This is a genomic window from Micromonospora sp. NPDC000089, assembly GCF_042899365.1.
In the GTDB taxonomy this organism is placed as follows: Bacteria; Actinomycetota; Actinomycetes; order Mycobacteriales; family Micromonosporaceae; genus Micromonospora.
Genome location: NZ_JBIAZT010000004.1, coordinates 320,725 through 432,196, shown reverse-complemented (window position 1 = coordinate 432,196; position 111,472 = coordinate 320,725). Strand labels below are relative to the sequence as shown.

The following is a 111,472-nucleotide window of genomic DNA, read 5'->3' as shown; positions in this document are numbered from 1 at the left end:
AACCCTCGCGGGGGGGCCCGCCCCCGCCCGCCCCCCCCCCCGGCCGGGGGGGGGGGGCGGGGCCCCCCCCGGGCCCCCCCCCCCCCGGGGGGCCCCGGGGGGCCCGGGGCCGCGCCCCGCCGCGGCTCAGCGGCCGTCCGACACCTGGTCGGGCCGCTGGCCGCGGTCACGGGCGAAGCGCTGCAGGATCCGGACGTACAACATGCCCATGCAACCGCTGAGGGTGGCGATGATGATCGCCGCCGGGAGCCGGCCGGCAGGGAGGATGTCCGCCACGACGAACAGCGACACCATGAACGCGACGAGGCCGAGCGCGGCGTAGAGCCGGTCCTGCACGTTCTCCCAGCGTCGCATCGCGCGGCTGCCCTGCCCGTCGAGGCTGCGGGTCTCGATGAACAGCGCGATCAGCAGGACGGGAACCACCTGCAGCGCACCCTCGTAGAGGATCATGCCGGGGCCTTTCCGGTTCGTTCGTCGCGGGGCGGGGTGACGGGTCGGTGGTCGCGCTTGATGAGGCGTACGGTGCTGCGCCGGAAGCTCCACACGACGACCAGTGCGGCCAGCACGGTCAGCGGGGTGCCCATGACGACCCGGGCGACGCCCAGTCCGCCGGTGCTGTCCGCCAGGTAGAGCCACTGCTGGATCACGAACCGTGAGCCGAACACCGCCGCCGCGGTGAGGGTCGCGACGTCGTGCGCCAGGCGTACGGGCCGGTCGGATCGCCAGGGGTGCGCTCCGCCGTGCAGGACGTTCCAGATGACGCCGGTCAGCGGCCGACGAGCCAGCACCGACCCGAACGTGACGACGAACCCGGCCAGCGACGCCCAGATCCCGATCACGAAGAAGTCCCGCGCGGAGCCCGTCCACGCGACGATGCCGGCGGCCACCGCCACGCCGAGCAGGCTGCCCACCGCGGAGACGGCGCGCTCTCCGCGCAGCAGCCGTACGACGAACAACGCCAGCCCGGTCGCGACCGCGACGCCGACCGCGGCCGGCAGTGGCAGGAACGCGTTCGCCGTCACGAAGACGATCACCGGAATGGTGGAGTAGACGAACCCGGCCACGCCGCCCATCTGGCGGAGGATGGCGGGCTCGGTGGACCGGGCGGTGTCGTCGACAGGGTCGGGACCATGGTGCCGATCCGGCACCGGTTCTGGTGCTACCTGATTGCGCATCCGCACCATTAGCGGGTGTGCCGCAGCGGCACACTCAAGCTCGTACGACACGGTGTGACCGACCTCACGGGCGTACGCCGGCCCGTGGCGCGACCTGGCCGGTTCATTCGGCGGGCTCGTCCCGCTCGCGGATCACCGTCGACCAGAGCACCCCCGCGGCTTGAGTGTGCCGCTACGGCCGGGTGTCTCGTCGAAGACGCAAGCGTGAAGCTGGAATCGACTTCGGAGACTCCCATGGCCCTGTTCGACTCCGGTCCGCCCACGGACCGGTCCGCCTCACCTCCTCGGCGGCGTGCCACCGGTCGCGTCGGCGTCGCCGTCGGGGCGGCGGCGCTGCTCGCGTTCGTCACCGCCTGCACCGGTACGCCGACGTCGGCGCCGTCCGAGCCACGGCCGTCCGCGGCCGGGCTGGAGGTCTACTACGGGCAGAAACTGTCGTTCGGCTCGTGCGCGGGCTACGACACCACACCCGCACAGAAGAAGCTCTATGCCGCGCCCTTCGAGTGCGCCCGGCTGAAGGTGCCGCTGGACTACCAGGACCCCAAGGGCCGGACCATGCAGATCGCGGTGCTGCGGCTCCCGGCTCAGGGGCAGCCCGGGCAGCGCATCGGGTCGCTGGTGCTCAACCCGGGGGGCCCGGGCGGTTCGGGCCTGACCCAGGCGACGAGCTTCGTCGCCGCGCACGCCAAGAGCCCGCTGGTGCAACGGTTCGACGTGGTGGGATTCGATCCGCGCGGGGTCGGGTCGTCGACGCCGGCGATCAGCTGCTTCACCGATGCGGAACACGATCGTGGCGAGGACCAGACCACCCTGCTGGCCTCGTCGGGGCAGTGGAGCGAGGAGGACACCAAGCGCCTTGCGGAGCGCTGCGCGAAGGGCTCGGGCGGGCCGGAGGTCCTGTCCGCGGTCGGCACCCGTAACGCCGCCCGGGACGTGGACGTCCTGCGCGCGGCGCTGGGCGACGAGAAGCTCACGTTCGCCGGGCAGAGCTACGGCACCCGGCTCGGCGCGGTCTACGCCGAGATGTTCGCCAGGAACGTGCGGGCCATGGTCCTGGACGGCGTGACGGACCCCACCCTGCAGAACCCGCAGCGGCGGCTCACCCAGCAAGCCGGCTTCCAGCAGAACTTCGACAAGCTGGCGGCCGCCTGTGCCACCAGCAGGGACTGCCCGCTGGGCACCGACCCGGCCCGGGCCACGGAAGCCTTCCAGAAGCTGGTCCAGCCACTGATCGACAAGCCGATCCCCGCCGGGAAGGGGCGCACGCTGAACTTCAACCAGGCCACCGGCGGCGTCACCGCGGGTCTCTACTACCCCGAGACGTGGCCCGCGATCATCAAGGGCCTGACCCGGATCAAGCAGGGCGACGGGTCGCAGATCCTGAAGGTCGGCGACCTGTTCGGCGGTCGGGACGCCTCCGGCGAGTGGACCAACTTCCTCGAGGCCAACCTCGCGGTCAACTGCGACGACGAGGTGCGCCGCACGCCCGAGCAGGAAGCCCGGCTGCGCGCCGACATCGCCAGGACCAGCCCGTACGTGGCCACCGGCAGAACGGTGGACGGAGTCAGCCGGGACGCCTGCGAGTCCTGGCCCGGTGAACCCAGCCTCGGCATCCCCTATGCCCAGGACGTCAAGGGCCTGCCACCCACCCTGATCATCTCCGTCACCGGCGATCCGGCCACCCCGTACGCCGCCGGCAAGGTGTTGGCCGACGAGCTCGGCGGCACCGTGCTCACCGTCGAGGGGGCGCGGCACACCGTCGCGCAGGAGGCGGTCAACCCCTGCGTCAACGCCGCCTTCGCCGCCTACCTCATCGATCTCAAGGTTCCCGCGGAGAGCCAGCACTGTCGGCTCTGACCACCTGTCCGGCACCGCCGCGGCGGGGCGAGGCACCGAAGCCGCCGCCGCGGCGATGCCCGATCGGCATGAACACCACGACTTGTGTCTTCGACCGCATGCCGGATCGCTGCCAGGGTCGAGTCCGGACCGCCCGACGCCCTCCGGCGCCGGGCCCGACGGATCAACCGGGAGAACATCATGATCTTTGTGACCCAGCGCCTGGTGGCCACGGTGGCAGTGGTGTCGCTGGCCGCCTGCAGCCCCGCCGACGCGGCCGAGCAGCCGACGCGGGACACCGCCGTGCCGGCCGCCACGTCGGCCGCATCCGGCCACGAGGACGAGTTCCGGCAGCTGGAGGAGCGGTTCGACGCGCGGCTGGGGGTGTACGCGATCGACACCGGCACCGGCCGCACGGTGCGGTACCGGGCCGACGAGCGGTTCGCGTTCGCCTCGACGATCAAGGCGTTGGCCGCCGCCGAGGTCCTCGACGAGACCACGGACGCCGAGCTGGACCGGGTGGTGCGCTACACGGCCGACGACCTGGTGACCTACTCGCCGATCACGGAGCAGCACGTGGCCGAGGGCATGACCCTGCGGGCCATCGCGGACGCGGCCGTGCGGTACAGCGACAACACCGCCGCCAACCTGATGGTGCGCCAGCTCGGCGGACCGCAGAAGTTCGAGAAGGAGCTGCGCGAGATCGGCGACAGGGTCACCGATCCGGCGCGCTACGAGACCGAGCTCAACGAGGCGCGGCCGGGTGACCGGCGGGACACCAGCACCCCGCGGGCCATGGCCGGATCCCTGCGGGCGTACGCCGTCGGAGAGGCCCTCGAGCCGGCGGACCGCGACATCCTCAACGGTTGGCTGCGGGGCAACACCACCGGCGGCGAGCTGATCCGCGCCGGCGTGCCCGACGGCTGGGTGGTCGGGGACAAGACCGGGTCCGGTGGGTACGGCACCCGCAACGACATCGCGGTGATCTGGCCCCCGAACCGCGCGCCGATCGTCCTCGCGGTGCTGTCCAGCCGCGACGAGAAGGACGCCGACTACGACAACGCCCTCATCGCCGAGGCGACGAAGGTGGCGCTGGCCGGCTGGTGACCGGTTGAGCCGCTGCCGCCCCGCACCCGATGGATCGAGGTGACCTGATGTCAAAGCGTGACCACAATGTCTTCACCAACGCCGCATCGCTGCTGATCTGTGGCCTTCTGGCCGGGGTGGTGGTCGCGGCGGCGGCCTTCCCCGCGGTGGCGATGTCGGGCTTGGCGGCGAAGGCCGGGGCGGAGACGTTCGGTGCGCTGCCGAAGGAGCTGACGGTGGCGCGGGCGCCGCAGATCAGCTACCTGTTGGCGTCGGACGGTAAGACGCCGTTGGCGACGATGTACGACGAGAACCGGCGGGACGTGAAGCTCGCCGACGTCGCTCCGGTGATGCGCCAGGCGATCGTCGCCGCGGAGGACCACGACTTCTACAAGCACAACGGGGTCGACCTCAACGGCATCGCCCGGGCGTTCGTGAACAACCAGTCCGGTGGGGCGAACGGTCAGCAGGGCGCGTCGACGCTGACGATGCAGTACGTGCGGTTGGGTATCGCGTACTCGGCGACCCATCCGGCGGACGTGGTCGCCGCGACGGAGGACACCAGCGCCCGGAAGCTGCGGGAGATGCGGTACGCGTTGCAGATCGACAAGGAGTTCTCCAAGGACGAGATCCTGGAGCGTTACCTGAACCTCGCCGCGTTCGGCAACGGGGCGTACGGGATCTTCGCCGCCAGTCAGGTCTACTTCGGTAAGCCGCCGTCCAAGCTGAAGCTGGAGGAGGCCGCGCTGCTGGCCGGGATGGTGAAGGCGCCGTCGCAGAACGACCCGACCACCCGCAGCGGCCGCACCCTGGCGTTCGACCGGCGCAACTACGTGCTGCAGAACATGGTCACCACCGGGGCGATCACCCAGCAGCAGGCCGACGCGGGCAAGGCCACCAAGATGGTGGTCAAGGACAAGCGCACCCCGAACGGCTGCGTCGCGACGAACCAGCGTAACTGGGGCTTCTTCTGCGACTACTTCTACCGCTGGTGGATGGGGCAGGAAACCTTCGGCTCCACCACCTACGACCGGGAACGACGCCTCAAGAGCGGCGGTTACACCATCGTCACCAGCCTCGACGCCCAGGCCCAGAACGGCGCCGACGCCGCGGTGCGCAGGGCCAAGAGCGAGACCGCCGAGGAAGCCGCCATGGTCGCCACGGTGGAACCGGGCACCGGTCGCGTCCGGGCCCTCGCCGTGAACCGCACCTTCCGGATCGACGACCCGAGGAACCCGACCAACCAGCCGCACAGTGACCCGAAGCGGCGGGCGAAGGGCACCCGGGGCAGCTACCCTCGCACGGTCAACCCGTTGCTGACCGGCGGGGACGGCATCACCGGCTACCAGGCCGGGTCGACCTTCAAGATCTTCACCGTCGTCGCGGCACTGGAGAAGGGCATTCCGCTCAGCCACACCATCGACGCACCGCAGCGGTTCCGCTCGGCGTACGTCATCGACCGTGCCAGCCCCACCGCGTGCCCCGGGACCAATCTGTACTGCCCCACGAACTCGGACAAGAAGGCCGGTGGCGTGCTGAACATGTGGAGCGCGTTCGCCCGGTCGACCAACACCTACTTCGTCCCGCTGCAGCAGCAGGTCGGCGCGGAGAACGTGGTCGACGTGGCCAAGCGGCTCGGCATCCGGTTCCGGGTCGGCCAGGAGGACCGGTGGGCGGCCGACCGGGCGGCCGCCCACGACTGGGGCGCGTTCACCCTGGGCGTCTCCGCCACGACCCCGCTGGAGCTGGCCAACGCGTACGCCACCCTGGCCGCGGACGGCACGTACTGTGAGCCGACCCCGGTGCAGGAGATCCGCGGCCCGGACGGCGGGACCCTCGACGTCGCCGACCCGCACTGCGAGAAGCGGGTGAGCAGCGGGGTGGCCCGCGCGGCCGTCGACGCCGCCCGCTGCCCGGTCGGCGACGACTCCGGGACCAGCAGGTGCGGCGGCAGCCGTACGGCCCCGCAGGTGAAGGCCGCCGTAGGCGCTCCGGTCGCTGGCAAGACCGGCACCACCGACGCGGAGAACTACGCCTCCATGGTCGCGATGACCAGGCAGTACGCGGTGGCCGGCATCATGACCGACCCGGACTGGCCGCGGACCACCGTGAAGATGGGGCACAACCAGCCCGACGGCATCAACCCTCCGGTCTACCAGAGCCTGGCGGCGGCGATGAAGGGCAAGCCGCGCATCGACTTCACCCCGGCGCCGACCGAACTCACCCGGTGAGGCACGAGATGTCCACCCCTTCGGTGCTGGCGGACGGCGAACCCTACGCGATCGACCGGTCCACCGGTGACGCGTCGCTGCTGATCCTGGCGGCCGTCAACGTCGCCATAGTGGCGCTGGTCTGGCTGCGCGAGCGGAGGCGCCCGACCGTGCGCGTGGGCTAACCCCACCAGGGCAGCGCGCCCGTCCGGAGGTGGTCGTGCAGGCCCCGGGCGACCTGGGCCATCGTCGCCTCGCTGCCCGGTTGGGCGACGGCGGGCACCCGGGAGGCGGTGAGTGCGGCGACCGCGTACGACTGCCCGTCGGTGTGGTCCACCACGCCCACCTCGTGGCGCAGGTGCAGCAGGGTGCCGGTCTTGGACGACCAGCGGGACGCGTCGGAGGCGAAGTCGGGGGCGAGCCGTTGCCGGTGCAGGTTGTCGGCCAGCAGGGCGCGTACCCGGGTGGCGGTGGCCTGGTGGATCGTCGAGGGGCGCCAGAGGGCGTGCAGCAGGTCGACGTAGGCCCTTGCCGACCCGGCGTTGGCGCGGGTGACGTCGAGTTGGGCGACGGGGTGGCCCTGCCCGGGGGTGGTCGCGCCGATGGCGAGGGAGTGGGCCAGGTGCGCGTCGTCGGGGCCGAGGCGTTCCGCCGGCGTGTCGGCGAGGTCGCCGACCCGGTGCCGGACGGTGATGCCGTCGACGCGCAGCCGCCGCAGCTCGGCAGCGACCGCGTCCGGTGGGGTGAGGTCGAACAGGGCGTCGGCGGCGACGCTGTCGCTGATGCAGGTGCTCAGGTAGAGCAGGTCGTCCACGGCGATCCGCGCCGGGTGGCGGAAGCGACTCAGCCCGGTCGGGCCAGGGGTGGTGATCCGGCCGGGCGCCACGTCGACCGGCGTCGCCGGGTCGATCTCCCCGCGCGCGACGCGTTCCAGCACGGCGACCGCCAGCGGCACCTTCACCAGCGACGCCGACGGGTACGGGGTGTCCGTGTCGAAGCCGATCTCCTCGCCGGTGTCGAGGTTGCGGACCAGGAAGGCGCCGTGCAGCCCCGCCTCGTCGAGCAGGTCCCGGGCGTTGCGTACGACGGCGGTGACGCTCATGTCGGATCTCCGGTCGACGGGTTGCCGGCTGGGGAACCCTCGGTCGGCCTCGGGTGGCCGTCGGGCACGCCCAGGCAGCGCGCGATGTCCTCGTGCAGGACGGTGCCGAGCTGGTCGAGGTCGTCGCGCACGCCGGCGGCGATGGCGTACCCGCGCACGAGCCGGGGGTCGGCGAGGGGGCACCAGTGCAGCCCGAAGTCCTCGGCCTGCTGGCGGGAGCAGAGCAGCAGGTCGGGGGAGCCGAGGGCGGTCGCCGCGGCGTCGACGAGGGACGGCGCGACCGTCACCTGGGCCGGCGCCAGCCCGGCGGACTGGCCGGCGCGGGTCAGCGGGTCACGCAGGTGCGCGACGTCGTCCTCGGGCTGGATCAGGACCCGCCGCCGTGCCTGCGCGCGGGCCCGGCCGCTGCGCAGCGTCTCCAGGAACACCGTGGGCGCGGGGAAGGGGGTCCGGGCGGCCAGCCCGAGCGGAACCCGCCAGGGCGCCGACTCCTGCGGAACCGCCACGATCCCGGCGCCGACCTCCAGGGTCCGGCAGAGCCGTTCGCGCTCCGCCGGGCCGGCCGGCCGTACCTCCAGGTGGATCCGCTGCCGACGCGCCGCGACCACCAGGGTGGCGAGTCGGTGCGGCGGGCAGATCTCCGGTACGGCGACCCGCAGCGGACGCAACCGGGCCCGCTCGGCGTCGTCGACCATCGCGTCGGCCAGGTCGACCAGGCGCCGGGCCGTCGGGAGCATGTCCCGCCCGAACGCCGTCAACCGGACCGCCCGGGACGACCGGTCGAACAGCCGCCCCCCGAAGTGCTCCTCGAGCGTGGCGATGCGGCGACTGGCGACCGACTGGGGGATGCCCGCCGCGGCGGCGCCGGACGTGAAGCTGCCGTGGCCGCTGACCGCCACGAAGGCCCGGCAGGCGGCGACCACGTCCACCCCCCGAACCTATACCCGGGGCGGATGGACGAATCGGCGCGGTTCCTGCCCGGGGGACTGTGCCGTCGCGGCACCGACGCGCGGTCGCGCAAACCGGACGCCGGGCCGCCGGCCTACGGGAGATGGGTCACACGGTCGCGGAGTTGAGTGTGCCGCTACGGCCGGGTGTCTCATCGGAGCCGTAACTGGCCGCGACGCCGCCACGAGCGCCAACACCGGGCCGAGCAGTCTGAGCACCGACGCGGCCCGACCAATCGACACTTCGACTCAAAGGACGCCATGCGCCACTCCCTCGCCGACCCGATCGTGCGCCCGCTGGGGGCGTTCGAGCACATCATCGACCTCTACATCAGCCGCAACCCCGTGCAGTTCTCGCTCGTCGTCGAGCTCGCGTCACCCGTCTCGGCGCGGCAGTTGGCGGGTGCGCTGGAGCAGCTGCAGCAGACGCACCCGCTGCTCGCCGTCGGTATCGACCGCGCCGGCGACCGCTCGACCTTCCGGGAGTCGACCGAGCCCATCCCGGTCCGACAGGTCCGCGGGGAGGACTGGCGCGACGCGGCAGCGCAGGAGCAGACGCTTCCCGTCGATGCCGACGGGAGCCCGTTGGCACGCGCGACGCTCGTCACCGACGCGTCCGGTGACCAGGGAAGGGTCGTACTCCTGACGTTCTCCCACCAGATCACCGACGGACGCGGCGCGCTCCGTGCCGCACACGACCTCCTCGCGATCCTCGGCGGGCAGGCGCTACCGGCCCGACCGGTGCCCATGGACCAGGAGAGTCTGCTCGCGCGGCTACCCTCCGCGGAGCGGCCGGCCGGTCACACCCCGGATGCCGCGGCGGCGCCGGCCGCCACGATCCGCCCCTTCGACGCCGCGGCACCGCGGATCGAGATCGCCGAACTCGACCCCGCGACGACCGCACACCTGCGCTCCACCGCCCGTGCCAACGGGGCAACCGTCCAAGGGGTGCTCTGTGCCGCCGCCGCGCAGGCGCTCTCCGCGCTCACCGGCGCCGAGAGCATCCGCATCAACGTTCCGATCGACCTCCGCTCGGCGCTGGGTCTCGACGACGACGTCGTGAACCGCTTCACGGCGACGACCGTGGTGCTGCGGGCGCCCGCGGAGGGCGCGCTCTGGTCTCTCGCACAGGACGCGACGGCCCAACTGCGCGCGGCCCGGGACGCCGCCCGCGACGCGGCACTGATGCTGGCGTCGCTCGACCCCGCCGACGCCGTGCAGGCGGAGGCGGCGATGCTCGCGGCCACCACCGCCGACCTGGAGATCACCAACCTGGGGACATCCGACCCCGACACCTCGTCCGCGGTCGCGATCTGGGGACCGACGATGTCGACGCAGGTCCGCGACGAGCGGATTCTGGGCGTCGTCACGCACGCCGGGTCGCTGAGACTCGTGCTGACCACGCACGCTGAGGCGAGTGGTCTTCCCGCTGACATCGCCGGCCGCCTCACCCGGCTGCGAGGTTCGGTAGCCGAGGGCTAGGTCTTCGCGGTGGGCCCGTCGGTCAACCTGCCGGCAACGGGGGAGCCGGGTGGGAGCGGACGGATGCATCGCCCGCCATGATGTGCGCGGGCCGGAAGCCAGTCACCGGAACCACCGGTGACGGGCTTCCGGCCCCTCGCCGAGTTGGCGTGCCGCGGGATTGCGGGCGCTCCGGCCGATCAGTTGTTGGACAACCGCCAGATCGACTGCTCCAACGAGCCGCAGTCGTTGAGCTCGACCCAGCCGCCCGGGTACTGCTGGGTACTGGTCAGACACATTCGCGTGGTCTGGACCTGGAGGCCTGCCTGACCGGAACCGAGTGGCAGGATCAACCAACTCTGGTGCGGGTCGTCCCGGCAGGTCCAGCCCGCCACCGGGCCGGCGACGCCGCTGGTGTCCATCCCCAGGCACTTGCCGGTGGCCACGTTGCGCAGGACCGAGAAGGCGTTCGCGCCCTGCTGCTGGCGCCACTGCTGCGCCGCGTCTCCGGTGCAGGTCTGCAACCGAAGCGGCGCTCCCTCCGCGTCGTACGGTTTGTCGGGTGTGATGCAGAGGCCCGACTGGGCGGCGATGAGGGTGACGGTGGCCGGCACGTCGAACGCCGGGCTGCTCGGCGGTCGCGGAGCCGCGGTCTTCGCACGGGACGGGGACGGTGTCGACGTGGCCTTCTTCGGGGTGGCCGGAGCGGTCGCCCGCGGGGTGATCGACGGTTTCCCTTCGGCCCGGCTCACGGCGGGCGACGGCGAGCCGGTCGGCGGCGGCGCCGTCAGGGCGGCCGGCGCCGTCAGGGCCGGGGTGGCGACCTGATCCGGTGGCGTGCCATCCGGCCGGCTCGCGGCGACGGCCGACAACACGGCCACGGTGGCGAGGGCCGCCACGAGCGAGATCACGAGCCGTCGCAGGCGGGATCCTGGAGCCGACGGCGGGGCGGTCGGCGCGACGACAGGACGGGCCTCGGCCGGGACGGGCGGCGCGTCCTGCGACGGCTGTTCCGGCAGCAGTGGTAACCGGGTCACGTCGGCGGCCGGCCGGATCGACAGCAGCGCGCCGGCGGCGACGGCGAAGTCCGACCGGTCCACCGGCAAGGGGATGGTGCCGAAGACCCGGTAGAGGTTGGCCACCAACGGGGTGCGGATCACCCCGCCGGTGAGGAACAGGCCGATCAGCCCGTCGACCCCGTCGATCAGCTCCGCGGTCATCCGCGCGGTCCGGGTCACCTGACCGTGGATCTCGTCCTCGAAGTCCTCCCGTTCCACCCGTACGACGACACCGTCGGTGCCGACCGGCACCTGAACCGTGGGCAGGACGGAGAGGCGTTCCCGCGCGCGCCGGGCAGCCAGCGGGCCGGGCGGTTCGACGTCCGGTCCGGCCACGTGCGCCTGGCGGGTGGCCAGTGTGGACAAAGCCTCATCCAGGTCGTTGCCGCCGTACGGAAGCCCGGTCCGCTCGATGACCCGGAACCCGTTCGACTCCCGTCGCACGAGGCTGGCATCGACGTGGCCGCCACCGAAGTCGTACACGGCCATCAGGTTGCCGGGGAAGACCGGGCGTTCGGCGGTCTTCTCGATGTACTGGGCCACGCAGACCGGCTCCGGCACGATCACCGGCTCGGGGAGGCCGGCGGTGACTGCGGCCTCGATGAGCAGTGCGCGCTGCGCGCGGCTCCAGCTCGCCGGGTAGCCGACGGCCACGGCGTCCGGGGCTGCGTTGATGCGTCGGCGAGCGGCCGCGGCGACCCGACGCAGGATCGCCCCGGCGGCCTCCACCGGCGGCACACTCGCGCCGTCCATGCGCAGGTAGTCCTGCCCGAGCTGACGCTTGACGTCGGGCACCAGCCAGCCGGCGCCGGTCTCGGCGGCATCCAGCGCCGGTCGCCCGGCCAGCAGGGCGCCGGCGGTGGTGACGAAGACGGTGGAGGACAACAGGTAGGTGGTGTCGAACTCCAGTGGCTCGGTCGCGCCGTCCGGTCCGGCGAGGACGGCGACCGTGTTGACGGTGCCGAAATCCACCCCCAACGTCCACCCGACGCGGTCCGATTCCGGGCCGCGCGCGGCGTTGCTCATCCAAGCTCTCCCAGTCCGATGTGGCCGGTCACAGCCTCGTGCGGCCAAGGCTCTGCCCGGAGAGTCTCCGCCCGGCGATACCCGGGTGGGTGGCGGCGAGGACCCGGTGCCTGCCACGCCCTGTCAGCGTTGGCGCTGTCGACGGTCGATCTCTGTCGGCCGATCTTGATCGATACTGGCCTGTCCCCCGAGGGCGTACCCTACCGTGATCCCGCGGGTCCCGCAGCTCCGCTTCCGGTGCCGAACGGACGCGAATCGGTTCGAGTCCTGTCGCCGGAGCGAGGGAGAAGTCCCGAAGGTCGCCGGGACGCCGTCGGAAACGGCCGGCGGGTACTGGCCTTCGGGCCGAGGTTGTGGTTGTAGTTCAGTGGTAGAGCGCCCGATTGTGGCTCGGGAGGGCGCGGGGTCGGTACCCGTCCAGTCACCCCAGGGGAGTGCGCCGGGGAGCCGCAGGCCGCGTGAAGCGCCTTCCACCGCCGTCGGCGTCCGCGTTCGGTGGTGACGGTCAACCCCCGGCGCACCGTCCTGATCAGATCGGCGAGATTGGGCTACGGTCTGGAAGTCGCATGGCTGAAGGGGAGACGGACATGACGCAGGGCAGAGCCGAGCCGTCCACGGACGAGCTGGTGCCCAGGGTGGACGAGACGGTGCCGCACTCCGCGCGGGTGTGGAACTACTGGCTGGGCGGTAAGGACAACTTCGCTCCGGACCGGGCGGTCGGTGACCAGGTCCGGGCGGTCTTCCCCGAGATCGTCGAGGCGGCACGCGCCTCGCGACGGTTCCTCGCCCGGGCGGTGACCTACCTGGCCGTCGAGGCGGGCGTGCGCCAGTTCCTCGACGTGGGGACCGGCCTGCCGACCGCCGACAACACCCACCAGGTCGCCCAGCGGATCGCGCCCGAGGCCCGCGTGGTCTACGTCGACAACGACCCGATGGTCCTCGCGCACGCGCGGGTGCTGCTGACCAGCAGCCCGGAGGGCGCCACCCAGTACGTCGACGCCGACCTGCGCGACCCGGAGAAGATCGCCCGCGATGCCCACGGCACGCTGGACTTCACCGAGCCGATCGCGTTGGTGATGCTCGGGGTGATGGGTCACGTCGAGGACCCGGCCGAGGCGCGCGCGATCGTCGCCGCGTTGGTCGCGACCCTGCCGTCCGGCAGCTTCCTGGTGATGTCGGACGGCACGGCCACCAGCGAGCGGGTGATCGAGTCGCACCGGCAGTACAACGAGAGCGGCGCCGTGCCGTACCACCTGCGGGAGGTCGCCGACTTCACCGCGTTCTTCGACGGCCTCGACCTCGTCGAGCCGGGCGTCGTACCGCTGGGCCACTGGCGGCCCGACGACGGCCGGCCGCCGGTGGTGGACGGCTACTGCGGCGTCGCCCGCAAGCCCTGAGCGGAGCACCAGCGGCTGCGTCCCCGGCAGTCCGCCCTTTCGTGGGCTGCTGCGATGTTTGCCCCGCCGTGTGCGGGGCACCTTCGATCCGCGCATCCGCCCGGGTCGCGCTCCCGGCGACCGGAACGGAGATGGCGGTGACCCTCGGCCGTGCAGGCAGGCAACCCGGGTCCGCGGTGCAGGTGAAACGGGTCGTCTGCCCTCGGGATCCAGTCGGGCAGCCGCGCCTCCCGGTGTCACGTTGATGGCGGCAGCTGAGCCGGTGGACCTCCCCACGCAGGCGTTCCGCGCGGCGGTCAGCGGCGGCAGCCTCGACCTGCCGCTGCCCGGCGGTGGACGGACCGGCGAGCGGTTCCTGCGGCTGGCTGAGCTGGGTCGTACCGACCTGGTGTTGGCCCGGCTGGGGGAGGGGCACGCCGACGCGCTCGCGATCCTCGCCGAGTTGGGCGCAGGTGTCGCCCCGGCCAGCCGCCGCGAGCCCTGGGGCGTGTGGGCGGCCGTGCCGGCCGCGGTCACGGCTTCCGAGCACGGCGCCCGCTGGCGGCTCGACGGTGAACGCCCCTGGTGCTCCGGGGCCGGGGTGTTGTCGAGGGCACTGGTGACCGCCGTCGCCCCCGACGGGATCCGGCTGTTCGCGGTCGACCTCACCCGGCCCGGCGTCACCCCGCTCGCCGGTACCTGGCCGGCGGTCGGCATGGCGGCCAGCGACAGCCGGACCGTACGCTTCGACGGCGTCCTCGCCGACCCCGTCGGCGGCCCGGGGCAATACACCGGTCGTCCCGGCTTCTGGCACGGTGGCCTCGGTGTGGCGGCCTGCTGGTACGGCGGAGCCGTCGGAATCGCCGACACCCTGCGGCACGCCGCCCGCGCCCGCCCCCTCGATCCGCACGCTCTGGCGCACCTCGGGGCGGTCGACGCGGCCCTGACCAGCACCCGCGCCTTCCTGCTGGCCGCCGCCGACCAGGTCGACGCGAACCCCACCGGCGACGCCGACCGGTTGGCGCACCAGGTGCGTGCCACCGTCGAAGCCACCGCCGGCACGGTCATCGACCGGGTCGGCCGGGCGCTGGGGGCGGCCCCGCTGTGTCGGGACGCGGATCACGCGAGAAGGGTCGCCGACCTGACGGTGTACCTGCGCCAGAGCCACGCCGAGGCCGACCTGGCCCACCTGGGCGAGCGGGTCGCCGCCGCGGAGGAAGCCGGATGGTGAGGCCCATCGTCGGCGCGGGTACCGAGGAGCGGCGGTGGCGGGCGTGGCCGGGTCCGGCGGGCTGGCCCGCGCTCGCGCTCGACGCGCGAGCCCGAACCACGCCGCCGCTGGTCGTCGCCCCCCATCCGGACGACGAGGTCCTGGGCGTCGGCGGTCTGCTCGCCATGCTGGCCGACCTCGGCGGCGCCGACGTCGTGGTCGTCACCGACGGCGAGGCCTCTCATCCGGGCTCGACCGTGTTCAGCCAGCCGGAGCTGGCGGCGATCCGACGGGCCGAGACGCGAGCCGCCTGCGGGCTGCTCGGCGTCGGCGCGGACGCCGTCGACCACCTCGGCCACCCCGACGGCAAGGTCGACGAGGCAGCGCTCGCCGAGGCGCTGACCGCCCGGCTGACCCCTGGCCGCTGGTGCGTCACCACCTGGCACGGCGACGGCCACCCGGACCACGAAGCGGTCGGGCGCGCGGCGGCGACCGCCTGCCGGCGTACCGGCGCGACCCTGCTGGAGTTCCCGGTCTGGACGTGGCACTGGGCCGAGCCGGACGATCCGGACGTGCCGTGGGACCGGGCGCATCGGCTGGACCTGACGGACCCGGCCCGGACGGCCAAGGCGGCGGCGATCGACGCCTTCCGCAGTCAGATCCTCCCGCTCGGGCCGGAGCCGGCCGATGCCGCGATCCTTCCCCCGCACGTGCTGGCTCGCTTCGCGCGCCCCTACGAGACGGTGTTCGTGACATGACCGCACCCGGCACTCCGGCCGAGTACTTCGACGACATGTACGCGGCGGCCGAGGATCCGTGGGGCTTCGAGACCCGTTGGTACGAACAGCGCAAGCACGACCTCACCGTCGCCTGCCTGCCACGCCGTCGCTACCGGTCGGCCTTCGAGCCGGGCTGCTCGACCGGCATGCTCACCCGCCGTCTCGCCCCGCGGTGCGACCGGCTGCTGGCCGTCGACGTCGCCGCCGCGCCCGTACGCACCGCCCGGCGTCGGCTCGCCGACCAGCCGCACGTACGGGTGGAGCAGCTGCACATCCCCCACCAGTGGCCAGCCGAGGCGGGCTTCGACCTGATCGTGCTGTCGGAGCTCGGCTACTACTTCGACGACGCCGGCTTCGATCTGCTGACGACCCGCGTGGTGGAGGCGCTGACGCCCGGCGGCACGCTCGTCGCGGTGCACTGGCGACCGCCGGTGCCCGAGCACGTGCGCGGCGGAGACGACGTGCACCGATTGCTCGCCGACCGGCGCGGGTTGGTGCGCACGGCCCACCACGAGGAGCAGGACTTCCTCCTCGACGTGTTCCTCCGGGAACCGCCGGCGGCCAGATCCGTCGCGCAGGTCGAGGGCCTGTGGTGAACCGGTTGGCGGTGGTCGTCCCCGCTCACGACGAACAGGCGCTGCTGCCCGGCTGCCTGACCGCGGTCCTCGACGCGCTACGTCGGGTGCCGGTGCGCTCCGAGGTGATCGTCGTGGCCGACGACTGCCACGACGACACTGCCGCGGTCGCGGGGCGACTCGGCGCCACCGTCGTGACGGTGCGGGCCCGCAGCGTCGGCCGCGCCCGCGCCGCCGGCATGGCACACGCCCTACGGCACGGTCCGCGCGGCCTGTGGCTGGCCACCACGGACGCGGACAGCCAGGTGCCCCGGGACTGGGCCGAGTGGCACCTGCGCCACGCTCTCGGCGGCACCGACATGCTCGTCGGCACCGTCCGTGTCGACGATTGGACGCCGAGGCCGCGGCAGGTCCGCGAGAGCTTCGAGACCCGGTACCGGCGCGGGCTGGCCGGCGTGGGCCACCGACACGTCCACGGGGCCAACCTCGGCTTCGCCGCCACCGCGTACGAACGGCTCGGCGGGTTCTCCGACCTCTCCGACGGGGAGGACCACGACCTCGTCGACCGGGGTCGGCGCAACGCCCTGCGGGTCGTCGCCGACCCTGGCTGTCCGGTGCGGACCAGCGCCCGCCGGTTCAACCGCGCCCCGCACGGCTTCGCCCGCTACCTCGACGCGTTCGACGACGAGGCGACGGCGCCTGGGCGACCGTTCGGGTCCGTGGCCACCGAGGGGGCAGTTCCGCGATGACGAGCGGCCGGCCGGTGACCACCGAGGACGGACGCTTCGTCGTCATCTCCGGCCGCCGCTGGCGGGCGACGGACCCGGCCATCCCGCCGGACGTGGCCGCCGAGCTGCGCCGGGCGCTGATGGCCGGCCGTCGCGCCGTCGGTGCGGCGTTGCGTGCCGGTCAGGATCCGGCGCCGGCGCGGGCCCGCGTGCACGCGGCGAAGGTGGCCCTGGGCGAGCGCGGCGTCCCGTGGTGGGAGCAGACGGACGAGGAGCGCCGGCGGCGCTGGCAGCGCGGGCCGGACGAGGCCCCGGAGTAGGCGCCCCGGATGGCCGGCCTGTCGGCGGGCCGGCGATGCCACCCGCTCACCAGGAAGGTGAACGGTGCACCACGGCGCAGGATGAGGAGGGATCGTGAAGATCGTCATCCCTGGCGGCACCGGGCAGATCGGCTCGATCCTGGATCGGGCGCTGACCGCCGAGGGCCACGACGTCGTCCTGTTGACCCGTTCGCCCCGGGCCGTGCGCCAGGTGCACTGGGACGGCGCCACGCTCGGCGACTGGGCCGAGCGGATCGACGGCAGTGACGTGGTCGTCAACCTGGCGGGGCGCAGTGTGAGCTGCCGGTACACCGCGGAGAACCTCGACGCCATGATGCGCTCGCGGGTGGACTCGACGCGGGTCGTCGGCGAGGCCATCGCCCGGGCGGCCCGGCCGCCCCGGGTCTGGCTGCAGATGAGCACCGCGACGATCTACGCCCACCGCTTCGACGCGGCCAATGACGAGTACGGTGGTCCGCTCGGCGGCAGTGAGCCCGGGGTGCCCGGGTACTGGGCGTACAGCGTCGAGATCGCCAGGAACTGGGAAGCGGCGCAGGAGCAGGCGGAAACCCCGGACACCCGCAAGGTCGCCCTGCGGTCGGCGATGGTGATGAGCCCCGACCGCGGTGGCGTGTTCGATGTGCTGAGCTGGCTCGTGCGGCTCGGGCTCGGCGGACCGGTCGCGGGTGGCAGGCAGTACGTCTCGTGGATCCACGACCAGGACTTCGTCCGCGCCATCAGGTTCCTGATCGAACGCGACGACCTCGCCGGGCCCGTCAACCTGGCCGCCCCGGGGCCGGTGCCGCACCGGCAGTTCATTCGGGAGCTGCGTTCGGCCTGGCGGATGCCGCTCGGCCTGCCGGCCACCGGATGGATGGCCGAGCTCGGCGCGTTCGCGATTCGGTCGGACACCGAACTGCTGCTGAAGAGCCGGCGCGTCGTCCCCGCACGGCTCTCCGACGCCGGGTTCACCTTCGTCCATCCGCGGTGGAAGGCTGCGGCCGTCGACCTGGCGTCCCGGCGACGGCGAGCCTGACAGCCGCCGCCGTCGACCCGGTCTGGAACGCCGCGCGAGCACGACCCCGGACGGGCGGACCGTGGCATCGCCGCGCAGCGCCCACGGCCGTCCGGTGGGGCGTCGTCGGCTTGCGCCGGGCCCCACAATGGAGGTGGCGAGAACGGACCTGGCGGCAGGGGAGGGGTGTACGTGACTCAGGCAGACGAACCGGATTCCTCCGCACCGCCGGCGACCGCGGTGCCGCGGCACACCCGGGCCCGGCAGATCAGACTGGTGGGGCTGGTGGTCGTGCTGGCCGTGCTGGCCGCCGCGTCGGTGCCGATCGCGCTCGCGATCGGCCCGCCGTCCCGGGACGACCTGATGGAGCGGGCCCACCTGAAGGGCAGGCGGGAACTCCTCGTCGGAGTGAAGGACGACCAGCCCGGGATCGCCCAGCGCGGGCCCGGCGGCGTCTGGCGGGGCTTCGACGTCGATGTCGCGTACCTGATAGCCGCCTACCTCGGGTTCGACCGGTCGCAGGTGCGGTTCCTGCCGATCGAGAGCGAGGACCGGGCCCGCCGGCAGGCCAGGGACGGCGACCAGTACGTGACCGTCGACCTGGTGATCGCGTCCTACAGCATCACCCGGAAGCGGGAAGAGGAGGAGGGCGCGACCTTCTCCGCCGCCTACCTGGAGACGGAGCAGTCCGTGGTGACGCTGGCCGGCGACCCGCGGCAGCGCCCGGTGAGCAGCCTGCGGGACCTGGCGGACCGGACGGTATGCACGCTGGCGACCTCGACCGCCATCCCGCGCCTGGAAGCGGTCGGCGCGAAGCCGATCGGCCGCAACCGGATCAGCGAGTGCGTCCAGGAGATGTACGACGGGCGGGTGGACGCGGTCACCACCGACGCGGCCATTCTCGCCGGCTTCGTCACCGGCTCCCGCAGGGGTGACGCCGGCCAGAGCTTCCCGGTCACCCTGCGCAACGCCAAGCCGTTGAAGCACTGGGACATCGGTGAGTCCGCCGCGGAGCGGTGGGGCGTCAACACCGGCCCGAACGAGGCGCTGCGCGACCTGGTCGACCTCGCGCTCTACGCCTCGGCCACGGATCCGGGGAACTCGGCCTGGGAGGAGGCGTACACCGCCAACCTTCGGTGGCAGCAGGTCTACAACGACCCGCAGCCGGTCGCGGTGCAGCAGCAACCCGATCCCCGGAAGGTGGAGGTGCGGCAGTGGCCGTGGGAGAGGATCGCGTTGCCGGCCCCGGTACGCCCCGGAGAACCGGCGCTCCGGGCAAGGCTGTCCGGCCCCGCCGGATGGCGGGGGCGCGGCAGGCGCAGCAGTGGCTGCTGACCCTGCTCCCCACGTTTCCCGTCCTGCTCCTGGTGCTGCGGTTGTGGCAACTCAGCCGGCAGGACATGTCGACCATGCTGCTGCTGGTGCAGTACGCCAGCCCCCTCGGCCTGCTCAGTGCCCTGCTGATCGCCCTGGTCTGGGTGTTCCCCCTGGTGGTGCTCACCTTCGGCGTGCTGGGTCGGCTGCTGCGGCTCAGCGCCCCGGAGCGCTTCGACACGGAGCGGTCGCTGCTCGCCTCCTGGACGGCGCGCACGCCCGGCTGGGTGGCCACCGCGGCGGTCGCGCTGGGCGCGCTCACCTGGCAGCTCCGCTTCCTGCCCACGCTGCTGATGCTGGGGCTCTGGCTGTTCGCGCTGCGCACCCGCTATTTGTATCCCGACCAACCGAACCGGATCCTGGTGGTCAGCGTGGCGCTGCCGCTGGCCGCGGCGGTGCTGGCGTACGCCGCGCTGGGGCCGGCGATCTGGTCGGCGGTGCGGTCGGGTGAACCGGCCACGGCCGCCCTGCTGGCATTGCCACCGGCCGCCACCGTACTGCTCACCGGCCCGATTCCCGGTCGGGTCGCCCCGGCGCTCACCCACGGCCTGGCGTTCGGGGTCGCCGCCGTGCTCCCGCTGGTGACCGGCGCGGTCTTCCTGAGGGCGCCGGTGCTGCCGTCCATCGCCGTCGAGGTCGGCCCGGCCGCCCCGGCACCCAGGGACCCCGCCGACTCGGAGGTGGTGCTCGGCGCGCTGGTCACGGTCACCGACACCTCGACCGTCGTCCTGGACCGGGCCGCCGTGGTGCGCTTCCTGGACAACGACGAGGTACGGTCGCAGGCCCTCTGCCCGCAGTCCCGGTCGGTGCCGTACAGCGTCGTGGCGGTGCACGGTTGGCCGGTGGAGGAGAGCACCCTGGACTGGATGATGCCCCGGCGCCCGGTCGCCCCCGCGGACGCGCGGTGCGAGGGCCGGCTGCCCGCCGGGGGATGAGCCGGCCGGCCCACTCCTTCTGTGCCGCCGCACGCTGGCGGCGTCGCCTGAAGTGGGGATGGCGCGGCCATCGGGCGGATCGGTGTGTCACGGTGGAGGCCGACGCCCGAGCGCGGGCGCGGAACCGAGGGGACACGGATGCGGCTGGATCGGATCGGCATGGTGGTGCACTCCGGCAAGGCGGAGGCGACCCGGGCCGCTGACGAGATCCGCGGCTGGGGCGCCGACCGGGGGATCGAGACGATCGAGGTGGACGTGTGGCGTACGGCCGAGCGGCGCACCAGCCGGGACGAGGGACAGGCGATCGGACCGCTCGACCTGATCGTCACGATCGGCGGCGACGGGACCTTCCTGCGCGGTGTGCACGTGGCCGCGGCGGTCGACTGCCCGGTCCTCGGGGTCAACGTCGGGCGGGTCGGTTTCCTCACCGAGGTGCCCCCGGAGCGCACGATCGAGGCGCTCGAAGCCGTCCGGGTCGGCTCGGTGGAGGTGGAGGAGCGGATGACCCTGACCATGCGCGCCTCCCGCCCTCTGGAGGTCCCCCCGGAACTCGGCGTGCTGCTGCGCTACGGCCGAGGCTCGGCGATGCCTCCGCCCGAGGTGCGGGACGGCATGCCGGAGACCGTCGGTTGGGGGGTGCCGTTGGACGTCACCGCCGTCAACGACGTGGTCTTCGAGAAGCTCGCCCGGGACCGGCAGGCGAGCCTGGGAATCTACATCGACGGGCGGCTGTTCGCCTCCTACTCCGCCGACGCGGTGATGGTCTCCACCGCCACCGGGTCGACGGCCTACAGCTTCGCGGCCGGCGGGCCCATCGTGTCGCCACTGCTGGACGCGTTGGTCTTCACCCCGGTCGCCCCGCACATGGCGTTCGACCGCAGCCTGGTGTTCTCGCCACGGGAGTCGGTCGGGGTGCGGGTGCTGCCCCGGTCGGGGCAGGTCGCGGTGAGCATCGACGGGCAGTTGCGGGGGGTGCTGGACCCGGGCGACTGGGTGGCCGCGTACGCCGCGCCGTGGCGACTGCGCATCCTCCGGTTCGGTTCGGGAGACTTCTTCGGGCGACTGCGGGACCGCTTCTCACTCGCCGATGCGCCCGCCGCGGCGGCGGACGGGGAGGCGCCCCTGGTCTACCGGCCGGACAGTCCGGTGCCGGAGGACCTGCGGCATCTGCATCTGCCGCCACCACCCGAACGCCCCGCCGTCGGCTGAGCGCCCCGCCGGCGCCGTCACGCTCGTCGGGGTGGCGCGGATGCCCGGGTACCGCCGCGGTGGACCGAACTCGGCCCGGGCGCGTGTCGGTAACGACTGCCTTCGATGTAGAGGGTCTTTTTCGCAGGTTCTGAACGTCCCCTTCGGACAACGGCGAACGCCTGCCTTAAGATCGGTCTACTTCGATTACTGTCGGCCAGGGGGAACCATCGGACGACGAATGCGGGCGCTGGATCCTGGCCTTGGCCCGGCTGAGCGATTCGCCTGCGAGTTGCGGGCCTTGCGTGCGGCCGCGGGTGATCCACCGTTCTGGAAGATGGCCCGGCGGTGCGAGGTCTCCAAGAGCGCGTTGGCGGCCGCGGTGGCCGGGCATCAATTGCCCTCCGAGCGGGTCGTACGCAATTTTGTGCGGGTCTGCGGCGGCGACTGGCCGTCCTGGCGGCGACGCTGGGGCGCGGCGGCCATGGAACTGGCGGCCGCGGCGGTCGGCGGTCTGGACGCCGGAGCCGGCACCATGGCGGATACGGACGCCGAAGCCCGAACCGGCGATGGCGTCGGCAGGGTCAGTGGGGAACTCGTACCCTTCGTGGCCCGGTTGCCCGCCCGAACGGCGTACGTCGACGTGGTGCCGCCCCCGGGGGACGACCCCGGCAGGTTCGCCACCGGGTTCGTCTGGATCTCCGCGATCGAGGGGAGGCGACCGCACGGACCCCGGGTCTGGCCAGGGGTGGTCGCCTTGGTGGCCGCCACCGCGATCGCCGCTCTCGTGCTGGTGGCGGGTTTACCGTCCGTCGGGGGGCGGGGTCCGGCGGCCGGCCCGGGGTCCGTGACGACGCCGATCCGGATCGCGGACGGCACCGATCCGGCGATCGCCGGGTGCGGTGCCGACAAGGTGGTCCTGGACAGCGCGCCGGTCGCACTGCAGAGCGTGGCCATGCTGCGCGGCCGGCGGCTCGCGGCCGGCACCGTGGTGGGCACCATCACCCTGCTGTTCTCGGCCCGGTGCGCCGGGGCCTGGCCATGGTTCGTCCCGACACCCGGGCTCAACCCGGACCCGAACGACACGACGGTCGGGATCCTCACCGTGGAGGGGGTGCGCCCCGGGGACGACACCGGCAATACGTGGCGGATGGGGCACCTGGATTCCGTGTACGGCAATCTGCTGGTCACCGGCGTGGGGTGTGTGCAGGCACGTGCCCGGGTGGACATGGTGGGTCAGGACGTCGTGGCCACCGGCGGGACCCGGTGCCTGCCGAAGTAGGCGCCGGCTGCGGCTCGGCCCGTACCGGCGCCCCGCTCGCCCCGGAGGGGAGCGGGGCGCCGGCGGGTAATGCGGAGTCCGTGCGGCGGACCTGATGATCAGCAGTGGAGTTTGCTGCCGCCGTCCTGGAGGTAGGCGTCCGTCACCCATCCGGTCACGCCGGTGGTGTTGTCCCGCAGGTACGTCCAGGTGGTCCAGTTGCCGACCGTGTCACCCACGGCCCAGCAGCGGTACGTGACGCTGTGGCTGGTGTAGCCCGCGCCGAGGGCCGTGCAGCTGATGAACTGGCCGCTTCGGATGTTCACACCATCGTAGAGAAACCTGCCCGCCGCCCCGCCGTTGTTGGCGGGCGTCCAACCGCAGCTGGCGCTGAGGGAGGCTTCGGTGCGGCCCGGCGCCGCGGTCGCCGCCTTGTCCTTGACCGCGGATCCGCCGGATCCCGGGTTGGCGGACGCGACCCCTCCGGTGAGTGGGAGCAGCAGGGCCGTACCGCTGGCCACCACCGCCGTGGCGATGCTTCTCCTGACGTTCTTCGGCACTTGTCTTCCTTCCCGTCATGGCGCGGAATTGCGCGTTGGGACATTGCTATCCGTCTTTTTGTCCAGTCGGAACGGGTCCTGGACAATTCCGGGGCCCGGATTGTCCAGCCGGGGCGGCACCGGGCGATCTTCCAGGTTCCGTGCTCAGGTGGTTCGCCGTCGACGCCAGGCCCGTACGCCGGGCGTACGCTCGTCGGGCGTCCCGACTGTCCTGGCCGGATCTGCGCAACGCCCGGGACGTGGGCGGCCTGCCGACCGGCGACGGGGGCCGCATCCGCGAGCGGGCGCTGGTCCGCACCGACAACCACCGCCGGCTCGGCGCCGCCGGCCTCGCCGCCCTCCGCGGGTACGGGGTGAGCCGGGTGCTCGACCTGCGGTGGCGGTCGGAGGCGCGGGCGGACCCGAGTCCGCTCGCCGCCGACGAGTGCTACCGGCTGGTCCCAGCCTGCTTCGACCCGACCGGGGCGGCTGCCGTGGCCGCTGTTCGACTCGCGGACCCGGCAGGTCTACCAGATCGCCCGCGGCGAGGCCGTCCACGAGGCGCCGCCGGTCGCCGCCTCGTTCGCGTCCAGTGGCACGGTGGCCGGTCGGGTTCGGTGACCGCTCCCGAGGGTGCGCCGCGTGGTGGGTGACAATCGCGGAATGCGGCAGCGGCTCGGGCGGGTGGTGGCGGCCGACGGGACCGTCCTGTCGTACGCGTCGGTCGGCGCCGGCCGGCCGCTGGTGTACGTGATGGGCTGGCTCACCCACCTGGAGCTGAGCTGGGAGCTGCCGGCCGAGCGGGCGCTCTACGAGGCGCTGGCCCAGGGGTGCCGGCTGGTGCGGTACGACCGGGCCGGGTGTGGGCTGTCACCGGCCGTGGACCGGCCCGCCTCGCTGGCGTTCGAGCTGGCGCAGCTGACCGCGGTGACGGCGCCGCTGGACGAGCGGTTCGACCTGATGGGCACGTCGATGGGGGCGCCGGTCGCGGCGGCGTGGGCCGCGGCCAACCCGGGCCGGGTTCGGCGGCTGGTGCTGTCGCTCCGCCGAGGGGCACGTGGAACGGATCCGGCTCCGGCTGGGGTTCCGCTCGCGGGCGCAGATCGCCGCGTGGTTCAGCGGGGGAGTGGGGTAGTTCCACGCCTGACCCGCCGCGAGCTCCACCGGACCATGAGGTCATGACTGTCCCGACCGAATTTCAGGTGCACCGGGCGCGCGGGCCCTTCAACGCCGCGTTCTTCACCGTGCTGGGTCCGTACCTCGAACGGAGCCTGCGACGGCACAAGCGGCGGGTGTTCGCCGGGCTGCCGGCCACGGTGGTCGAGCTCGGCCCGGGGGTGGGCGCCAACCTGCGCTACCTGCGGCCGGGGTCGACCCTGATCGCCGTCGAGCCCAATCCGGCCATGCACGGTCGGCTGCGGGCCGCCGCCGCGCGCCACGGCGTACGGCTCGATCTCCGCGACCGGGTCGCCGAGCGGACCGGGCTGCCCACCGGCGGCGTCGACGTGGTGATCTCCTCGCTGGTGCTCTGCACGGTGCGGGATCCCGCCGGCGTGCTCGCCGAGGTGCGCCGCGTGCTGCGACCCGGCGGCACGTTTCGCTTCGTGGAGCACGTCGCCGCGCGTGCGGGCACGCCCACCCGGGCGCTGCAGCGGGCGGTGCGGCGGCCGTGGGCCTGGGCCTTCGAGGGCTGCTCCTGCGAGCGGGACCTGGCCGCCCTGCTCCGCGACGCCGGCTTCGCCGAGGTGGCGATCGAGCCGTACCGGCTGCACGGCCCGTTCGTCCCGTTCAACCCGCAGATCGCGGGCGTCGCCCGAGCCTGAGCCGCCGGTCGGGAGGCGGACCGGTGTCGGGTGTGCGACCGAAAAAAGGATCGGACGGCATTGATCGCCGCGCCGGTTGCGCCCGTTGAGGTAGGTGGGTGCGGACGCGCCCACCCCGAACGGAGGAACCGCATGCTCAGCACGCCCCGCTCCCGGATCAGAGCCCTGACGGTCGTCGGCACGGCCGGCGTCCTCGCCACGATCGGCGCGGTGACCCAGCCGGTGTCCGCCGCCGAGGTGGCCGCGCCGGTCGCCGACGTGGCCGCGCCGGCCGCCGACGCGCGCCGGGTCGGTGTCCCGCTCATCCCCTCGGCCATCGCGCCGCCGGCGGGATCCCGGCCGGTCGGCGCGTACGTCGTCACCAGCGGCACGCAGACCTACACGTGCGCCGGTGGGGTGTTCACCGGCCCGTCGGTGCCCGAGGCCCAGCTGATCGGCACGGGTGGTCGGGTCCACCACTTCCGGGGCCCGAGCTGGCAGTCCGAGCGCGACGGCTCGCTGATCACGGCGAAGAAGACCGCGGAGAGCCCGCGCGCGGGGACGATCCCCGAGCTGCTGCTGACCGTGGACACGCACAGCGGCAGCGGGCTGCTCGACCACGTCGCGTACGTCAACCGCCTGCTGACCTCCGGCGGGGTCGCGCCCACCGGCCCGTGCACCGACGGCGACACCACGGCGGTGCCGTACGGCGCGGTCTACGTCTTCTGGGCCGCCCGGCGCTGACCGGCGCGTCCGAGGTGCCCGCCGACGTTCCGGCGGGCACCGGACGCGGCGACGCGGGTGGTCAGGCATGGACGTGACCGGATCGGGGTAGGGGTCGACGCATCGAACCGTGGCGATCCCGCCCGCGTCGGGCGCCGCGCCGCGGGGCGTACCCGTCCGGGTCACCGTCGACCACAGGAGGCTCCGATGAGAGCAGCCCATACCGCGTTCGCGGCGTGCGCCGCGGCCCTGCTGACCCTGCCGGTCGGCCCGGCGCCCGGGTGGGCGGCCGGCCGGGACGTGCCCGGCGCGCCGGGCGCCGCCCCCGACTGGGCGCCGGCCGACAAGGCCGGCTTCGGCACCGCGTACCGGGCGCCGGACAGCAGGATCTGGTTCACCGTCGGCGCCCGGGGCGGCCTCGGCGAGGTCTTCTACCCCGACCTCGGCACGCCCAGCGCCCGCAGCCTCGACTTCATCGTGGCCGACGGCCGGTCGGCGGTACGCGCCGGCGAGGCCGGGGTGTCCCGCACCGACGTGGTCGAGAACGCCGGCCTGACCTATCTGCACACCGACGCCGTGCCCGGCCGGTGGCGGCTGACCACCCGGTACGTCACCGACCCGGCGCGCTCCACCGTGCTGGTCGACGTCGCGTTCACCAGCCTGGACCGGCGTCCCCGCGGCCTGTACGTGTACTACGACCCGGCGTTGACCAACGACGGCAGCGACGACACCGGTTCGTCCACCGGCGGCACGCTGACCGCCGCCGACGGGACCACGGCCAGCGCGCTGCGGGCCCGGCCCGCGTTCACCGCCACCTCGACCGGGTACGTCGGCACCAGCGACGGCTGGACGGACCTGGCCGCCGACGGTCGACTCGACCACCGCTACCGGGCCGCCCGTACCCCCGGCAACGTCACGCAGACCGGGCGGACCGGGCTGACCGGGGTCCACGGCCGCGACCACCTCACCCTGGCGCTCGCGTTCGGCGCCGATCCGCGGGCGGCGTCGTCGGCCGCGACCGCCTCCCTGGCGGGCGGCTTCTCCCGCGCCGCGACGGCGTACGCGGCCGGCTGGCGCGGCTACCTGCGCGGTCTCGCCCCGATGCCGGCCAGCCTCCGCACCGACCAGCAGCGCCGGCTGTACCGGGTGTCCGAGATGGTGCTGGCCGCCAGCGAGGACAAGCTCCACCGGGGCGCCTTCGTCGCCTCGCCGTCGATGCCCTGGGTGTGGGGCAAGGAGGTCGAGTCCGGGCCGTACCACCTGGTCTGGTCCCGCGACCTCTACCAGATCGCGACCGCGCTGATCGCCGCGGGCGACGTGCCCGCCGCGCGGCGCGCCCTGGACTACCTGTTCACCGTCCAGCAGCTGCCGGACGGGTCGTTCCCGCAGAACAGCGACGTCGCCGGCGAGCCGGTGTGGGACAACCTCCAGCTCGACGAGGTCGCCCTGCCGATCGTGCTGGCCGCGCAGCTGCGCCGTACCGACCCGACGACCTGGTCGCACGTCAAGCGGGCGGCGGACTTCCTGCTCACCTTCAGTCGCGACGGACACCGCGCGCCGTGGACGCCCCAGGAGCGCTGGGAGAACCAGAGCGGCTACTCGCCGGCCACCATCGCCGCCGAGATCGCCGGCCTGGTCTGCGCCGCCCGCATCGCCCGGGCCAACGGCGACACCGCCTCCGCCGCCCGCTACCTGGCCACCGCCGACGACTGGCAGGCCCGGGTGGACGCGTGGACGGTGACCAGGACGGGCCCGTACGACCCGAAGCCGTACTACCTGCGGCTGAGCAAGGACGGCGACCCGAACGCGGCGACCACCTACCCGATCGGCGACTCCGGCCCGTCCGCGGTGGACCAGCGGGCGGTGGTCGATCCAAGCTTCCTGGAGCTGGTCCGGCTGGGCGTCAAGCCGGCCGACCAGCCGGCGGTGGTCAACACCCTCGCCGTGGTGGACCGGCAGCTCGGCTTCACCACCCCCGGTGGTCGGTACTGGCACCGGTTCTCGTTCGACGGGTACGGCGAGACGCTCACCGGCGCCGACTGGAACTTCGACTTCCCGGCGGACAGCCGGGCCACCCGTGGGCGGGGCTGGCCGCTGTTCAACGGCGAGCGGGGCGAGTACCACCTCGCGACCGGTGACCGGCCCGCCGCCGCCCGCGAGCTGGCCATGCTGGCGCACACCGCCAGCGGAAGCCTGATGCTGGCCGAGCAGGTCTGGGACGACCAGCCGCCGTCCGGCCGACCCGGCTACCGGCCCGGCACCGGCACCCGGTCGGCCACCCCGCTGATCTGGAGCCACGCCCAGTACCTGCGGCTGGCGCAGGACCTCGACGCCGGCCGGGTCACCGAGCAGCCCGCCGAGGTGGCCGCCCGGTACGCCCACCGCTGAGCCGGCCGCGCCCGGCGCCGCTGCGGCGTCGGGCGCCGTCGTGCGGCAGGGCGCGCGTCCGCGGCCACTGACGTCCGTCCGCCGGTGCCAGCGCTTCGCCGACAAAACCGGCTGGCCGACCGGTGAGTCTGGGATGCTGCGTTGGTCCACTCCCCGACAGCACCCCACGCGAAGGGACCATCCGATGGCAAAGGTCATCTCCACGTTGTTCATCTCGGCCGACGGCGTGGCCGAGATCGACCCCGACTGGCACTTCCCGTACTTCGACGACAACATGGGCCGGGCCGTCACCGAGGACTACGACACCTCCGACGTGTTGCTGATCGGCCGCGTGACGTACGACAGCTTCGCCGGCGCCTGGCCCGACCGGGAGGCCGCCGGGGGCGAGGACGCGGGGTTCGCCAAGCAGCTCGGGGACCTGCGCAAGGTGGTCGTCTCGCGGCAGCCGCTGGAGTTCACCTGGCGCAACTCCGAGCTGGTCGACGGCGACCTCGTCGACGCCGTCGCCGCGCTCAAGGCCGACGCGGGCGTGCGGGGGGTGCTGATCCCCGGCTCGATCTCCGTGGTGCAGCAGCTGCTCGCCGCCGGCCTGCTGGACGAGCTGCGCCTGCTGGTGCACCCGGTGGCCGCGCGCAAGGGTCGCCGCCTGTTCGACGAGGGCGACTCGCCGTACCACCTGGCGGTGACGGCGACCGAGGCGTACCCGACCGGGGTGATCCGGGTGATCTACGCCCCGACCGCGGCCCCCGGCAAGGTGGAGTACGCCGAGGTCGCCGACCAGGTGCCGAGCGGCAGCTAGGCCCGCCGGCCGGTGCCTTCCAGGCGATCGGCGACGCGGTGCCACCTCCCCGCCTCGACCGTGGAGCGGCGCCGCGTCGCCGGCCGGGCCTCACCCGAGCAGCGTCGACGCCTGCTCGGCCAGGAGTCCGTAGCCGAACTCCCGGCACATGGCCAGCGCCTGCGTCGCGTACGCCCGGGCCTGGTCCGCCCGGGCCGGCCCGCGCAGCCGCTCCGCCTGCGCCAGGCGGATCAGGGCCTGCGCCTCGGCGTGTCGGGCGCCGTGGGGCCGAGCCAGCGTGAGGACCTGCCCCAGGTGGTCGACGGCCAGCTCCGCGTCGCCGACCCGCAGGTCCAGTTCGGCCTGGGCGAGTTGGGCGTGCGCCTCGACCCAGAGGTCACCGACCTCGCGGGCGATCCGCAGCGCCTCGGTCGCCAGGGCCTGGGCCTCGTCGACGCCGCCCGCGGCGGTGTGGGCGGCGGCCAGGAGCCGCAGGGTGTCCGCCTCGCAGCTTCGCGACCGGGTGCGGCGGTGCGTGGCCAACGCCTCGGTGAGGTACGTCATGGCCTCCGCGGGACGGCCGAGGAGCAGGTGGGCCTCGCCCAGGCAGCCGTGCGCCGTGCCCTGCCCGTGCCAGTCGGGCAGGGCACGCTCGAGCGCGATGGTCCGCTCGCAGTACGCGACGGACTCGGCGAGCCGGCCCTGCTGGAGCCGGATGTTGCCGAGGTTCGCCAGCCGTGCCAGTTGCCCCGCCGGCGCCCGGTGCGCGGTGCCGACGGTGGCCGGCAGCGGCAGCCGTACGACGTGCGGACAGAGCAGGGTCGCGGCCGCGTCCATGCTGGACAGGTAGTAGTGGTGGAGACGGTCGAGCGCCACCCACCGGTCGGCGTCCTCGGCCGCGCAGCGGCGGCGCGCGTAGAGGCGGACCAGGTCGTGCCACCCGTAGCGCCCCCGACCGGCCTGTTCCAGCAGGTGGGCCCGCACGAGCGCGTCCAGCAGGGCTTCCGCCTCGGCGGCCGGTACGTCGACCAGAGCCGCCGCCCCGGGCACGGTGACGGTGTCACCCGGAGCGACGGCGGCCAACCGGAACAACCGGCGAGCGGCCGGCGGATGGGCTTGGTACGACAGGTCGAAGGCGGTCACCGTGGCGGTCGTGGCGTCGCCGGGTACGCCCAGCGCCGCCAGTCGGTCTCCCGCGGCGAGCCGTTGGTTGTACTGCCCGACGGGGACCATCTCGGCGAGCAGGTTCGCGACCGCGATCCGGATGGCCAACGGCAGGTAGCCGCAGAGCCGAGCCAGCTCGGCGCCCTCCTCGGCGGCGGCCGGCAGCAGGGCGTCCAGCAGCTCGGCCGCCTCCGGCGGGGTCAGCACCCCGAGCCTGATCCCGACGGCGCCCTCCCGGGCGGTCAGGCCGCGCAGCTGCTCCCGGCTGGTTACCAGGGCCAGGCAACCGGGACCACCCGGCAGCAGCGGGCGCACCTGATCCGGCCGCTGGGCGTTGTCCAGCACCACGAGGATCCGGCGGGCGGCGGTCACGCTGCGGTAGAGCCCCACCGCCTCGTCCAGCTCGGTGGGGACCTCCTCCGGCGGCACACCCAACGCCTGGAGGAAGTGGGCGAGCGCCGCCATCGGCGTCACCGGCGGCAGCGGCGAGCTGCCGCGCAGGTCCAGGTAGAGCAGGCCGTCGGGGAACCGGTCGCGGACGGAGTGGCCCCAGCGGACGGCGAGGGCGGTCTTGCCGACCCCGGCCAGGCCCGCGATCACCACCGGCGGGGTGGGCCGCTGACGCGCGAGGGAGTCGAGTCGCGCCAGCACCTCCCGGCGACCGGCGAAGTCGGCCACCGCGGCGGGCAGCTGCGCCGGGATCACCGACCGGACGGCGGGCGCGGCGAGGGCCCGGTCGTCGGAGAGCACGGCGCGCTCCAGACCCCGCAGCTCGGGGCCGGGCTCGAGGCCGGTCTCGGTGACGAGCACGTCCCGCACCCGCCGGTATGCATCGAGCGCCTCCGCCCGACGACCGCACCGGTACAGCGCGGTCATCAGGTGTCGACCCAGCCGTTCGCGCAGCGGATTGTCCCTGACCAGCGCGGACAGCTCGTCGACGATCTCCGCGTGCTGGCCCAGTTCGAGCTGGGCGCCGAACCGTTCCTCGTAGGCCGCGAGGCGGAGCTGCTCGGCCCGGCAGGCCTCGGCCGTCACGGTGGGCGTGGCCGGGACGTCGGCGAACGCCGGCCCGCGCCACAGCGCCAGACCACCGGTCAGCTGCCGTGCCGCGCCGGCCATCCGGCCCTCGGCGGCGTACCGCTTGCCGGTGCGCACCATCCGCTCGAAGACCTGGAGGTCGACCGTGTCCTCGCCGGCCACCAGCTGGTAGCCGGCCGGGTGGCCGACCACGTCCCCGGCGTCGCCGGCCCGCAGCAACCGCCGCACCCGCATGATGTAGCCGTTCACGGCGGTGGTCGCGGTCCGGGTGGGTCGCTCGCCCCAGATCTCGTGGACCAGCCGATCCCGGGTGACCGGGTGACCGGCCTCCGCGAGCAGCACCGCCAGCACGATCCGATGGTGCGGCGCAGCGATCGACACCCCACGCCGTTCCGGTCGAGCAGACAGGATCTGATCGACGACGCCGGCTGGAAGACCACGGTCGGGCAGTGGACGGCCCAGATGAACGAGGCCATCCAGGAGGGGCTGCCGGCCCACCAGAGGGTGCGGTTCGCGCCACCGCCGGCGCTCGCACTTAACAACATCCAGGACACCGGGCTCGGCGGCTGCCCCCACCCCAACTCCACCGGGCACGACGCGCTGGCCCGGACGCTGAACGGGGTGTTCAACTGAGCTGAGGGCCGCGGCCCCCCGTCAATGCCGGCGGGGGGCCGCGGTGCGCCGTACGGCCGGTGTCGCCGTCGCCCGTCGGTCGGGCCACCTTGTAGCATGCGCCCGGACGACGGGCGGCGCTCGCAGCGCGCCGCTGGTACGGCCCGGCGGGCGGCACCGCCGGTTCGGACGGTCGCGGCGCTGGTCCGGCCGGGATCGCGGATGAGAGGAACCTGCGCGGCGTGTTCCAGGAATCGAACCGGTCCGGGCCGGCCGGCGGAGCGCCGAGCGGTGGGCCGGAGGCGTCGGACGCCGAGCTGGCCAGGGCCGTGCGGCGGATCGCCGTGCTGCGCACCGGGTTCTACGTCGTGGTCCTGCTGGTCGCGCTCGGCGGCCAGGTCACCGGCGCGATGGAACGGCTGCGGATGCCGTGGTACGTCGCGCTTCCCGCCGTCGGGGCGCTGGAGCTGGGCGGCGTCGTGGTGCTGGCCAACGCCGACGTACGACGGCGGCTCGGCGAGCGGGCGGGGCTGTCCCGCGTGCTCTCGGCCGCCATCGCCGCGGCGGCGGTCGCGTTCAACTGGCTCGCCCACGGCAACCACCTGGAGGGTGGCTTCTACGCCGGCATGTCGCTGCTCGGCTACCTGGTGTGGCTGATGAACACCGAGAACCAGCGGCGGGACCGGCTGCGCGCCCGCCGGCAACTGCCGCCCACCACGCCCGCGTACGAGCCGGTCGGGCACTGGTTGCGCCACCCGTGGCTGACCCGCCGCGCCCGCTCGTTGGCCAAGGCGCACCCCGACCTCGGGTTGTACGGCTCGCTCGACGCGGCCCGCGAGCAGATCCGCGCGGAGCGGCGGCAGGCCGCGCTCCGCAAGGTGCTGCACCGCAAGATCACCCGCGCCCTGGACGCCACCACGGCGGACATCGCCGTGGCCGTCTACGACCTGGACGAGATCGCCAGGCGGCTCGCCGAGCAGGCGGACTACGAGGGTCTCACCGCCCTGATCGCCGCCGATCTCGCGCCGGCCCGGGTGCTGGCCGGTAACGTGCCGGCCGGTCGGCGCGGTCGGTGGCGCCGGCCGGGTCGACCCGACCCCGCCGCGCTCGCCGAGGCCGTCCGGTTGCTGCCGGACGTCCGGCAGTTGCCGACCGTGGCGGCACCGGACCCGGCCTCCTCGTCCGCCCCGGTGGCCGGCGACCCCGCCCCGGTGGTTCGGGCGTCCGTGACTGACGACTCCGCCGTCGAGCCGACGCCCGCGCCGGCAGCGCCCGCCGGGACGGCGCCCGCCGTCGACGTGCACCCGGAGCGCGCCGAGCCCGCCGCGCAGCCGGCCAGCTCGACGGCGACGCGGGAGGCACCGGCCAGCCGGACGGCGACGCGAGAAGCGCCGGCCACCCCGGCGGCGGCGCGGGAGGCGCGTGAGGCCTCGTCGTCCGCCGAGCAGCCGCAGCCTCCGCGCGCCTCCGACTGGGCCGCGTTGCACGCCGAGCTCGCCCCGCTCCTGCCGCCCGCCGCACCGCGTCGCGCGGCGCGGGGCGCCGCCGACCGGACGACCACCGGCCGCCCCACCCCGCCGTCCGGCGCCGCGGCTGAGCCGTCCGCCGTCCGCCCGGCCGCCCCGTCCACCACCGACCGGCCGGCCGCCCCGTCCACCCCTGCGGTGGAGCTGTCCGCCGGCCGCCCGGTCGCCTCGTCCACCGATGTGGTGGAGCCGGCCGAGGCCGCGCCGTCGGCACCCACCCGCACCGCGGCGGCGCCGGCCCGACGGGCCACCGGGCGGGCCCGGGTCGTCGGGTCGGCGGTGGATCCGGAGGGCATCGGGGGAGCGACCCGAGAGCTTCCCCTGGTGCCGGGCCGGGACCTGCCGGACCTGGTGGACGCCGCGGCGAGCCGTACCACCGCGCCGGGGGCCATCCGCGACGCGGCGGACGGGCCGGGTGAGCAGCGGCCGGCGCCCAGGCCGCGGCAGCGCCCGCGGGACGAGGCGGTCCCGCGGTAGGGCCGACCTCGGGAGCGCCCGGCGGCGGTAATTATCGACGGGTGTGACTTGCGGCATAGTCGGCCGTGACCATCCAACCGGGTGATTACCGGCAAGTGGTCCCTTGTGGTCGGAGTCGGGTCCCAAATTGAGTGGTACAACTTCCGGACCAACCCGCGGGCGGACGTGCGGGTGCTGATCCGGATCGACGAGTCGACCTACAACCCGGTCGGGTACACCGGCGGGTCGATGGGCGAGGACCACCCGATGGCCTGGTGCCACCGCTACGACGGCGGCCGGGCGGTCTACACGGCGCTGGGCACACCGACGCGTCGTACACCGAGCCGTTGTTCCTGAAGCACCTGCTCGGCGGCATCCGGATGGCGGCCGGCGCGGCGAAGTTCAACTGCGGCGGCGAGCAGCGCTGATCCCAGGCGGTGGCCGGGGCGTCCACGTGGGCGCCCCGGCCACCGTCGGGCGGAAACGCCGGCGAACCGCCGGGTGCCGGTGACCGGTACGGACGCCGAAGCGCGATGATGGGCGGGTGAAGATCCTGTCCATCCAGTCATCGGTCGCGTACGGCCACGTCGGCAACTCCGCTGCGGTGTTCCCTCTGCAGCGGCTCGGGCACGAGGTCTGGCCGGTGCTGACCGTGCACTTCTCCAACCACACGGGCTACGGCGCGTGGCGCGGGCCGCTGCTGGCGCCGGCCGACGTGGCCGAGGTGATCGCCGGCATCGGCGACCGCGGGGTGCTCGGTGACGCCGACGCGGTGCTCTCGGGTTACCAGGGCGACCCGGCGATGGGCGCGGTGATCCTCGACGCGGTGACGCAGGTCAAGGCTGCCAACCCGGACGCGGTGTACTGCTGCGACCCGGTGATGGGCGATGCCGGCCGCGGGATGTTCGTCCGCCCCGGCATCCCGGAGTACCTGCGCGACGTGGTCGTCCCGCGCGCCGACATCATCACCCCGAACCACTTCGAGCTGGATTTCCTCGCCGGCCGCGGCACGACCTCGCTGGCCGAGGTGCTGGCCGCGGTCGACGTGGTACGTGCCACCGGGCCGCGGCACGTGCTGGTCACCAGCGTGCTGCACGGCGACCTGCCCGACGGCTCGCTGGAGGTGGTGGCCGTCTCGGACGAGGGCGCCTGGGCGGTGACCACGCCGCTGCTGCCGATCAGCCCGAACGGCGGCGGCGACGTGACCGCGGCGCTGTACCTGGCGCACCTGCGCACCACCGGCTCCCCGGCGACGGCGCTGGAACGCACCATCGGCTCCGTCTTCGCCGTGCTGGAGGCCACCCTGGCCGCCGGCACCCGGGAACTGCAGCTGGTCGCCGCGCAGGACGCGATCGCCCGACCGCCGGCCACCTTCACCGCCCGCCGGCTGCGCTGACGGGGCCCCGGGCCGGCCGGGACGGCCGGCCCGGATGCTCCGCGTTCTACTGCTCCAGCGTCGGGTAGTCGATGTAGCCGCGCGGGCCCGGGGTGTAGAAGGTGCTCGGGTCGGGCTCGTTGAGCGGCGCGCCGATCTCCCAGCGACGGGGCAGGTCGGGGTTGGCCAGGAAGTTCCGGCCGACCGCCACGAGGTCGCCGAGGCCGCCGTCGAGGATCCGCTCGGCGTCCGGCCGGTTGGTCACCGAGCTGAAGCCGTCGTTGGCGATGAACGGGCCGCCGAACCGGCGCCGCAGGTCGACGATGAGCGGGCTCGCCGGGTCGGCCAGCGCGTGCAGGTAGGCCATCCCGAGCGGGGCGATCGCGTCGACCAGGGCGCCGTAGGTGGCGGCCACGTCGGCGGCGTCCTCCTCGAGCACGCCCTGGATGTTGTGCGCGGGCGAGATCCGGATGCCGACCTTGTCCGCGCCGATGGCGTCCGCCACCGCGCGGGTCACCTCGATCACCAGCCGGGCCCGGGCCTCCGGCGATCCGCCGTACCCGTCGGTGCGGGTGTTGCTCGACGGCGCCAGGAACTGGTGCAGCAGGTAGCCGTTGGCGGCGTGCAGCTCGACCCCGTCCAGCCCCGCCTCGACGGCGTTACGCGCGGCCTGGACGAACTCCTCGACGATGCCGGGCAGCTCGTCGGTGGAGAGCTCGCGCGGCACCGGGTACGGCCGCATGCCGTTCGGGGTGAAGATCTCCCCGGGCGCGGCGATGGCGCTGGGCGCGACGGACTCCAGCCCGTCCTTGTTGTCCGGGTGACCGATCCGGCCCACGTGCATCAGCTGCATGAAGATCTTTCCGCCGCCCGCGTGCACCGCGTCGGCGACGGCCCGCCAGCCCTCGATCTGCTCGGCGGAGTGGATGCCGGGAGTGTTGGCGTAGCCCTGGCCCACCGCGCTCGGCTGGGTGCCCTCGGTCACGATCAGGCCGGCCGAGGCGCGCTGGCCGTAGTAGGTCGCCGAGATGTCCTGCGGCACCTGGCCCGCGCCGGCGCGGTTGCGGGTCAGCGGCGCCATCACGATCCGGTTGGCCAGCTCCAGCTTGCCCACCGTCACCGGGCTGAACAGCGTTGTCATCGTCTCTCCGCTTCGTCGATCGGACGGACGTCTCGGATGCGGCGGCGTCCAGCCTCTGATCAACCCGGCTCGGCGGCGGGCGATTCCCCCGGCGCCGACGGACGTGGCGTACGTCTCCCCGACGCGCCGCCCCGGGTTGCCGACGCCGGGCCGGGGGAGTAGGCAGGAGTTTCACCTTCGTCGATCCAAGGGAGACGACGTGAGACTACGGGTCCTCGCCACCGCGACCATCGCCCTGACCACCCTGCTGTCCGCGCCCGCCGTCCCGGCCCGCGCCGCGCCGGCCGAGCCGGCGAAACAACCCACCGCCACCGGGTACGGCGGTGCCGTGTCCACGGTGGACGTCACCGCCACCGCGGTGGGGCTGGACGTGCTGCGGCACGGCGGCAACGCGGTCGACGCGGCCGTCGCCGCGGCGGCGACACTCGGCGTCACCGAACCCTTCTCGGCCGGCATCGGCGGTGGCGGGTTCCTGGTCTACTACGACGCGCGCACCGGGCGGGTGCACACCGTCGACGGCCGCGAGGCGGCACCGGCGTCGATGACCGCGACCAGCTTCGTCGACCCGACCACCGGGCAGCCCTACCCGTTCGACGCGGCCCGGATCAGCGGGCTCTCCGTCGGCGTCCCGGGCACGCTACGCACCTGGCAGGACGCGCTGGACCGGTGGGGCAGCCGGCCCCTGGGGCAGCTGCTGCGGCCGGCCGCGCGGATCGCCGAGGACGGCTTCGTGGTGGACGCCACCTTCGCCGACCAGGTCACCGCGAATCAGGCCGCGTTCGGGCAGTTCCGCTCCACCGGCGCGCTGTACCTGCCCGGCGGCCGGCCGCCGGCGGTGGGCAGCACCTTCCGCAACCCCGACCTCGCCGAGACCTACCGGCTGATCGCCCGGCGCGGCACCGACGTGTTCTACCGGGGCGAGGTCGGCCGGGACGTGGTCGACACCGTGCGGCGCCCACCGGTCGCGACGCCACCGGCCGGCTCGTGGCCGTACCCGATCAGGCCGGCCGGGATGACCGCGGCCGACCTCGCCGGGTACCGCACCCGCTTCCCCGCCCCGACCCGGTCGGACTACCGCGGCCTCGACGTGTACGGCATGACCACCCCGTCGAGCGGGGGCACCGCGGTCGGTGAGGCGCTCGACATCCTGGAACGGTTCGACCTGCGCGGGATGAGCCCGGCCCAGGCGATGCACCACTACCTGGAGGCCAGCGCGTTGGCGTTCGCCGACCGCAACCGGTACGTCGGCGACGGCACCCCCCGCGGCGTGCTCCGCGAGCTGCTCAGTGACGCGTACGCGAAGGAGCGGGCGTGCCTGATCGACCCGGCGGCGGCGCTGCCCAAGCCGGTCGCGCCGGGCGTCCCGGACGGCGCGTACGGCGGTTGCCCGGTGGCGCCGGCCGCCGACGTCCGGGACGACCGGACCGGCACCACCAACCTGACCGTGGCCGACCGGTGGGGCAACGTCGTCGAGTACACGCTGACCATCGAGGCGACCGGCGGCAACGGGATGGTCGTGCCCGGCCGCGGCTTCCTGCTCAACAACGAGCTGACCGACTTCAACTTCGCGCCCACCCAGGGCGCCGCGCCGGATCCGAACCTGCCGGCGCCGGGCAAGCGCCCGCGCAGTTCCATCGCGCCCACCATCGTGCTGGCCGGCGGCCGGCCGTTGCTGGCCGTCGGCTCACCGGGCGGCGCGACCATCATCACCACCGTCCTGCAGACGCTGGTGAACCGGATCGACCTCGGCATGTCCCTGCCGCAGGCGCTGGCGGCGCCGCGGGCGTCGCAGCGCAACGGCGCGACCACCCAGGCCGAGCCGGCGTTCGTCGCCGAGTACGCCGGCGGCCTCCCGCCGGGCCACACCTTCTCCGCCACCGCGGAGATCGGCGCCGCGACCGGGATCGAGTTCCTCCCGGACGGCCGGCTGCTGGCCGCGGCCGAGCCGGTGCGCCGCGGCGGCGGCGCGGCGGCCGTGGTCGGCCACCGGGGGCGCCACTGACGGTACGCGGACGTGGCGGCCCGGGTTCGTCCCGCGCCGCCACGCCGCGTCACCGCCCTCAGCGCAGCCCGGCGAAGAGGTCGTCCTCGGGCACCGGGGCACCGGTGGTGTCGCGCACCCGGACGAAGGTCTCCATGCCCATCAGCTCGGTGAACCGCTCCCGGCCCAGCTGCAGGAAGAAGATGTTCTCGGTCTGGCTGGCGTGGGTGGCCAGCGCGTCGAACTTCTGCTCGCCGTAGCCGGTGGTGTCCACCCAGGTGGTGATCTCGTCGTCCGGGAGGCCGAGCGGCGGGCCGGCCTCGTCCGGCTCGGTCCAGTCCACGCCGGCCTCCCGCAGCACCTCGCCGAACCGCTCGAACGCGGTGCGCGGCACGGTCGTCCAGTAGACCTTGGCCGGGACGTCGGTCGACGCGACGGCGGCCATGGTGATCCGGTGCGCCTGGATGTGGTCCGGGTGGCCGTAGAAGCCGTTCTCGTCGTAGGTGACCACCACGTCCGGCCGGTACCGCCGGATCAGCTCCGCCAGCCGCTCCGCGGCCTCCGCCACCGGGGTGGTCCAGAACGCGCCGGGCTGGTCGTTGGTCGCCCAGCCCATCATCCCGGAGTCGGCGTAGCCGAGCGTCTCCAGGTGGCTCACCTTCAGCACCGCGCAGCTCGCCTCCAGCTCCCGCTCGCGCATCGCCACCACGGCGGCCGGGTCGTGCCCGGGGTCGCCCGGCTTGACCCCGCCGGGGCCGTCGCCGCACCGCCCGTCCGTGCAGGTCACCAGCACCGTCGTGACGCCCTCGGCGGCGTACCGGGCGAGCACGCCACCGGTGCTGGTGGCCTCGTCGTCGGGGTGGGCGTGTACCGCCATCAAGGTGAGAGATCGCTCAGCCATGCCCTCACCCTACGAGGGCGTCGGTCGCCGCGCGTCCCGGTCTGGTCCTGCCCTGACGCCCCTCATTCACGGAAAGAGTGGCCATTCCCCGGGGAATGGCCACTCTTTCCGTGAAACCGCGTGGAAGGATCAGGGGTCAGTAGCGCAGGGTGCGGAGGTAGCGGTAGCCGATTTCGGCGGTGCGGCGCGGCGTGACGTCGGGGGTGTCGTTCTCGACGATGTACTCCAGCACCCGGTGGGCCCGGAAGATCCGCCGGAAGTCGATCATGCCGGTGCCCAGGTCGGCCATGTCGCCGTCGGCGGCGTGCCGGTCCTTGACGTGGTACTGCAGCACCCGCTGCCGCGCGCGGCGGATGACGTCGATCGCGAAGCCTTCCGGGTCGGCCACCCCGTCGCCGGAGTTGATGCCGCCGGTGACCACCCAGTAGAGGTCGACCTCCAGGTGCACCAGCTTCGGGTCGAGCTCCGCGGTGAGCACGTCCCACGGCCGCTTGCCGCCACCCAGATCGATGGTGAACTCGTGGGCGTGGTTGTGGTAGCCGTACCGCAGACCCGCCCGGCGGGCCGCGGCGGCCTCCGTGTTCATCTGCTCCGCCCAGCGCTTCCAGTCGTCGGTCTTCTCGGAGTACAGGTACGGCACCACCATGAACGACTGGCCCAGGATCCGGGCGTTGCGGATCTTCTCCGCCAGCGCGGCGGGGGTCTCGCTGATCCCGTCGTGGCTGGAGGTGGCCTTGATGCCGATGTCGTCGAAGAACCGGCGCAGCTGCTCGGCCGTACGCCCGAAGTAGCCGAGCGCCAGCTCAACCCGCGGGTAGCCGATCCGGGCGAGCTGCCGCAGCGTCTCGTCGTAGCCCGGCTGGCCGGACAGCGCGTCCCGCATGGTCCACAGCTGCATGCTGATCAGGCCCGGGGGAACGTGCCGGTGGCCGGGGTGCCGGTCGTGCGTGTCCTGCTTGTCGTGGGCGGCCGCACCGGTGCTGCCGAGGCCCGCGGCGAGCCCGACGCCGGCGACCGCCGCGGCCGAGCCGCGCAGCAGGCTCCGGCGATCCACCAGGGACCGGCGCAGCGCTGCCTCTCCGTCAAATCCGTAACACATGCTTACTCCCTGTCGGACGTCACGCGGTGGGGACCAGGACGACCTGGTCGCTGCCGCTGAGCGCGGGCAGGCCATCGCCGCCCGGGTCGGTGTAGGAGGCGACGAACACGCCGCTGAGGTTGTCGGTGCCCGGGTCGTGGCCGCCCGGCACGGTGGTCTGGATGGTGCCGCTGCAACCGCTGGCCGTGGTCTGCGGGTGCCCGTGGGTGTCGTGGCCCAGGATGTAGGTCACGGTGACCTTCGAGCAGTCCACCGGCTGGTCGTCGGTGACCTTGACCTCGAACTGCACGGTGTCGCCGAAGTGGAAGGTCTGGCCGTCGACCGGCTTGATCAGCTCGACCACCGGCGCCACGTTGCCGACCACGATCCGCACCGAGGCGGAGGCGGAGCGGCCCTTGCGGTCAGTGACCTTCAGGGTGGCGTCGTACGAGCCGTTCTCCCGGTAGGTGAACGTCGGGTTCACCGCCCGCGAGTCGACCTTGTCGTCGTCGTCGAGGTACCACTCGTACTTCAGCTTGTCACCGTCCGGGTCGGTGGTGCCGGCGCTGGAGAACGTGACGGTCAGCGGCGCGGTGCCGTTGGTCGGGGTGGCCGCGACCTTCGGGGTGGGGCTGTGGTTGCCGGTCCAGCCGATGTAGTCGATCCGGGACAGCTGCGCCTCGGGGTTCTCGCTGAAGTAGCCGTCGCCGTACTCAAGCATGTAGAGGGCGCCGTCCGGGCCGAACTCCATGTCCATCGGGTTGTCGGTGGTGATCGACGGCAGCACCGGCTCGATGCCGGTGACCCGGCCGCGGCGGTCCTCCTTGAACGCCTTGATGTAGTCGCGGGTCCACTCGTAGAACAGCGGCTTGCCGTTGTAGTACGCCGGCCAGCCGACGGCGGTGGCGCCACGGGTGTCCCGCTTGTCGTACTGGTAGGCGGGGCCGGCCATCGGGCCGATGCCGCCGGTGCCCAGCTCGGGGAACTGCGCCGACTCGCCGTACGTGTACCAGACCTCCGGCTGCTGCACCGGGGGCAGCTCACGCCTGCCCGTGTTGTGCGGCGAGTCGTTGCGCGGCTTGGCGCAGTTGAACGGCGCGCCCGAGGTCTTGGTGGCGAAGTCGTAGTCGACGTACGGCAGAGCCGCGGTGGAGCAGTACGGCCAGCCGTAGTTGCCCGGCTTGCGGACGGCGGCCCACTTGCCGTGCCCGGCCGGCCCGCGCTTCGGGTCTGCGGTCCGCGCGTCCGGCGAGTAGTCGGCGAAGTACAGCTCGTCGGTCGCCCGGTTCAGCTCGATCCGGAACGGGTTGCGCACGCCCATCACGTAGATCTCGGGACGGGTGTTCGGCGTGCCCTGCCGGAACAGGTTGCCCTTCGGGATGCTGTACCCGCCGTTGTCACCCGGCTTGATTCGCAGGATCTTGCCGCGCAGGTCGTTGGTGTTGGCGGCGCTGCGCTGGGCGTCGAACGCGGGGTTGCGGTCGGGCCGCTCGTCGATCGGGGTGTACCCGTCGGAGGAGAACGGGTTGGTGTCGTCGCCGGTGGACAGGTACAGGTTGCCCTTGGAGTCGAAGACGATGTCGCCGCCGACGTGGCAGCAGATGCCCCGGTCGACCGGCACCTGGAGGATCTTCTGCTCGGTGGTCAGGTCGAGCTTGTCCTTGACCAGCCGGAACCGGGACAGCTGCAGCGCGCCCTTGAACTTGGCGAAGTCGGTCGCGGTGCCGGTCTCCGGCGCGTCGCCCTCGTTGACGCCGGGGGTGGTCGGGTCGTCGACCGGGGTGTTTCCGGGCGGCGAGTAGTACAGGTAGACCCAGTTGTTGCCGCGCTTGCCGAAGTTCGGGTCGATCGCGACGTTCTGCAGGCCCTCCTCGTCGTGCCGGTAGACGTCGAGGGTGGCGGCCACGGTGTTGCGACCGGTCTTCGGGTTGTGCAGCCAGACCTCACCCGCCCGGGTCACGTGCAGCACCCGGTTGTCGGGGAGCACGGCGAGGTCCATCGGCTCGCCCGGGTTGTCGTTGAGGGTCACCTTCTGGAAGTTCGTGTCCGCCGGGGCAGCGGCTGCGGCCGCCGGGGCGCCGGTGGCGCCGGGCGCGGCCGTCGCGACGGTGGGCGTGGCGACGAGTGCGGCGGTCGTCAGGACCGCCACGGCGAGCGCGGAACGTTGTCTCAACTGGCTCTCCTTCGCTGGGGCTGATCGGAGCTGCCATATGTCCTTTGTGGACAGTGGTCGTACCCGGGCAGGGTCGTAACGCCCGTCGTCGGGGTGCGCGGCGTCGACGTCGCGTACGCGCCGGGCGGCGGGCGATGGGTCGGAACGGGTGTTGGGGGTGGACGGTGGGCCGGGCGCGACCGGCAGCCTCAGGCCGATCTGGTGGGGCGCTGCGCGGATGCTGGCCAGATCTGGAAGCCGGGCCTGGCGGGCCGGGCGGCTACCTGGCAGTTCACCTCGTCGTAACGCCTTGTCACGCGGCCGACGCTAACAAAATAGATAAGGATGTGTCCATAGCTTTTGCCGAACTAAGCTCGACTTTTCGCTGGGTGAACGAAAGTTGGGTCTGGATTGGCGTAACTCCGGGACGCCGGGTCCCGGACGCGCCGCGCGCCCGGGACCCGGCCGCCCGTCACCGGCGGACGACGGTGAAGCCACCCGGCAGCACCACCGCGGTCACGGCCGCGCCGGGTACCCGCGTGCCGGCCCGCCGCACGCCGTCGGCGTCGTAGGTCTCGACCAGCGCGGGGCCGGGGCCGGGCAGGGTGACCGTGGCCGTTCTGGGCGTGCGGGCGGCGCTGCGCAGCAGCGCCGTGGTCATCCCGGCGCCGGCGATGACGTACCGGGAGACCAGCGGCTCCACCATGACCGCGTCCACCACGGCGGGGCCGCCGGTCGCGACGGCCGTCAGGACGGTGCCGCCGGCCGGCAGCTCCGCCGGGCCGCTCGGGGTCACCGGAAGCAGCGCGCCGGGCGCCGGAGAGGCGCCCTGGGCGCCGACCCGCCCGTGCCGGACCGTGCCCAGCGGGTGGTCGCGCCCGCCGGCCACGGTGGACCACCGGGTGACCGCCGGGCTGCCCGGCCGCAGCTCGACCACCGGGAGCACCAGCCGGGGCTGGTCCGCCGCCGGCAGCCGCCACCGGGCCGCCGCGCCCGCCGGCAGCAGCGCGTACCCGCCGCCGCTGAACTGCGATTCGCCGGTCCACGCCGAGTCGGGGGTGACCACGCTCGCGCCGCCGGTCAGCGTCGCCTGCTCGGCCTCCACCGTGCTGGTGCCGACCCGCTCGGTGATCCGGCCCTGGTGGGCCAGCGCGGCCACGTCCGGCCGGGCGTCCAGCGCCAGCATGCTGAGCAGGCCGTGGATGGTGGACTCCGCGCCGGCGTTGCGGTTGACCGTGCCGTCACCGGCGATGCCGTCCACGGTGCGCCCGGTCGCCGGGTCGTACCCCGGCACCCCGGCCGCGTTGGCGCCGAAGTACCAGGCGGCCACCAGCCCGGCGAGCTGCCGGAAACCGGTGCGCCCGGTGGCGTCGGCCACCGCGAGCAGCGACTGCAGCCGCGAGTCCACCCCGTAGGCGATCTGCGAGCGGTCCACCCGGGTCGGCAGCCGGCCGTTGTCCGGGCCGCCGGAGGTGAGCAGCCACGGCGTGAAGACCGCCGAGTCGGTCACCGCCGGCCGCAGCAGCCGCCGCTCGCCGAGCACCTGCCCGGCGCGGGCCAGCGCGGCGGGCATCTGCGAGCCCCAGGCGTGCCAGACCGACCGGGACAGCGCCCAGGGGCGCACCGCCCCGAACGGCCACTCGCGGGCGTCGCCGTCGGCCAGCGCGGCGATGCCCTCGGCGAACCGGCGCAGCGCCCGCCGCGCCCGGTCGCCGCCGCCGGCCCGCAGGTATGCGGCCAGCCCCAGCACCGCCTCCGCGGTGGCGTCCGCGCCGTCCGCGATCAGCCACGCGGGCGCCCGCTCACCGTCGACGACCAGCCGGTCGCCGTACCGGACGAGCACCTGGCGCTCCAGCGCACCGACCGCGAGGTCGAGCCGGTCGCGCAGGAACGCCGCGAACCCCGGGTCGGCGGTGCGCCAGGCCGCGTACCCCTCGCCCAGCGCCCACACCGTGCGGGCCAGCCAGTACGACGGGCCGCTGTCGGACGGGTCGGGCAGCTCCTTCGGCTCGGCGCTCGGGTTCAGGGTGCCGTCCGGCTGCATCCAGAGCACCACGTTGCCCGCGTTCGGCCCGGTGGCGGTCTGCAGCCAGGTCAGCCCGCGCAGCAGGGCGTACGAGGCGTCCCGGCTGGTGGTGGCGCCGGTCTGCCGCCAGTGCCGCAGGTAGACCACGGCGGCCCGGGCGATGTCGTCGGCGTTGTAGGCGCCCTGCCCCCAGGTGTCGGTCTCCGGGTGGTACGTCCCGCCGCCCACCCGGCGGAAGGTGCCGTCCGGGTTCGGCTCGGCGTACGTCCACAGCACCCCGATCGTCGGCTCGGCGGCGAGCCGGTAGGTGGTGTGCCCGGCCTGCGCCGGCGGGGTGACCCGGTCGCGCAGGAAGTCCAGGTGGGACAGGTTGGTCAGCGGGCCGGTGGGGGTGGTGGTGGCGGGCGCGGCGCCGGCCGCGGCCGGCGCGAGCAGGGGAGTGGTCAGGGCGAGGCTGCTGCCCAGCAGGAGCGTTCGGCGTTGCATGGCGGTCTCCTCGGTCGGGACGGGTGACGGGAGTGCGCGGGCCGGTGGCGCGGGGCGGGACGGTGGACGGGTCAGGGGACGCGGTCGAGCCGGGCGACGCCGATCCTGCTGTCCGCCATCCCGTAGAAGACGAAGCGCACGCCGTCGACCTGCTCGACGGCGGTGGGGAAGACGACGTTGGGCACCACGCCGGCCCGCTCGTCGTCGGTGGCCGGGGCGAGGATCGGCTCGGCGGTGCGGGCCAGCACCCGGGCCGGGTCGGCCGGGTCCAGCAGCATCGCCCCGGCGGCGTACTCCACCCGCTGGGCGGCCGGGTCCCAGCCGGGCGGGGCGTAACCGGTCACCCCGTGGTGGATGAGCAGCCAGCCCTCCGGCACCCGTAGCGGCGGCGGCCCGGCCCCGATCTTCAACTCCTCGAACGGGAACGCGGAGAGCGCCACGCGGCGGTGGTGCCGGGGGCGAGCGAGCGCGCCGACGTCCGCGCGCGCCTCGTCCACCGGCACGTACGAGATCCAGATGCCCGGCCGCGGGTCGGTGGTGCCGGCCGGCAGGTGCACCCCCTCACCCGGCCGGAACCAGCCCAGGTCCCACATCGGCCGGTGCAGCATGGCGTAGCAGGGGCGGCCGTCCGGGCCGGGCACCGGCTCGGGGAAGAACACCGCGTCCTTGTTGGGGAACAGGTTGAGGTCGGTGTCCAGGTCGGGTTGGTAGCCGAACTGCACCGGCCCGAGCCGCCGCCAGGCCACCAGGTCGGTGGAGGTGGCCAGGGCCAGCCGCGGGCCGAGCGGCCCGTACGCGACGTAGGTCATCAGGTGCCGGCCCAGGTCGGGCAGCCAGGTGGTCCGCGGGTCCTCCACCCCGGCGTTGTGCAGGCCGCGTTCCCAGCCCTCGTCCGGGGCGAGCACCACGCCGCGCCGGCGCACCCCGACCGGCACCCCGTCGCGCAGCTCCACCTCGGCGAGCCCGACGCGGGAGACGTTGCCATCGGCGACCAGCCGGGGCAGCAGGTGCAGCCGGCCGTCCGGGGTGTGCCCGCTCGCCGGGTTGAGCACCCCGCCGGCCTCGAACGGCTCGCCCGGGTCGGGCTTCATCAGCACGCCCAGCCGGGTCAGCGTGTAGGGGACGGTGGTCGGATCGGATCGCATGGTCAGCCCTTCACCCCGGAACCGAGGTCGGTGGAGACGAAGTGTCGTTGGAAGGCCACGAACAGGCCCACGGCCGGTGCGGCCAGCACGCAGGCCCCGGCCAGCACGGCGCCGTACGGGTTGGCGGCCCGGGCCGCCACGTTGCTGATGTAGTTGGCCAGGGAGACCGCCAGCGGCTGCATGTCCGCCTGCTTGGTGATCAGGAACGGCCAGAGGAACTCGTTCCACGGCCCGATGAAGGTGAGCAGCACCGCGGTCAGCAGCGCCGGACGGACCAGCGGCAGGGCGACCGACCAGAGCAGCCGCAGCTCCCCGGCGCCGTCGATCCGGGCGGCGGCGAACAGCTCGTCCGGCAGCTGCAGGAAGAACTGCCGGAAGACGAAGACCGCGGTGGTGTTGATCGCGAACGGCAGGATCATTCCGAGGTACGAGTCGGCCAGCCCGTACCCGCGCACGATCAGCACGTACAGCGGGATCAGCAGCAGCTGGAAGGGGATCACCTGGACCAGCAGCACCAGGGCGAACAGCGTGCCCCGGCCGCGGAACCGCAGCCGGGCCAGCGCGTAGCCGGCGAGCACCCCGAACACCACCGTGCCGAGGATGACCCCGCCGGTGAAGACCCCCGAGTTGATCAGCGAGCCGACCAGGTCGACCCGGGAGTTGATGTCCCGGTAGTTGCCCAGGGTCAGCCCGGAGGTGGGGAACGCCCCGGCCACCGAGGTGTCCGGCTCGGCCTGCAGGCTGCCGATCAGCATGTAGTAGAAGGGAAAGAGGAACAGCAGGGCCCCGGCGAACAGCGCCGCGTAGCGCAGCAGCCCCGGCCACCGGGCGGTGGAGGTCGGTGTCACGTCAGTCCCTCTCGATCAGCCGGCGGTTGACGAACGAGATGATCAGGACCCCGATCACCAGCAGCACGCCGATGGCGGCGGCCACGTCCGGCTGGCCCTGCTGGATGCCGCGCTGGTACATCACCAGCACCGGCGAGGCGGACGCGCCGTTCGGCCCGCCGCCGCCGGTGAGCAGGTACGGCTCGGTGAACAGGTTGGCTCCGGTGATGGTGGCCAGGATGACCACCAGGGCGGTCGCCGGGCGTACCGCCGGCACGGTCACCGACCGGAACCGGCGCCACCACCCCGCGCCGTCCACCGACGCCGACTCGTAGAGCTCCTTCGGCACGTTCTGCAGCGCGGCCAGGTAGAGCAGGATGAAGAAGCCGAGCTGCTTCCAGACCACGAAGATCGCGATGACCGGCATCGCCAGGCGCTCGTTCACCAGCCAGGACGGGTCCGGTGCGAGCGGGCCGAGCACCGAGTTGACCAGGCCGCCGGAGTTGAACAGGAACAGCCACACCCCGACCACCGCGACGCTGGCGGTCACGTACGGCACGTAGAACGCGACCCGCAGGAACGTCCGGGCGTGCGCCACCCGGTTCAGCGCGACCGCGAGCAGCAGCGCCAGCACGGTGGTCAGCGGCACGTTGATGACCAGGAAGACGCCGATGTTGCCGAACGACTGGCGGACCGCCGGGTCGGCCAGCACCGCCCGGTAGTTGGCCAGCCCGACGAACGGCCGGTCCACCACCGCGCCGGGCGCGGCGAAGAAGTAGTCGTGGAAGCTCATCCAGACCGCGAAGCCGAGCGGGTAGGCGAACACCACCGCGATGAACACGGCGTACGGCGCGGCCAGCACCATGCCCACCGGCTGGCGGCCGAGCACCGCCGCCAGCCGGCCACGGTTCGCCGGCCGCGGCCCGCCGGCCGTCCGGGTCGCTCCGGGGGTACGGGCCGCGGGCCCGGTGGCCGGCCCGGCCCCGGTGCGGGCGGTGGACATCAGGACCCGGCGGCGAGCTGGTCGACCTTCTGCGCCGCGGCGGAGAAGGCGTCCGGCACCGGCTTCTTACCGAAGATCACCGACTCGGTGTACGCGTCGCGGAACGCCTGCCAGACGGCCACCGAGTTGGGCACGTTGGGCACCTCGACGGTGCGCGCGGCCTGCCCGGCGAAGGCCTGGTAGGCCGGGTTCTTGGTGAAGTAGTCGGGGTAGGCGGCGGCCAGGTCGGCGCGCAGCGGCATCTGGCCGGTCTTGGCCAGCAGCTGGCCGTCCTGCTCCTTGCTGGTGGCGAACTTCATGACGTCCCAGGCGGTGCCGCGGTTCTTGCAGGCGGAGTACATGGCGACGTTCTTGGCGTCGCTGAAGGTGCGGATCTGCTCGGCCGGCTTGCCGGTGGAGGTCGGCACTGGCACCGCGCCCCACTTCACCTTGCTGCCGTAGACCGAGATCGCCCACGGGCCGACGATGGCCATCGCCGCCTTGCCGTCGCCGAACGAGTCGCCGTTGTACTTCTCCTTCGGGGCGAGGCCCTCGGCGTACAGGGTCTTCCAGAACTCGGCGACCCGCTGGCCCTCCGGCGAGTTGAACGTGGCCTTGTTCTTGTCGACCAGCTGCTTGCCGTCGGTCTCGGCCGCGAACAGCGGATAGAAGTCGAACCAGGACTGGAAGAACTCGCTGGTCGGCGCCGGGTAGATGGCGGCCTGGGCGGCGCCCGAGGACTTGATCTTCCGGGCCGCGGTGAGGAACTCGTCGTAGGTGGCCAGCGCGGGCCGCTCCGGATCCAGGCCCGCCTTGGCGAAGATCGCCTTGTTGTAGAAGATCATCACCGGGTTGGACTTCCAGGGCAGCTGGTAGAACTTGCCGTCCGGCGACTTGTACTGCTCGGCTGTCGCGCCGGTGCGCTCGGTGACGTAGCCGGCGCCGCCGTCGAAGGAGTCCAGGGCGACCAGGCCGCCCTGCTTCTGGAACTGCGGCACGGCCGCCGGCGCGGTGTTGAAGATCAGGCAGGGCGCGTTGCCGGCGGTGATGGCGGCCCCGATCACCTCCTCCGAGCTGGTGCCCGCCGGGATCTCCTGGGCGGTGACCTTCTGGTCGGCGTGCTGCGCGTTCCACGCCTCGACCATCGCCGTGCCCCAGGCCAGCTCCTCCTTGTTGTTGGACAGCCAGATGTCGATCGGGCCGCGGGCGGCGTTGGCCGCCTCCGCGTCACCGCCGCCTCCGCTGCCGTCACAGCCGGCGGCGAGGACGAGGGTGGTGGCCAGCAGCAGGGCCGGGAGGGTGCGTTTCATGGTCGCTCCGATCGGGACGGTGGTGGCGGGCGGCGCCGCCGGGCGGGTGGTGCGGGTGGTGGTGCGGTGGAGGCGCGGACGACGAGCGGCGCGGGTGGCGTGGGAACGTCGGCCACCGGCTCGCCGTCGATGAGCCGCAGCAGGGCGAGCGCGGCCGCCCGACCCCACTCGAAGGGATCGGTGCGCACGGTGGTCAGCGGCGGGCTGACGTAGCCGGCCAGCTCGGCGTCGTCGAAGCCGGTGACCGAGAGCTGTGCGGGCACGTCGAGGCCGCGCTCGCGGGCGACGGCCAGCCCGGCGATGGCCATCAGGTCGTTGGCGTACACGATCGCGGTCGGCCGTTCGGCCGCCTCGAGCAGCGCGCGGGTGGCCTGCGCGCCACCGGCCGCCGAGAAGTCCGACTCCACGCACCGGTCGGCGGGCAGGCCGGCGTCCGTCAGCGCCCGCTCCCAGGCCTGCCGCCGGGACCGGCCGTGCAGGTAGTGGTCGGGCCCGGCCACGTGGGCGATCCGGCGGTGGCCGAGCGCGGCCAGGTGGGCGACCGCCGCGGCGATGCCCGGCCGGTCGTCGATCAGCAGGGCCGGCCACCGGGTGGGCGTATCCGGCCGGGCGATCGTCACCGCCGGCAGCCCGAGCCCTTCCAGCAGGGCCAGCCGCGGATCGGCCACCCGCAGGTCGAGCAGGAACACCCCGTCGACCCGCCCGTCGGCGGCCAGCCGCCGGTAGCTGGTCTCCTCCGCCGACTCCGGCACCACCTGCAGGACGAGGGCCAGCCCCCGGTCGGTCAGCGTCCGCTCCACCCCGGCGATGAAGGCGGGATAGAACGGGTCCGCGCCGAGCAGCTCCGGCGGGCGGGCGATGACCAGACCGACGGCGAAGGCGCGGGAGGCGGACAGGGCGCGGGCCCGGTGGCTCGGCTCCCAGCCCAGCGCGCGGGCGGCGGTGAGGATGCGCTCCCGGGTCTCGTCGGCCACCCCGGGCCGGCCGTTGAGCGCGAACGACACCAGACCCTTCGAGACGCCGGCCGCGCGGGCGACGTCGCGGATCGTCGGTCGGGCCGGACGGCTCATCGGCACCTCCTCGGCAAGGTCGATCCATCGAGCGACATGGTCGCTAAACCGGTTTAAGTCAGGAGGCTAGACCCGTTCCCGGAGGCCCACAACTTGAGGACGACGATCGATGTCGGCGCTCCCCGGCCAGGTCACCGCCCCGCCGGCCGGGTACCGCCGGACGCTCGCGCCGCCGGGCCGTCCGGCCGACGACCCCGGGTTGTGCCGGCCGCGTACGCTGCCCGCGATGAGCGGCCCCGCCCGGATCCTGGTGTACGGCGTGTACGGCGCCGGCAAGTCCACCCTCGCCGCCGAGCTGGCGCGCCGGCTGCGGCTGCCCTGGCACCCGGTCGACGAGCTGCTCTGGGAGCGGGGCTGGGTCGAGGTGCCGGTGGCCCTGCAGCGCGGCCGGATCGAGGAGATCTGCCGCCGCGACCGGTGGATCCTCGACGGGGCGTACCACGGGTGGCGGGACGTGCCGCTGGCCCGCGCCGACCTGGTGCTCGGCCTGGACTACCCGCGCTGGCGGTCGTACGGCCGGCTGTGGCGTCGTACCCTGCGCCGGCTGGTGACCGGGGAGGAGATCTGCAACGGCAACCGGGAGACGCTGGGCAGCGTACTGTCCCGCGACTCGATCCTGCTCTGGCACGTGACCGCGTTCGGCCGGGCCCGCCGGCGGATGCGGGCCTGGCAGGCGGACCCGGCCGGGCCGCCGGTGCTGCTGTTCCGCACCCCGGCCGAGCTGGAGCGCTGGCTCGCCACGCTGCCCCCGGCCTGAGCGCCGCCCGAGGTCCGTCGGGCCGCGTCCGGGTGCGGGTCGGTGCGGCCCGGGACAGGATGGGGCCATGACCGATCCCGCTGTCACCCCCACCGCCGTCCGCCGCGTCGTCGTCACCGGGGCCACCGGCAAACTCGGCCGGGCCGTGGTGGCGCACCTGCGCGGCGTCGGCCTCGACGTGCTCGCGGTGGACCGGGCCGCCGGCGGTGACCCGCGCGACGTCGCCGGCGAGTTCCTGCAGGTCGACCTGACCGACTACGGGCAGGTGGTGGAGGCGTTCGGCGGCGGCGCCGACGAGCACGCCGGCGGGGTGGACGCCGTGGTGCACCTGGCCGCGGTGCCGGCGCCCGGGCTGATGCCGAACGCGGTCACCTTCGCCAACAACTCGGCGGCCACCTACAACGTCTTCGCCGCGGCCCGGGCGACCGGGACCAGGCGGGTGGTGTGGGCGTCCAGCGAGACCGTGCTCGGGCTGCCGTTCGACACCCCGCCGCCGTACGTGCCGGTCGACGAGGAGTACCCGCCGCTTCCCGAGTCGACGTACTCGCTGAACAAGGCGCTGGAGGAGGAGATGGCGCGGCACTTCTGCCGGTGGGACCCGGAGCTGGTGATGGTGGGCCTGCGGTTCTCCAACGTGATGGCGGTCGAGGACTACGCGGACTTCCCGTCCTTCGACGCCGACCCGCGCTCGCGGCACTGGAACCTGTGGGGCTACATCGACGCCCGTGACGGGGCGCAGGCGGTCGAGCGGGCGCTCGGGTACGACCGGCCCGGCGCCGAGGTCTTCATCATCGCCAACGCCGACACGGTGATGAGCCGCTCCAGCGCCGACCTGATGGCCGAGGTCTTCCCGGACGTGCCGGTGCGGCGCGAGCTCGGCGAGCACGAGACCCTGCTCGGCATCGACAAGGCGCGGCGGCTGCTGGGCTACCAGCCCCGGCACTCGTGGCGGGACCACGTCGACCCCACCGGCCGCTGACCAGCGGGGACGGGTAAATCGGCTGCCGGCCGACGAATGCCGCGCTACCGAGCGGCGGAGACTGACCTCCCGACGAGCCGCCCCGCGCGACCGCGGGGCGGCTCGGCCTGGCCGGCGACGATCCGGCGCCGCTAGGGGCGTTCCACCCGGACGGGGTCGCCGCGGACCAGCTCGTCGTGGATCCGCCGGCGGTTGCCGCGCACCGCCCGATCCGCCGCCCGGTCCCCGTCGGCCAGCCGTCGTCGGATCAGCTCCAGCGCGATCCGCCGGTTCTGGCTGAACTGCCGCTCGGTGTCGACCACCACGACCGTCCCGCTCGGCCGATGGGTGGCCCGCACCGCCGTGCTGGCCTTGTTCCGGTGCTGGCCGCCGGGGCCGCCGGTACGGCAGCCGACCATTTCGACGTCCGCCTCCGCGAAGGACGTACGCGGGGTGTCGACCGCGCACCGCCGCGCGACGACGTACCAGTTCTTCCGGCCGGCGTCGGCGCGGTAGGGGCTGGGCGCCTGCCAGCACAGCGTGCCCGTCCACGAGTCGGCGAACGCCTCGGCGCCGACGCCGGCCACGGCTAGCAGCACCGACCGGTGGGTGCCCGGGCGGTCGCCGGGAACCGCCTCGACCCGTCGGACGGTCACGTTCCGCGTGGTGGCGTCGCGCTCCAGCCGCTGGACCAGTCGGGCCACCGCCCAGCAGCACTCCTGCGGGCCCCGCCCGGCCGACAGCAGCAGGTGGAGCGTCACGACCGGCCTCCGGGCCGGCGGCCACCCGGCGCCCGGTCCGCGGTCTTGTAGGTGACCAGCGGGACGGTGCTGGCGACCGCGGTGGCCAGGCCGTGCGTGACCAGATCGGCGATCACCTGGTCGATCCGCTTGTACGCCGTCGGCGCCTCTTCGAACAGCAGCTGCCGGTCGCCGCACACCACCACCGATCCGAGCGGGGTGCGCCGCAGCTGTTCGACGGTGTGCTTGGCCCGACCCCGGCGCAGCGCGTCGGCGCGGGACATCTTGCGGCCGGCGCCGTGCGCCACCGAGTGGTTGGCCGCCGGCCCGGCGTGCCCGGCCACCAGGTACGAGCGCGTGCCGCGGGTGCCGGCGACCAGGACGTCCCGGCCGTCGCCCGGCGCCGCGCCCTTGCGGTGCAGGTACGCCCCGTCTCGGCGCTCCACCAGGTTGTGGCTCAGGTCGACCACCGGCTCGGTGGGGCGGGCGCCGATGGCGTACGCCACCCGGGCGGCCAGCAACCGGCGGTTCGCCGCCGCCCAGCCCAGCGCGAGGTCGTGCCGGGCCAGGTAGTCGGCGGGGTCGACGGCCGGGCCGGCGCCGTGCCGCTCGGTGTGCGTGCGCAGGATCCGCTCGCCCAGGCCGCGGGAGCCACTGTGCACGATGAGCACGAGGTCGCCGGCGGTCAGGTCGAGCCGGACCGCGTGCGCAGGGTCCAGGACGTCGTCGATCCGGGCCAGCTCGACGAAGTGGTTGCCCCGGCCCACCGTGCCGAGGCCGTCGAGGTCGTCGCCCAGGGCGCCGGTGTCGACCACCGCCCAGGCCGGGTCGTCGGGCTCTGGGGTGCGGTCCAGGTCGGGGAACCGGCCGGCGAGCCGCTCCGGTACGGCCCGTTTCAGGTCGACCGGGAAGACCGCGATGCCGCAGCCGATATCGGACCCGACCAGGTGCGGGTAGAGCACGGTGGACGACATGGCCGCCCCGATCGGGGCGCCCTTGCCGGGGTGCAGGTCGGGCATGCCGGCGACGTGGACCATGCCGTCGAGGGCGGCCACCTGGTGGCACTGGTCGACGGCGTCGGACTCGATCCAGCTGCCGGGCGAGGCGAAGACGGTGACGGTGGCGGGGACGGACGGGGACGGGGAGTGCTGGGGAGACAAGGACGCTCTCTTCCGCGACGGGACTGCGAACGGCGGGGACGGACAGCGCGACAGCCCCGCACGGGCGCGGCTCGGCGCGACCGGGGGCTGAGGCTCTACTCCGGGAGACTCCGTCAGAACGTCATGCGGTCCACGGTGGCGTGTCGCGCTGCGGCGGACAACCGGTTTTCCGCCGTCCGGACCGCCGTCCGGACCGCCGTCCGGACCGCCGTCCGGCCACACCGTCGTCGGTGCCGGGTGTGTCGGCGGCACCCGGCCTCCGGACGGAACCGGTTGCGGCGACGGTGGCCCGGCCCCGGGACGGGACCGGGCCACCGTGGCTCAACCGGCCGTGCAGGTGGGCGTGCCGGCCGGGCCGACACCGTTGCCCTGGAAGCCGAACTCGGTGCTGGCGCCCGCGCCGAGCTGGCGGTTGTAGTCGACGTTGCGCAGGTCCACCGTCCCGGTGCTGCCGCTGGGCTGGGCGGACCAGGTGTTGGTGATGGTCGCGCCGGCGGGCAGCGCGATCCGTACCGTCCAGCCGTTCACCGGCGCCGCGCCGGCGGTCACCCGGACGGTTGCGACGAAGCCGCCGGTCCAGGAGTTCAGCGACACGCTGGCGGTGCAGCCGGCACCCGAGGGCGGCGGCGTGCTGGGCGGGGGCGTGGTCGGCGGCGGCGTGGTGGGCGGGGGCGTGGTGGTCGGCGGGGTGCTGGGGCCGCCGGCGTTCAGCGCGTTCAGCACGGCGGTGTACGCCGGCTTCCTGTTGCCGCCCCCGTCGAACAGCAGCGGGTTGTCGCCGTTGCGCCAGGAGTCGCTGTCCCGGACCCCCCACACCGTGATGCCGGTGCAGCGGGAGACCGCCAGGCAGGCCCGGGTGACCGCGCCGTACATGTTCGCCTGGTTGCCGCCCTGGGTGATGTCCAGCTCGGTGATCTGCACGTCCACGCCCAGGTCGGCGAAGCGCTGCAGGTTGGCCTGGTAGTCGCCGGGCAGCGAGGTGCCCAGGTGGGACTGGAAGCCGACGCAGTCGATCGGCACGCCGCGGGCCTTGAAGTCCCGCACCATGGTGTAGACGCCGGTGGACTTCGCGTTGATCCCGTCGGTGTTGTAGTCGTTGTAGCAGAGCTTGGCGCCCGGGTCGGCGGCCCGCGCGGTGCGGAACGCCACCTCGATCCAGTCGTTGCCGGTGCGCTGCAGGTTGGAGTCGCGGCGACCCCCGCTGCCGCCGTCGGCGAAGGCCTCGTTCACCACGTCCCAGGCGTAGATCTTGCCCCGGTAGTGGGTGGCCACCTGGGTGACGTGGTTCATCGCGGCGGTTCGCAGCGCGCTGCCGGACAGGCTCTGCGCCCAGCCGGGCTGCTGCGCGTGCCACAGCAGCGTGTGGCCACGGACCTTCATGCCGTGCGCCTGGGCGTGCGCGACGATCTGGTCGCCGCCGGTGTAGGTGAACCGACCCTGGGACGGCTCGGTGGCGTCCCACTTCATCTCGTTCTCCGGGGTGATCGCGGTGAATTCCCGGTCGAGGATGCTGGTCAGCCCGCTGTCGCTGAGTTTGAAGGCGGGCACCGCGGCGCCGTAGTAGCGGCCCGTCTCGGCGGCCGAGGCGCCCAGGGTGGTGCCGGCGCTGGCGGTGGAGGTCATCGCCAGGGTGGCCGCGAACACCGCGGCGGTCGCCGCGACCGGGACCAGGACGTGTCGGCGTCCGATCCGTCTTCCCGGCGCCTGCGGCTGGGGGATGTGTTCCATCGTGTGCCTCTCGGTGTGGTGGGGTTCGGCGGGCGCGGGCGCCCGCCGGCTCGCTGTGTGGTGGCGCGGGCGGTGCCGGGGGATGCCGGTGCCCGCCCGGGTGGGTCCCGCGGAATGCCGGACGGTGGTGGGCACGCCGGTCGCGCACGCCGGCCGCCCGCGCACACGCGCGGGGATCGGGGGGTCTGACGGGTGGCTCGGACCGGTCACCGCCTCGAACCGGATCGCGGATCCGGCGCCCTTCGAGTGGCGGGTGACTCCGAACGGGAGGGCGTGGCCCTCGACTCCTGCCGGCGAAGATAGCAGGTTATCGATAAGATGCTCAAGGTTCACGCGGCGGAGCTGGGCGAACGTGGACCGCACCGGCCCGGTGGGCACCGGTTATCGCTAACAGGGGGGCGGGTCAGGGTCGGGGCACCCGGCAGTAGACGTCGCCGGCGTTGGCCTCGTCGGGCAGCGTCCGCAGCAGTCGGGCCAGCTCGGGCGCCGAGGTCCAGCGCGGCAGCGCCAGCACCAGGTCGTCGCCGTACCCGATGTTGAACTCGGTCAGCCCGAGCGCCCGGGCCCGGTCCAGGCAGCGCAGGGCGGCGCCGCGCTCGATCGTGGTGAACTCGAAGGAGAGCGCGGCGGGCGGCCGGCTCAGCCCGGTCAGCACCGCCTCCTCGTAGCCCTCCACATCGATCTTGATGAAGCGGGGCGTGCCGTACCGGTCGATCAGCGCGTCGAGCCGGGTGGCCGCCACCTCGACCGCCGCGTCCCACACCTCGTCCGCCCAGCCCGGGGCGCCGTGGGCGGCCCGCAGGAAGTGGCCGGACGCGGTCGACACGGTCGGGTTGCGGGAGTTGACGTGCAGCCGCAGGTGCCCGTCGACCGCCCCGCAGGCCGCCGCCACCAGGGTCACGCCGCCGTCGTCCCCGTACAGCGCGTCCAGCGCGCGGAGGCAGAGTGGCTGCGGCTCCACCGCGACCACCCGGGCGCCCAGCCGGCGGAAGCAGCCGATCCGGTCCCCGACGTGCGACCCGACGTCGAACACCAGGTCGCCCGGCCGGACGAACGGCGTGTAGTGCGCGTCCAGGGCGGCCTCGCGGGTCGGGTCGCCGTGGTAGACCGCCAGCGAGCGGCGCAGCGCCGCCATCGTCGGGTCGGCCCGCAACGCCGCCAGTCGCTCGGCCGGGCCGGCGGTCGTGGCCCGAGCGGCGGAGGCCTCGAGGTGATCTGCCACGTCAGCGCGCTCTCCTGATCGTCTGGCGGGCCCGCGCCCACCAGAACAACGCTCGCATATCGGGTGCGCCGACGGAGCCGGTTCCGGCCGGGAGCCGCCCCCCGACGCGGGGCGGCCGGCGTCCCGGAGGCCGGCGTCGGCCCGCCGCTCAGCCGGACGCGGGCGTGGCCCGGGGCCGGGCGGCTCCGGCCCGGATACTTCGGCGGTGACCCGCGCGGTGTCGTCGGACACACCGGCAGGGTGGCCACGGGCTGCGACCCGGCCGCCCATCGAGCGGCGTGGGCAGCGGGCCGCTCTCGGCACCCGGCCGCCGTCCGAGGAGCCGCCGAACGGACGCGGTTGTCGGGCTGTCGTACCGATGTGTTCTGCTGGCGACCGGCCCGACCGGGCCCACGGTGGCGGCGAGCGGAGGTGGCGGGTGCGCGGGCACGACACGACGCGCCCCGGCGCCGGCGAGCGCCTCCCGACGGATGGCCCGGGAGGCGCGGGTCGCGCGGACGGCGCGGGTCGCGCGGACGGCGCGGGTCGCACGGACGGCGCGGCGCGGGCCGCGCGGCGGGGGTGGGCCACCGTCGGGGCGGCGGCGCTGCGCCGGGTCGCCGGGGCCCGGCATCGCGAGTTCGGGGTGGCGCGGCGCGCCGAGCGCCGCGCCGATGAACGGCTCGACCGTCTGGTGGCCGTGGCGCTCGACCTGCTCGGCGCCGAGACGCTGGCCGACCTGACCGCCATCGTGGTCGACCGCGCCGGCCCGGTCCTCGGCGCCGACGGCGGCGCCGTGGTGGTCCGCGAGGGCGTCGACCGGCTCCGGCTGGCGCTGAGCGACCGGCTCGGCCCGCATGCCCAGGCCACCTACGCCGACCTGCCGTACGACAGCCCGTTGCCGGCCTGCTTCACGGCCCGCACCGGGGAGCCGGTGCTGCTGCCCGACCGGGCCGCCGGCCTCGCCTTCACCCCCGCCATGGGCCAGGTGTACGCGGACACCCGGCGCGACGCCTGGGCGATCCTGCCGCTGCGGGTCGACGGCCGGCTGCTCGGCTCGCTGGCCGTCTCCTGGCGGCACGAGCGGCAGTTCCGGCCCGACGAGCTCACCATGCTGGAGGCGTTCGCCGCCCAGTGCGCCCAGGCGCTGGACCGGATCCAGGATCTCGACGCCCGACGGCGCAACGCGCTGGCCGCCCAGCGGCTGTCCGAGTCCCTGCAGCGCAGCCTGCTCACCCAGCCGCCGATCAACGGCCGGCTGGAGGTGGCCGTGCGCTACCAACCGGCCGGCCACGGCGCGCACGTCGGCGGCGACTGGTACGACGCGTTCCCGACCACCGCCGGCGACACCGTGCTGGTCGTCGGCGACGTGGCCGGCCACGACCGGGTGGCGGTCGCGGCCATGGGGCAGGTCCGCAACCTGCTGCGCGGCCTGGCGTACGACAGCGCCGACGGCCCGGCCGTGCTGCTGCGCCGGCTGGACCGGGCGCTACGCGGGCTGGGGGTGGAGGGCCTGGTCACCGCCGTGCTCGCCCGGGTCGGCGACGCCGCCGGTGACGAGCCGGGTTCCCGCCGGCTGCGCTGGGCCAACGCGGGCCACCCGCCGGCGCTGCTGCGCGCCCCCGACGGCACCGTCCGGGTGCTCGCCGGTCACGATCTGCTGCTCGGGGTCAACCCGGCGGCGCGCCGGGTGGAGCGCGCGGTGGACCTGGTCGCCGGCGCCACCCTGGTGCTCTACACCGACGGCCTGGTGGAGCGGCGGGACGGCGTGCTCGACGAGGGCATCGCGGAGCTGGCGGGCACCCTGGAGCGGGTCGGCCACCGGCCGCCGGAGGAGGTCGCCGACCTGCTGCTCACGGTGGCGCCGGCCGGCCACGGGGACGACATCGCCCTGCTGGTGTTCCGCTACGGCGAGGGCTGAGGCAGCGGTGTCAGGGCAGTACAGCTAAGGCAGCGGGCGGGAGATGCCGCGGGCGTGGTCGGCCAGCGCCGCCCCCACCACGGTCGCCTCCACCGGCAGCACCTCCAGGCAGCGCCGGACGGCGGCGGTCAGCAGCGCGTTCGGCACCCGCATGGACAGCGTGCAGTGCGGCACCCAGCGGCCCGGCCGGTAGTGCCCGGTCAGCTCGACGCCGGCCCGGGCCAGCCGCTCGTGCACCAGCGCGTGGTGGGCCAGCAGCTCGGCGGTGGGCGTGGCGCCCAACCACAGCACCCGGCCGACGAACTGCCCGGCGTACTGGAAGCTCAGCCGCAGCGGCGCGGCGACCACCGTGCCGGCGAGCGCCTCGGCCACCGCGTCCGGATCGAAGCGAGGCGCGACCGCGAGCGAGACGTGCGGCCGGTGGCGCCGGTCCAGCAGCGACCGCAGGCTCTGCACGCCCTCGTCCTCCAGCGCGTCCCACAGGGCGCGGATCCGGCGGGTGGCGTCGGTGTCCAGGTACAACTCCAGCGCCGCGACCACGGCCCCACCCTAGAGGCCGGGGGTTTCGCCGGCCGCCGTGGGCGGTACCACCATCGCCGACGACCGACGAAGGAGTGACCCGTGGACGTGAACGACCTGCTGACCGAGGCGTACGACCGACTGCCCGGCCTGGTCCGGGCGGCGGTGGACGGGCTGGGCCCGGAACAGCTGCGCCGGTCGCCGGCGCCGGGCGCCAACTCGGTGGGGTGGCTGGTCTGGCACCTGACCCGGGTGCAGGACCACCACGTCGCCGACCTGCTCGGCGCGGAGCAGGTGTACGCCTCGGGCGACTGGGCCGCCCGGTTCGGGTTGCCCGCCGACCCGGACGAGACCGGCTACGCGCACACCCCCGAGCAGGTCGCCGCGGTACGCCCGGAGAGCGCCGAGGCGCTGGTCGCGTACCACGACGCGGTGGTCGAACGCACCCGCCGGTACCTGGCCGGGCTGACCCCCGCGGACCTCGACCGGGTGGTCGACGAGGCGTGGGACCCGCCGGTGACGCTCGGCGTCCGCCTGGTCAGCGTGGTCGACGACGACCTCCAGCACGCCGGCCAGGCCGGGTACGTCCGGGGGTTGATCACCGGCTGACCCGCAGGCGCAGCGCGCGAGCGATCCCGGCGACCACCCAGCCGGTCCCGGTGCCCCCGTGGTCGGGGCGGACCAGCCGCCCGCTGTCCTCGTCCCACCGGGCGTCGACCCCGGGGTACCCGGCGAGGCCCGGGGTACCCGGCCGAGGGGACGGCTCACCCGGATCGGGTGAGCCGGCTTCACCCTTGTGGTTGTCACGGTTACCGGACGGCCGGCGGGCGGCGTCGGCACGGTCACCGCACGGTCGGCGCGGACGGTGGCGGAGGGGAGGACGGCGATGGCGATGTCGGCGGCGCAGTTCCTGGAGCAGTTGGATCGCGGGCCGCACCGTGACCTGCCGGAGAACACCGCCGGCACGATCCGCCTGGACCTGCGCGACGGGCCGCGCACCGACCACTGGTACCTGACGATCGGCGACCAGCGCGTCCGGGTGACCCGCTCGGCGGACGACGCCGAGCTGATCGTCCGGGGCGACCGGGAGGTGTTCGACCGGCTGGCCGGGGGGCGCCGGCGGCTGGTGGAGTCGCTGCTGCGCAACGACCTCACCGTGCACGGCAACATCCGCCTGTTCATGTCCCTGCGGCGGCTCTTCCCGGGGCCGCCGGACGCCCGGCATCCCCGCGAGGCGGCCCGGGAGGAGGTCGGGGCCCGATGAGGCAGGAACGGGTCCACGTCATCGCCGGCAACGCCTTCGCCGCCAGTGACGCCCAGGGGGACATGGAGGCCGACCGCCAAGCGCCGATCGGGCTCTTCTCGTTCGACACCCGGTTCGTCTCGCACTGGGTGCTCACCGTCGACGGCGAGCGCCTGCACGCGCTGTCCCGGGACGACATGACGTACTTCGAGACCCGGTTCTTCCTGGTGCCCGGCACCGCCAGCCACTACGTGGACGCGGACGTGTCGGTGATCCGGCACCGCAGCATCGACGATAGCTTCAACGAGCGGATCACCGTGCTGAACCACTCGCCGGAGCCGGCCGACCTGGTGGTCCGGATGGACGTCGGCGCCGACTTCGCCGACACCTCCGAGCTGCTCGACCCGCCGACGCGGCCCACCGAGGCGATGGCGTCCAGCGCCGACGGGGTGCTGCGGCTGTGCTATCGCCGGGAGAACTTCGTCCGGGAGACGACGGTCTCCAGCACCGCGCCGGGCGAGGTGGACCAGGGCGGCGTCACCTACCGGATCACCGTCCCGCCGAACGGTCAGTGGATCACCGACCTGCACGTCGGGATGACCATCGGCGGCGAACGCGGGCGCGACCTGCGGTCCACCCTGGAGGCGCACCGGGAGCAGGTCCGCCACGACATGCGGGCCGAGCTGGCCGGGTGGCTGGACCGGGCGCCCCAGCTGGTCGCCGAGCGGGACGTCATCGCCCGGGTCTACGAGCAGGCGCTGACCGACCTGGCCGCGCTGCGTTACCGGCCACTGGCGTACGCCGACCCGGTGCCGGTCGGCGGGCTGCCCTGGGCGATGTCGCTCTACGGGCGGGACGCCCTCGTCACCTGCCTGCAGACCCTGGCCTTCACCCCGGAGCTGGCCCCGGCCACGCTGCGACTGCTGGCGCTCGCCCAGGGCGGGCGGCTGGACGACTTCCACGAGGAGGAGCCGGGGAAGATCCCGGCCGAGACCCGGTACGGCGAGGCGGCCGCGTTCGGCGACCGGCCGACCGGGGTGTACTTCGGCGCGGCCGACACCACCCCGCTGTTCGTGATCCTGCTCGACGAGTACGAGCGGTGGTCCGGCGACGCGGCGCTGGTGCGGCAGCTGCGGCACCCGGCCCGGATGGCGCTGGACTGGATCGACGAGTACGGCGACCTGCTCGGCGACGGTTACGTCCGCTACTTGCGGCGCAACCCGCGCAGCGGGCTGGTGAACCAGGGCTGGCGCAACTCGCCGGACGCGATCGTGCACCGCGACGGCCGCTTGGCGCGCACTCCCCGGGCCACCTGCGAGCTGCAGGGGTACGCGTACGACGCGAAGATGCGCGGCGCCCGGCTGGCCCGCGAGATCTGGGACGACCCCGGCTACGCCGACCGGTTGGAGCGCGAGGCCGCCGCCCTGCGGGACCGCTTCAACCGCGACTTCTGGCTCCCGGAGCGGGAGTACTACGCGCTGGCGCTGGAGCCCGACGGCACCCCGGTGGAGACGCTCACCTCCAACATCGGGCACCTGCTGTGGAGCGGGATCGTCCCGCCCGAGCGGTCGGCGGCGCTGGCCGCGCACCTGTGCTCGCCGGCGCTCTTCTCCGGCTGGGGGGTGCGCACGATGGCCGAGGGGCAGCGCCCGTACAACCCGGTGGGCGCCCACGTCGGCGCGGTTTGGCCGTCGGACAACTCGCTGGTTGCCGCGGGGCTGCGCCGGTACGGCCACGACGACGAGGCGGCCCGGATCGCGGCCGGCGTGTTCGCGGTGGCGGAGCTGCTCGGCGGGTCGCTGCCCGAGGTGATCGCCGGCTATCCGCGCGCGGTCACCAAGTATCCGGTGCAGCTGCCGGTGGCCGGCCGGCCGCAGTCGTGGGCGTCCGGCGCGCTGCTGCGGCTGCTGGGCGCGGTGCTGGGACTGGAGCCGTGCGGCGACAGCCTGCTGGTCAACCCCGCCGTGCCGGACGGCTTCGGCCGGGTCGAGCTGCTGGATGTGCCCGGCCGGTGGGGCCGGACCGACGCGTACGGCCGGGACCGGTCCGCCGCCCGCGGCCGCCGCGGCCGCCTGCGCTGAGCCCTCCGGCCCGGGACCGCCGAGCCGATAGCTCGGTCAGCGCCGGCCGTCCGGCGGGGTGTCGCCCGGGCCGCCCGCGGGGGCGGGGACCGGCGGCGAGGCCCCGTCGGCGTCCGCCGGTCGGTGCGCGGGCGCCGGCCCGGTCCGGACCGGCTGGCCGGGCGCCGGCGCGGTGACCGGGGTGCGATCGCCGGCCGGTCGGGCGACGGCCCGCCGGGACAGGCCGCGGTCGATCCCGACGAAGATCAGGCCGAGCAGCCAGAAGGTGACCGCGAAGAAGACCGCGCTGACCGAGACGCCGTCGTAGCCGAGCCGCCCGGCGTCCACGAACGGGTACGGGTAGCTGTGCACCACCAGGCCGCGCAGCAGCGCGAAGCCGAGGTACGCCAGCGGGAAGGCCAGCCACCAGGCGGCGTGCCGGATCCGCAGCCGGCCGCGCGGGTCGAACAGCGCCCAGTCGGCGACGGCGAGCAGCGGCACGACGGTGTGCAGGAACTGGTTGCCCAGCGCCTCGCCCAGCGAGCGGTCGGGTTGGGTCATCGCGAACGGGCTGGCCGGGTTGGCGAGCACCAGGTGGTAGACCACGCCGGTGATGGTGATGTAGAGGGTGACCGCGCCCTTGAGCCCGGACGGCGGCTCCGGCCGGTCACGCCAGGCCTGCCAGGCGCCGTAGCCGGCGACCAGCCCGACCGCCACGTTGCTCTGGATGGTGAAGTACGGCAGCAGGCCGGTGACCGTGGCCGGCCCGAGCGCGGTGAGCACGATCCCGGCCAGCACGCTGAGCACGATCGCGGTGCGGAACGCCACCGCCGACCGCCGACGCCGTAGGCTCATCGGGGCAAGCTATCAGCCAGCCCGCCGCGGGTCATCAGCCGATGCGGTGGTCACCAGCCGAGGGTGCCCGGGGCGCCCTTGAACGGACCGGTCACGTCGCTGGTGATCCAACCGCCGTAGAAGTCACCGGGCTGCACCTCGACCCGCTCGCCGTCCACCGTGCACTCGTCGACCCGGCCCGGATAGAACGCGACCGCCCCGGCCAGCTCCGCGTACGCGGGGTCGGGCCGCTCGTACGACCAGGCGGCCTCGCGGACCCGGGCCTCGCCGACGAGCAGGTCCCAGTAGCTGGCCTCGCCCTTCCACTCGCACCGGGTACGCCCGCGCGCCGACACCAGTCGCCCGCCGGTCACGTCCTCGCGCGGCACGTAGTACACCGGGGGATGCGACGTCTCCAGCACCCGCCAGCAGCGGTCGCTGTCGACCACCGTCACGCCGGCGTGCCGGATGCCGATCCGCCGGCCGGTCCGTTCCAGGCGCGGCGGACGCGGGTAGTCCCACACCGATTCCATCCCGCCAATCTAGCCCGGCAGGCCGGGATGATCCGGCTCAACGCGGCCCGGGGACGCCGCGGTACGGGCCGATGTGGGTCCGGGTCGACGCCGTCCGGGGCGACGCCGTCCGGGTCAGCGCGGGGTGGGGCGGGCCGACGGCGCGCCGGAGTGCGGGGCCCCCCGCCCGGCACCGGCCGGTCCGTCGACGCCCGGGGTGCCGGTCGGGGTGGGGACGGGCGGGGTGACCGGCGGCTGGCCGGCGGGTGGGTCGCTGGGCGGGGACCCCGGCCGTCCCGCCCCCGGGGAGACCGGGCCGGGCCTGCCGTGCTCGCCCACCACCCGTTCGCAGTACCGCGCGACGCCGTCCCGACCCCCGGCCGTGCGGATCAGATCGCCGAAGATCGGATTGTCCAGGGCGCGCCCCGGGTCGTCGCCCGCCCGGTACGCCCGACACAGGCCAACCAGCGCCTCTTCCGGTCGCGGCGCACCGGTGGCGTCCACTCGGGACGGTGTGGCGGAGGCCCCGGGCCGGTGGGTGGGGGCGGCGGCCGGCCGCGATGCGGTGGCGGACGGGCGCGCGGGTCGGTCGTCCGCCCGGTGCGGGGGAGCGGGCAGTGTGCCGGTGGCGGCGGCGAGCGCCACGCCGCCGGTGGCCGCGACGGCGACGGCGGCCAGCGCCACCTTCACGCCGGCCAGTCCGGCCAGGACGCCCGGCCGGGCGCCCCGGTCGGGCAACGGGAGTGGCGACCCGGCCCGCGCCCGCCGGAACGCGTGCACCGCCGCGGGTTCCCCGCGCAGCTCGGCGGGGCTGGGGGCGGCCCGGACGGCGGTCAGCAGCGCCACGATAGGACGTGGCCCGGTCCCGGGTTCGGCGACCGACCCGGCGAGCAGTCGCTCGGCGGTCTCCTGGTCCATCCGGTGTGCGTTCATCTCGTGTCCCTCAGCGCCCCAGGGCCGTGGCGCGTCACATCGACGTCGGGCGGCCCGGGCGGCGCGCGCGGACCGCGTGCCGCTCTGCGTCGACATCCTTACATTCCGTCACATTGATGCGTCGCCGGTGCCAGACTGCTGCACAGGATCCGTTCGAGGAGGTGGCCCCATGCCGGAGCGGGACGCGCGCGGCGACGAGCGCTTCGATCAGGCCGGTGACGACGTCTCCGCCGCGGTCACCCGGGCGGCGTCGGTGCTGGAGGAGGAGCTCTCCGCCGGCATCGCCAGCGCCCGCCGGGTCTCCGAACGGCTCACCGCGGACCGTCGGGTCGACCCGACGGCCTTCGACGAGGTCGTCGGGCGGATCCGCAAGGACAGCCACTCCCTGATCGACATGGTGGTGGCCCAGCTGCCGGTGGCCGACGAGCGCGGCGAGGTGGCCCGCCGGTACGCCGCCGACGCGCACGACGTGCTGGACAGCCTGCTCGACCTGGCCCGGCTCACGCCGGAGCTGGCCAATGGCCTGGTCGACCGGATCTCCCGCTCGGCCGGCCCGACCCCGCCCGACACCGCCGCCCCGACCACCTCGGCCGGTGCCGGCACCCCGACCGACGCCGGCGCCCGGACCGGCGCGGAGCCCGACGTCGCCCCGCCCGCCGACACCGCTGCCCGGGGTGCGGCGGGCGCGCCGGTCGGCGAGCGGCCGGACGCCACCCGCTGACCCGCGCGATGACCGCCACCGGGCTCGACGACGCCGTCGAGGAGATGCTGGCCCGCTACCGGACGCGCACCCTGGACACCCTGCTGGCGCAGCTGCCCACCGGCGGCCCCCGCTACCTCTACGACCTGGTCGGCGACTACCCGCGGCGACCCGGCAAGGGGCTGCGGGCGGCGCTCTGCCTGGCCGCCTGCGCGACCTCCGGCGGCGAGATCGGCGACGCCGCGGTCGACGTGGCCGCCACGGTCGAGCTGTTCCACAACGCGTTTCTGATCCACGACGACATCCAGGACGGCAGCGAGCGCCGCCGCGGCGCGCCCACCCTGCCCGCCGAGTACGGCGTGGGCGTCGCGCTGAACGTCGGCAACATGACCAACCTGATCGCCCTGGACCGGCTGCTGTCCAGCCGGGACGGTCTCGGCTCGGGCACCGCCTGGCAGCTGGTGGACCAGACCCGGCTGATGCTGCGCCACTCGCTGGAGGGGCAGGCCATCGAGATCGGCTGGATCCGGGACAACGCCTGCGACCTGACCGCCGAGGACTACTACCGGATGTGCCTGAAGAAGACGTCCTGGTACACCTGCATCTACCCGTGCCGCGCCGGTGCCGTGATCGCCGGCGGGACCGGGGTGGACCGGCTGGACCGGTACGGCTGGTACCTGGGCGCCGCCTTCCAGATCACCGACGACGTGCTCAACCTGGTCGGCGACTACGCCGCCTACGGCAAGGAGATCGCCGGGGACCTGTGGGAGGGCAAGCGCACTTTGATCCTCATCGACTTCCTCGGCCGGTGCACCACCGCGGAACGGGAGCGGACGGTGGCCTTCCTGGGCCTGCCGCGGGCGGACCGGGGCGCCGCGCAGGTGCGCTGGCTGCATGGGCGGCTGCGGGCGTACGACAGCGTCGAGGCGGCCCGCTGCGCGGCGCGGGAGCTGGCCGACGCGGCGCTGGCCCAGGCGCACACCGTGCTCGGCGAGCGGGCGGACACCGAGGACGGTCGGTTCCTGCGCGGGCTCACCCGCTACGTCGTCGACCGCCCCCGCTGAGCCGGCCCGCTCAGCCCATCGTCTTCTGGCCGTCGATCGACTCCCGCAGGATGTCGGCGTGCCCGGCGTGCTGGGAGATCTCGGTGATGACGTGCAGCACCACCTGCCGGATCGACCAGCTCGCGCCCGGCTCGAACCAGGGCGCCGACGGCAGCGGCCAGGAGGCGTCCAGGTCGAGGGTCGCGATCAGCTCGTCGGTGCGGGCCGCCACCGCTGCGTAGCCGTCCAGCAGGGCGGCCAGGGTGTCGCCGTCGGTCATCCGGAACACCGCCTCCCAGTCGACCGACTCGCTCTGCATGGCCTCGGCGCCGCCGACGGCGAACCGGGCCCAGCGTTCCTCCATCACCGTCACGTGCTTGATCAGGCCGCCCAGGCACAGCGCGCTGACCGTGCTGCGGGTCGCCGCCTGCTCGTCGGTGAGCCCCTGCACGGTGTGCCGCAGGAAGCCGCGCTGCCGCCTGATGATCTGCAGAAGGTCGGCCCGCTCACCGGTGCGGACCTGCTCCGAAGTGGTCATCCGCCCAACCTCTCCTCGAGTCGTCGAGGGTCACGATGCCACGGCCCACCGACAGTTCCGCGCCGCCGCGCGCCGCCAGCGGTTGCCGATCCGGCCGTCCGGCGGTGAACTGAACAACATGGGTGTGATCAAGGTCGGCACGTCGTCCTGGGCGGACCAGACGCTGCTGCGCTCCGGCTGGTATCCGAAGTCGGCCCGCACCCCGGCCGACCGGCTGGCGTTCTACGCCCGACAGTTCCCGATGGTCGAGGTGGACACCTCGTACTACGCGATCCCGCTGCCGGCGACCACCGCCGGCTGGGCGGACGCCACCGGAGACGGGTTCACCTTCGACGTCAAGGCGTTCAGCCTCTTCACCGGCCACCCGACCCCGGTGACGATGCTGCCGAAGGACCTGCGGCCCGCCGCGGGGCCGGCCCGGATCCGCTGGCGGGACCTGCCCGAGGGGGCGTACGACGAGTTGTGGGACCGGTTCCGGGCGGCGCTGGAGCCGCTCGCGGCGGCCGACCGGCTCGGCGCCGTGCTGCTGCAGTTCCCGCCCTGGCTGGCCCGCGGCGAGGGCGCCCGGCGGCGGATCCTCGACCTGGCGGCCCGGTGCCGGCCCTGGCGGGTCGCGGTCGAGCTGCGGCACGGCTCCTGGTTCGACGGCCCGGCGGCGGCCGAGACGGTCACCTTCCTGGGCGAGCACGACCTCAGCATGGTCTGCGTCGACATGCCGCAGGGGCACCCGTCGTCGGTGCCGCCGATCATGGTCGCGACGGCCGAGCCGGCGGTGGTGCGGTTCCACGGCCACAGCCCGCACTGGGAGACCGGCAGCAAGGAGGACCGGTTCCGGTACGCCTACGCCGACGGGGAGCTGCGCCGCTGGGCCGAGCTGCTGACCGACCTGGCCGACGGCGCGGGGGAGCTGCACGTGCTGTTCAACAACTGCTGCGAGGGGCAGGCGCAGCGGGACGCCGGCCGGCTCGCCGAGCTGCTCGGGGTCACCCCGCTGGCGGAGCACGCACCGGTCTGACCGGTTTGTCGCCCGGCGGCGCGGGTACCGACCGGCTGCGACGGACGGAGGAACGCATGACCCACGAGGAGCAGCGGCCCGGGGTGCCCGACGACGCGCGGGCGCGGCGGGTTCGCGAGGCGCAGGAGGCGCACGGCGGCAGCATGGCCCCGGAGCTGGCGGACGAGACCGGTCGTCCGGTCGCCGAGCCGCCGCCCCCGCCGGCCGACGAGGTGGACGGCACCGGTTCCTGACCGCCCCCGGAACGGGTGACGCCCGGGGCGCCGCGTCCGCGGCACCCCGGGCGTCGACGTGCTTCCCGCGTCAGCGGGCGCCGATCAGCTGCTGCAGCTCCCGCCGGCCGAGCGCGTCGGCCGGAGCGACATCCGGGGCGGCCGACCGGGCGGCCGCTGGGGCCGGGTCCGGCCGCGGCACCGGGTCGCACTGCACGTCCGACCGCCGGCCCGGCACGCGGGCCGGCAGCGCGCCGGTGGCCAGGTACGCGGCGATGGTGTCGTCGGTGCAGGCCACCCCGCTGAGCGAGCCGGCGTGGGTGGTCCCGCCGACGCCCTCGACCAGGACGGCCTTCGGGAACCGGCTACGCACCTCCAGCGCGCCCTCGTACGGCGTCGCGGCGTCCAGCGTCTCGTTGATCAGCAGGATGCCGGGCGCCTTGCTGCCGTCCACGGTGACCGGCTTGCCCACCTTGCCGGCCCAGTCGCGGCACGGCGCGTTGAACCAGGCGTTGCCCCAGGTCTCGAACGGCGCCCGGAGGAACGTCCGCCAGTTGTCGACCCGCCAGGTGTTCCAGCTCTGCGGCCAGCGAGCGTCCGTGCACTCGGTGGCGAGGTACATGGCGAAGCCGTTGTCCGCGCCCGGGCCCTGCGGGTTGGAGTCGTCGTACAGCGCCTTGAGGGTCTGCCAGTCGCCCTCGTGCACCCAGCCGGCGAACGCCTCGGCGACCTCCTCCCAGCCGTACACGTAGTAGCCGGCCTGGAGGAAGATGTCGGTCCACTCGTCCGGGCCGATGATCCCGCCGGCCGGCTTCTTGAGCAGCTTCAGCTGCTGGGCGTAGAAGAGCCGCTCGACCGCCCGACCGGTCTTGCCGAGGTGGTAGACCGCGTCGTGCTGCGCGATCCAGTCGAAGTAGATCTTGATGTTCTTGTCGAAGGCGATGTCCTGGTCGAGGTTCGCCTGGTACCACACGCCCCGCGGGTCGACGTCGCCGTCCAGCACCATCCGGCGCACCCGCTGCGGGTACGTGGTGGCGTAGACCTGACCGAGGTACGTGCCGTACGAGAAGCCGTAGAAGTTGATCTGATCGCGGCCCAGCGCCTTGCGGATGCTGTCCATGTCGCGGACCGAGTCGATGGTCTTGACGTGGTCCAGCAGCGCGCCGCCGGCCTTCGCGCACGCGTCGGCGTACCCCTTGGACCGGGCCAGCCAGGTCTTCTCCAGCGCCGGCGTGACCGGGTTGTAGTACGGCCGGTTGTAGCTGAAGTAGTTGCCGTCGCAGCTCAGCGCGGGCTCGCTGGAGCCGACGCCGCGCGGGTCGAAGCCGATCCAGTCGTACGCCTCGCCGGCCCCGTTCGGCACGTACTCGCCCAGCACCGACAGGGTCAGCCCGGAGCCGCCCGGCCCACCGGGGTTGACCAGCATGACGCCCTGGTAGTCGGCGCTCTTATGGGCGATTCGGGAGACCGCCAGCTTGATCTTCGTACCGGCCGGCTTGGCGTAGTCGAGCGGCACCTCGACGAACCCGCACTGGCCGCCCCGGCGCTGCAGTCCGGGGCTGGCACACGGCCCCCAGGAGATCGGCGGGGGAGTCCAGGACACCTGCCCGGCGGTGGGCCGGGACTGCGGTGCGGCCTGGGCGGGGCCGGCGACCGCGCCGCCGAGGATCAGCCCGGCGGTGGCGGTGAGCGCCACGAGTCTGTTCATTCCGTCCCTTTCGGTCCGTCGCCCGGCCATTGCGGTGCCGGGCGCCGCAGCCGAGTCTGCACCTCGGAACGCGGGAAGTGAATACCTCGATCCGTGGTCGGGTCGCCCGGCGCGGCGGTGTCGGCGGTGTGACGGGCCCCGCCGGCACCGCGTGGCGCGGTGTCAGACGGTGGCGCCGTTGAGCGCCGGCAGGTAGCCGGCGGAGTGGCCGGTGGCGTTCGGGTGGTACGACTCCACGATCGGCCAGGTGGTGCCGTTGATCCACGGGCTGGCCGCGCACACCCCGTGCCCGGCGAACTGGCCGCGTACGTCCACGTAGCTGAAGCCGGCGGCCGAGGCCCGCGCCGAGATCACCCCGGACATGGTGTCCGAGCCGCCGTTGAGCAGGGTCCGCTTGTACGCGCTGATGCTGCCGAACCCGCACGAGCCGGTCTCGAACAGCCGCGGGTAGCCCAGCACGACCACCCGGGCGCCCGGGGCGCGACCGCGGATCGCCCGGTACGTCTCGTCCAGCCGCCCGGGCAGCGTGCCGGTGATGTACGACGTCGCGGTGTTCACCGCGGCGGCGCAGCCGCTGTCGCTGCCCAGCCGGCAGGTGGTGACCACGTCGGCGAAGCCGGCGTCGTTGCCGCCGATGGTGATGGTGACCAGGTCGGTGTTGGCGTCCAGCGCGCCCAGCTGACCGTTGAGCACCTCCCGGGTGGTGGCCCCGGAGCAGGCCACGAAGCGGAAGGTCGCCACGGCGTGGGTGTTGGCCCACAGTCGGGGGTACGCCTGCGGGCCGCGCAGGCAGCTGCCGCTGGTGCCGTCGTAGTTGTTGGTGCCGACGCCGGAGGAGTACGAGTCGCCCAGCGCGGCGTAGTCGGTGCCGGCGGCCGAGGCGGGGGCGGCCAGGCCGAGGGTGAGCAGCAGGCCGGCGAGCAGGCCGGCCACGGTGGGACGGAGACGAGGACGCATCGGTGGACCTCCATGGGGGTGGGGGTCCACTTTGTAACACGTCGCCTACCGGCTGGTAACATTCATCGGGCGGGATTCCGCGCCGGTCGCGAAAGCGGCCGCCCCGGCCTTGCCGAGGGCGGCATTAATCGATGAATATGGATACGTGCGCGCCGGGGTGGCCACCGACGGAAACGCCGCCCGAGCTGGGGCGGGACGCGCCGCGGGCGGCCCGCGTGAACCGGACCGCCGCGCGACTCCCGATCAGATCACTCCCGGCTGATCCCCTCCGGGTGCATGCCGGTGGACTCCTCCAGGGAGTTGTCCGGCAGGTCGCCGCCGGCCGTGTCGTCCGGGAACGACCGCGCCGAGGGCGCCGGATCCGGCGGTGCACCGGGCCCGGCCTCCGTGGTGCGGGTCGGTTCGACCGGGCCGAAACCGTGCCGGCCGGCCCGGCCGGATCTCCCCGGCGCCGCGCCGGCGCGCCGCTCGCCGCGACGCCCCTCCGGTACGGCCGGCTCCTCGCTGCCCTCGCCCATCGGGTCGTCCCCGCCGGTGCCCCAGGGCGGGTCCGCGTCGAAGCCGTCGGTGGTGCCCCAGGGGGCGGCGGAATCCGGCCCCCGCCCGCCGTCGCGCCCCGATCCCTCGTCCGCCGTCATCGCCACCTCGCTGCTCGTGTCCCCACCCGAAGCGTCCGGGTGGGGCTCGCTGCGCCGGTGCGGGGCCCGCCGTCGACGTCGCGACGGGCGGGCCCCGTACCGGCCGGTCCCGACGGGCCCGGTCAGCGGGCCATGGCCATCCGGCGCTTGCTCGCGCCCATCGCCATCATCTTTCCCATCGCCCCCGGCGCGCTCACCAGCCCGCCCGCGCGCCCCAGCATCCCGCGGAACACCTGACCCGGCTTCTGCTGCTCGCCCATGTACGCGGAGACCACGACCAGGGCGCCGGTCAGCGCCGGGATGGTCCACTGCAGCACCTTCATCTGGCGCTGCTGGGCCGCCACGTCCGAGGGCGTCTGGTAGTTCGGCTCGGTGGTCCCCTCGACCGGCTGGTTGCCGGCCTTCTCCAACCGCATGCCGAGCAACCGGCTGTAGCCGGTCACCGCGAGCGCGCCGACGGTGAGCGCGGTCTTGATCGCGCTCACCTTCGCCACCCCCGACTGGGCCATCACCCGCGGGCTCTCCGTGGCCAGCTCGCCGACCGCGCCGGCCAGGTGGGCCCCGATCGCCGCCGCGTTGACCGGCGTCCAGCGGGACCACCCGGCCGAGGCGACCGGGAGTCGTTGGGTCGAGTCGCTGATCTTCGCCGCCGCGCCGTTCACGCCGAAGGCCCCCATCAGGGAGCCACCGAACCAGGCCGCCAGGCCCAGATCGTGCATCGAGCGCAGTGCGGTGTGCCGTTCGGACATCTGATCCCCCTCCACCGTGTTCGGGCGCAGCGGCATACCCGCCGGTCACCCGGTTACGCACCGGGGCCAGTGGCCGTGCCGTTCGTGCCCGGGTGACGGGTCCCGGCCGGACCGGTCAGCGCGGGGGCAGGGTGGCGGCGAAGTCGGCCACCCGACGGGCCAGCGGCGCGCCGGCGCGTACCCAGGTGAAGTGGTCCAGCGGGGCGCCCGCCTCGGCGACGGTGTACCGGGCCCGGGTGACCCGGGCGCCGGTCAGCTTGGCGCACAGGTGGTCGAGGGTGCCGTGCGGGGTGTACTGGTCGTCGTCCACGCTGACCGCCAGCACCGGCAGGTCCAGCCGGCGCACGGCGGCCTCGGCGTCCACCCCGTCGAGCGCCGGGAACCGCCCGGTGCGGGCGGTGTACGCCCAGTCCCGGATCACCCCGCGCGCCTGCCGGCCGCCGAAGCCCCAGCCGGGCCAGACCCCCAGCGCCCGGGCGACCGCAGCGATGCCCTGGGTGTACGGCAGCACGCCCCAGCCGCGCGCCCCCGGGTAGCTGCGCCAGTGCGGGACGCCGACGGCGAGCAGGGCCAGCCCGTCGACCGCGTCGGCGCCGTGCACGGCCAGGTGCAGCAGGGCCGCCTGGCCGCCGAGGGAGTGCCCGAGCAGCAGTCGGCGGCGGCCGTCCAGCCGGGGCTTGAGCGCGTCCAGCACGGCGCCGACGTCGCCGGCCAGCTCGGCGTAGCCGTACCGGCAGGCGCGCGAGGGTGGGGGAGTGCTGGCGCCGGTGCCGCGCAGGTCGGCGACGACCACGGCCAGCCCGGCGTCGCGCAGCGCGGCCGCGAACGGCCGGTAGTAGCGGGCCCGGACGCCCATCGCCGGCCAGATCACCACCACTGGAGCGCCGGGCGGGCCGACCGGCTCCGGGTACACCTGGATGCCGATCCGTGCGTCGCCGACGTCGACGAACTCCTGCGCGTACTCCGGTTCCCCGCCCATGACACCAGCCTAGGGTCGGCTACCACCCGGTAACGGAGGGGGCGTGCCGGACCGCCGCCGCGCGCCGCCGTCGGCTGGTCGGAGCGTCGCCGCACGTCCTCGGCGCGGCCGTCCGCCCCTGACGCGCAGGCCGCCGCCGATCACCGACGGCCGGCCCGGCCGGGGAAGATACCGCCGGAGACCGTGGTTGCGGTTCGGGAGGCCGCACGGCCCTCGGCCGGCCGATCCGGCGGGTCGAGCGGGGCTGCGCCGTTGTGTCGGGGCGTCCGGCTAGGCTCGCTGCGGCGCGCCGCGCTGCGAAGATCGCCTTGCCCGGGCACCCGCGGGGGTCCGGGCCGTTCAGCAACGGTGAGCGGCACCACACCGCCGAGACCGGGGAGTACGACGAGTTGACCGCACAGCCTGAGACCCTCTACGGCGCCGACGACCTCACGCACCTCGAGGGCCTGGACGCCGTCCGCAAGCGTCCCGGCATGTACATCGGCTCGACGGACAGCCGTGGCGTGGGTCACCTGGTGAACGAGATCCTGGACAACTCGACCGACGAGGGTGTCGCGGGTCACGCCGCCCGGGTCGAGGTGATCCTGCACGTCGACGGGTCGGTCCAGGTCGACGACGACGGCCGGGGCATCCCCACCGACGTGCACGCCAAGTCCGGCATCTCCGGGGTCGAGCTGGTGCTCACCCGGTTGCACGCCGGCGGCAAGTTCGGCGGCTCCGGCTACAAGACCTCCGGCGGTCTGCACGGCGTCGGCGCCTCCGCGGTCAACGCGCTGTCCCGCCGCTTCGACGTCACCGTCCGCCGCGCCGGCAAGATCCACTCGATGTCGTTCCGGCACGGCGTGCCGGGGGTCTTCGACGGCGACGGCCCCGACGCCCCGTTCACCGCCGGCCCCGGCCTGCAGATCGTCGGCGCGATGAAGCGTGGCCAGCGCACCGGCACCTCGATCCGCTACTGGCACGACGCGCGCTACTTCGAGACCGGCGCGACGCTCGACGTCGACGCGGTCCGGATGAAGCTGCGCAACACCGCCTTCCTGGTGCCCGGCGTCGACTACCGGCTGCGCGACGAGACCGCCGAGCAGCCCACCGAGGAGCGGTTCCACTACCCCAACGGGCTGACCGACATGGTGGAGTTCCTCGCCCCGGCGGGCGACCGCCCGGTCTCCGGCACCCTGCTGATCACCGGCGAGGGGACGTACCGGGAGAACGCCGCCGACGCCAGCGGCGTCATGCAGTCCAACGTGCAGCGCCGGGCCGAGGTCGAGGTGGCCCTGCGCTGGGGCACCGGCTACGAGCGCACCGTCGAGTGCTTCACCAACACCATCCGCAACGCGCACGGCGGCACCCACCGCCGGGGCTTCGAGCGGGCTCTGGTGCGCACCCTGGCCGACGCCGTCCGCAACACCCGGGGCCTGCTCAAGGCCAAGGAGGACGCACCCACCCTGGACGACGTGCTGGAGGGCATGACGGCGGTGGTGCACGTGCGCATCCCCGAGCCGCAGTTCACCTCGCAGACCAAGGACGAGTTGTCCACCGCCGGCATCACCAAGGTGATCCAGGGGCAGGTCGAGCAGCACCTCAAGGCGTGGCTGGAGGACCGGCGCACCCGGGCCGAGGCGCGCACCGTGCTGCAGAAGATCGTCGACGCGGCCCGGGTCCGGCTGACCCAGAAGCAGCAGAAGGACGCGGCCCGCCGCAAGACCGCCCTGGAGGGCGCGTCGATGCCGGCCAAGCTGGTCGACTGCCGCGCGTCCGGTATCGACCGGAGTGAGCTGTTCATCGTCGAGGGGGACAGCGCGCTCGGCACGGGCCGACTCGCCCGTTCCTCCGAGTATCAGGCGCTGCTCCCGATCCGCGGCAAGATCCTCAACGTGCAGAAGGCCAACCTCCAGCAGGTACTGGACAATGCCGAGTGCGCCGCCATCGTGCAGGTGCTCGGGGCCGGCTCCGGGCGCACCTTCGACCTGTCCTCGCTGCGTTACGGCCGGGTGCTGATCATGGCCGACGCCGACGTGGACGGCGCGCACATCCGGACCCTGCTGATCACGCTCTTCGCCCGCTACATGCGACCGCTGATCGAGGCCGGCCGGCTCTACGCCGCGATGCCGCCACTGCACAAGATCACCACGAAGGGTCGCAACCCGGAGACCGTCTACACGTACACCCAGGCCGAGATGGAGTCCACCGTCCGCCGGCTGGAGAAGGCCGGCAAGCAGATCGTCACCCCGATCCCGCGGTTCAAGGGCCTCGGCGAGATGGACGCCGACGAGTTGTGGGAGACCACGATGAACCCGGCCACCCGGGCCGTCCGCAGGATCACCCTCGACGACGTCGACGCCGCCGAGCGGATCCTCGAGCTGCTGATGGGGGAGAAGGTCGAGCCGCGCCGCAACTGGCTGATCGACTCCTCCGACCGGGTCGACCGCGACGCGATCGACGCATGAGCACGTCACTCACGGGAGAGCGAAACTGATGGCACGCCGCAAGGACGACCGCGCCAAGGTGGACCTGTCCGCCTTCGACCAGGCCGGCGCGCGGGTCTTCGACAATCCGCTGGTCACCGAGGTGTCCGACTCCTACCTGGAGTACGCCTTCTCGGTCATCCACTCCCGCGCCCTGCCCGACGCCCGGGACGGCCTGAAGCCGGTGCACCGGCGCATCCTGTACGCGATGAACGAGGCGGGTTTCCGCCCCGACCGGTCGCACGTGAAGTCGGCCCGGGTGGTCGGCGACGTGATGGGCCGCTACCACCCGCACGGCGACACCGCGATCTACGACGCGATGGTGCGGATGGCGCAGGACTTCTCGCTCAACGCCCCACTCATCGACGGGCACGGCAACTTCGGCAGCCCGGACGACGGACCGGCAGCGGCGAGATATACAGAAGCGCGAATGTCTCGTGAGGCGATGCTGCTGGTCGGCGAGCTGGGCGAGGACACGGTCGACACCGAGCCGAACTACGACGGCTCGCTGACCCAGCCCACGGTGCTGCCCGCCGCCTTCCCGAACCTGCTGGTCAACGGCGCGTCCGGGATCGCGGTCGGGATGGCGACCAACATGATCCCGCACAACCTCGGCGAGGTGGTCTCCGCCGCCCGCTGGCTGATCAACCACCCGGACGCCACGCTCGACAAGCTGATGGAGTACGTCCCCGGGCCGGACCTGCCCACCGGGGGAGTGCTGCTCGGCCTGGACGAGGTGCGCCGGGCGTACGAGACCGGCCGGGGCGTGGTGCGGATGCGCGGCAAGGTGGAGATCGGCCCGCTGGAGGGCAGCCGGGGCCGGCAGGCGATCACCGTGGTCGAGCTGCCGTACGGGGTGGGCGCCGAGAAGGTCATCGCCGCGATCACCAACGAGGTGACCAAGACCAAGCGGCTGGCCGGCATCGCCGACGTCAAGGACCTCACCGACCGGGAGAGCGGCACCCGCCTGGTGATCGAGTGCAAGGTCGGGGTGAACCCGCAGGCGCTGCTGGCCGACCTCTACCGGCTCACCCCGCTGGAGCAGTCCTTCGGCGTCAACAACCTGGTGCTGGTGGACGGCCAGCCGCGCACCCTCGGGCTGAAGGCGCTGCTGGAGGTCTTCCTGGCCCACCGGTACGAAGTGGTCACCCGGCGCAGCGCGTACCGCCGGCGCAAGCGCGAGGAGCGACTGCACCTGGTCGACGGCCTGCTCATCGCGCTGCTCGACATCGACAAGGTGGTCCGGCTGATCCGGGCCAGCGAGGACGCCCAGGCGGCCAGGGACGGCCTGATGCGGCAGTTCAAGCTCTCCGAGATCCAGGCCACCTACATCCTGGACACCCCGCTGCGCCGGCTCACCAAGTACGACCGGATCGAGCTGGAGGCGGAGCAGGAGAAGCTGCGCGGCGAGATCGCCGAGCTGTCGAAGATCCTCGACGACGACAAGGTCCTCAAGAAGGTCGTCTCCGACGAGCTGGCCGCGGTGGTGAAGCAGTTCGGCGGCCCGCGCCGCACCACCCTGGTCGACGGTGACCTCAAGGAGGTGCTGGCCGCGTCCGTGCCGGCCGGCCCGCTGGAGGTGGCCGACGACCCGTGCCAGGTGATCCTCTCGGCGACCGGGTTGGTGGCCCGCACCGCGGCCGAGTCGGAGGAGGCGTCCGAGGGGCGTCGGCGCAACGGCCGGGTCAAGCACGACACCGTACGCGCCGTCGCGCACACCACCGCGCGGGGCCGGGTGCTGCTGGTGACCAGCGCCGGCCGGGCCTTCAAGATCGACGTGCTGCCGCTGCCGGTGCTGCCCGAGCAGGCCGGCACGGTCTCGCTGCGCGGCGGCATGTCCGCCGCGGAGCTGGTGCCGTTGGCGCCGGGCGAGACGGTGGTCGGCCTGGCGCCGCTGCGGGAGACCGCACCGGCCTCGCCGGGCCTGGCGCTGGGCACCCGCCACGGGGTGGTCAAGGTCTGCGCCCCGGAGTGGCCGGTCCGCTCGGACGAGTTCGAGGTGATCGGGCTGCGCGAGGGCGACGAGGTGGTCGGCGCGACCTGGCTGACCGACGGTCAGGAGTCGCTGGTCTTCGTCACCAGCGAGGCGTCGCTGCTGCGGTTCGCCGCGACGATCGTGCGCCCGCAGGGGCTCAAGGGCGGCGGCATGGCCGGGGTGAGCCTGCCGGCCGGGGCACGGGTGGTGCACTTCGGCGCGGTCCGCACCGACGACCCGCAGCACGGTGAGCCGATGGTGGTCACCTCGACCGGCGCGACGGTCAAGGTGACGCCGTTCGGGGCGTACCCGGCGAAGGGGCGGGCGACCGGCGGGGTGCGCGCGCAGCGGTTCCTCAAGGGCGAGACGGAGCTGGTGGTCGGCTGGGTCGGGCCGCGACCGGTCGGCGCGACGGCGACCGGCGACCCGGTCGAGCTGCCGCCCACCGACGCCCGCCGGGACGGCTCCGGCTTCGCCGTGATGCTCGGCCCCACCGTGGTGGGCCACCTGATCGAACGCCACTGACCCGGCGGCGACCGGGCTCGTCCGTCCGGCTCGCTCAGGCGACGCCGGCCGGGCGGAACTGGACGCTGACCCGGGGGCCGGTGGGCCGGGCGGTCTTCGGAATCGCGTGCTCCCAGGTGCGCTGGCAGGAGCCGCCCATCACGATCAGGTCGCCGTGGCCGAGCGGGAAGCGCAGGCTGTCGCCGCCCCCGCCGCGCGGGCGCAGCAGCAGCGGTCGGGGTGACCCGAACGAGACGATCGCGACCATCGTGTCGGTGTGCGCGGACCGGCCGAGGGTGTCGCCGTGCCAGGCGACGCTGTCCCGTCCGTCGCGGTAGAGGCACATACCGGCGGTCACGAACTCCTCGCCCGGTTCGGGGGCGTAGTGCCGGTTCAGTGCCGCCCGCGCCGCGGTGAGCACCGGATGCGGCAGCGGCCGGTCGGCGGAGTACCAGCAGAGCAGGCGCGGGACGTCGACCTCGGTGTCGTACATGGTGCGGCGCTCGGCGCGCCAGGGCACCTCTCGCCGCAACGTGTCGAAGACCTGGTCGGAGCCGGTCAGCCAGCCGGGCAGATGGTCGACCCAGGCGCCGCGGGTCAGGGTGTGCCGGCGCAGGGCGCCCGCCAGCGGGGCGAGCGTCGGCGTCGGGGCGGCGAGATCTAGCATGGAAGGCTGGTAGGCGGCCGCAGGCATGCTTCCACCCTACCGGCCGGTTGGTACGCCTGTACGACCCGGCAGCACGTCGATCATCGGTCACCCGCCGCACATCCGCACGTTCGACCGGGGTCACCCGATCGGCCTTGTCGTCGTCATCCGCGTCGCCTGCCCCGGCGAGCGACACCGCTGAGGAGTCGGAACCTTGCAGAAGAGCCCTGCCAGTGCGCCGGTGGTGGCCCCCCCGGTCACACCCACCCCGGCGGCGGTGCGCCCGGCGGATCCCCGTCGCCATCGGGTCGCGGTCGTCGCGGCCCTGTTCGTGGCCGCCTGGGCGATTCCCGCGCTGGCGTACGCCGTGGGCCTGGCCGGCCTGCTCCCGCCGCTGGTGCTGGTGCTGACCGCCGGCCTGCTCCGGGTGGGCCGCACCCTGCTCGACCGGCTCGTGCTGGCGACCGCGTTGCTGCTGGGCACGGTCTGCGTGGCCGCCCTGCTCTTCTCCTACTGGCCCTGGGGTCTGCACCCGGTGCCGGTGGCCGGCACGGCGTTGACGGTGCTGCTGATCGTCGGGCTGGCCAGGGGCCTCCGGCCGCGGCTGCCGCGTCCCGCCCTGGCGGACCTGGCGCCGGTCGCCGCCGCGGTGCTGGCGCCCCTGGCCCTCGCCTGGCCCTACCTGCGAACCGACGGCCTGACCGGTCGCCTGGCGTACGCCATGACCGGCGAGGACAACAGCCGGCACCTGGCCACCATCGAGGCGATCCGTTCGGTCGGCGGCTACCTCTTCTCCGACCCCGCGGGCGCGTCCCGGATCGCCCCCGAGGGGATGGTGTACTACCCGCAGGGCTTCCACGTCACCGCGGCGTTGCTGGACACCTTCCTGCGTTCCTCCACCGCGCCGGCCGGGCCGGCGAGCATCCTCTACCACTACCTCTTCCTGCTGTTCGCCACGTACGCGCTGCTGGTGCTCGCCGTGGTCTGGGCCGCCGGGCGGATCGCCGGCCGGCTGCTCGACCCGGTCCGGGCGTTCGGTCTGGCCGGCGCGATCACCGCGCTGGTCCTCGGCTCCGAGCTGACCCGGTTCGTGGTGTACGGCTACCCGGGCGAGACCCTCGGCCTGGCCCTCATCGCGATCCTGATCGGCCTGGTCTGCCGGCCGGTCGCCCGCACCGGCACCCAGCTGTGCCTGCTCGGCGCGCTCTGCATCGGGGTGGGTTTCGCGTACCTGATGTTCCTGCCGGTGGTCGGTGTGCTGGTGCTGACCTGGCTGGTGCGCCACCGCAGGGCGGCCTGGCGGCGGCGCTGGCTGTTGCTGGTGGTGGTGCTGGCGACCGCGGTGTTCGGTGCGCTGCCCACCGTGATCGGCCTGCTCAACACCAACCAGGTCGACAACGTCGACGTCGGCGGTGGGGTCTTCCCGCGCTACGACGGCTACCTGGCGCTGCTCGGCGTGATCATCGCCGGACTGCTCGCCGGCGGCCTGCGCCTGCCGGTGTGGCGCCGGTACGCCGGTGCGCTGGCCGCGGCCCTGGCCTTCGTGATCGGCTTCAACCTGTACTTCAAGTCGCTGGGCCTCGAGCCGCGCTACTACTACGGCAAGTCCCTGCACCTGCTGCTGGTCGTCCTCTTCATCGGGGTGGGCGCGGTGCTGCTGCTGCGTCCGGTGCCCTGGCGGGCCGCGGCCGGTCGGCGTCGGTCCCGGCGGGTGCTGGTGGCCCGGTCGCTGACCGCGCTGTCGCTGGTGGTCGCGACCGCGGGGCTGGCCGGCCTGGCCCGTGGCGGCGGGATTTTCGCCCAGCCGTTCGGCAACCGCAGCACGACCTGGTCGGCGGCCTGGTGGGGAGGGCTGCTGGACCGACCGGAGCAGGCGAACGTGACGGCCCGGGCCCTGGCGCAGGCGCCGTTCCGCGACGGCGAGGTGACCGTGGTGGTGAGCGACCAGCGACGGGAGGGCTACCTGGCCACGCTGTTCCTGTCCACCCTGCAGGGCACGCACGGCTACTCCGCCACGGCGTTCTACTACCTGCCGCTGTCGGAGCCGGCCCGGTCCGCCGCGCTGGTCAAGCAGGAGAAGCGGCCGATGCGCCTGCTCACCACCGGTCCGAAGGCCACCGCGATCGTCGACCGGCTGCTCGCCGAGCAGCCGCAGCTGCGTTCCCGGATCACCGTCGAGCCACTGCGCTGACCGGTCGGGCAGCAGCGCGGGACGGCCGTCCGGTGAGCGGACGGCCGTCCGGCGTCGAGGGGCGGCGTCAGGCGCGGGTGGCGGCGAGGACCAGCATCACCTGGTCGACCACCCGGCCGCGGCCCAGGCCGTCGACCGTCGACCAGGCCCGGCCGGACAGCGCGGAGCGCCGGCTCGCGGACGTCATCAGCCGCAGCAGGGTCTGCGCGGCGGCCGATCGGGCGGTCCGCCCGGACAGCCCGGTGGCCGTCAGCTCGGGCAGCTCACCGAGGCCGGCGGCGAGGCCGGCGTCGACCACCCGGTGGTAGGAGTCGCGCTGGTTGTCCACCACGCAGACCAGCGCGGACGGCGCGCCGAGGCAGCACAGCTCCCAGGTGGACGTGCCCGCGGCGCTGACCACCAGGTCCGCCGCGCCGATCAGGGCAGGCAGTTGGTCGGTGGGCGGCACCCGCCGCACCGACTGCCCCCGGCCGGGCACGATCACCTCGAGCTCGGCGTCCACCTCGGGCCGGCCGACCACGACGGTGAGGTCCATCGGGTGCCCGGTGGACAGCAGCACCCGGGTCAGCACCGGGGCCGCCCCCACCGCGTCGGTGCCACCGAAGAAGGCCAGCACCCGCGGGCGGGAGATCTCGGTGGCCGGCCGGGGCGCCGCCGGCCGGGCGCCCACCACGGAGTCCCGCAGCAGGGCGTACCGGGTGCCGGCGAGCAGCCGCTCGGCGGGCGCCTCGGTCGACGCGCCGAAGTTCTGGTCCAGGTAGAGGTCGGCGTCCTGGCCGCGGCTGTCACCGTCCACGATGGCCAGCGTGGTCACCCCGGCCGCGCGCAGCGCTCCGGCCCCCGCCGGATCCAGCTCGTACGAGTCGAGCACCATCACGTCCAACTGGTGCCGGCGGGCGGTGTCGACCAGCTGCTCGGGCGTGTCCGGCCCCGGTTGCAGGGCGATGCCCCGGGCGGCGAGCTGACCGGTCGCCCAGCCCACCCGCTCCACGGTGCCGAACACCGTCACCTCGGCGCCCCGGGCCCGGAACTCCTCGCCCAGGGCGAGGGACCGGACCAGGTGGCCGACGCCGCGTTGGGGGCCGGCGTCGCAGCGCAGCCCCACCCGTACCGGTCTCAGGACTCCTCCAGCCGCTTCTGCCGTACGGCGGCGTTGATGGCGCGCACCGTGGGCTGGCCGTCCAGCCAGTCGGCGAGCTTGGCCAGCGGGACGCTCACGTCGCCGAAGTGGTCGACCACCGTCCGGACCAGCGCCCAGTCCTCCTCGGTGTCGAGGGTCAGGCGCAGGGCGGACCGGTCCGGGGTGAGCGTCACGCCGAGCACCCGGAACAGCTCCGGGTGGGCGTACGCGTACGAGGTGACGTGCACCCGGTGGTGGTCGGTGGCGATCCGGTCGAGGGTGCGCAGCGCGTCCGCCTTGATGATCTCGACGTCCATGCCGCGGGGCAGCGTGCGGGCGATCGAGGTGCTGGCGTAGTCGAGCCCGGGCACCGCCCGGTAGATCCGGGCGACCAGCGTGATGATCTCCGGGTCCAGCAGCGGGCAGTCCGCCGTGAAGCGCATCACCGCGTCCGCGGGGTGGCCGTCCAGCGCGCCGATGAACCGGGTCAGCACGTCGTCGACCGGGCCGCGGTGGCACGCCACCCCGAGCCGCTCGCACTCGGTGGCGACCGCGTCGTCGACGGCCTCGGTGCTGGTGGCGACCACCAGGTCGGCGAGCACGCCGCTGTCCTGCGCGGCGCGGACCACCCGGCCGAGGACGCTGCGTCCGGCCAGCGGACGCAGCACCTTGCCGGGCAGTCGCGAGGAACCCATCCGGGCCTGCACGACGCCGACGATCCGGTGCTCGCGGTTGGTGCTGCCCATGCCTGCCGCCTCCGTCGTGCCGTCCTGGGCCGTCACTGCTGCTCCTCGCGCGCGGGCTTGGGCGCCATCGCCTGCCGGGCCCGGCGCTTGGCCGCCTTGGCACCCCGCTTGGCCAACCGCGCGGGCGTGATCGCCATCTTGCCCACCCGGTAGCTGAGCGAGCCGTTGAGCAGGTTGATCTTCGCCTCGGCCTTGCGCAGCGCCCGCTCGCGCGAGGTGAGCAGGTCCTCCGTCCACTTCAGCACCGCCGCCAGCCGGCCGATCTCCTCCCGCTGGCGTACCCAGGCCTCGTGGAGCTGCTGGTAGCTGCGGGGGCCGGCGGGCGGGTCGGTCGGCTCGACCGCGCGCAGCTCGGTGGCGAGGGTGACCCGCCCGTCGCCGTCCAGACCGCGCAGCGCGGCGCTGATCGCGGCCTCCGCCTCGATCGCCGCGTCCACCGTGGACCGGTCCAGGTCGCGGCCGGCGATGCCGCCGAGCACCACGGTCAGGCCCGCCACGTCCAGAGTGGTCGACCAGGGGTGGGCGTAGCCGCCGGTGAGCAGCTCCGCGGCGAACCGCCACAGCGCCCGGGCCAGCGCCACGTCGGCGGCCAGCGGCGTCGCCGCCTGCCAGCTCGGGTCGAGCACGGCGAAGCCGTCGCCGTCGACCACCACGTTGTCGGTGCCGGCCAGGGCCACCGCGCCGGTCACCCGGCCGTCCGCGTCGGCCTGACCGATGAGCCAGCCGGCGTAACCGTGCAGCAGCCGGCGCAGGGTGTCCAGGTCACGTCGCAGGCAGGCGTCGAGCAGCACGGTGCGCAGCAACCGCCCGGGCGGCACCGGCCCGTCCAGGGCGGCCGGGTCCCGGAACGCGGCCTCCCGGCTGGCGAACGGCGCCGGAGCGGTCGCGGAGCGGCTCACCGGGTGGGCGAGCCGCCAGTGCCAGCCGTCACCCTCGGCGACCACCTCGGCCACGCCGATGCCGGGCGGGCCGGTCTGCACGAGCGCCACCGGCAGGTCCGTCCGCTCGGCCGCCGGGCCGCGCCGGGCGAGCACCAGCCAGGCCGGCGCGAGGGTCGCGGCCAGCCCGGCGTGCAGCGCGTCGACCGCGAGCCGGGACGGGTCCTGCAGCACCGTGTCGTCGGGGTACCCGCCGGCGCAGGCGCCGTGCAGCACCGCGTCGAACAGCCCCGCGGTGGTCCGCCGGCTCACCTCGTCCGCCGCCACCAGGGCGGTGGTCACGCTCGTCCCCGGGTACGCGGCGAAGCAGGCGTCGGTGCGCAGGCCGGCGTCGGCGAGCCGCTCGTCGAGCTGGGCCGGGTTGACCGGCCGGCCGGTGTCGAGCACCCCGCTGATCGCCCACGCTGAGTCGGCGCGGTCGGCGTACCAGGGCGAGGTGGCCACCATCCGCTGCAGGCCGAGCGGGTTGTCCAGCCGCAGCAGCAGGGCGCCGTCGGGCCGCAGCGCGCCGAGCAGGCGGTCCAGCACGCCGTGCCAGCCCAGCCGGGGGCCCTCCACCGACTCGATCGCGTCCAGGCCGGCGCCGGCGATCACCACGTCGAAGGTCTCGCCCTCGGGAACGCCGTTCGGGCCGCCCACGATCACGTGCGCGGCCCGGTCGGCGAGCACCATCGCGTCGGGGTGGCTGCGCAGCAGGCAGGTCACCTCGGCGTGGCCGAGGTGGTCCAGCAGGGTCGGGTCGTGCGGGCCGGCGACCAGCACCCGGGCGCCGGAGGGTACGACCCGCGCGGCGAGCGCGGCGAGCGGTCCGCCGTCGGTCACCCGCTCCTGCGGCCGGTCGGACCAGGCCAGCATTTCCCCGCCGGGCAGCGAGACGTGGGGTGCCGTCTCCGTCGTCAACTCGTCTCCTCCTGGAGTTTCGCCCAGCCGAGCAGCTCACGCAGCTCCGCGGGCGTGCAGCGATGGTCGGTGCCCAGCTCGGCGCGGGCGATCGACACGGCGGTCGGCAGGTCGACCTTCTCACCGTGCAGCTCGGGCCACTGCCGACGGATCCGTGCGGTGCCACCGAACGTCGGGTCCTCGTTCGACAGGATCATCGGATTACCGTAGACCGCGGGTTCGCAGCCGGCGGCGATGCCGTAGAAGATGGCGCTGGTGAGTCGGTTCGAGGCCACCCGTCGGTGCCGGCGCAGCTCGGTGAGCTGCTTGTCGAGGAAGAGCGGGTCGGTGTCCTTCCACCAGTGGCCGCGGTAGCCGTGGCAGATGACCCGGAAGCCGGCGTTCTCGTAGAGCCGCCGCACCTTCCGCATGCCGTACTCGTGCCAGTAGAGGCAGACGGTGACCGGGCCCTCCTCGGTGTCCCGGATCCGGGCGATCAGCTCCTTGTGGTCGCCCTTGACGTGCTGGCCCTCCCACCCGTGGAAGGGGTACCAGATGGTGCCCTCCCGTTCGGTCTCCGGGGGGTCGTCCCGCCGCAGGTCCAGCAGGTAGACGAAGGGCGCGCCGGTGACGACGACGTTGCGCCGGCCCACGGACCAGGCGCGCCGCCGGGTCTGCTCCGACCAGAGCAGGCTCGGGGTGCCCTCGGCGTACGGGTGGCCGGGGGCGAGCCCGTCGCCGATGTTCCAGCCGTGCTGCAGGTAGCCGTTGATCCGCGGCGGGTGCCCGGCACCCAGGCCGCAGTACCGGGCCAGCACGTTGGCGTGCCCGTAGAAGTGGTTCGCGTGGTGCATCGTTCCCCCGTCAGGCGGCGGTGGGGCGCGCCGTGGCGCCGTGCAACGCCGCGCGGAGCGCGTCGATGACGCGGTCCTGGTCGTCCTCGGCGAGCGTCGGGTAGAGCGGCAACGACAGCTGCTGCTCGTAGAACGATTCTGCCACCGGGCAGGATCCGCGTCGGTACCCGAGGTCGGCGAACGCCGGGTGCCAGTGCACCGGGATGTAGTTGACCTGGACACCGATGCCCGCGGCGCGCATCTTGTCGTACACCTCGCGACGGCGACCGTCGAGCACCCGGATCGGGTAGAGGTGCCAGGCCGGGTCGGCCCAGGACTTCCGCGCCGGCAACAGCACGCCGTCCAGGTCGGCCAGCGCCTCGTTGTAGCGCGCGACCAGCGCGGTGCGGCGGGCGACGAACTCGTCGAGCCGGCGCAGCTGGCTGCGGCCCAGGGCGCACAGCACGTCCGGCAGGCGGTAGTTCAGCCCGAACTTGTGCACCTCGTACCACCAGCCGCCCTCGTCCGGGAAGCGCAGCTCGTCCTGTTCGCGGATCATCCCGATGCTGCGGAACCGGCGGGCCCGCTTCAGGATCTCCTCATTGAGCGCGGCCACCCCACCGCCCTCGGCGGTGGTCAGGTTCTTGGTGGGGAAGAACGAGAAGGTGGTCAGATCGGCGAGCGAGCCGACCGGCCGGCCGTGGTAGGTGCCGCCGATCGAGTGCGCCGCGTCGGCCAGCAGCAGCGCGTCGCTGCCGTCGACCGCCTTGCGCAGCGCGTCGTAGTCGGCCGGGTGGCCGCCGTAGTCGACCGCCGAGACGACCTTGGTCCGTGGCGTGACCGCGGCGGCGGCCGCCGCCGGGTCCAGGCAGAAGGTCTCGTCCTCGACGTCGGCGAACACGATCTTCGCGCCGAGGGCGACCGCGCTGCTGGCGGTCGCCACGAACGTCATCGGCGGGACGACCACCTCGTCGCCGGGGCCCACCCCGGCCGCCGCGTACGCCACCTGAAGCGCGGCGGTGCCGTTGGACACGGTGGCCACACCGACCCCGCCGGTCACCCGGGCGAGGTCGGCCTCGAACGCCGCCACCTGCGGACCGGTGGTGAGCCAGTCGCTGTGCAGGGTCTCGACGACGGCGGCGACGTCCTCGTCGGTGACCGACTGCCGTCCGTAGGGGAGCATCGCCATCACGCGGTGGTGATGCCGAGCATCACGCGCAGCTGCTCCACGGTGAGCCACTCGTCGTTGGTGTCCGACTGGTACGCGAAGCCGTCCGGCACCGCCTCGCAGTCGGCCGGCGGCTCGTAGCCCCAGCCGGCGATGGTCGGCTGCACGATGAACCGGTCCTTCGCGCGCAGCGTCCGACGGCTGTCGTCCGGCGCGATCATCTCCTCGTGCAGCTTCTCGCCCGGGCGGATGCCGATCTCGTGGGTGGTCGCCGACGGGGCGACCGCCTCGACCAGGTCGAGGATCCGCATGCTGGGGATCCGCGGCACGAACAGCTCGCCGCCGCGCATCTGGTCGAACGAGTCCATGACGAACTGCACGGCCTGGTCGAGGGTGATCCAGAACCGGGTCATCCGCTTGTCGGTGATCGGCAGGCTCTTGCCCTCGGCGGCCAGCCGGCGGAACAGCGGAACCACCGAGCCGCGGCTGCCGACCACGTTGCCGTAGCGGACCACGGCGAACCGGGTGGGGTGGTTCGCGGCGTAGTGGTTGGCGGAGACGAAGAGCTTGTCGCCGACCAGCTTCGTGGCGCCGTACAGGTTGATCGGGCTGGAGGCCTTGTCGGTGGAGAGGGCGATGACCTTCTGCACACCGGCGTCGATCGCCGCGTCGACCACGTTCTGCGAGCCGGTGATGTTGGTCGCGATGAACTCCGAGGGGTTGTACTCGGCGGTGTCGACCTGCTTGAGGGCGGCCGCGTGCACCACGTAGTCGACGCCGTGCATCGCCCGGGTCAGCCGGTGCCGGTCCCGGATGTCACCGATGAACCAGCGCAGCCGCTGGTCGTCACCGAGCTGCTGCTTCAGCTCGTACTGCTTCAACTCGTCACGGGAGAACACCACAACCCGGGCCGGGTCGGCCTCGTTGAGGATGTGCCGAAGGAAGGTCTTCCCGAAGGATCCCGTCCCGCCGGTGATCAGAATGGAGGATCCATTCAAGCCACTCAATTTGGTGCTCCCCTGGTCTGGTTGTTTCAGCGGCGGCGTCGGGCCGCCGGACGGATCGCGATCGTAGACCTCGCTGGTTAACACCGTAGGCAACCCGCTGTGCGAGCGGCAACTCCAACGTGAGCCAGGCACGTCTCCAGGGCTCTGCCGGGCCCGCTCCAGGCCCGGCGGAGGCCCCCGCCTCCTCGGCTACACTCGGCCGGCGCGCCGGTCGTGCGTGCCAGTGAGGGAGGGAAAGCGGTGGAACTGGAGCGACTGAGGGTCGTCTTCCGCTCTGCGTTGGAACTGCCGGGTGACGCCCCGGTGGACAACCTGGAATATCGCGGAATCGACAAGTGGGACTCACTCGCGCACATGTCGCTGGTGGCCGCCATCGAGGACGAGTTCGGTGTGATGCTCGACACCGACGAGGTCATCGACCTGAGCGCCTTCAGCCGCGCGCGAGAGATCCTGGAGAAGCATGGTGTCGTCCTCTCCGACTGAACCCGCCGCCCGCCGGGTGCTGGTCACCGGGTCGACCCGGGGGATCGGCCGGGCCGTCGCCGAGCGGCTCGCCCAGCAGGGTTGCGTGGTAGCCGTCCACGGACGGGAACCCGGCGCGGCCGAGCAGGTGGCCGCCGCCCTCCCCGGTGGTCCGCACCTGTCGGTGCACGGGGACGTCGCGGAGCCCGAGCAGGTCAGGGCCATGATCCGCGCACTGTTCGACCGGTGGCGCGGGCTCGACGCCCTGGTGGTCAACGCCGGGGTGCACGCCGCCGGGCTGTTGGGCACGGTGTCGGACGACACGGTGGCCCGACTGTTCGCGGTCAACGCCGCCGGCGCGGCCCACACCCTGCAGCAGGGCGCCCGCCTGCTGCGCCGCGGTGACCGGCCCGCGGTGGTGCTCACCGCCTCCCTGGTCGGCTCGGCCGGCGCCGCCGGTCAGGTGGTCTACGCGGCCAGCAAGGCCGCCGTGGAGGGCCTGACCCGGGCCGCGGCGAAGGAGCTCGGGCCGGCCGGCATCCGGGTGAACGCCGTCGCTCCCGGGTTCATCCGCACCGACCTGTTGGCCGACCTCGACGAGGCGGGCCGGCAGGCCCGGGCGGACGACACCCCGCTGCGCCGCCTGGGCGAGGCGGAGGAGGTGGCCGAGGTGGTCGCGTTCCTGCTCTCCCCGGCAGCGTCCTTCGTCACTGGTCAGGTCGTCGGGGTGGACGGAGGATTGACCCTGTGATGAACCTGCTGCACCCCGATGCCCGGCTGGTGGACTCGGCGACCGGCGAGCAGCTGGGCGGCGCCGACCTCGCCGCCCGCGTCGCCGACCTCGCCGCCCTGTTCGACCGGGAGCCACCCGGTGTGGTGTTCGCCACCATCTCCGCCGAGATCGACCCGGTTGTCCGCCTCCTCGCCGCCTGGCAGGCCGGTCGCCCGGTCGCGCTGCTCGACCCGCAGATCTCCCCGGCGGTGCTGGGCGACCTGGTCGACCGGTTCCAGCCCGCCGTGCTCCTCACCCCCGGCCCGGCGCCGGACGGTTACAGACCCGGGCCGGCCGGCCTGGGCTCCGCCTGGCGGCGGACCGATCCCGCCGGGCCGCCGCCGCACCCCGACCTGGCGCTGCTGCTCACCACCTCCGGTTCCACCGGCAACCCGAAGCTGGTCCGGCTCTCCGGCCAGGCGGTGCGGGTCAACGCGGCGTCCATCGCCACCTCGCTCGGCCTGGACGGCGACGAGGTGGCGCCGACCACCCTGCCGCTGCACTACACCTTCGGCCTGTCGGTGCTCACCAGCCACCTGCACGTCGGCGCGACCGTGCTGCTGGAACGCTCCGCCCTCACGGCCCGGGAGTTCTGGACGGCGCTCGACCGGCACCGGGTCACCTCGCTCGCCGGCGTGCCGTACCAGTACGAGATGCTGCGGCGCCTGCGGTTCAACCCGGCCCGGCACGAGCGCCTGCGGACGCTCACCCAGGCCGGCGGCCGGCTGCACACCGACCTGGTCGCGGACTTCCACGGCCGGATGACCGAGGTCGGCGGCCGGTTCTTCGTGATGTACGGCCAGACGGAGGCCACCGCCCGGATGGCCGTGCTGCCGTCCGACCGGCTGCCGGCCAAGCTCGGCTCGGTCGGCCTGCCGGTGCCCGGCGGGTCGTTCGCGATCCGTGCCGACGACGGGGCGGAGACGACCGCTCCCGACCAGGTCGGCGAGATCCTGTACCGCGGGCCGAACGTGATGATGGGCTACGCCGAGAAGGCCGACGACCTGGCCGCCCCGGACGAGTCCGGCGGCGTGCTGGCGACCGGCGACCTGGGCCGGCTCGACGACGAGGGCTTCCTGTACGTCACCGGCCGGATCAAGCGGATCGCCAAGGTGTTCGGCGTCCGGGTCAACCTGGACGACGTGGAGCGGTCGCTCGGCCACCACGGTCCCGTCGCGGCGGTCGCCGGGGCGGACCGGCTCGTGGTGGTGGCCGAGGGCGCCGACCCGGACCGGCTCGCCCGGATCCGGGCCGAGGTGGCCGAGTCGCTCGGCACCCACTCGTCCGGCATCCAGGTCCGCGCCGTCGACGCCCTGCCGCTGACCGCGAACGGCAAGCCCGACTACCGCGCGCTGGAGGAACAGTGCTGACCGACACATTCACCCTCACCCAGCCGGAGAAGGAAGAGCGGCTGCGCGGCGAGTTGGTCGAGTTGCTGGCGCACCACCGGCGCAACTGCCCGCCGTACGCCCGCATCATCGACGCTCTCGGCGTGCCGGACGCCCCGGCGACCGTGGCCGACCTGCCCTGGCTGCCGGTCCGGCTGTTCAAGACCCGCAAGCTGGCCAGCGTGCCGGACGACCAGGTCATCCGGGTGCTCACCTCCAGCGGCACCACCGGCGACGTCAGCCGGATCTACCTGGACCGGGAGGCCGCGGCCACCCAGTCGCGGATGCTGGCCCGCACGCTGGGCACCGTGCTCGGCCCGCGCCGGCTGCCGATGCTGGTGGTGGACCGCTCCGGCGTGGTCGGCGACCGTCGGTCCTACTCGGCCCGGGGCGCCGGCGCGCTCGGCATGGTCAACTTCGGCCGCAACCACGTCTGGCTGCTCGACGCCGACGATCAGCCGGACGTCACCGCCCTCAAGGAGTTCCTCTCCCGGTACGGCGACGAACCGTTCCTGATCTTCGGGTTCACCTTCATGGTGTGGCGCTACCTCTACGAGGTCGCCCGGGACAACGGCCTCGACCTGTCCAACGGCGTCCTGGTGCACTCCGGCGGCTGGAAGAAGCTCGCCGACCAGGCGGTCGACAACGCCGAGTTCCGGCGGCGGCTCGCCGCGGACACCGGCCTGACGAAGATCCACAACTTCTACGGCATGGTCGAGCAGATCGGCACCGTCTACCTGGAGGGGCCGGAGGGCGGCTCGCTCTACTGCCCGGACTTCGCCGACGTGATCATCCGTGATCCGATCACCTGGCAGGAGGCGCCGGTGGGCACGCCGGGATTGATCGAGGTGGTCAGCACGCTACCCACCTCGTACCCGGGCAACGTGCTGCTGACCGAGGATCTCGGGGTGGTGCACGGGATCGACGACGGGCACTGGCCGGGCAAGCGGTTCAGCGTGCTGGGCCGGCTGCCCCGCGCCGAGGCCCGGGGTTGCAGCGACACGTACACGGGAGGTCAGGCATGACGGTGCGGATGCGGTTCCCCGCCGGGCCGGACGTCCCGGTCGAGGAGATCCTGTCGCCGGCCACCGACTCCCGGTTGGCCGTCGGTGACGAGCGGATCATGGACTTCCTCACCGCGATCTCCCGCCGGCTGCTCGCCCCCTCGCTGGCCCGGCGGCACCCGGAGCTGGGCTCGCTCGGCTTCTTCCTGCGTCGTCGGGAGCTGTTGCGCAGCGTGGAGCGGCTGCACGCCGCGCTCGACCGGGGGGTGCTCGCCTTCCCGCGGGGTGTGGTCTTCCACATCCCGCCGGCGAACGTGGACACCATCTTCGTCTACTCGTGGGCGCTGTCGGCGCTGGCCGGCAACACCAACATCGTGCGGGTCTCCACCCGGTCGGCGGCGGCCGCGGAGGCGATCCTCGAGGTGCTCAACGACAGCCTCGCCGAGGCCGACCCGATCGTCGCCCGTACCCAGCGCATGATCACCTACGGGCACGACGACGCGGTGACCGCCCAGCTCAGCGCCGCCTGCGACGTACGGGTGATCTGGGGTGGCGACCGGGCGGTGAACGCGGTACGCCGGCACCCGCTGGCGCCCGCGGCCCGGGATCTCACCTTCCCCGACCGCTCCTCGTTCGCCGTGCTCTCGGTGGCCGGCTGGGAGGCGGCGCCGCCCGCCGCCCGGCGGGACGCCATGGCCAGCTTCGCCAACGACGCCTACTGGTTCGACCAGGCCGCCTGCTCCTCACCTCGGGCGGTGTTCCTGGTCGGTGACGCGGCGCGGGCGGAGGCGGTCCGGGCCGAGTTCGTCACCCTGCTCGGCGAGGCGGTACGCAACCGGGGCTGGGACGTGGACGCGGCGATGGCCGTCGAGAAACGGGTCGGCGCGTACGGCCTGGCCGCGGACGGTGGGGTGTCCCGGATGCTGTTCCCCGACAACCTGGTGGCCAGCCTCGAGCTGGACGACCCGGCCACGGCGCCCCGGGAGTGGTTCGGCACCGGCACCTTCGGCTTCGTGAACCTCACCGAGCTGGCCGAGCTGGCGCCGTTCATGCAGCGGCGCGACCAGACGCTGACCCACTTCGGCTTCCCGCAGGACGAGCTGGTCGAGTTCGTCCGGCTGCTCGGCGGCCGGGGGATCGACCGGGTGGTGCCGTTCGGCTCGGCGCTGACCTTCGCACCGGTCTGGGACGGTTACGACCTGCTGCGCGAGTTCGTCCGGCTGGTGTCGGTCTCGGCCGACTGAGCCACCCGGCACCCGGCGACACAGGGCCCGGTCCGACTGGACCGGGCCCTGTGTCGTGCTCAACTCAGATGAGGTCCCAGGACAGCGGGGTGCCCTTCGCGACATCGCTGGCGAAGGTCCGGCCGAGCACCCGGTCGATCTCGACCGGGGCCAGACCGCCCGCCGGCCGGATCGACCGCACGTTGGCGGCGGTGACCTCGTCACCGGCCCGCACGTCCTCGACCACGAAGAGGGAGCGACGGAACCGCAGCCCCTCCTTCTCGGCCGGGGTCGGGCCGATCACCGTGCCGCCCAGCGCGGCCCAGGCCCGCTCCGACTCGACGGTCATGGCGGCCAGCTCCGCCGGCTCGAGCGAGAAGTCGGAGTCGACACCGCCGTCGCCGCGGCTCAGCGTCACGTGCTTCTCGATCAGGCAGGCGCCCAGCGCCACCGAGGCGACCGGCACGCCGATGCCCGGGGTGTGGTCGGACAGGCCGACGGGCACGCCGAAGGTGTCGGCCAGCACCGGAATGCGGCGCAGGTTGCTGTCCTGCGGCGGCGCCGGGTAGGACGCGGTGCAGGCGAGCAGCACGATGCCGGCGGCGCCGCCCTCCCGGGCGGTGCGGACCGCGGCGTCGATCTCCGCCACGGTCGCCATCCCGGTCGAGATGACCATCGGCTTGCCGGTGCTCGCGACCAGCTTGATCAGCGGCAGGTCGACCAGCTCGGACGAGGCGATCTTGTAGGCCGGTACGTCCAGCTCCTCCAGCAGCTCCACGGCCGTCCGGTCGAACGGCGACGAGAAGACCGTCAGGCCGTGCTGGCGCGCCCGGTTGAAGATCGGCTCGTGCCACTCGTACGGGGTGTGGGCCCGCTCGTAGAGCTGGTAGAGGCGCTCGCCACCCCACAGGTCGTGGCCATCCGAGATGCGGAACGCCGGTGCGTCGACGTCGATCGTGAGGGTGTCCGGGCGGTAGGTCTGCAGCTTGAGCGCGTGCGCCCCGCTCTCGGCCACCATATCCACGATGGCAAGCGCCCGGTCCAGGTCGCCGTTGTGGTTGCCGGACATCTCCGCGACCACGAAGGGGCGCTCACCAGCACCGACGACGTGCGGGCCGATCTTGACTGTCGACGTCATTTTCCCCTGCTCATCTCCGTCCACACCACCTGGTGCGGCTTGCCGTCGATGTCCCGCTCATACTGCCGGACAACGCGAAATCCGAATCGCCGGTGCAGGGCGAGCACCGGCTTGTTGGTGGCCAACGTCTCACCGCCGAGCGTCTCCGCCCCGAGCGTGTCGAAGGCGTACGCGATCGCCGCGCGCTGCAGCGACATCCACGCGGGGAGCAGCTCGGCGCGCTCGTCCAAGCCGGCGATATCGAGATAGAAGCCCCAGGTCAGGGCCGCCTCCGGCGAGGTGATCCCGGCGAAGTTGACCACCCCGGACGGTACACCCCGGTGCAGGTGCAGCAGCAGCGTGCGGTCCGGGTCGGCCTGCACCCGGGCCCACCAGGCGGTGTGCTCGGCCAGGCTGATCTCGTGGTTGGTCAGGCTCACGGCGCGCACCTGCGGGTGGTTGCGCCAGCGCAGCACCAGATGAAGATCACCGTCGTCGGCGAGCCTCAGCGAGTCGGTCATCTGCGTCCTGCCCGGGGTGCTCGGCTGGGTCGTCCGCGTGCTGGTCGACCGCTGGTCCATCATCGTATCCGTCTCGTCCGGGGTCGTTGTCGGCCGTGCCGGCCCGGTCTCGCGCCGGTCGGGCCCGGCGCGACGTGGGCGCGGGGCCGTTCCGGGGCCTGCCGGTGCCCGAGCCCGGCCACCCACCCGGACGAGGATAGCCGCCCGCCGACGGGTGCCGGCGGCGCCGCAGCGTCGGCCGAAGGGCCGGCGGGTGGGTTCACCGTCGCGCCACCCTGCTCCGCCTCGGTGGACGGGTCGGGAACCGGGCCCGTCCGGCACGCCAGGTTCGCCTGAACAACGAGCCGCCCTCGGGTTCGGCGAACGGCGGTCCCGTCCGGCCGGGGTAGGGTGCCGGCTCGGCGGCACCGAGCGGTGTCGCCGGCGAGGGCGTCGCGCACTGCGCCGCCCCGCCGGGAGGAGGAGTCACGGTGCGGACGGGCGCGACGATCGGGTGCCGGGCATGACGAGCACGGCGGCGCGGACGGCCACCAGCCGGCTGCCGTCGCTCACCGGCCTGCGCTGGGTGGCCGCCATGCTGGTCTTCGGCTACCACGTCGGCACCATGCGGATCATCGGCCAGCCGGACGCCCGGGCCGCCGTCGAGTGGCTGTTCACCCTCGGCCTCTCCGGGGTGCAGTTCTTCTTCGTGCTGAGCGGTTTCGTCCTGGTCTGGTCGGCCCGGGACGGGGAGCGGCGGCGCGACTCCTGGCGCCGCCGACTGGCCAAGATCTATCCGAACCACGTGCTGACCTGGGCCGCCGCGCTGCTGGTGATGTGGTGGTTCGCCGACCCGGTGTCGCCCCGGGCGGCCTGGGAGAACCTGCTGCTCATGCAGGCGTGGGACCCCACCCCCGGCTACTTCTACAGCATCAACACGGTGAGCTGGTCGCTCTCCTGCGAGCTGTTCTTCTACCTGTGCCTGCCGTTGGTGCTGCCCGCCCTGCGGCGGGCCCCCGTCGCCGCGCTCTGGGCCGTGGTGGTGGCGGTGCCGCTGCTCATCCTGGCCCTCTGGCCCGGGCAGGCGCTCGTGCCGACCGAGTCCACCTGGTGGTTCACCCAGATCTTCCCGGTGGTCAGGTCCCTGGAGTTCTGGCTGGGCGTGGTCGCCGCCGAGCTGATGCGGCGTGGCCGGTGGCGCGGGCCCGCACTGCCGGCCGCCACCGCGATCTTCGTCGCCGTCTGGGTGCTGGCCGCGCAGTGGATCCGGGCCGAGCTGTGGGCGGCGATCCTCTCGGCCGCGTACCTGCTGGTGATCACCGCCGCCGCGGACGCCGACGTGCGGGGCCGCCGGTCACCGTGGCGCGGCCGGGCGCTGGTCTGGCTCGGCGAGGTGTCGTTCGCCTTCTACCTGGTGCACGTCCTGGTCATGGTGACCGTGCTGCGGCTCACCGGGCACCTCGGGGTGCGGCTGCCCGGCTGGTGGGGGCCGCTGGTCGTGCTCGGCTTCCTGGCGCTGAACCTGGCGCTGGCCGGGCTGCTGCACCGGTACGTGGAGACGCCGATGATGCGCCGCCTCTCCCCGCGCCGCCGACCGCCCCGACCCGCTCCGGCCGCCGGGGCCGTACCACCGGCGGTGGGGGTGCCGGCGCCGCGGGCGGCGGCCGACGACGCGCCCCGCGGCCGCCCGGTGGAGTACGCGGGCCCGCGCGACTCGGCCTGACCGGTCGGGTTCGCGGCCGATGCGACGGGCGCGGCGACACGCCGGGAACGCTGCGCCTCGGCGATGTCGGCGGTAGCGTGGCACCGTGCTCCCGGTCGCGCTCACCAGTCCCCTGTGGTGGGTGACGCGCTGGAGTTCCCGGCTGCTGACCAGCCTGGCCGTCGCCATGGCGCTCTCCTTCGGCGGCGCCGCCCCGGACGCCATCCCGCCGCCCGCCGTCGCCACGGCCGGAGCCGCCACCACGGCGGCCGCGTCCAGCGCGGCGCTGCCCGGGCGGTCGGCTCTCGCGCCTCCCGGTCTCCGCTCCGCGCCCGGCCGCCTCTCGGCCGGGCCGGCCGCCGCGCTGCCGGCCGCCGCGCTGCCGGCCATCACGGCCTTGGCCGGCACGCTGCGGGCCGCCGCGCCGCCGACCGTCACGCTGGCCGGTGCCGCGCCGCCGGCCGCCTCCGTGCTGGCGGCCGCGACGACGTCGGCCGCCACGGCGGCGGCCGCGCCGGACGACGGGTACCTCGGTGCCGCCGACCCGCACGCCGGGCCCGTCCCGGCCGCTCCGCTCGCCGCGCCCGCACCGGCACCCGCGTCGGTCCCGGTCCTCGTCGGGCTCGCGTCGGCGGTCTCGGGGCCGCGCGCGCCGCCGGCCGGCTGACCGCCCGCGCGGGGGCCGACCCGCGCCCACTTCACCACGGAACCTCAGCTCCGCACGCCACCGGCGGCGAGCCCGACCCGGGCGCCACCGCCGCGGACCACGTGCGGCCTCCTCACCCGCATCCCGTTTCCGGAGGTGCCGCGCATGCACACCGCGCTCTACCAGTTCCTCACCGAGATCCCGACCGCCGCCGCCATCTGGTCGTTCCTGCTGGTGATCGCCCTGACCGTGCTGACCGTGCTGGTCGCCCGCCCCGAGCGCGACAGTTCCCCCGAGGCCGCCGTCCCGCCGGGACCGCCCGGGGGCGCCGCGGCAGAGGCGGCCGACCAGCGCCGGTACGCCGAGGAGGTGGCCGTCGCCGCCGCCGGCGCCGCGCAGACCGCCCGCCGGCGGCGGGACGCCTGGTTGGCCGCCCAGGAGGACGCCGACAGCGCCTGGGCGGCGTACGACGAGGCGGAGACCGCCGCGCGTCGGTTCGCCGGGACCCTCGCCCTGCCCACCCCGCGCACGCCCCGCACCCCCGCCGAGTACGCCGCCCGGGAGCGCTGGCTGCACCGGGTCGCGGTGGCCGCGCACTGGCGGGGCGAGCTGACCCTGCCGCAGCTGCGGGACGTCGTCGCGCACCGGGACGGCTGGGATGCCCGCCGGCACCCGGTCGAGCAGGAGGCCCTCCTCGCCCGGTCGGTACGCGACGGTCGGCTCGGGGCGTACCGGGCGGCGGCCGAGCGGGAGCGGGCGGCCTGGCGGGACGCGGAGCTCGCCGCCGACTCCGCCCGCGCGCTGGCCGCGGAGGCGACGGTGGCGGCCCTGCGGCTGCGGCCGGCCCTGGTGGCAGCGCGTCGCCCCGCTGCGGCGCCGGTGGCCGCGACCCGCGCCGCCCGCTTCCGCCCGGCCCGGGTCGGCTGACGCCCGCGTCGTCCTACGCCGGCCGGCGGCTCGACGCGGCCGCCCGGTTCGCCGAAGCTGGCCGAATCGTTACCCGGAATTCGGTGAGCCCGGTCACGTCGGCACCGAACCGGTCATCCGGTGACGGTCGGTGACATCGATCGCGACGATCATCGGTGCTATCCACCACGCTGTCCGCTTGCCGACCCTGTGACACCGGAAAAGAACGTCGTCCGATCGAGCGACGCCAGTGCCATCCTGCCCCGGAAATTGCGCACGACGATCATGTTTCCGCAGCTGGTGGGCCTTGGCGTGGACCCGACCGGCCAGTAATGTCGCCCCGGTCCGGTGCGGTTTCCGATCGCAAGAGGCGACGCCGCGCCGACCCGCTCAATCGTGGCGACACGAGCCGGGGACCCACGCAGTCCCGGGGTGAATCCGCGGGCCACGGCCCGCGGTAGGGCGTTCTTCCCGCCCGAACCCGTCAGCTAACCCGGTCGGCGGTGTCGGAAGGAGTTCCATTCCGTGCAGTTCGATTCCACCCCTCAGTGGTTCCCCCACCTCGGTACCGGGGTGTCGTCGTCGGTCCACCGCGCACCCGCGCGCTGACTCCGACATCCGCCCCGACGTCCGGCTCCTGACCGGGCGATCCCCCGCCAGCGGCCCGCACCGGCCCCGACTCCGCGCGTGGCGCATCCGCCACGTGCCGCTCCGGCGCGCCCGCTCCGCCCTCGTACCGTGGAGGAACACCCGTGAAGCACCTCATGAAGCGGCAGCTGCGGCGCCTGGCCACCGAGCGGTCGTACCAGGTCGTCGCCGGCTCGGCCGCCGCCCTCGTGCTGGCCTCGGGCACCGCCGCCCTGGTCGCCGGCGCCGACGACGACGCGTCCCGGCCGCCGACCCCCGCCGCCATGACCGAGGTGGCGCCGCGACTGGACGACGTGGCCAGCCGCGGCCAGGCCCGGATCGTCGCCGGCGCGCCCGCCGCGGTCCCGTCCGCCAGCCCCCCGGCGACGCCGTCGGCCAGCCCGTCCCCGTCGGCCGCCGCCACCAAGGCCAAGGCCGCCGACCCGGACCTCGCCCCGAAGCCGGCGCCGAAGCCGCCGTCGTCCAAGGTCCTCAGCTACGACTACGAGGCCCAGACCACGTACTACTACTGCGGCCCGGCCGCGGTGCGCAACGCGCTCAGCGCCGCCGGCATCGAGCGCACCCAGGACGGCCTCGCCGCCGCCATGGGCACCACCGAGATGGGCACCAACTCGGCGTTCGACACCACCAAGGCGCTCAACGCCGAGGTCAAGGGCGAGCCGTACCGGACCCGGACTTTCGAGGGCACCCCGAGCTCCGCGCAGATCGACCGCCTCCAGGCCGACGTGGTCCGGGCGATCACCGACAAGCGCGCGGTGGTGGCCAACGTGGCCGGCGACGCCACCGACGTCGACGGCGGCTGGCACTCGTTCCCCGGCGGCCACTACATCGCCGTGGTCGGGTACAAGAACGACGGTCGGACGGTCCGGATCGCCGACTCGGCCGACCCGAGCCTGCCGGCGTACTGGATCAGCACCATCGACCTGGCCAACTGGATCGCCACCCGCGGCTACTCCGCCTGATCCCGGCTCGTCCGACGGGCGCCGGCTCCCACGGGGAGCCGGCGCCCGTCGCCGTCGGCCGAGGGGATCGCCACCTCCACCGCGCGGTAGCTCCACAGCGCGTTCACGCACTCGTGAACGAAAGATGGCGCGCGGGTAGCGGCCCAGATGAACCCTAACGTGCGAACCGCGCCGCCCAACGGGGCGGCGCGGTTCGCGAGACACCGTGGCGGTGCCGAAGCTCACTTCTTCTTGGTGAAGGCCGTGTATGCCTTGATCACCTCGTCGGTCGGGCCGTCCATCCGGATCACGCCCGACTCCAGCCAGATCGTCCGTTCGCAGGTGTCCCGCACGGAGGAGAGCTGGTGGCTGACCAGGAACACCGTGCCGGCGCCCTCCCGCAGCTCACGGACCCGCTGCTCGCTGCGCTTGCGGAAGGCGTCGTCGCCGGTGGCCAGCGCCTCGTCGATCAGCAGCACGTCGTGCTTCTTGGCCGCCGCGATGGCGAACCGCAGCCGGGCCGCCATGCCGGAGGAGTACGTCCGCATCGGCAGGCTGGCGAAGTCGCCCCGCTCGTTGATCCCGGAGAACTCGATGATCTCCGGCGCGCGCTGGGCGACCTCCTCCGGCGACATGCCCATCGCCAGGCAGCCCAGGATCACGTTGCGCTCGCCGGACAGGTCGTTGAGCAGGGCGGCGTTCACCCCGAGCAGCGACGGCTGGCCCTGGGTGTAGACGGCGCCACCGTTCACCGGGAGCAGGCCGGCGATCGCCCGCAGGATGGTCGACTTGCCGGAGCCGTTGGTGCCGATCAGGCCGACCGCCTCGCCCCGGTACGCGGTGAAGGAGACCCCCCGGACCGCGTGCACCTCCTGCACGTTCGGGGCGTTGGTGCGCTTGACCAGCCGCCGGAAGGCCGCCACCGGGGTGGTGCCGCCGGTGGCGCCCTTGTGCACCCGGTAGATCACGTGGGCGTCGTCCACCACCACGGTGGGGATCCGCTCCTCGATCCGGGGCAGCGTGAGGGTCGCGTCGTTCGACGCCTCGAGGTGCTCAACCACGGCCGTACTCCTGTTCTCCGCGCCAGAAGTAGAGGTAACCGCCCAGGCCGGCCACGATCGCCCAGCCCACCGCCACCAGCCACAGCTGGGTCACCGACTCGTTGAGCAGCGGTACGTCCTCCAGCAGCGCGTGCCGACCCAGCTCGATGTAGACCAGCATCGGGTTGTACTGGACCAGGGTGGCGGCCCAGTGCGGCAGCTTCTCGAAGAGGGTGACGCTGTAGAGCACGCCGGAGCCGTACATCCAGGTGCGCATCACGAACGGGATGATCTGCCGCAGGTCGGTGGCCTTGGAGCCCATCCGGGCCACGGTCAGCACCACCCCGGCGTTGAACACCGTCTGCAGCAGCAGCGCGGGCACCAGCATCAGCCACTCGAAGCTGAGCGGTTCGCCGGTGATCAGCACGATGCCGATCAGCACCACCATCGAGGCGAGCAGTTCCTGGAACTGGGTCAGCACGATGGCCAGCGGCAGGCTGGCCCGGGGGAAGTGCAGCGCCCGGATCAGCCCCAGGTTGCCGCTGATCGCCGCCGTGCCCGCCTGCACCGCGCTCTGGGTGAAGTTGAAGATGAACAACCCGGTGGTCAGGTACGCGATGAAGTTCGGGATGCTCTTCTGCTCGAGCACGATGCCGAAGATCAGGTAGTAGACCGCGGCGTTGGTCAGCGGGGTGAGCACCTGCCAGAGCTGACCCAGCTTGGCGTTGCTGAACGAAGCGACCAGTTTGGCGTTGGCGTACGCGGCGATGAAGTGCCGGTACGCCCACAGTCGGCGGCTGTACTCGGCAAGGGACGGGCGCTCGCCGGCGACCTTGAGTCCGTGCCGAGCGGCCAGCTGCGCCTGGGTCAGGCCCGTTTCGGGGTCGACCAGCGCGGTGGTGGCCATGGGTGGGGCGCTCCGATCTTTCGTGTTCGACGGGACGCGCGACGAAGGAATCTACCGGGTGAACGGTGGGGGAGGCCGCCTCGTCGCTGCGTGGACGGTAGTCCATAACACGTCGGGACGCAACCGTACCGTCGTTGCGCTACATTGGCCCACGTGACAGGTGCGAAGAGTCCCCGATGAGCAGCGAGAAGAGGCGTACGCCGGCCGGCGCCGCGGTGCTCCGGGGTGACATCACCAGGGCGATCCGGCGGGCGCTGATGCAGGAGCTCGCCGCGGTCGGCTACGGCCGGCTCTCCATCGAGGCGGTGGCCCGCCGGGCCGGCGTCAGCAAGACCGCCGTCTACCGCCGGTGGAGTTCGAAGCTCGACCTGGTCGTGGAGACCGTGCTGGCCGTCGCCGGCAACAAGCTGCCCGCGCTGGACACCGGCAGTCTCCGCGGCGACATCGCCCTGTTGTTCCAGGTGGTGGCGGCGGCGCTGAGCCATCCGCTGGCCTCGCAGATCATCCCGGACCTGCTGGCCGAGGCGGCCCGCAACGCGAGCATCGACGAGGCGCTGCGACAGGTGCTCCGGATCAAGCAGCAGGAGATCTGCGGGCGGCTGATCGGCCGGGCGGTCGAGCGGGGGGAGCTGCCGGTCGGCACCGACCCGGACGCCGCCGTCGACCTGATCGTCGGCCCGCTCTACTGGCGGCTCGCCATCGCCCGCGCCCCGCTCACCCCGGTCTACCTCGACCTGCTGGTCGAGTCGGTGGCCGCCGGCCTCACCGCGGACGTCGCGGCCCCCCGCGCCCCCGAGCTGCCCGCCCCCCGCTGACCCGCGCCGCGACAGGCCACGTTTCCTCCGCGACACCTGACCGCACCCGTACGGGGTGGTTACGGCTACTTCCCATCGCCGCCGGACCGGGCCGGTCACGGTCAGCCGGCGAGCAGGGCGGCCACCGCCTCGGCGGCCGGCACGTCCACCGGCAGCGGGTGGGCGGCGGTGACCGCGGTGACCGGCAGCGGGCCGTACAGGTGCGGAAAGAGCGCCCCGCCCCGGGACGGCTCCCAGCGCAGCTGCGGCCCGAGCGGTGCCGGGTCCACCGCGAGCAGGGTGAGCCCGGTGGCGCCGGCGTAGTGCCGCCGAGCGGTCTCCACGACCTGGTCGGCGGCGGACAGGTGCAGGAAACCGTCCTGCCGGTCCAGCGCCGAACCGGGGACGTACCCGGTGGCGGCGGCCTGTTCCCACTCGCTGGTCGGCAGCAGCTTGTAGATCATTCGAGCAGCCTACGGGCCGCGGCCGGCCGTTCCCCCGGTACCGCCCGGCCGCCGGGTCTGCCACCATTCGCATCTCAGCCGTACGACGGACGGGGGTCACCGGTGCGCATCCTGCTGGTCGAGGACGACCGACGGGTCGCGGCCGCCCTCACCTCGGCGCTGACCCGCCGGGGGTACGAGGTGGAGCACGCCGCCACCGTCGCCGCCGCCCTGCGCGCCGCGCCGTGCGACCTGGTGCTGCTGGACCTGACCCTACCCGACGGCGACGGTACCGAGGTCTGCCGGGAGCTGCGCCGGCGCAGCAGCCAGCTGGGCATCATCGCGGTCACCGCCCGGGGTGAGGAGCGCGACCGGGTGGCCGGCCTGCGGCTGGGCGCCGACGACTACGTGGTGAAGCCGTTCTCGATGGTGGAGTTGCAGGCCCGGATCGAGGCGGTGCTGCGCCGGGCCGCGCACGCGGCGCCCCAGCGGGACCTGATCGAGGCCGGGTCGGTCCGGATCGACGTGGCCGGCCGGGCGGTCAGCGTCGGCGGCCGGGCGGTGGCGTTGACCCGCAAGGAGTTCGACATCCTGCTCTCGCTGGCCCGACAGCCCGGGGTGGCGGTGCCCCGGGACCGGATCCTGCTCGACGTCTGGGGCACCACCTGGGCGGACCGGCACACCGTCGAGGTGCACGTCGGCTCGCTGCGCGGCAAGCTCGGCGACCCGCGGCTGGTGGAGACCGTACGCGGGGTCGGCTACCGGCTCCGCGGCGAGTGAGCGGGGGCCGCCGGTGCGCCGCCGACTGGTGATCAGCTACCTGCTGCTCATGGTGCTGGTGCTGCTGGCGTTGGAGACCCCGCTGGCGGTCACCCTCGCCTCCCGGGAGACCGACCGGGTCCGGGCCGACCGGCTGGCCGACGCCACCCGGTTCGCCTCGCTGGCCGGGCCGGCCCTGCGCGAAGGCGTGCCCGGCCCGCTCGGCGGCGAGCTGATCAGCTACGACGAGCTGTACGGGATCGGCGCGGCGGTGGTCGACCGCGACGGTCGGACGGTGGCGGCGTCGACGAGCTGGCGGGCGGCCGGACGGACCGGGCCGGCGGTGGACGCCGCCCTGGTCGGCCAGCAGTTCACCGAGCCCGAGTCGGTCTGGCCGTGGGTGGACGGGCCGCTGGTGGTGGCGGTGCCGATCAACGACGGCGGCGAGGTGCTCGGCGCCGTGGTCACCGCGACCCCGACCGGCCGCCTGCGCCGGACGGTGACCGCCTGGTGGTCGCTGCTCGCCGGGATGGGGCTGCTCGCCGTGCTGGCCTGCGTCTCCACCGCGTTCGGGCTGGCCGGCTGGGTGCTGCGACCGGTGACCGAGCTGGACGCGGTGACCCACGAGATCGCCGAGGGGGACCGGGGCGCCCGGGTGCAGGCCCGGCTCGGCCCGCCCGAATTGCGCCGGCTGGCGGTCAGCTTCAATGACATGGCCGACGTGGTCTCCGACGTGATGGACCGGCAGCGGGCCTTCGTCGCGCACGCCAGCCACCAGCTGCGCAACCCGCTGACCGCGCTGCGGCTGCGGGTGGAGGAGCTGGGCCCCAGCCTGGTCGACGACGAGGGGCGGGCCGAGCACCGGCTGGCCCTGGAGGAGACCGACCGGCTGGCCCAGGTGCTCGACGCGCTGCTCACCCTGGCCCGGGCCGAGCGGGAGGAGAACCAGCGGGTGACCGTGGACGCCGCCGCGGTGGCCGCGTCCCGGGTGGCGGCCTGGCAGCCGCTGGCCCGGCACCGCGCGCTCACCCTGCGCCTGGCGGTCGACGGCCCGGCGTACGCGCGCACCGTACCGACCGCGGTCGACCAGGCGCTGGACGCGCTGGTGGACAACGCGGTCAAGTTCGGCGGGGCGGGCGGCGAGGTGACGGTGAGCGTCCGGCGCGCCGACGGCGGCACCGTGCTGGCGGTGTCCGACACCGGGCCCGGCATGACGCCCGGTCAGCTCGACCAGGCCACCGAGCGGTTCTGGCGGGCGCCCGACGTGCAGAACATCGACGGCGCCGGGCTCGGGCTGACCATCGTCGCGGTGCTGGTGGACGCCTCCGACGGCCGGCTCACCATGCGCCCCAACCAGCCCCGCGGCCTGGTCGCGGAGCTGTGGTTCCCCGCCCCGCAGCCGCCCACCGTGGACCCTCCGCCCCCCGTGGACCCCCCGACCGGCGTGCGGCCCGCCACCGGCGGGGTCAGGGTTTGACCGAGCGGTACCAGTCGGCCGCGCCGGGATGCAGCGCCAGCGGCGGGGTGGCGATCGCCGACCGGGGGCTCATCCGCCCGGCCGCCGGGTGTGCCGCGCCCAGCTCGGCCCGCCGCTCCATCAGCAACCGGGTCACCTCGCGGACCAGCGGCTCGGGCAGGTCGGCGCGGACGATCAGGTAGTTCGGGTTGGCCACCGTGGTCACCGGGTCCACCCCGTACACCGAGCGGGGGATGTCCCGGGCCACGTAGACCTCCCGGTAGCCGCGGCGCAGCGGCTCCGTCCACTCGCCCAGGTCGGCGATCCGGATGGCCGAGGCGGCGCTCAGCTGCGTCACCGCGCGCACCGGCAGGCCGCCGGAGAAGAAGAACGCGTCGATCCGGCCGGCGCGCAGGGCGGTCACCGAGTCGTCCAGGCCCAGGTGCTCCTGGCGTACCCGGTCGCCGCCGAGCCGGGCGACCTCCAGCAGCCGCGTCGCGGTCACCTCGGTGCCGGAGCCGGCGGCCCCCACCGACACCCGTCGCCCACCCAGGTCGGCCACCGTCCGGACCGGGCCGCCGGCCAGCGTGACCAGGTGCAGCAGGTCGTCGTAGACCCGGGCCACCGCTTGCACCTCGGTCGGCGCGGTGTCCAGCACGTCGGCCTGGGTGAAGCCCAGCTCGGCCGCGCCCGAGCCGACCAGCCGGACGTTCTCCGCGGAGGCCGCGGTGACCACCACGCTGGCCCGTACCCCGGGCAGCTCCCGGTTGAGGATGTCGGCCAGCGACCGGCCGAACGCGTAGTACACGGCGGTGGGGCTGCCGGTGGCGATCCGGATCGGCACCGGCGCGGCCGCGGCGTCCCGGCAACCGGTGAGCCCGACGGCCAGCAGCACCAGCACCGCCGTCGCGGCGGCGACACCACCTCGGGACCGGCGACGGCTCACCCGCTGCACTCTGCGCCGTACCGTGGCGTCCGCGCAAGCCCGCTGCGGCGGCGGATCAATCCGGCGGGGTCGACCGGGCCGGGGCGAGCGCGGCGCGCTCGATGATCCGCAGCCGGTCCGGGCCGTCCGCCACGCAGACCACCAGGCAGCCGGTGCCGGGGCGCAGCAACGCCGGCACGTCCAGCAGGGCCGCGCCGCGGACCAGCACCGCGGCCAGCTCCCGGTCGGCCAGCCGGATGCCGAGCAGGTGCCGGCGCACGTGTCGCCCGCCGGCCAGCAGCGCCGACCGCCAGGCCGCCGCAGCCAGCCGGGAGCGCCACACCGCCCGCGCCGTCGAGGCCCCGACGGGGGGACCGCCCAGCAGCTCCCGCCGGCCCTGCCGCCAGCCCGTCTCGCGCAGCCGGGCGTACGTCGCCCGGTGCTCCGCCGGCACGTGCAGCCGGTGCAGCTCGTAGCGGCGGCGCAGGCCACCCCCGGTGACCTCGTGCTCCACCGGGACCTCCAGCCGGTCCAGCAGCTGCCGCATCCGCAGCGCCGGGTCCTCCCGGTTGAACTCCGCCACCCCCCGGTACGCCCCGACCGGCCCGCCCACCGCCGGTGGCGGGGTGCACCGGACCAGGCAGGCCACCTCGAACGCGTCGGCCAGCGTCGACCAGTCCAGCGGCGGGGGCGGCGCCGAGCCCGGCCGGTCGAGCAGAATGGGTGCGGGGGCCATCGGACCACTCCTTCGCGGCGTGTGGTCCCCCTACCGTGGCCCGCGCCCGGCGTGCCTTCCAGCTCTGCGGCCCAGGCTTGAGGAAATCTTGCGGCTCGTTCAGAGCTCGCCGACCACCACGTCGAGCTGGCGGGGCCGGCCGGGCGCGGCCGGCTGCTCCTCGACCGGGTAGCCCAGCTCGCGCAGCGCGGCGACCAGCCCGGCGGCGCTCCGGGGCCGGGCGTCGGCCAGCAGCAGGTCCCGGACCAGCCGGCCCTTGGTGGCCTTGTTGAAGTGGCTGACCACCGTCCGGGTGGGCCGGCCGTCGACCTCCCGCTCGTGCAGCACCCGGACGGTCACCGTCCGCTCGGCCGCCGCGCCGCGCGGCGCCCAGGTGGCCGCGTACGCGCCGGAGCGCAGGTCCAGCACCGGGCCGCTGCCGGCCGCCGCCGTCATCGCCGGCGCCAGCGCCCGCCGCCAGTACGCCGACAGCGCCCCGACGCCGGGCAGCCGCGCCCCGATCGGGCAGCGGTACGGCGGGATCCGGTCGGTGAGGCGTACCGCCCCCCACAGCCCCGAGCTGATCAGCACCGACCGGCGGGCTGCCCGCTGCGCGCCGGCCGGCAGCGTGGCCAGGCCGAGCGCCTCGTAGAGCACCCCGGTGTAGACCTGCCCGGCCGGTGCGGTGGCGGCCCGGTCCAGCCGGGCGTTGCGGGCCAGCTCGCCGCGCTGGCCGGCGCCGAGCCCGAGGGCGGCCAGCGCGGTCGCCTGGTCGCCGCGGCTGAGCGCGATCAGCGCGGCCAGCACCTCGCGGCGGGCGTCGGTCAGCTCGGGCAGGGACAGCCGGGTCGGGTCGAGCCGCCGGCCGGTGCCGGTGTCGACCTTCCCCTCGGAGGGCGGGAGCAGGATGAGCACGCCGTGCAGCGTACGGCGGCCCTCAGCGCCACGGCCGGACGGCGGCCGGCGGGTGGTACACGCGATAGCCGGCGACCTGCGCCACGACGGCGGCGTCGGCGCCCGGTCCGAGCAGCCGGCGCAGCCGACGCTCGGCGGGGGAGTCGACCGGCAGCACGTACCCGGGGCGGGCGGCAGCGCCGACCTGCCGCCAGTACGGCCGGTAGCGGTTCTGGCCCGGGGTCAGCTGGCCGTCGAGCACCGCGCAGACCACCCGCTCGCCGGTGTCGAAGGTCAACCGGTTGCAGGTCCAGTAGTCCCCGTACACCTCGCGCAGGCCGGTGCCGCGGACCGCGTCGGCCAGTTCCCGGGCGCGTCGTTGCTCGGCCATCGGCGCGTCGAGGGCGGTCAGGAAGACGGCGGTGCCCACCACGGCGGTGGCGGCGAGGCCGGCCAGCACCGCGGTCGCCGCGGTCCCGGCCAGCCGCCCGGCCGCGCCGGACCGGCCCCGCCAGCCGGCGACCGCGGCCCACCACAGCGGCCACAGCACCGCCGGCAGGGAGATCTGCAGCACCGACAGGTAGCGGGCGTTGCCCAGCGGGTCGGTGGCGGCGAGCGGGCTGCGGACGTACGACAGCAGGGTCAGCGCCGCGCCGGCGACCAGGGCGAGCTGGGCGACGTGCCGGACCCGGACGGCCCTCGGCGCGCCCGCGGCCCGGCGGTAGGCGACCAGCGCGAGCCCGGCGGCGGCCACCAGCAGCAGCGGGTAGAGCACCCCGAACCAGCCCTGCCCGTGACCGCAGCCGGTGACCCGGCACAGCCCGCCGGCCAGCGGCACCCCCTCCAGCAGCCCGCCGTCCAGCCGACGCGGCCACGGCGGCGCCGGCCCGGCGGCGGCGTTGATCTGCCGGAACACCGACAGCGAGTCAGACCCGGGCGGAGCGACCAGGTTGTCCCGGACCAGCGGGGCCACGCCGAGCGCGAAGCCCGCCAGCAGCAGTACGCCCGACCAGCCGAACAGCTCCCGGCGCAGGGCGTAGACCAGCAGCAGGCCGGCCACCGCCAGGTAGGGCACGATCAACCAGTCCGACCAGAGCGCGAACCCGGCGAGCAGGCCGGCCAGCCCGACCGCCGCCCGCCGGTGGGCGATCCGCCGTTGGGCCAGCCCCACCGCGATCAGCAGCATCGCCAGCACCGCCGGTTTCACCTCGGGCCGGCCGCCCACCACCGTCAGCTGGTCCCGCACCACCCGTTCCGTGCCGAGCGCCAGCAGGCCCACGGTGAACGCGGCGAACCAGGGCGAGTAGAGCCGGCGGGTCAGCCGGTACGACAGCCAGAGGAACAGCGCGTAGAGCGCCACCAGGGGCAGCCGCAGCACCGGCCACCCGGGCCCGGCCAGCGCGACGAGTGGCGCCGCCAGGTACGCCTCGGCCATCCCCATGTAGTGCTGCCCGTAGAGGAACACCGGTTGCTCGCGGCCGGCGGCGATGTGCAGCGCGGCCAGCCCGAAGGTCGCCTCGTCGCTGTTCGCGGACGGGACGGTGAGCAGGGTCAGCACCAGCCGGTAGCCGACCCCGGCCACGCCGAGCAGCAGCGCGACCAGCGCCGGCCGGTCGAGTCTCGGACGCCGGGCCCGATGGTGCGGTTCAGGTGTCGACACGACCAACGCCCCCGTCGTCGTCCCGACCGGAGTGTTGCACGCGCACTGGCCCGGCCGGGGCGGATCCGGGCAGCCCGGGGGCGGCTCGCCTGGCCGCTTCCGGCCGGGTGTGGCAGGGTTGCAGCGTGCCACCCACTCCCGCCGGCCAGCTGGCCACGACGAACCTGCACCGGGCCGCGCGGATCGAGGACGCCGTGCACCAGCTGGTCGAGCGCCGGCTACGGCGCACGGGGTGGCAGATGAACATCGTGGCGTACGCCGGCTACGGCGCCCCCGGCTGGGCCCGGGTGATGTGCCGGGTGCTGCTCGGCCGGCCGGACACCCGGCAGCGGGCCCGGCTGGACAAGGTCCGTGGCTGGCGCAGCTTCACCACCCTGCCCGCCAAGCACGTCACCGTGACCATCGAGGCGGGTGGGGTCACCCACGAGGCGCGCGCCGACCGCAGCGGCTTCGTGGACACCGTGATCGAGGCGGACCTCACCCCCGGCTGGGCCTCGGTGCGGCTGAGCGTGGCCGACGCCGAGCCGGTGGAGGCGCTGGTGCGGGTCCTCGACCCGGAGGTCCGGTTCGGCATCCTCTCCGACATCGACGACACGGTGATGGTGACCGCCCTGCCCCGGCCCCTGCTGGCGGCCTGGAACACCTTCGTCCTCGACGAGCACGCCCGGAACGCGGTGCCCGGCATGGCGGTGCTCTACGAGCGGCTGGTCACCGCGCACCCCGGCGCGCCGGTCTTCTACCTGTCCACCGGGGCGTGGAACGTCGCGCCGACGCTGACCCGGTTCCTGTCCCGGCACCTCTATCCGGCCGGGCCGCTGCTGCTGACCGACTGGGGGCCGACCGCCGACCGCTGGTTCCGCAGCGGCCGGGAGCACAAGCGGGCCACCCTGGCCCGGCTGGCTAAGGAGTTCCCCGAGGTGCGCTGGCTGCTGATCGGCGACGACGGGCAGCACGACCAGGAGATCTATCGGGAGTTCGCGGCGGCCCACCCGGCCAACGTCGCCGGAGTGGCGATCCGCCGGCTCTCGCCGGCCCAGTCGGTGCTGGCCGGTTCCCTGCCCGCCCCGCACGACCACCCGGACGCCGGGCCGGTGGGGCAGAAGTGGCTCTCCGCCCCGGACGGCGCCGGCCTCTGGCAGCTGCTGCGGGACGCGGGCCTGGTCTGAGGGGCCGCCCGGCGGGGCGACCCCGGCCGGGGCTCAGTCCCGGCGCAGCCAGAGGGCGCCCAGCGGCGGCACCCGCAGCGCCACCGACGCCGGCAGCCCGTGCCACGGCATGTTTTCGGCGTGCACCGCGCCCAGGTTGCCGACCCCCGACCCGCCGTAGTGGTGCGCGTCGGTGTTGATCACCTCGGTCCAGGTGCCGGCGGCCGGCAGCCCGATCCGGTAGTCCTCCAGCGGTGCGGCCGAGAAGTTCGCCACGCAGACCAGGGTCGCGCCGTCCGGTGCGATCCGGACGAAGGAGACGCTGTTGTTCGCCACGTCGTCCCCGGCGAGCCACCGGAACCCGGCCGGCTCGGTGTCCTGCGCCCAGAGGGCCGGGGTGTCCCGGTAGACGGCGTTCAGGTCACCGACCAGCCGCTGCACGCCGGCCCGCGCCGGGTCGTGCAGCAGGTACCAGTCGAGGCCGCGCTGCTCGCTCCACTCCCGGTCGTCGGCCAGCTCGCAGCCCATGAAGAGCAGCTGCTTGCCCGGGTGCGCCCACATGTACGCCAGCAGCGCCCGCACGTTGGCCAGCCGCTGCCAGGTGTCGCCGGGCATCTTGCCGGCCAGCGAGCCCTTGCCGTGCACCACCTCGTCGTGGCTGATCGGCAGCACGTAGTTCTCGCTCCAGGCGTACGCCAGCGAAAAGGTGAGCTGATGGTGGTGGTGCTGCCGGTAGATCGGGTCCTTCGAGGTGTAGAGCAGGGTGTCGTGCATCCAGCCCATGTTCCACTTGAAGCCGAAGCCCAGCCCGCCGGAGGAGGTCGGACGGGTGACCCCGGGCCACGCGGTGGACTCCTCGGCGATCATCAGCACGCCCGGGTGCCGCCGGTAGACCGTCGCGTTCGTCTCCTGCAGCAGGGCGATCGCCTCGAGGTTCTCCCGGCCGCCGTGCTGGTTGGGCAACCACTGGCCCTCGGCCCGGGAGTAGTCCAGGTAGAGCATCGAGGCGACCGCGTCCACCCGCAGCCCGTCGACGTGGAACTCGTCGCACCAGTAGAGCGCGTTGGCCACCAGGAAGTTGCGCACCTCGCGGCGGCCGAAGTCGAAGACGTACGTGCCCCAGTCCGGCTGCTCGCCGCGGCGCGGGTCCGGGTGCTCGTAGAGCGGGGCGCCGTCGAACCGGCCCAGCGCCCACTCATCCGTGGCGAAGTGCCCGGGCACCCAGTCGAGGATCACCCCGATGCCGGCGGTGTGCAGCCGGTCCACCAGGTGCCGGAAGTCGTCCGGGTCGCCGAACCGCGACGTCGGCGCGTAGAAGCTGGTCACCTGGTAGCCCCACGACCCGCCGTACGGGTGCTCCATCACCGGCAGGAACTCCACGTGGGTGAAGCCCAGCTCGGTCACGTACGTGACGAGCTGCTCGGCGAGCTCCCGGTAACCCAGGCCGGGGCGCCACGAGCCGAGGTGCACCTCGTACACGCTCATCGGCTCCTGGTGCGGCTGGCGCTGGGCGCGGCGCTCCAGCCAGGCGGCGTCGGACCACTCGTACCGTGAGTGGTGCACCACCGACGCGGTGGCCGGCGCGGTCTCGGCGTACCGGGCCAGCGGGTCGGCCTTGTCCCGCCACTGCCCGTCGGCGCCGAGGATGCGGTACTTGTAGCGGGCCCCGACGGAAGCGGCCGGCAC

At 74.1% G+C, this 111,472-nt stretch carries 100 protein-coding genes, 1 tRNA gene, 2 pseudogenes and 1 riboswitch (1 of these 104 cut by a window edge); of the genes and pseudogenes, 55 read left to right on the top strand and 48 right to left on the bottom strand.

Annotation, left to right across the window (positions count from 1 at the left end):
• Positions 1–126: 126 nt before the first annotated feature.
• A complete protein-coding gene (locus ACFY3U_RS11575; RefSeq protein ID WP_387198814.1) occupies positions 127–450 on the bottom strand; it encodes a hypothetical protein in 324 nt (107 codons plus the stop codon).
• Positions 447–1,073 (bottom strand): DUF3159 domain-containing protein, encoded by a 627-nt coding sequence (locus tag ACFY3U_RS11570; protein WP_387198811.1) that lies wholly within the window; start codon positions 1,071–1,073, stop codon positions 447–449. The genes ACFY3U_RS11575 and ACFY3U_RS11570 overlap by 4 nt, the downstream gene beginning before the upstream one ends.
• 336 nt (positions 1,074–1,409) lie before the next feature.
• Here ACFY3U_RS11570 and ACFY3U_RS11565 point away from each other — a divergent pair, with 336 nt between their 5' ends.
• The 4 genes and pseudogenes from ACFY3U_RS11565 to ACFY3U_RS11550 all read left to right on the top strand — a co-directional run bounded on the left by ACFY3U_RS11565 (position 1,410) and on the right by ACFY3U_RS11550 (position 6,492).
• Positions 1,410–3,032, top strand: coding sequence for an alpha/beta hydrolase (locus ACFY3U_RS11565; protein ID WP_387198808.1), 1,623 nt, complete (start codon positions 1,410–1,412; stop codon positions 3,030–3,032).
• Positions 3,033–3,209: 177 nt separating this feature from the next.
• The gene (bla, locus tag ACFY3U_RS11560) at positions 3,210–4,118 is read left to right on the top strand and encodes a class A beta-lactamase (protein ID WP_387198875.1); all 909 of its coding nucleotides are present in this window, start codon (positions 3,210–3,212) and stop codon (positions 4,116–4,118) included.
• A 47-nt stretch (positions 4,119–4,165) separates the two neighbouring features.
• Positions 4,166–6,319, top strand: a pseudogene (locus tag ACFY3U_RS11555) (transglycosylase domain-containing protein); the annotation flags it as partial.
• 5 nt (positions 6,320–6,324) lie between these two features.
• On the top strand, positions 6,325–6,492 hold the full coding sequence (locus ACFY3U_RS11550; protein WP_387198881.1) for a hypothetical protein: 168 nt from the start codon (positions 6,325–6,327) through the stop codon (positions 6,490–6,492).
• On the opposite strand, the gene ACFY3U_RS11545 is transcribed toward ACFY3U_RS11550, so the two are convergent.
• Positions 6,489–7,409: a serine hydrolase gene (locus ACFY3U_RS11545; RefSeq protein ID WP_387198805.1), complete on the bottom strand. Its 921-nt coding sequence runs from the start codon at positions 7,407–7,409 to the stop codon at positions 6,489–6,491. The genes ACFY3U_RS11550 and ACFY3U_RS11545 overlap by 4 nt on opposite strands.
• A complete protein-coding gene (locus tag ACFY3U_RS11540) occupies positions 7,406–8,338 on the bottom strand; it encodes a LysR family transcriptional regulator (protein WP_387198802.1) in 933 nt (310 codons plus the stop codon). The genes ACFY3U_RS11545 and ACFY3U_RS11540 overlap by 4 nt, the downstream gene beginning before the upstream one ends.
• Positions 8,339–8,617: 279 nt before the next feature.
• On the opposite strand from ACFY3U_RS11540, the gene ACFY3U_RS11535 reads away from it, so the two are divergent.
• On the top strand, positions 8,618–9,838 hold the full coding sequence (locus tag ACFY3U_RS11535; RefSeq protein WP_387198799.1) for a hypothetical protein: 1,221 nt from the start codon (positions 8,618–8,620) through the stop codon (positions 9,836–9,838).
• A gap of 179 nt (positions 9,839–10,017) precedes the next feature.
• Here the strand turns inward: ACFY3U_RS11535 and ACFY3U_RS11530 are convergent, their stop codons facing one another.
• Positions 10,018–11,901, bottom strand: a complete 1,884-nt coding sequence (locus ACFY3U_RS11530; protein ID WP_387198796.1) for an RICIN domain-containing protein — start codon at positions 11,899–11,901, stop codon at positions 10,018–10,020.
• A gap of 353 nt (positions 11,902–12,254) precedes the next feature.
• Here ACFY3U_RS11530 and ACFY3U_RS11525 point away from each other — a divergent pair.
• The 12 genes from ACFY3U_RS11525 to ACFY3U_RS11470 all read left to right on the top strand — a co-directional run bounded on the left by ACFY3U_RS11525 (position 12,255) and on the right by ACFY3U_RS11470 (position 22,683).
• Positions 12,255–12,330, top strand: a tRNA-His gene (locus ACFY3U_RS11525).
• Between the two features lie 158 nt (positions 12,331–12,488).
• Positions 12,489–13,298, top strand: a complete 810-nt coding sequence (locus ACFY3U_RS11520; protein WP_387198793.1) for an SAM-dependent methyltransferase — start codon at positions 12,489–12,491, stop codon at positions 13,296–13,298.
• A 262-nt stretch (positions 13,299–13,560) separates the two neighbouring features.
• On the top strand, positions 13,561–14,508 hold the full coding sequence (locus ACFY3U_RS11515; RefSeq protein WP_387198790.1) for an acyl-CoA dehydrogenase: 948 nt from the start codon (positions 13,561–13,563) through the stop codon (positions 14,506–14,508).
• Positions 14,502–15,245, top strand: coding sequence for a PIG-L deacetylase family protein (locus tag ACFY3U_RS11510; RefSeq protein WP_387198787.1), 744 nt, complete (start codon positions 14,502–14,504; stop codon positions 15,243–15,245). The genes ACFY3U_RS11515 and ACFY3U_RS11510 overlap by 7 nt, the downstream gene beginning before the upstream one ends.
• Positions 15,242–15,862 carry a class I SAM-dependent DNA methyltransferase gene (locus ACFY3U_RS11505; RefSeq protein ID WP_387198784.1) on the top strand — a complete coding sequence of 207 codons (621 nt, stop codon included), beginning with the start codon at positions 15,242–15,244 and terminating at the stop codon, positions 15,860–15,862. Before ACFY3U_RS11510 ends, ACFY3U_RS11505 begins: the two co-directional genes overlap by 4 nt.
• Positions 15,859–16,590 carry a glycosyltransferase gene (locus tag ACFY3U_RS11500; RefSeq protein ID WP_387198780.1) on the top strand — a complete coding sequence of 244 codons (732 nt, stop codon included), beginning with the start codon at positions 15,859–15,861 and terminating at the stop codon, positions 16,588–16,590. Before ACFY3U_RS11505 ends, ACFY3U_RS11500 begins: the two co-directional genes overlap by 4 nt.
• Positions 16,587–16,889, top strand: coding sequence for a hypothetical protein (locus ACFY3U_RS11495; RefSeq protein WP_387198777.1), 303 nt, complete (start codon positions 16,587–16,589; stop codon positions 16,887–16,889). Before ACFY3U_RS11500 ends, ACFY3U_RS11495 begins: the two co-directional genes overlap by 4 nt.
• A 94-nt stretch (positions 16,890–16,983) precedes the next feature.
• Positions 16,984–17,925, top strand: a complete 942-nt coding sequence (locus ACFY3U_RS11490) for a TIGR01777 family oxidoreductase (protein ID WP_387198774.1) — start codon at positions 16,984–16,986, stop codon at positions 17,923–17,925.
• 171 nt (positions 17,926–18,096) lie between these two features.
• Positions 18,097–19,239 (top strand): transporter substrate-binding domain-containing protein, encoded by a 1,143-nt coding sequence (locus ACFY3U_RS11485; protein WP_387198771.1) that lies wholly within the window; start codon positions 18,097–18,099, stop codon positions 19,237–19,239.
• Positions 19,203–20,213: a hypothetical protein gene (locus ACFY3U_RS11480; protein WP_387198768.1), complete on the top strand. Its 1,011-nt coding sequence runs from the start codon at positions 19,203–19,205 to the stop codon at positions 20,211–20,213. Before ACFY3U_RS11485 ends, ACFY3U_RS11480 begins: the two co-directional genes overlap by 37 nt.
• Before the next feature lie 138 nt (positions 20,214–20,351).
• Positions 20,352–21,422, top strand: a complete 1,071-nt coding sequence (locus ACFY3U_RS11475; protein ID WP_387198765.1) for an NAD(+)/NADH kinase — start codon at positions 20,352–20,354, stop codon at positions 21,420–21,422.
• 316 nt (positions 21,423–21,738) lie between these two features.
• On the top strand, positions 21,739–22,683 hold the full coding sequence (locus ACFY3U_RS11470; RefSeq protein WP_387198762.1) for a hypothetical protein: 945 nt from the start codon (positions 21,739–21,741) through the stop codon (positions 22,681–22,683).
• A 98-nt stretch (positions 22,684–22,781) separates the two neighbouring features.
• Here ACFY3U_RS11470 and ACFY3U_RS11465 read toward each other — a convergent pair whose 3' ends face one another.
• A complete protein-coding gene (locus ACFY3U_RS11465) occupies positions 22,782–23,222 on the bottom strand; it encodes a hypothetical protein (RefSeq protein WP_387198759.1) in 441 nt (146 codons plus the stop codon).
• Positions 23,223–23,362: 140 nt separating this feature from the next.
• Between ACFY3U_RS11465 and ACFY3U_RS11460 the strand changes: the two genes are divergently transcribed.
• The 6 genes from ACFY3U_RS11460 to ACFY3U_RS11435 all read left to right on the top strand — a co-directional run bounded on the left by ACFY3U_RS11460 (position 23,363) and on the right by ACFY3U_RS11435 (position 28,913).
• On the top strand, positions 23,363–23,854 hold the full coding sequence (locus ACFY3U_RS11460; RefSeq protein WP_387198756.1) for a tyrosine-protein phosphatase: 492 nt from the start codon (positions 23,363–23,365) through the stop codon (positions 23,852–23,854).
• Between the two features lie 10 nt (positions 23,855–23,864).
• Entirely contained in the window at positions 23,865–24,383 is a 519-nt protein-coding gene (locus ACFY3U_RS11455) for an alpha/beta fold hydrolase (protein ID WP_387198753.1), read from the top strand.
• A complete protein-coding gene (locus ACFY3U_RS11450) occupies positions 24,380–25,024 on the top strand; it encodes a class I SAM-dependent methyltransferase (protein ID WP_387198750.1) in 645 nt (214 codons plus the stop codon). The genes ACFY3U_RS11455 and ACFY3U_RS11450 overlap by 4 nt, the downstream gene beginning before the upstream one ends.
• A gap of 132 nt (positions 25,025–25,156) precedes the next feature.
• Positions 25,157–25,747 (top strand): DUF3455 domain-containing protein, encoded by a 591-nt coding sequence (locus ACFY3U_RS11445; RefSeq protein ID WP_387198747.1) that lies wholly within the window; start codon positions 25,157–25,159, stop codon positions 25,745–25,747.
• Positions 25,748–25,933: 186 nt separating this feature from the next.
• Complete coding sequence (locus ACFY3U_RS11440) at positions 25,934–28,114, top strand: glycoside hydrolase family 15 protein (protein ID WP_387198744.1); 2,181 nt, start codon at positions 25,934–25,936, stop codon at positions 28,112–28,114.
• A 184-nt stretch (positions 28,115–28,298) separates the two neighbouring features.
• Positions 28,299–28,913, top strand: a complete 615-nt coding sequence (locus ACFY3U_RS11435; RefSeq protein ID WP_387198741.1) for a dihydrofolate reductase family protein — start codon at positions 28,299–28,301, stop codon at positions 28,911–28,913.
• 90 nt (positions 28,914–29,003) lie between these two features.
• Here the strand turns inward: ACFY3U_RS11435 and ACFY3U_RS11430 are convergent, their stop codons facing one another.
• A complete protein-coding gene (locus ACFY3U_RS11430) occupies positions 29,004–31,445 on the bottom strand; it encodes a BTAD domain-containing putative transcriptional regulator (RefSeq protein WP_387198738.1) in 2,442 nt (813 codons plus the stop codon).
• Positions 31,446–31,454: 9 nt separating this feature from the next.
• Here ACFY3U_RS11430 and ACFY3U_RS11425 point away from each other — a divergent pair, with 9 nt between their 5' ends.
• The 5 genes and pseudogenes from ACFY3U_RS11425 to pdxY all read left to right on the top strand — a co-directional run bounded on the left by ACFY3U_RS11425 (position 31,455) and on the right by pdxY (position 35,084).
• A complete protein-coding gene (locus ACFY3U_RS11425; RefSeq protein WP_387198736.1) occupies positions 31,455–31,727 on the top strand; it encodes a hypothetical protein in 273 nt (90 codons plus the stop codon).
• Positions 31,728–31,948: 221 nt separating this feature from the next.
• Positions 31,949–33,709, top strand: coding sequence for a hypothetical protein (locus tag ACFY3U_RS11420; protein ID WP_387198733.1), 1,761 nt, complete (start codon positions 31,949–31,951; stop codon positions 33,707–33,709).
• 81 nt (positions 33,710–33,790) lie between these two features.
• Positions 33,791–33,952: pseudogene (locus ACFY3U_RS11415) on the top strand (hypothetical protein); the annotation flags it as partial.
• A gap of 11 nt (positions 33,953–33,963) precedes the next feature.
• On the top strand, positions 33,964–34,116 hold the full coding sequence (locus tag ACFY3U_RS11410; RefSeq protein ID WP_387198878.1) for a hypothetical protein: 153 nt from the start codon (positions 33,964–33,966) through the stop codon (positions 34,114–34,116).
• A 116-nt stretch (positions 34,117–34,232) separates the two neighbouring features.
• Positions 34,233–35,084 (top strand): pyridoxal kinase PdxY, encoded by an 852-nt coding sequence (gene pdxY / locus ACFY3U_RS11405; RefSeq protein WP_387198730.1) that lies wholly within the window; start codon positions 34,233–34,235, stop codon positions 35,082–35,084.
• A 46-nt stretch (positions 35,085–35,130) separates the two neighbouring features.
• Here pdxY and ACFY3U_RS11400 read toward each other — a convergent pair whose 3' ends face one another.
• Complete coding sequence (locus ACFY3U_RS11400; RefSeq protein ID WP_387198727.1) at positions 35,131–36,204, bottom strand: alkene reductase; 1,074 nt, start codon at positions 36,202–36,204, stop codon at positions 35,131–35,133.
• A gap of 199 nt (positions 36,205–36,403) precedes the next feature.
• Between ACFY3U_RS11400 and ggt the strand changes: the two genes are divergently transcribed.
• Positions 36,404–38,206: a gamma-glutamyltransferase gene (gene ggt / locus ACFY3U_RS11395; protein WP_387198724.1), complete on the top strand. Its 1,803-nt coding sequence runs from the start codon at positions 36,404–36,406 to the stop codon at positions 38,204–38,206.
• 58 nt (positions 38,207–38,264) lie between these two features.
• On the opposite strand, the gene ACFY3U_RS11390 is transcribed toward ggt, so the two are convergent.
• From ACFY3U_RS11390 to ACFY3U_RS11350, 9 genes are all read right to left on the bottom strand, one after another.
• Positions 38,265–39,086: a PIG-L family deacetylase gene (locus tag ACFY3U_RS11390; protein WP_387198721.1), complete on the bottom strand. Its 822-nt coding sequence runs from the start codon at positions 39,084–39,086 to the stop codon at positions 38,265–38,267.
• A gap of 136 nt (positions 39,087–39,222) precedes the next feature.
• The gene (locus ACFY3U_RS11385; RefSeq protein ID WP_387198718.1) at positions 39,223–40,185 is read right to left on the bottom strand and encodes a sugar phosphate isomerase/epimerase family protein; all 963 of its coding nucleotides are present in this window, start codon (positions 40,183–40,185) and stop codon (positions 39,223–39,225) included.
• A 19-nt stretch (positions 40,186–40,204) separates the two neighbouring features.
• Positions 40,205–42,337 (bottom strand): PQQ-dependent sugar dehydrogenase, encoded by a 2,133-nt coding sequence (locus ACFY3U_RS11380; RefSeq protein WP_387198715.1) that lies wholly within the window; start codon positions 42,335–42,337, stop codon positions 40,205–40,207.
• 451 nt (positions 42,338–42,788) lie between these two features.
• The gene (locus ACFY3U_RS11375) at positions 42,789–44,828 is read right to left on the bottom strand and encodes a hypothetical protein (RefSeq protein ID WP_387198713.1); all 2,040 of its coding nucleotides are present in this window, start codon (positions 44,826–44,828) and stop codon (positions 42,789–42,791) included.
• Between the two features lie 71 nt (positions 44,829–44,899).
• Positions 44,900–45,973 carry a hypothetical protein gene (locus tag ACFY3U_RS11370; protein WP_387198708.1) on the bottom strand — a complete coding sequence of 358 codons (1,074 nt, stop codon included), beginning with the start codon at positions 45,971–45,973 and terminating at the stop codon, positions 44,900–44,902.
• Between the two features lie 2 nt (positions 45,974–45,975).
• Positions 45,976–46,821 (bottom strand): carbohydrate ABC transporter permease, encoded by an 846-nt coding sequence (locus ACFY3U_RS11365; protein WP_387198705.1) that lies wholly within the window; start codon positions 46,819–46,821, stop codon positions 45,976–45,978.
• 1 nt (position 46,822) lies between these two features.
• Positions 46,823–47,803 (bottom strand): carbohydrate ABC transporter permease, encoded by a 981-nt coding sequence (locus tag ACFY3U_RS11360; protein ID WP_387198703.1) that lies wholly within the window; start codon positions 47,801–47,803, stop codon positions 46,823–46,825.
• Positions 47,803–49,092 carry an extracellular solute-binding protein gene (locus ACFY3U_RS11355; protein WP_387198700.1) on the bottom strand — a complete coding sequence of 430 codons (1,290 nt, stop codon included), beginning with the start codon at positions 49,090–49,092 and terminating at the stop codon, positions 47,803–47,805. Before ACFY3U_RS11355 ends, ACFY3U_RS11360 begins: the two co-directional genes overlap by 1 nt.
• Positions 49,089–50,162: a LacI family DNA-binding transcriptional regulator gene (locus tag ACFY3U_RS11350; RefSeq protein WP_387198698.1), complete on the bottom strand. Its 1,074-nt coding sequence runs from the start codon at positions 50,160–50,162 to the stop codon at positions 49,089–49,091. The genes ACFY3U_RS11355 and ACFY3U_RS11350 overlap by 4 nt, the downstream gene beginning before the upstream one ends.
• A gap of 109 nt (positions 50,163–50,271) precedes the next feature.
• On the opposite strand from ACFY3U_RS11350, the gene ACFY3U_RS11345 reads away from it, so the two are divergent.
• Positions 50,272–50,919, top strand: coding sequence for an adenylate kinase (locus ACFY3U_RS11345; RefSeq protein ID WP_387198695.1), 648 nt, complete (start codon positions 50,272–50,274; stop codon positions 50,917–50,919).
• A 67-nt stretch (positions 50,920–50,986) separates the two neighbouring features.
• Positions 50,987–51,898 (top strand): NAD-dependent epimerase/dehydratase family protein, encoded by a 912-nt coding sequence (locus ACFY3U_RS11340; protein WP_387198692.1) that lies wholly within the window; start codon positions 50,987–50,989, stop codon positions 51,896–51,898.
• Positions 51,899–52,029: 131 nt separating this feature from the next.
• Here the strand turns inward: ACFY3U_RS11340 and prfH are convergent, their stop codons facing one another.
• From prfH to ACFY3U_RS11320, 4 genes are all read right to left on the bottom strand, one after another.
• Positions 52,030–52,638, bottom strand: coding sequence for a peptide chain release factor H (gene prfH / locus ACFY3U_RS11335; protein ID WP_387198689.1), 609 nt, complete (start codon positions 52,636–52,638; stop codon positions 52,030–52,032).
• Positions 52,635–53,777 carry an RNA ligase RtcB family protein gene (locus ACFY3U_RS11330; RefSeq protein ID WP_387198686.1) on the bottom strand — a complete coding sequence of 381 codons (1,143 nt, stop codon included), beginning with the start codon at positions 53,775–53,777 and terminating at the stop codon, positions 52,635–52,637. Before ACFY3U_RS11330 ends, prfH begins: the two co-directional genes overlap by 4 nt.
• A gap of 321 nt (positions 53,778–54,098) precedes the next feature.
• Positions 54,099–55,505, bottom strand: coding sequence for an endo-1,4-beta-xylanase (locus tag ACFY3U_RS11325; RefSeq protein ID WP_387198684.1), 1,407 nt, complete (start codon positions 55,503–55,505; stop codon positions 54,099–54,101).
• Between the two features lie 403 nt (positions 55,506–55,908).
• Positions 55,909–56,640, bottom strand: coding sequence for an FkbM family methyltransferase (locus tag ACFY3U_RS11320; protein WP_387198872.1), 732 nt, complete (start codon positions 56,638–56,640; stop codon positions 55,909–55,911).
• A gap of 505 nt (positions 56,641–57,145) precedes the next feature.
• On the opposite strand from ACFY3U_RS11320, the gene ACFY3U_RS11315 reads away from it, so the two are divergent.
• A complete protein-coding gene (locus ACFY3U_RS11315; protein WP_387198681.1) occupies positions 57,146–58,627 on the top strand; it encodes a PP2C family protein-serine/threonine phosphatase in 1,482 nt (493 codons plus the stop codon).
• A 24-nt stretch (positions 58,628–58,651) separates the two neighbouring features.
• Here the strand turns inward: ACFY3U_RS11315 and ACFY3U_RS11310 are convergent, their stop codons facing one another.
• The gene (locus ACFY3U_RS11310) at positions 58,652–59,167 is read right to left on the bottom strand and encodes a 2'-5' RNA ligase family protein (RefSeq protein ID WP_387198678.1); all 516 of its coding nucleotides are present in this window, start codon (positions 59,165–59,167) and stop codon (positions 58,652–58,654) included.
• An 81-nt stretch (positions 59,168–59,248) separates the two neighbouring features.
• On the opposite strand from ACFY3U_RS11310, the gene ACFY3U_RS11305 reads away from it, so the two are divergent.
• The 3 genes from ACFY3U_RS11305 to ACFY3U_RS11295 all read left to right on the top strand — a co-directional run bounded on the left by ACFY3U_RS11305 (position 59,249) and on the right by ACFY3U_RS11295 (position 62,470).
• Positions 59,249–59,755, top strand: a complete 507-nt coding sequence (locus tag ACFY3U_RS11305) for a DUF664 domain-containing protein (RefSeq protein ID WP_387198675.1) — start codon at positions 59,249–59,251, stop codon at positions 59,753–59,755.
• Between the two features lie 277 nt (positions 59,756–60,032).
• Positions 60,033–60,410, top strand: a complete 378-nt coding sequence (locus ACFY3U_RS11300; protein ID WP_387198673.1) for an SCP2 sterol-binding domain-containing protein — start codon at positions 60,033–60,035, stop codon at positions 60,408–60,410.
• A complete protein-coding gene (locus tag ACFY3U_RS11295) occupies positions 60,407–62,470 on the top strand; it encodes a glycogen debranching N-terminal domain-containing protein (protein WP_387198670.1) in 2,064 nt (687 codons plus the stop codon). Before ACFY3U_RS11300 ends, ACFY3U_RS11295 begins: the two co-directional genes overlap by 4 nt.
• Before the next feature lie 36 nt (positions 62,471–62,506).
• On the opposite strand, the gene ACFY3U_RS11290 is transcribed toward ACFY3U_RS11295, so the two are convergent.
• The 3 genes from ACFY3U_RS11290 to ACFY3U_RS11280 form a co-directional block, all read right to left on the bottom strand.
• Positions 62,507–63,304 carry a Pr6Pr family membrane protein gene (locus tag ACFY3U_RS11290; protein ID WP_387198667.1) on the bottom strand — a complete coding sequence of 266 codons (798 nt, stop codon included), beginning with the start codon at positions 63,302–63,304 and terminating at the stop codon, positions 62,507–62,509.
• A gap of 50 nt (positions 63,305–63,354) precedes the next feature.
• Entirely contained in the window at positions 63,355–63,816 is a 462-nt protein-coding gene (locus ACFY3U_RS11285; RefSeq protein ID WP_387198663.1) for a DUF427 domain-containing protein, read from the bottom strand.
• A gap of 114 nt (positions 63,817–63,930) precedes the next feature.
• Complete coding sequence (locus ACFY3U_RS11280; RefSeq protein ID WP_387198660.1) at positions 63,931–64,728, bottom strand: hypothetical protein; 798 nt, start codon at positions 64,726–64,728, stop codon at positions 63,931–63,933.
• Between the two features lie 169 nt (positions 64,729–64,897).
• On the opposite strand from ACFY3U_RS11280, the gene ACFY3U_RS11275 reads away from it, so the two are divergent.
• Together ACFY3U_RS11275 and ACFY3U_RS11270 are read left to right on the top strand one after the other, a co-directional pair.
• Complete coding sequence (locus ACFY3U_RS11275; RefSeq protein WP_387198657.1) at positions 64,898–65,449, top strand: hypothetical protein; 552 nt, start codon at positions 64,898–64,900, stop codon at positions 65,447–65,449.
• Positions 65,450–65,457: 8 nt separating this feature from the next.
• Positions 65,458–66,492 (top strand): polyprenyl synthetase family protein, encoded by a 1,035-nt coding sequence (locus ACFY3U_RS11270; protein ID WP_387198654.1) that lies wholly within the window; start codon positions 65,458–65,460, stop codon positions 66,490–66,492.
• Positions 66,493–66,502: 10 nt separating this feature from the next.
• On the opposite strand, the gene ACFY3U_RS11265 is transcribed toward ACFY3U_RS11270, so the two are convergent.
• Positions 66,503–67,009, bottom strand: coding sequence for a DinB family protein (locus tag ACFY3U_RS11265; RefSeq protein ID WP_387198651.1), 507 nt, complete (start codon positions 67,007–67,009; stop codon positions 66,503–66,505).
• 118 nt (positions 67,010–67,127) lie between these two features.
• On the opposite strand from ACFY3U_RS11265, the gene ACFY3U_RS11260 reads away from it, so the two are divergent.
• Both ACFY3U_RS11260 and ACFY3U_RS11255 read left to right on the top strand, forming a co-directional pair.
• Positions 67,128–68,024 carry a DUF72 domain-containing protein gene (locus tag ACFY3U_RS11260; RefSeq protein WP_387198648.1) on the top strand — a complete coding sequence of 299 codons (897 nt, stop codon included), beginning with the start codon at positions 67,128–67,130 and terminating at the stop codon, positions 68,022–68,024.
• Between the two features lie 56 nt (positions 68,025–68,080).
• Positions 68,081–68,257 (top strand): GTPase activator, encoded by a 177-nt coding sequence (locus ACFY3U_RS11255; RefSeq protein ID WP_387198645.1) that lies wholly within the window; start codon positions 68,081–68,083, stop codon positions 68,255–68,257.
• Between the two features lie 70 nt (positions 68,258–68,327).
• On the opposite strand, the gene ACFY3U_RS11250 is transcribed toward ACFY3U_RS11255, so the two are convergent.
• The 5 genes from ACFY3U_RS11250 to ACFY3U_RS11230 all read right to left on the bottom strand — a co-directional run bounded on the left by ACFY3U_RS11250 (position 68,328) and on the right by ACFY3U_RS11230 (position 73,267).
• Positions 68,328–69,944 carry an alpha/beta hydrolase gene (locus tag ACFY3U_RS11250; RefSeq protein WP_387198642.1) on the bottom strand — a complete coding sequence of 539 codons (1,617 nt, stop codon included), beginning with the start codon at positions 69,942–69,944 and terminating at the stop codon, positions 68,328–68,330.
• A 162-nt stretch (positions 69,945–70,106) separates the two neighbouring features.
• Positions 70,107–70,901: an SGNH/GDSL hydrolase family protein gene (locus tag ACFY3U_RS11245; RefSeq protein ID WP_387198639.1), complete on the bottom strand. Its 795-nt coding sequence runs from the start codon at positions 70,899–70,901 to the stop codon at positions 70,107–70,109.
• 248 nt (positions 70,902–71,149) lie between these two features.
• A complete protein-coding gene (locus ACFY3U_RS11240; protein WP_387198636.1) occupies positions 71,150–71,539 on the bottom strand; it encodes a hypothetical protein in 390 nt (129 codons plus the stop codon).
• Positions 71,540–71,661: 122 nt separating this feature from the next.
• Entirely contained in the window at positions 71,662–72,288 is a 627-nt protein-coding gene (locus ACFY3U_RS11235) for a hypothetical protein (RefSeq protein WP_387198633.1), read from the bottom strand.
• A 115-nt stretch (positions 72,289–72,403) separates the two neighbouring features.
• Entirely contained in the window at positions 72,404–73,267 is an 864-nt protein-coding gene (locus ACFY3U_RS11230) for an alpha/beta fold hydrolase (protein WP_387198630.1), read from the bottom strand.
• A gap of 389 nt (positions 73,268–73,656) precedes the next feature.
• On the opposite strand from ACFY3U_RS11230, the gene ACFY3U_RS11225 reads away from it, so the two are divergent.
• Positions 73,657–75,714, top strand: a complete 2,058-nt coding sequence (locus ACFY3U_RS11225; RefSeq protein WP_387198868.1) for a type IIA DNA topoisomerase subunit B — start codon at positions 73,657–73,659, stop codon at positions 75,712–75,714.
• A 28-nt stretch (positions 75,715–75,742) separates the two neighbouring features.
• A complete protein-coding gene (locus ACFY3U_RS11220; RefSeq protein WP_387198628.1) occupies positions 75,743–78,232 on the top strand; it encodes a DNA topoisomerase (ATP-hydrolyzing) subunit A in 2,490 nt (829 codons plus the stop codon).
• Between the two features lie 34 nt (positions 78,233–78,266).
• On the opposite strand, the gene ACFY3U_RS11215 is transcribed toward ACFY3U_RS11220, so the two are convergent.
• The gene (locus tag ACFY3U_RS11215; protein WP_387198625.1) at positions 78,267–78,905 is read right to left on the bottom strand and encodes an alpha-ketoglutarate-dependent dioxygenase AlkB family protein; all 639 of its coding nucleotides are present in this window, start codon (positions 78,903–78,905) and stop codon (positions 78,267–78,269) included.
• A gap of 166 nt (positions 78,906–79,071) precedes the next feature.
• Here ACFY3U_RS11215 and ACFY3U_RS11210 point away from each other — a divergent pair, with 166 nt between their 5' ends.
• Positions 79,072–81,048 carry a DUF6541 family protein gene (locus tag ACFY3U_RS11210; protein ID WP_387198622.1) on the top strand — a complete coding sequence of 659 codons (1,977 nt, stop codon included), beginning with the start codon at positions 79,072–79,074 and terminating at the stop codon, positions 81,046–81,048.
• A 67-nt stretch (positions 81,049–81,115) separates the two neighbouring features.
• Here ACFY3U_RS11210 and ACFY3U_RS11205 read toward each other — a convergent pair whose 3' ends face one another.
• Genes ACFY3U_RS11205 through pseB form a run of 6 tightly spaced genes read right to left on the bottom strand, consistent with a single transcriptional unit; the run spans position 81,116 to position 87,739 of the window.
• Positions 81,116–82,168: a PseG/SpsG family protein gene (locus ACFY3U_RS11205; RefSeq protein WP_387198865.1), complete on the bottom strand. Its 1,053-nt coding sequence runs from the start codon at positions 82,166–82,168 to the stop codon at positions 81,116–81,118.
• Positions 82,165–82,914, bottom strand: a complete 750-nt coding sequence (locus tag ACFY3U_RS11200; protein WP_387198862.1) for a cytidylyltransferase domain-containing protein — start codon at positions 82,912–82,914, stop codon at positions 82,165–82,167. The genes ACFY3U_RS11205 and ACFY3U_RS11200 overlap by 4 nt, the downstream gene beginning before the upstream one ends.
• 32 nt (positions 82,915–82,946) lie before the next feature.
• Complete coding sequence (locus ACFY3U_RS11195) at positions 82,947–84,752, bottom strand: class I SAM-dependent methyltransferase (RefSeq protein ID WP_387198619.1); 1,806 nt, start codon at positions 84,750–84,752, stop codon at positions 82,947–82,949.
• The gene (locus tag ACFY3U_RS11190) at positions 84,749–85,585 is read right to left on the bottom strand and encodes a hypothetical protein (RefSeq protein WP_387198616.1); all 837 of its coding nucleotides are present in this window, start codon (positions 85,583–85,585) and stop codon (positions 84,749–84,751) included. The genes ACFY3U_RS11195 and ACFY3U_RS11190 overlap by 4 nt, the downstream gene beginning before the upstream one ends.
• A gap of 10 nt (positions 85,586–85,595) precedes the next feature.
• Complete coding sequence (locus tag ACFY3U_RS11185) at positions 85,596–86,747, bottom strand: DegT/DnrJ/EryC1/StrS family aminotransferase (protein ID WP_387198860.1); 1,152 nt, start codon at positions 86,745–86,747, stop codon at positions 85,596–85,598.
• Positions 86,748–86,752: 5 nt separating this feature from the next.
• Complete coding sequence (gene pseB, locus ACFY3U_RS11180) at positions 86,753–87,739, bottom strand: UDP-N-acetylglucosamine 4,6-dehydratase (inverting) (protein ID WP_387198613.1); 987 nt, start codon at positions 87,737–87,739, stop codon at positions 86,753–86,755.
• A 240-nt stretch (positions 87,740–87,979) separates the two neighbouring features.
• On the opposite strand from pseB, the gene ACFY3U_RS11175 reads away from it, so the two are divergent.
• From ACFY3U_RS11175 to ACFY3U_RS11155, 5 genes are read left to right on the top strand one after another with little or no spacing between them, the layout of a single operon-like run.
• Positions 87,980–88,222 carry an acyl carrier protein gene (locus ACFY3U_RS11175; RefSeq protein ID WP_387198610.1) on the top strand — a complete coding sequence of 81 codons (243 nt, stop codon included), beginning with the start codon at positions 87,980–87,982 and terminating at the stop codon, positions 88,220–88,222.
• Complete coding sequence (locus tag ACFY3U_RS11170) at positions 88,203–88,952, top strand: SDR family NAD(P)-dependent oxidoreductase (RefSeq protein WP_387198857.1); 750 nt, start codon at positions 88,203–88,205, stop codon at positions 88,950–88,952. The genes ACFY3U_RS11175 and ACFY3U_RS11170 overlap by 20 nt, the downstream gene beginning before the upstream one ends.
• On the top strand, positions 88,949–90,343 hold the full coding sequence (locus tag ACFY3U_RS11165) for an AMP-binding protein (RefSeq protein WP_387198607.1): 1,395 nt from the start codon (positions 88,949–88,951) through the stop codon (positions 90,341–90,343). Before ACFY3U_RS11170 ends, ACFY3U_RS11165 begins: the two co-directional genes overlap by 4 nt.
• A complete protein-coding gene (locus ACFY3U_RS11160; protein ID WP_387198603.1) occupies positions 90,337–91,386 on the top strand; it encodes an acyl-protein synthetase in 1,050 nt (349 codons plus the stop codon). Before ACFY3U_RS11165 ends, ACFY3U_RS11160 begins: the two co-directional genes overlap by 7 nt.
• A complete protein-coding gene (locus ACFY3U_RS11155) occupies positions 91,383–92,609 on the top strand; it encodes an acyl-CoA reductase (protein ID WP_387198600.1) in 1,227 nt (408 codons plus the stop codon). Before ACFY3U_RS11160 ends, ACFY3U_RS11155 begins: the two co-directional genes overlap by 4 nt.
• A gap of 64 nt (positions 92,610–92,673) precedes the next feature.
• Here the strand turns inward: ACFY3U_RS11155 and pseI are convergent, their stop codons facing one another.
• Both pseI and ACFY3U_RS11145 read right to left on the bottom strand, forming a co-directional pair.
• Positions 92,674–93,726 carry a pseudaminic acid synthase gene (gene pseI, locus ACFY3U_RS11150; RefSeq protein ID WP_387198597.1) on the bottom strand — a complete coding sequence of 351 codons (1,053 nt, stop codon included), beginning with the start codon at positions 93,724–93,726 and terminating at the stop codon, positions 92,674–92,676.
• A complete protein-coding gene (locus tag ACFY3U_RS11145; protein ID WP_387198594.1) occupies positions 93,723–94,226 on the bottom strand; it encodes a GNAT family N-acetyltransferase in 504 nt (167 codons plus the stop codon). Before ACFY3U_RS11145 ends, pseI begins: the two co-directional genes overlap by 4 nt.
• Positions 94,227–94,728: 502 nt before the next feature.
• Between ACFY3U_RS11145 and ACFY3U_RS11140 the strand changes: the two genes are divergently transcribed.
• From ACFY3U_RS11140 to ACFY3U_RS11125, 4 genes are all read left to right on the top strand, one after another.
• Entirely contained in the window at positions 94,729–95,928 is a 1,200-nt protein-coding gene (locus ACFY3U_RS11140) for an acyltransferase family protein (RefSeq protein WP_387198591.1), read from the top strand.
• A 121-nt stretch (positions 95,929–96,049) separates the two neighbouring features.
• Positions 96,050–96,574, top strand: coding sequence for a hypothetical protein (locus tag ACFY3U_RS11135; protein ID WP_387198588.1), 525 nt, complete (start codon positions 96,050–96,052; stop codon positions 96,572–96,574).
• A 144-nt stretch (positions 96,575–96,718) separates the two neighbouring features.
• A complete protein-coding gene (locus tag ACFY3U_RS11130; protein ID WP_387198585.1) occupies positions 96,719–97,480 on the top strand; it encodes a hypothetical protein in 762 nt (253 codons plus the stop codon).
• A 356-nt stretch (positions 97,481–97,836) separates the two neighbouring features.
• Positions 97,837–97,977: riboswitch (cyclic di-AMP (ydaO/yuaA leader) on the top strand.
• A 234-nt stretch (positions 97,978–98,211) separates the two neighbouring features.
• Positions 98,212–99,069 carry a C39 family peptidase gene (locus ACFY3U_RS11125; RefSeq protein WP_387198583.1) on the top strand — a complete coding sequence of 286 codons (858 nt, stop codon included), beginning with the start codon at positions 98,212–98,214 and terminating at the stop codon, positions 99,067–99,069.
• Between the two features lie 221 nt (positions 99,070–99,290).
• On the opposite strand, the gene ACFY3U_RS11120 is transcribed toward ACFY3U_RS11125, so the two are convergent.
• Both ACFY3U_RS11120 and ACFY3U_RS11115 read right to left on the bottom strand, forming a co-directional pair.
• Positions 99,291–100,109, bottom strand: a complete 819-nt coding sequence (locus ACFY3U_RS11120) for an ABC transporter ATP-binding protein (RefSeq protein ID WP_387198580.1) — start codon at positions 100,107–100,109, stop codon at positions 99,291–99,293.
• Complete coding sequence (locus tag ACFY3U_RS11115) at positions 100,102–100,995, bottom strand: ABC transporter permease (protein ID WP_387198577.1); 894 nt, start codon at positions 100,993–100,995, stop codon at positions 100,102–100,104. The genes ACFY3U_RS11120 and ACFY3U_RS11115 overlap by 8 nt, the downstream gene beginning before the upstream one ends.
• 176 nt (positions 100,996–101,171) lie before the next feature.
• Here ACFY3U_RS11115 and ACFY3U_RS11110 point away from each other — a divergent pair, with 176 nt between their 5' ends.
• Positions 101,172–101,810 carry a TetR/AcrR family transcriptional regulator gene (locus tag ACFY3U_RS11110; protein WP_387198574.1) on the top strand — a complete coding sequence of 213 codons (639 nt, stop codon included), beginning with the start codon at positions 101,172–101,174 and terminating at the stop codon, positions 101,808–101,810.
• 101 nt (positions 101,811–101,911) lie between these two features.
• On the opposite strand, the gene ACFY3U_RS11105 is transcribed toward ACFY3U_RS11110, so the two are convergent.
• On the bottom strand, positions 101,912–102,253 hold the full coding sequence (locus tag ACFY3U_RS11105) for a DUF952 domain-containing protein (RefSeq protein ID WP_387198571.1): 342 nt from the start codon (positions 102,251–102,253) through the stop codon (positions 101,912–101,914).
• Between the two features lie 102 nt (positions 102,254–102,355).
• On the opposite strand from ACFY3U_RS11105, the gene ACFY3U_RS11100 reads away from it, so the two are divergent.
• Together ACFY3U_RS11100 and ACFY3U_RS11095 are read left to right on the top strand one after the other, a co-directional pair.
• Positions 102,356–103,012: a response regulator transcription factor gene (locus ACFY3U_RS11100; protein ID WP_387198568.1), complete on the top strand. Its 657-nt coding sequence runs from the start codon at positions 102,356–102,358 to the stop codon at positions 103,010–103,012.
• A 13-nt stretch (positions 103,013–103,025) separates the two neighbouring features.
• Entirely contained in the window at positions 103,026–104,468 is a 1,443-nt protein-coding gene (locus ACFY3U_RS11095) for a sensor histidine kinase (protein WP_387198565.1), read from the top strand.
• On the opposite strand, the gene ACFY3U_RS11090 is transcribed toward ACFY3U_RS11095, so the two are convergent.
• From ACFY3U_RS11090 to ACFY3U_RS11075, 4 genes are all read right to left on the bottom strand, one after another.
• Positions 104,458–105,402, bottom strand: coding sequence for a TAXI family TRAP transporter solute-binding subunit (locus ACFY3U_RS11090; RefSeq protein ID WP_387198563.1), 945 nt, complete (start codon positions 105,400–105,402; stop codon positions 104,458–104,460). The genes ACFY3U_RS11095 and ACFY3U_RS11090 overlap by 11 nt on opposite strands.
• A gap of 46 nt (positions 105,403–105,448) precedes the next feature.
• Entirely contained in the window at positions 105,449–106,108 is a 660-nt protein-coding gene (locus tag ACFY3U_RS11085) for a hypothetical protein (RefSeq protein WP_387198560.1), read from the bottom strand.
• A gap of 99 nt (positions 106,109–106,207) precedes the next feature.
• Positions 106,208–107,002: a peroxide stress protein YaaA gene (yaaA, locus tag ACFY3U_RS11080; RefSeq protein ID WP_387198557.1), complete on the bottom strand. Its 795-nt coding sequence runs from the start codon at positions 107,000–107,002 to the stop codon at positions 106,208–106,210.
• A gap of 22 nt (positions 107,003–107,024) precedes the next feature.
• Positions 107,025–108,641 (bottom strand): hypothetical protein, encoded by a 1,617-nt coding sequence (locus tag ACFY3U_RS11075; protein WP_387198554.1) that lies wholly within the window; start codon positions 108,639–108,641, stop codon positions 107,025–107,027.
• 125 nt (positions 108,642–108,766) lie between these two features.
• Here ACFY3U_RS11075 and ACFY3U_RS11070 point away from each other — a divergent pair, with 125 nt between their 5' ends.
• Positions 108,767–109,807 carry an App1 family protein gene (locus tag ACFY3U_RS11070; RefSeq protein WP_387198551.1) on the top strand — a complete coding sequence of 347 codons (1,041 nt, stop codon included), beginning with the start codon at positions 108,767–108,769 and terminating at the stop codon, positions 109,805–109,807.
• A 33-nt stretch (positions 109,808–109,840) separates the two neighbouring features.
• Here the strand turns inward: ACFY3U_RS11070 and glgB are convergent, their stop codons facing one another.
• Positions 109,841–111,472, bottom strand: partial view of a 1,4-alpha-glucan branching protein GlgB gene (gene glgB / locus ACFY3U_RS11065; RefSeq protein WP_387198548.1) — the 3' portion only. It continues 471 nt past the right edge of the window; the window shows 1,632 of its 2,103 coding nt (coding positions 472–2,103); its start codon lies off the right edge, out of view; its stop codon occupies positions 109,841–109,843.

Bases quoted from the DNA above. Each gene is read 5' to 3' on its own strand.
- ACFY3U_RS11265 (WP_387198651.1), bottom strand. From the start codon at position 67,009: ATGACCACTTCGGAGCAGGTCCGCACCGGTGAGCGGGCCGACCTTCTG.
- ACFY3U_RS11140 (WP_387198591.1), top strand. From the start codon at position 94,729: ATGACGAGCACGGCGGCGCGGACGGCCACCAGCCGGCTGCCGTCGCTC.
- ACFY3U_RS11400 (WP_387198727.1), bottom strand. From the start codon at position 36,204: ATGACAACGCTGTTCAGCCCGGTGACGGTGGGCAAGCTGGAGCTGGCC.
- ACFY3U_RS11275 (WP_387198657.1), top strand. From the start codon at position 64,898: ATGCCGGAGCGGGACGCGCGCGGCGACGAGCGCTTCGATCAGGCCGGT.
- ACFY3U_RS11385 (WP_387198718.1), bottom strand. From the start codon at position 40,185: ATGTGTTACGGATTTGACGGAGAGGCAGCGCTGCGCCGGTCCCTGGTG.
- ACFY3U_RS11350 (WP_387198698.1), bottom strand. From the start codon at position 50,162: ATGAGCCGTCCGGCCCGACCGACGATCCGCGACGTCGCCCGCGCGGCC.
- ACFY3U_RS11285 (WP_387198663.1), bottom strand. From the start codon at position 63,816: ATGGAATCGGTGTGGGACTACCCGCGTCCGCCGCGCCTGGAACGGACC.
- ACFY3U_RS11375 (WP_387198713.1), bottom strand. From the start codon at position 44,828: ATGCAACGCCGAACGCTCCTGCTGGGCAGCAGCCTCGCCCTGACCACT.
- ACFY3U_RS11145 (WP_387198594.1), bottom strand. From the start codon at position 94,226: ATGACCGACTCGCTGAGGCTCGCCGACGACGGTGATCTTCATCTGGTG.
- ACFY3U_RS11115 (WP_387198577.1), bottom strand. From the start codon at position 100,995: ATGGCCACCACCGCGCTGGTCGACCCCGAAACGGGCCTGACCCAGGCG.
- ACFY3U_RS11575 (WP_387198814.1), bottom strand. From the start codon at position 450: ATGATCCTCTACGAGGGTGCGCTGCAGGTGGTTCCCGTCCTGCTGATC.
- ACFY3U_RS11240 (WP_387198636.1), bottom strand. From the start codon at position 71,539: ATGACGGCGGACGAGGGATCGGGGCGCGACGGCGGGCGGGGGCCGGAT.
- ACFY3U_RS11495 (WP_387198777.1), top strand. From the start codon at position 16,587: ATGACGAGCGGCCGGCCGGTGACCACCGAGGACGGACGCTTCGTCGTC.
- ACFY3U_RS11535 (WP_387198799.1), top strand. From the start codon at position 8,618: ATGCGCCACTCCCTCGCCGACCCGATCGTGCGCCCGCTGGGGGCGTTC.
- ACFY3U_RS11340 (WP_387198692.1), top strand. From the start codon at position 50,987: ATGACCGATCCCGCTGTCACCCCCACCGCCGTCCGCCGCGTCGTCGTC.
- ACFY3U_RS11270 (WP_387198654.1), top strand. From the start codon at position 65,458: ATGACCGCCACCGGGCTCGACGACGCCGTCGAGGAGATGCTGGCCCGC.
- ACFY3U_RS11520 (WP_387198793.1), top strand. From the start codon at position 12,489: ATGACGCAGGGCAGAGCCGAGCCGTCCACGGACGAGCTGGTGCCCAGG.
- ACFY3U_RS11260 (WP_387198648.1), top strand. From the start codon at position 67,128: ATGGGTGTGATCAAGGTCGGCACGTCGTCCTGGGCGGACCAGACGCTG.
- ACFY3U_RS11255 (WP_387198645.1), top strand. From the start codon at position 68,081: ATGACCCACGAGGAGCAGCGGCCCGGGGTGCCCGACGACGCGCGGGCG.
- ACFY3U_RS11105 (WP_387198571.1), bottom strand. From the start codon at position 102,253: ATGATCTACAAGCTGCTGCCGACCAGCGAGTGGGAACAGGCCGCCGCC.
- ACFY3U_RS11480 (WP_387198768.1), top strand. From the start codon at position 19,203: ATGGCGGGGGCGCGGCAGGCGCAGCAGTGGCTGCTGACCCTGCTCCCC.
- ACFY3U_RS11230 (WP_387198630.1), bottom strand. From the start codon at position 73,267: ATGGGCGGGGAACCGGAGTACGCGCAGGAGTTCGTCGACGTCGGCGAC.
- ACFY3U_RS11440 (WP_387198744.1), top strand. From the start codon at position 25,934: ATGAGAGCAGCCCATACCGCGTTCGCGGCGTGCGCCGCGGCCCTGCTG.
- ACFY3U_RS11530 (WP_387198796.1), bottom strand. From the start codon at position 11,901: ATGAGCAACGCCGCGCGCGGCCCGGAATCGGACCGCGTCGGGTGGACG.
- ACFY3U_RS11360 (WP_387198703.1), bottom strand. From the start codon at position 47,803: ATGTCCACCGCCCGCACCGGGGCCGGGCCGGCCACCGGGCCCGCGGCC.
- ACFY3U_RS11220 (WP_387198628.1), top strand. From the start codon at position 75,743: ATGGCACGCCGCAAGGACGACCGCGCCAAGGTGGACCTGTCCGCCTTC.
- ACFY3U_RS11345 (WP_387198695.1), top strand. From the start codon at position 50,272: ATGTCGGCGCTCCCCGGCCAGGTCACCGCCCCGCCGGCCGGGTACCGC.
- ACFY3U_RS11450 (WP_387198750.1), top strand. From the start codon at position 24,380: ATGACTGTCCCGACCGAATTTCAGGTGCACCGGGCGCGCGGGCCCTTC.
- ACFY3U_RS11475 (WP_387198765.1), top strand. From the start codon at position 20,352: ATGCGGCTGGATCGGATCGGCATGGTGGTGCACTCCGGCAAGGCGGAG.
- ACFY3U_RS11245 (WP_387198639.1), bottom strand. From the start codon at position 70,901: ATGCGTCCTCGTCTCCGTCCCACCGTGGCCGGCCTGCTCGCCGGCCTG.
- ACFY3U_RS11300 (WP_387198673.1), top strand. From the start codon at position 60,033: ATGGCGATGTCGGCGGCGCAGTTCCTGGAGCAGTTGGATCGCGGGCCG.
- ACFY3U_RS11250 (WP_387198642.1), bottom strand. From the start codon at position 69,944: ATGAACAGACTCGTGGCGCTCACCGCCACCGCCGGGCTGATCCTCGGC.
- ACFY3U_RS11370 (WP_387198708.1), bottom strand. From the start codon at position 45,973: ATGCGATCCGATCCGACCACCGTCCCCTACACGCTGACCCGGCTGGGC.
- ACFY3U_RS11200 (WP_387198862.1), bottom strand. From the start codon at position 82,914: ATGGGCAGCACCAACCGCGAGCACCGGATCGTCGGCGTCGTGCAGGCC.
- ACFY3U_RS11130 (WP_387198585.1), top strand. From the start codon at position 96,719: ATGCACACCGCGCTCTACCAGTTCCTCACCGAGATCCCGACCGCCGCC.
- ACFY3U_RS11355 (WP_387198700.1), bottom strand. From the start codon at position 49,092: ATGAAACGCACCCTCCCGGCCCTGCTGCTGGCCACCACCCTCGTCCTC.
- ACFY3U_RS11435 (WP_387198741.1), top strand. From the start codon at position 28,299: ATGGCAAAGGTCATCTCCACGTTGTTCATCTCGGCCGACGGCGTGGCC.
- ACFY3U_RS11290 (WP_387198667.1), bottom strand. From the start codon at position 63,304: ATGAGCCTACGGCGTCGGCGGTCGGCGGTGGCGTTCCGCACCGCGATC.
- ACFY3U_RS11155 (WP_387198600.1), top strand. From the start codon at position 91,383: ATGACGGTGCGGATGCGGTTCCCCGCCGGGCCGGACGTCCCGGTCGAG.
- ACFY3U_RS11235 (WP_387198633.1), bottom strand. From the start codon at position 72,288: ATGTCCGAACGGCACACCGCACTGCGCTCGATGCACGATCTGGGCCTG.
- ACFY3U_RS11455 (WP_387198753.1), top strand. From the start codon at position 23,865: ATGCGGCAGCGGCTCGGGCGGGTGGTGGCGGCCGACGGGACCGTCCTG.
- ACFY3U_RS11110 (WP_387198574.1), top strand. From the start codon at position 101,172: ATGAGCAGCGAGAAGAGGCGTACGCCGGCCGGCGCCGCGGTGCTCCGG.
- ACFY3U_RS11085 (WP_387198560.1), bottom strand. From the start codon at position 106,108: ATGGCCCCCGCACCCATTCTGCTCGACCGGCCGGGCTCGGCGCCGCCC.
- ACFY3U_RS11445 (WP_387198747.1), top strand. From the start codon at position 25,157: ATGCTCAGCACGCCCCGCTCCCGGATCAGAGCCCTGACGGTCGTCGGC.
- pseI (WP_387198597.1), bottom strand. From the start codon at position 93,726: ATGACGTCGACAGTCAAGATCGGCCCGCACGTCGTCGGTGCTGGTGAG.
- ACFY3U_RS11545 (WP_387198805.1), bottom strand. From the start codon at position 7,409: ATGAGCGTCACCGCCGTCGTACGCAACGCCCGGGACCTGCTCGACGAG.
- ACFY3U_RS11570 (WP_387198811.1), bottom strand. From the start codon at position 1,073: ATGGGCGGCGTGGCCGGGTTCGTCTACTCCACCATTCCGGTGATCGTC.
- ACFY3U_RS11280 (WP_387198660.1), bottom strand. From the start codon at position 64,728: ATGAACGCACACCGGATGGACCAGGAGACCGCCGAGCGACTGCTCGCC.
- ACFY3U_RS11215 (WP_387198625.1), bottom strand. From the start codon at position 78,905: ATGCCTGCGGCCGCCTACCAGCCTTCCATGCTAGATCTCGCCGCCCCG.
- ACFY3U_RS11390 (WP_387198721.1), bottom strand. From the start codon at position 39,086: ATGGCTGAGCGATCTCTCACCTTGATGGCGGTACACGCCCACCCCGAC.
- ACFY3U_RS11320 (WP_387198872.1), bottom strand. From the start codon at position 56,640: ATGGCGGCGCTGCGCCGCTCGCTGGCGGTCTACCACGGCGACCCGACC.
- ACFY3U_RS11295 (WP_387198670.1), top strand. From the start codon at position 60,407: ATGAGGCAGGAACGGGTCCACGTCATCGCCGGCAACGCCTTCGCCGCC.
- ACFY3U_RS11325 (WP_387198684.1), bottom strand. From the start codon at position 55,505: ATGGAACACATCCCCCAGCCGCAGGCGCCGGGAAGACGGATCGGACGC.
- ACFY3U_RS11505 (WP_387198784.1), top strand. From the start codon at position 15,242: ATGACCGCACCCGGCACTCCGGCCGAGTACTTCGACGACATGTACGCG.
- ACFY3U_RS11510 (WP_387198787.1), top strand. From the start codon at position 14,502: ATGGTGAGGCCCATCGTCGGCGCGGGTACCGAGGAGCGGCGGTGGCGG.
- ACFY3U_RS11565 (WP_387198808.1), top strand. From the start codon at position 1,410: ATGGCCCTGTTCGACTCCGGTCCGCCCACGGACCGGTCCGCCTCACCT.
- ACFY3U_RS11190 (WP_387198616.1), bottom strand. From the start codon at position 85,585: ATGCACCACGCGAACCACTTCTACGGGCACGCCAACGTGCTGGCCCGG.
- ACFY3U_RS11185 (WP_387198860.1), bottom strand. From the start codon at position 86,747: ATGCTCCCCTACGGACGGCAGTCGGTCACCGACGAGGACGTCGCCGCC.
- ACFY3U_RS11470 (WP_387198762.1), top strand. From the start codon at position 21,739: ATGGCCCGGCGGTGCGAGGTCTCCAAGAGCGCGTTGGCGGCCGCGGTG.